Annotated in this window: 84 protein-coding genes (1 of these 84 running past the window's edge); 25 read left to right on the top strand and 59 right to left on the bottom strand. The window is 57.7% G+C overall.

Annotation, left to right across the window (positions count from 1 at the left end):
• Together LPW13_RS00420 and LPW13_RS00415 are read left to right on the top strand one after the other, a co-directional pair.
• Window positions 1-1,699 carry the 3' portion of a LamG-like jellyroll fold domain-containing protein gene (locus LPW13_RS00420; protein WP_230437482.1) on the top strand. 1,802 nt of this gene lie to the left of the window's left edge, so the window shows 1,699 of its 3,501 coding nt (coding positions 1,803-3,501); its start codon lies off the left edge, out of view; the stop codon is at window positions 1,697-1,699.
• 72 nt (window positions 1,700-1,771) lie between these two features.
• Complete coding sequence (locus LPW13_RS00415; RefSeq protein WP_230437481.1) at window positions 1,772-3,130, top strand: serine hydrolase domain-containing protein; 1,359 nt, start codon at window positions 1,772-1,774, stop codon at window positions 3,128-3,130.
• 189 nt (window positions 3,131-3,319) lie between these two features.
• Here LPW13_RS00415 and LPW13_RS00410 read toward each other — a convergent pair whose 3' ends face one another.
• Entirely contained in the window at window positions 3,320-5,485 is a 2,166-nt protein-coding gene (locus LPW13_RS00410; RefSeq protein WP_230437480.1) for a glycoside hydrolase family 11 protein, read from the bottom strand.
• A 555-nt stretch (window positions 5,486-6,040) separates the two neighbouring features.
• Here LPW13_RS00410 and LPW13_RS00405 point away from each other — a divergent pair.
• Window positions 6,041-7,750, top strand: a complete 1,710-nt coding sequence (locus LPW13_RS00405; RefSeq protein ID WP_230437479.1) for an ATP-binding protein — start codon at window positions 6,041-6,043, stop codon at window positions 7,748-7,750.
• 265 nt (window positions 7,751-8,015) lie between these two features.
• Here LPW13_RS00405 and katG read toward each other — a convergent pair whose 3' ends face one another.
• From katG to LPW13_RS00370, 7 genes are all read right to left on the bottom strand, one after another.
• Window positions 8,016-10,229 carry a catalase/peroxidase HPI gene (katG, locus tag LPW13_RS00400; RefSeq protein WP_230437478.1) on the bottom strand — a complete coding sequence of 738 codons (2,214 nt, stop codon included), beginning with the start codon at window positions 10,227-10,229 and terminating at the stop codon, window positions 8,016-8,018.
• Window positions 10,230-10,423: 194 nt separating this feature from the next.
• Window positions 10,424-11,461: a sialidase family protein gene (locus LPW13_RS00395; RefSeq protein WP_230437477.1), complete on the bottom strand. Its 1,038-nt coding sequence runs from the start codon at window positions 11,459-11,461 to the stop codon at window positions 10,424-10,426.
• A gap of 236 nt (window positions 11,462-11,697) precedes the next feature.
• Window positions 11,698-13,395: a diguanylate cyclase gene (locus tag LPW13_RS00390; RefSeq protein ID WP_230437476.1), complete on the bottom strand. Its 1,698-nt coding sequence runs from the start codon at window positions 13,393-13,395 to the stop codon at window positions 11,698-11,700.
• A 168-nt stretch (window positions 13,396-13,563) separates the two neighbouring features.
• A complete protein-coding gene (locus LPW13_RS00385; protein WP_230437475.1) occupies window positions 13,564-15,129 on the bottom strand; it encodes an alpha-N-arabinofuranosidase in 1,566 nt (521 codons plus the stop codon).
• Window positions 15,130-15,433: 304 nt separating this feature from the next.
• Window positions 15,434-17,305: a family 43 glycosylhydrolase gene (locus tag LPW13_RS00380; protein WP_230437474.1), complete on the bottom strand. Its 1,872-nt coding sequence runs from the start codon at window positions 17,303-17,305 to the stop codon at window positions 15,434-15,436.
• A 47-nt stretch (window positions 17,306-17,352) separates the two neighbouring features.
• Complete coding sequence (locus tag LPW13_RS00375; RefSeq protein WP_230437473.1) at window positions 17,353-18,327, bottom strand: glycoside hydrolase family 43 protein; 975 nt, start codon at window positions 18,325-18,327, stop codon at window positions 17,353-17,355.
• A 21-nt stretch (window positions 18,328-18,348) separates the two neighbouring features.
• Window positions 18,349-19,410: a glycoside hydrolase family 43 protein gene (locus LPW13_RS00370; protein WP_230437472.1), complete on the bottom strand. Its 1,062-nt coding sequence runs from the start codon at window positions 19,408-19,410 to the stop codon at window positions 18,349-18,351.
• Window positions 19,411-19,631: 221 nt separating this feature from the next.
• On the opposite strand from LPW13_RS00370, the gene LPW13_RS00365 reads away from it, so the two are divergent.
• Both LPW13_RS00365 and LPW13_RS00360 read left to right on the top strand, forming a co-directional pair.
• Window positions 19,632-20,684, top strand: coding sequence for an arabinan endo-1,5-alpha-L-arabinosidase (locus LPW13_RS00365; RefSeq protein WP_230437471.1), 1,053 nt, complete (start codon window positions 19,632-19,634; stop codon window positions 20,682-20,684).
• Between the two features lie 412 nt (window positions 20,685-21,096).
• Entirely contained in the window at window positions 21,097-23,493 is a 2,397-nt protein-coding gene (locus LPW13_RS00360) for a glycoside hydrolase family 127 protein (RefSeq protein WP_230437470.1), read from the top strand.
• 172 nt (window positions 23,494-23,665) lie between these two features.
• Here the strand turns inward: LPW13_RS00360 and LPW13_RS00355 are convergent, their stop codons facing one another.
• Complete coding sequence (locus tag LPW13_RS00355; RefSeq protein ID WP_230437469.1) at window positions 23,666-24,490, bottom strand: SDR family NAD(P)-dependent oxidoreductase; 825 nt, start codon at window positions 24,488-24,490, stop codon at window positions 23,666-23,668.
• Between the two features lie 306 nt (window positions 24,491-24,796).
• Here LPW13_RS00355 and LPW13_RS00350 point away from each other — a divergent pair, with 306 nt between their 5' ends.
• The 3 genes from LPW13_RS00350 to LPW13_RS00340 are packed head-to-tail and all read left to right on the top strand — an operon-like array spanning window position 24,797 to window position 28,114.
• Entirely contained in the window at window positions 24,797-26,539 is a 1,743-nt protein-coding gene (locus LPW13_RS00350) for an IlvD/Edd family dehydratase (protein ID WP_230437468.1), read from the top strand.
• Window positions 26,539-27,486 (top strand): 2-dehydro-3-deoxygalactonokinase, encoded by a 948-nt coding sequence (locus LPW13_RS00345; protein WP_230437467.1) that lies wholly within the window; start codon window positions 26,539-26,541, stop codon window positions 27,484-27,486. Before LPW13_RS00350 ends, LPW13_RS00345 begins: the two co-directional genes overlap by 1 nt.
• Window positions 27,479-28,114, top strand: a complete 636-nt coding sequence (locus LPW13_RS00340; RefSeq protein WP_230437466.1) for a 2-dehydro-3-deoxy-6-phosphogalactonate aldolase — start codon at window positions 27,479-27,481, stop codon at window positions 28,112-28,114. Before LPW13_RS00345 ends, LPW13_RS00340 begins: the two co-directional genes overlap by 8 nt.
• 73 nt (window positions 28,115-28,187) lie before the next feature.
• Here the strand turns inward: LPW13_RS00340 and ligB are convergent, their stop codons facing one another.
• The 16 genes from ligB to LPW13_RS00260 form a co-directional block, all read right to left on the bottom strand.
• Window positions 28,188-29,843, bottom strand: a complete 1,656-nt coding sequence (gene ligB, locus LPW13_RS00335; RefSeq protein WP_230437465.1) for an NAD-dependent DNA ligase LigB — start codon at window positions 29,841-29,843, stop codon at window positions 28,188-28,190.
• Between the two features lie 281 nt (window positions 29,844-30,124).
• A complete protein-coding gene (locus LPW13_RS00330; RefSeq protein WP_230437464.1) occupies window positions 30,125-31,045 on the bottom strand; it encodes an SMP-30/gluconolactonase/LRE family protein in 921 nt (306 codons plus the stop codon).
• 186 nt (window positions 31,046-31,231) lie between these two features.
• Window positions 31,232-32,320, bottom strand: coding sequence for an aldose epimerase family protein (locus LPW13_RS00325; protein ID WP_230437463.1), 1,089 nt, complete (start codon window positions 32,318-32,320; stop codon window positions 31,232-31,234).
• Entirely contained in the window at window positions 32,310-33,902 is a 1,593-nt protein-coding gene (locus LPW13_RS00320; protein ID WP_230437462.1) for an aldehyde dehydrogenase (NADP(+)), read from the bottom strand. The genes LPW13_RS00325 and LPW13_RS00320 overlap by 11 nt, the downstream gene beginning before the upstream one ends.
• Before the next feature lie 184 nt (window positions 33,903-34,086).
• The gene (locus LPW13_RS00315) at window positions 34,087-34,860 is read right to left on the bottom strand and encodes an SDR family NAD(P)-dependent oxidoreductase (protein WP_230437461.1); all 774 of its coding nucleotides are present in this window, start codon (window positions 34,858-34,860) and stop codon (window positions 34,087-34,089) included.
• 228 nt (window positions 34,861-35,088) lie between these two features.
• Complete coding sequence (locus tag LPW13_RS00310) at window positions 35,089-36,825, bottom strand: IlvD/Edd family dehydratase (protein ID WP_230437460.1); 1,737 nt, start codon at window positions 36,823-36,825, stop codon at window positions 35,089-35,091.
• Window positions 36,826-36,964: 139 nt separating this feature from the next.
• Window positions 36,965-38,659 carry a glycoside hydrolase family 43 protein gene (locus tag LPW13_RS00305; protein ID WP_230437459.1) on the bottom strand — a complete coding sequence of 565 codons (1,695 nt, stop codon included), beginning with the start codon at window positions 38,657-38,659 and terminating at the stop codon, window positions 36,965-36,967.
• A gap of 15 nt (window positions 38,660-38,674) precedes the next feature.
• Window positions 38,675-39,550, bottom strand: a complete 876-nt coding sequence (locus LPW13_RS00300) for an alpha/beta hydrolase (RefSeq protein WP_230437458.1) — start codon at window positions 39,548-39,550, stop codon at window positions 38,675-38,677.
• Window positions 39,551-39,794: 244 nt separating this feature from the next.
• Window positions 39,795-41,330: a cellulose binding domain-containing protein gene (locus LPW13_RS00295; protein WP_230437457.1), complete on the bottom strand. Its 1,536-nt coding sequence runs from the start codon at window positions 41,328-41,330 to the stop codon at window positions 39,795-39,797.
• A 142-nt stretch (window positions 41,331-41,472) separates the two neighbouring features.
• A complete protein-coding gene (locus tag LPW13_RS00290) occupies window positions 41,473-44,517 on the bottom strand; it encodes an endo-1,4-beta-xylanase (protein WP_230437456.1) in 3,045 nt (1,014 codons plus the stop codon).
• Between the two features lie 94 nt (window positions 44,518-44,611).
• Complete coding sequence (locus tag LPW13_RS00285) at window positions 44,612-45,766, bottom strand: family 16 glycosylhydrolase (protein ID WP_230437455.1); 1,155 nt, start codon at window positions 45,764-45,766, stop codon at window positions 44,612-44,614.
• Between the two features lie 248 nt (window positions 45,767-46,014).
• A complete protein-coding gene (locus tag LPW13_RS00280; protein ID WP_230437454.1) occupies window positions 46,015-47,178 on the bottom strand; it encodes a helix-turn-helix domain-containing protein in 1,164 nt (387 codons plus the stop codon).
• Window positions 47,179-47,185: 7 nt separating this feature from the next.
• Window positions 47,186-48,844, bottom strand: coding sequence for a glycoside hydrolase family 43 protein (locus LPW13_RS00275; RefSeq protein ID WP_230437453.1), 1,659 nt, complete (start codon window positions 48,842-48,844; stop codon window positions 47,186-47,188).
• 2 nt (window positions 48,845-48,846) lie between these two features.
• A complete protein-coding gene (locus tag LPW13_RS00270) occupies window positions 48,847-50,394 on the bottom strand; it encodes a tryptophan halogenase family protein (protein WP_230437452.1) in 1,548 nt (515 codons plus the stop codon).
• On the bottom strand, window positions 50,391-51,947 hold the full coding sequence (locus LPW13_RS00265; RefSeq protein WP_230437451.1) for a tryptophan halogenase family protein: 1,557 nt from the start codon (window positions 51,945-51,947) through the stop codon (window positions 50,391-50,393). Before LPW13_RS00265 ends, LPW13_RS00270 begins: the two co-directional genes overlap by 4 nt.
• A gap of 85 nt (window positions 51,948-52,032) precedes the next feature.
• Complete coding sequence (locus LPW13_RS00260; protein WP_230437450.1) at window positions 52,033-55,176, bottom strand: TonB-dependent receptor; 3,144 nt, start codon at window positions 55,174-55,176, stop codon at window positions 52,033-52,035.
• 401 nt (window positions 55,177-55,577) lie between these two features.
• Between LPW13_RS00260 and araD1 the strand changes: the two genes are divergently transcribed.
• The gene (araD1, locus tag LPW13_RS00255; RefSeq protein WP_230437449.1) at window positions 55,578-56,573 is read left to right on the top strand and encodes an AraD1 family protein; all 996 of its coding nucleotides are present in this window, start codon (window positions 55,578-55,580) and stop codon (window positions 56,571-56,573) included.
• A gap of 79 nt (window positions 56,574-56,652) precedes the next feature.
• Here the strand turns inward: araD1 and LPW13_RS00250 are convergent, their stop codons facing one another.
• Window positions 56,653-57,399: a FadR/GntR family transcriptional regulator gene (locus LPW13_RS00250; RefSeq protein ID WP_230437448.1), complete on the bottom strand. Its 747-nt coding sequence runs from the start codon at window positions 57,397-57,399 to the stop codon at window positions 56,653-56,655.
• 552 nt (window positions 57,400-57,951) lie between these two features.
• Here LPW13_RS00250 and LPW13_RS00245 point away from each other — a divergent pair.
• The 4 genes from LPW13_RS00245 to LPW13_RS00230 all read left to right on the top strand — a co-directional run bounded on the left by LPW13_RS00245 (window position 57,952) and on the right by LPW13_RS00230 (window position 62,370).
• Window positions 57,952-59,337: an MFS transporter gene (locus LPW13_RS00245; protein WP_230437447.1), complete on the top strand. Its 1,386-nt coding sequence runs from the start codon at window positions 57,952-57,954 to the stop codon at window positions 59,335-59,337.
• Window positions 59,338-59,384: 47 nt separating this feature from the next.
• Window positions 59,385-60,362 (top strand): glycoside hydrolase family 43 protein, encoded by a 978-nt coding sequence (locus LPW13_RS00240; RefSeq protein ID WP_230437446.1) that lies wholly within the window; start codon window positions 59,385-59,387, stop codon window positions 60,360-60,362.
• A gap of 189 nt (window positions 60,363-60,551) precedes the next feature.
• Window positions 60,552-61,361: an MOSC domain-containing protein gene (locus LPW13_RS00235; protein WP_230437445.1), complete on the top strand. Its 810-nt coding sequence runs from the start codon at window positions 60,552-60,554 to the stop codon at window positions 61,359-61,361.
• 28 nt (window positions 61,362-61,389) lie between these two features.
• Window positions 61,390-62,370 carry a questin oxidase family protein gene (locus LPW13_RS00230; protein ID WP_230437444.1) on the top strand — a complete coding sequence of 327 codons (981 nt, stop codon included), beginning with the start codon at window positions 61,390-61,392 and terminating at the stop codon, window positions 62,368-62,370.
• Window positions 62,371-62,474: 104 nt separating this feature from the next.
• Here LPW13_RS00230 and urtE read toward each other — a convergent pair whose 3' ends face one another.
• From urtE to LPW13_RS00200, 6 genes are read right to left on the bottom strand one after another with little or no spacing between them, the layout of a single operon-like run.
• Complete coding sequence (gene urtE / locus LPW13_RS00225) at window positions 62,475-63,170, bottom strand: urea ABC transporter ATP-binding subunit UrtE (RefSeq protein WP_230437443.1); 696 nt, start codon at window positions 63,168-63,170, stop codon at window positions 62,475-62,477.
• The gene (gene urtD, locus LPW13_RS00220; RefSeq protein WP_230439225.1) at window positions 63,167-63,970 is read right to left on the bottom strand and encodes an urea ABC transporter ATP-binding protein UrtD; all 804 of its coding nucleotides are present in this window, start codon (window positions 63,968-63,970) and stop codon (window positions 63,167-63,169) included. The genes urtE and urtD overlap by 4 nt, the downstream gene beginning before the upstream one ends.
• A gap of 53 nt (window positions 63,971-64,023) precedes the next feature.
• Entirely contained in the window at window positions 64,024-65,226 is a 1,203-nt protein-coding gene (urtC, locus tag LPW13_RS00215; protein ID WP_230437442.1) for an urea ABC transporter permease subunit UrtC, read from the bottom strand.
• A complete protein-coding gene (gene urtB / locus LPW13_RS00210) occupies window positions 65,223-66,845 on the bottom strand; it encodes an urea ABC transporter permease subunit UrtB (protein ID WP_230437441.1) in 1,623 nt (540 codons plus the stop codon). The genes urtC and urtB overlap by 4 nt, the downstream gene beginning before the upstream one ends.
• A gap of 3 nt (window positions 66,846-66,848) precedes the next feature.
• Window positions 66,849-68,135: an urea ABC transporter substrate-binding protein gene (urtA, locus tag LPW13_RS00205; RefSeq protein WP_230437440.1), complete on the bottom strand. Its 1,287-nt coding sequence runs from the start codon at window positions 68,133-68,135 to the stop codon at window positions 66,849-66,851.
• A 41-nt stretch (window positions 68,136-68,176) separates the two neighbouring features.
• On the bottom strand, window positions 68,177-69,334 hold the full coding sequence (locus tag LPW13_RS00200; RefSeq protein ID WP_230437439.1) for a porin family protein: 1,158 nt from the start codon (window positions 69,332-69,334) through the stop codon (window positions 68,177-68,179).
• 507 nt (window positions 69,335-69,841) lie between these two features.
• Between LPW13_RS00200 and LPW13_RS00195 the strand changes: the two genes are divergently transcribed.
• Complete coding sequence (locus LPW13_RS00195; RefSeq protein ID WP_230437438.1) at window positions 69,842-73,288, top strand: hybrid sensor histidine kinase/response regulator; 3,447 nt, start codon at window positions 69,842-69,844, stop codon at window positions 73,286-73,288.
• Window positions 73,285-74,256: a response regulator transcription factor gene (locus LPW13_RS00190; protein WP_230437437.1), complete on the top strand. Its 972-nt coding sequence runs from the start codon at window positions 73,285-73,287 to the stop codon at window positions 74,254-74,256. Before LPW13_RS00195 ends, LPW13_RS00190 begins: the two co-directional genes overlap by 4 nt.
• A gap of 120 nt (window positions 74,257-74,376) precedes the next feature.
• On the opposite strand, the gene LPW13_RS00185 is transcribed toward LPW13_RS00190, so the two are convergent.
• Together LPW13_RS00185 and LPW13_RS00180 are read right to left on the bottom strand one after the other, a co-directional pair.
• Complete coding sequence (locus LPW13_RS00185) at window positions 74,377-74,982, bottom strand: glutathione S-transferase family protein (RefSeq protein ID WP_230437436.1); 606 nt, start codon at window positions 74,980-74,982, stop codon at window positions 74,377-74,379.
• Window positions 74,983-75,063: 81 nt separating this feature from the next.
• A complete protein-coding gene (locus LPW13_RS00180; protein WP_230437435.1) occupies window positions 75,064-76,164 on the bottom strand; it encodes an NAD(P)H-dependent flavin oxidoreductase in 1,101 nt (366 codons plus the stop codon).
• A gap of 175 nt (window positions 76,165-76,339) precedes the next feature.
• On the opposite strand from LPW13_RS00180, the gene LPW13_RS00175 reads away from it, so the two are divergent.
• Entirely contained in the window at window positions 76,340-76,693 is a 354-nt protein-coding gene (locus tag LPW13_RS00175) for a winged helix-turn-helix transcriptional regulator (RefSeq protein ID WP_230437434.1), read from the top strand.
• A 126-nt stretch (window positions 76,694-76,819) separates the two neighbouring features.
• Here LPW13_RS00175 and LPW13_RS00170 read toward each other — a convergent pair whose 3' ends face one another.
• The 8 genes from LPW13_RS00170 to LPW13_RS00135 form a co-directional block, all read right to left on the bottom strand.
• Window positions 76,820-77,029: a hypothetical protein gene (locus LPW13_RS00170; RefSeq protein ID WP_230437433.1), complete on the bottom strand. Its 210-nt coding sequence runs from the start codon at window positions 77,027-77,029 to the stop codon at window positions 76,820-76,822.
• A 45-nt stretch (window positions 77,030-77,074) separates the two neighbouring features.
• Window positions 77,075-77,716, bottom strand: coding sequence for an urease accessory protein UreG (gene ureG / locus LPW13_RS00165; protein ID WP_230437432.1), 642 nt, complete (start codon window positions 77,714-77,716; stop codon window positions 77,075-77,077).
• Between the two features lie 23 nt (window positions 77,717-77,739).
• Complete coding sequence (locus LPW13_RS00160) at window positions 77,740-78,414, bottom strand: urease accessory protein UreF (RefSeq protein WP_230437431.1); 675 nt, start codon at window positions 78,412-78,414, stop codon at window positions 77,740-77,742.
• Window positions 78,395-78,871 carry an urease accessory protein UreE gene (gene ureE / locus LPW13_RS00155; RefSeq protein WP_230437430.1) on the bottom strand — a complete coding sequence of 159 codons (477 nt, stop codon included), beginning with the start codon at window positions 78,869-78,871 and terminating at the stop codon, window positions 78,395-78,397. Before ureE ends, LPW13_RS00160 begins: the two co-directional genes overlap by 20 nt.
• Before the next feature lie 100 nt (window positions 78,872-78,971).
• Window positions 78,972-80,687, bottom strand: coding sequence for an urease subunit alpha (gene ureC / locus LPW13_RS00150; protein ID WP_230437429.1), 1,716 nt, complete (start codon window positions 80,685-80,687; stop codon window positions 78,972-78,974).
• Complete coding sequence (locus LPW13_RS00145; protein ID WP_230439224.1) at window positions 80,684-81,034, bottom strand: urease subunit beta; 351 nt, start codon at window positions 81,032-81,034, stop codon at window positions 80,684-80,686. Before LPW13_RS00145 ends, ureC begins: the two co-directional genes overlap by 4 nt.
• Window positions 81,035-81,055: 21 nt before the next feature.
• Window positions 81,056-81,358 (bottom strand): urease subunit gamma, encoded by a 303-nt coding sequence (locus LPW13_RS00140; RefSeq protein ID WP_230437428.1) that lies wholly within the window; start codon window positions 81,356-81,358, stop codon window positions 81,056-81,058.
• 39 nt (window positions 81,359-81,397) lie between these two features.
• The gene (locus tag LPW13_RS00135; protein WP_230437427.1) at window positions 81,398-82,288 is read right to left on the bottom strand and encodes an urease accessory protein UreD; all 891 of its coding nucleotides are present in this window, start codon (window positions 82,286-82,288) and stop codon (window positions 81,398-81,400) included.
• Window positions 82,289-82,536: 248 nt separating this feature from the next.
• On the opposite strand from LPW13_RS00135, the gene LPW13_RS00130 reads away from it, so the two are divergent.
• Window positions 82,537-83,085, top strand: coding sequence for a thioredoxin family protein (locus LPW13_RS00130; RefSeq protein WP_230437426.1), 549 nt, complete (start codon window positions 82,537-82,539; stop codon window positions 83,083-83,085).
• Window positions 83,086-83,263: 178 nt separating this feature from the next.
• Here LPW13_RS00130 and LPW13_RS00125 read toward each other — a convergent pair whose 3' ends face one another.
• Window positions 83,264-83,959: a glutamine amidotransferase-related protein gene (locus LPW13_RS00125; protein ID WP_329957912.1), complete on the bottom strand. Its 696-nt coding sequence runs from the start codon at window positions 83,957-83,959 to the stop codon at window positions 83,264-83,266.
• A gap of 213 nt (window positions 83,960-84,172) precedes the next feature.
• Between LPW13_RS00125 and LPW13_RS00120 the strand changes: the two genes are divergently transcribed.
• The 3 genes from LPW13_RS00120 to LPW13_RS00110 all read left to right on the top strand — a co-directional run bounded on the left by LPW13_RS00120 (window position 84,173) and on the right by LPW13_RS00110 (window position 87,980).
• The gene (locus LPW13_RS00120; protein WP_230437424.1) at window positions 84,173-84,925 is read left to right on the top strand and encodes an OmpW/AlkL family protein; all 753 of its coding nucleotides are present in this window, start codon (window positions 84,173-84,175) and stop codon (window positions 84,923-84,925) included.
• Window positions 84,926-85,211: 286 nt separating this feature from the next.
• Window positions 85,212-86,813, top strand: coding sequence for an AbgT family transporter (locus tag LPW13_RS00115; RefSeq protein WP_230437423.1), 1,602 nt, complete (start codon window positions 85,212-85,214; stop codon window positions 86,811-86,813).
• Window positions 86,814-86,954: 141 nt separating this feature from the next.
• Window positions 86,955-87,980: a family 43 glycosylhydrolase gene (locus LPW13_RS00110; protein WP_230437422.1), complete on the top strand. Its 1,026-nt coding sequence runs from the start codon at window positions 86,955-86,957 to the stop codon at window positions 87,978-87,980.
• A 45-nt stretch (window positions 87,981-88,025) separates the two neighbouring features.
• Here LPW13_RS00110 and LPW13_RS00105 read toward each other — a convergent pair whose 3' ends face one another.
• Window positions 88,026-88,352, bottom strand: a complete 327-nt coding sequence (locus tag LPW13_RS00105; RefSeq protein WP_230437421.1) for a tetratricopeptide repeat protein — start codon at window positions 88,350-88,352, stop codon at window positions 88,026-88,028.
• Between the two features lie 76 nt (window positions 88,353-88,428).
• Between LPW13_RS00105 and LPW13_RS00100 the strand changes: the two genes are divergently transcribed.
• The 3 genes from LPW13_RS00100 (at window position 88,429) to LPW13_RS00090 (ending at window position 92,591) form a co-directional block, all read left to right on the top strand.
• Window positions 88,429-89,730, top strand: coding sequence for an amidohydrolase (locus tag LPW13_RS00100; protein WP_230437420.1), 1,302 nt, complete (start codon window positions 88,429-88,431; stop codon window positions 89,728-89,730).
• A 205-nt stretch (window positions 89,731-89,935) separates the two neighbouring features.
• A complete protein-coding gene (ectB, locus tag LPW13_RS00095) occupies window positions 89,936-91,201 on the top strand; it encodes a diaminobutyrate--2-oxoglutarate transaminase (protein ID WP_230437419.1) in 1,266 nt (421 codons plus the stop codon).
• Between the two features lie 19 nt (window positions 91,202-91,220).
• The gene (locus tag LPW13_RS00090) at window positions 91,221-92,591 is read left to right on the top strand and encodes an aspartate kinase (protein ID WP_230437418.1); all 1,371 of its coding nucleotides are present in this window, start codon (window positions 91,221-91,223) and stop codon (window positions 92,589-92,591) included.
• Between the two features lie 87 nt (window positions 92,592-92,678).
• Here LPW13_RS00090 and LPW13_RS00085 read toward each other — a convergent pair whose 3' ends face one another.
• On the bottom strand, window positions 92,679-94,085 hold the full coding sequence (locus tag LPW13_RS00085; protein WP_230437417.1) for a DEAD/DEAH box helicase: 1,407 nt from the start codon (window positions 94,083-94,085) through the stop codon (window positions 92,679-92,681).
• A 424-nt stretch (window positions 94,086-94,509) separates the two neighbouring features.
• Here LPW13_RS00085 and LPW13_RS00080 point away from each other — a divergent pair, with 424 nt between their 5' ends.
• Window positions 94,510-95,418 (top strand): bile acid:sodium symporter family protein, encoded by a 909-nt coding sequence (locus LPW13_RS00080; protein ID WP_230437416.1) that lies wholly within the window; start codon window positions 94,510-94,512, stop codon window positions 95,416-95,418.
• Window positions 95,419-95,501: 83 nt separating this feature from the next.
• Here LPW13_RS00080 and LPW13_RS00075 read toward each other — a convergent pair whose 3' ends face one another.
• The 5 genes from LPW13_RS00075 to LPW13_RS00055 form a co-directional block, all read right to left on the bottom strand.
• Window positions 95,502-96,506, bottom strand: coding sequence for a phosphatidylinositol-specific phospholipase C domain-containing protein (locus LPW13_RS00075; RefSeq protein WP_230437415.1), 1,005 nt, complete (start codon window positions 96,504-96,506; stop codon window positions 95,502-95,504).
• A 24-nt stretch (window positions 96,507-96,530) separates the two neighbouring features.
• Window positions 96,531-99,254 (bottom strand): TonB-dependent receptor, encoded by a 2,724-nt coding sequence (locus LPW13_RS00070; RefSeq protein ID WP_230437414.1) that lies wholly within the window; start codon window positions 99,252-99,254, stop codon window positions 96,531-96,533.
• Between the two features lie 224 nt (window positions 99,255-99,478).
• Window positions 99,479-102,415: a TonB-dependent receptor gene (locus tag LPW13_RS00065; RefSeq protein ID WP_230437413.1), complete on the bottom strand. Its 2,937-nt coding sequence runs from the start codon at window positions 102,413-102,415 to the stop codon at window positions 99,479-99,481.
• Between the two features lie 148 nt (window positions 102,416-102,563).
• Window positions 102,564-103,547: a FecR family protein gene (locus LPW13_RS00060; RefSeq protein ID WP_230437412.1), complete on the bottom strand. Its 984-nt coding sequence runs from the start codon at window positions 103,545-103,547 to the stop codon at window positions 102,564-102,566.
• A 57-nt stretch (window positions 103,548-103,604) separates the two neighbouring features.
• The gene (locus LPW13_RS00055) at window positions 103,605-104,099 is read right to left on the bottom strand and encodes an RNA polymerase sigma factor (protein WP_230437411.1); all 495 of its coding nucleotides are present in this window, start codon (window positions 104,097-104,099) and stop codon (window positions 103,605-103,607) included.
• Window positions 104,100-104,503: 404 nt separating this feature from the next.
• On the opposite strand from LPW13_RS00055, the gene LPW13_RS00050 reads away from it, so the two are divergent.
• Window positions 104,504-105,703: an NPP1 family protein gene (locus LPW13_RS00050; RefSeq protein ID WP_230437410.1), complete on the top strand. Its 1,200-nt coding sequence runs from the start codon at window positions 104,504-104,506 to the stop codon at window positions 105,701-105,703.
• A gap of 141 nt (window positions 105,704-105,844) precedes the next feature.
• On the opposite strand, the gene parE is transcribed toward LPW13_RS00050, so the two are convergent.
• The 9 genes from parE to LPW13_RS00005 form a co-directional block, all read right to left on the bottom strand.
• Complete coding sequence (gene parE, locus LPW13_RS00045; RefSeq protein ID WP_230437409.1) at window positions 105,845-107,731, bottom strand: DNA topoisomerase IV subunit B; 1,887 nt, start codon at window positions 107,729-107,731, stop codon at window positions 105,845-105,847.
• A 74-nt stretch (window positions 107,732-107,805) separates the two neighbouring features.
• Window positions 107,806-108,429: a YqiA/YcfP family alpha/beta fold hydrolase gene (locus LPW13_RS00040; RefSeq protein ID WP_230437408.1), complete on the bottom strand. Its 624-nt coding sequence runs from the start codon at window positions 108,427-108,429 to the stop codon at window positions 107,806-107,808.
• A 259-nt stretch (window positions 108,430-108,688) separates the two neighbouring features.
• On the bottom strand, window positions 108,689-109,354 hold the full coding sequence (locus LPW13_RS00035; protein ID WP_230437407.1) for a hypothetical protein: 666 nt from the start codon (window positions 109,352-109,354) through the stop codon (window positions 108,689-108,691).
• 52 nt (window positions 109,355-109,406) lie between these two features.
• On the bottom strand, window positions 109,407-110,210 hold the full coding sequence (locus LPW13_RS00030; protein ID WP_230437406.1) for a metallophosphoesterase: 804 nt from the start codon (window positions 110,208-110,210) through the stop codon (window positions 109,407-109,409).
• A gap of 35 nt (window positions 110,211-110,245) precedes the next feature.
• Window positions 110,246-110,812, bottom strand: coding sequence for a DUF1249 domain-containing protein (locus LPW13_RS00025; protein ID WP_230437405.1), 567 nt, complete (start codon window positions 110,810-110,812; stop codon window positions 110,246-110,248).
• Between the two features lie 168 nt (window positions 110,813-110,980).
• Window positions 110,981-111,637: an NUDIX domain-containing protein gene (locus LPW13_RS00020; RefSeq protein ID WP_230437404.1), complete on the bottom strand. Its 657-nt coding sequence runs from the start codon at window positions 111,635-111,637 to the stop codon at window positions 110,981-110,983.
• Window positions 111,638-111,674: 37 nt separating this feature from the next.
• The gene (locus tag LPW13_RS00015; protein ID WP_230437403.1) at window positions 111,675-112,259 is read right to left on the bottom strand and encodes a DUF4136 domain-containing protein; all 585 of its coding nucleotides are present in this window, start codon (window positions 112,257-112,259) and stop codon (window positions 111,675-111,677) included.
• Between the two features lie 77 nt (window positions 112,260-112,336).
• Window positions 112,337-112,900: a DUF4136 domain-containing protein gene (locus LPW13_RS00010; protein WP_230437402.1), complete on the bottom strand. Its 564-nt coding sequence runs from the start codon at window positions 112,898-112,900 to the stop codon at window positions 112,337-112,339.
• A gap of 85 nt (window positions 112,901-112,985) precedes the next feature.
• Window positions 112,986-115,343: a PqiB family protein gene (locus LPW13_RS00005; RefSeq protein WP_230437401.1), complete on the bottom strand. Its 2,358-nt coding sequence runs from the start codon at window positions 115,341-115,343 to the stop codon at window positions 112,986-112,988.

Below are 115,343 nucleotides of genomic sequence, written 5' to 3'. Positions count from 1 at the left end.
GGTGATCAAACCCGATGGTCAGGTTATCCGGCCGAACGTGGGCGAAGGTGATCAGACGGTAACCCTCACCGCCCATATCGCGCTGAATGGGATTACCACCAGCACCAACTTCACCGTTACCGTACCGGAGCGCCAGCCCTATAACCGCACGGCCTGGTATCCGTTTGAAGATGATCTGACGGAATCCGCCGGACGCTTTGCTGCAGGCACCGCAACCGGCAGCACCCTCCTGGATACAGGCAGCAGCGTCACATTTACCACCGGAAACAACGGCCAGGCATTGCAACTGGACGGCAGCAGTGGGGTAAGACTTCCGGACGGGCTGATCGACAGCTACGAGTACACAGTATCTTTCTGGGCCAACCCGACAGCCTTAACGCAGTTCACCCCCGCATTTTTCGGCACCGTGAACGAGCAGACCGATGACAACAAGGAGACGCCCTCCAATCGCTGGCTGAGCTTCGTTCCACAGAGCTGGGATGGCAACACCATGCTGTGGAGCAACAATGATGGAGCCTACCTCGACGGGACCGCTGGCGAACAGATTCCCGAAGGCGAGTGGACACACATGGCCTTCGCCGTGGATAACGGGCTGGTGAATGTCTACCTGAACGGCGAACAGAAATTTTCCGCTGGTACCGTGGAGGACTTTTTCACAGAAAGCAGCGGCACATTCGCGCTGGGAGTCAACCACTGGGACGCGGCGTTCAACGGCCTGATCGACGAGCTGAAGATTTACGAAGCCGCACTCACCGCTGAAGAAATCCGGCTCCTGGATGTCGACCACAAAACCGATGCCGAGTTACTGGCGTCCGCCGCCGCACTCCTCGACCTCGGGGATCTGTCTGCCGTGGTTGAAGATATCGAGCTTCCGGTAACCGGCCCCTATGCGGCCGCGATCAGCTGGATTTCCGACAACCCGGCCGCCGTCGAGGTGGCAGGCGATTCCGGCGTCGTCACCCGCCCGGAAGGTACGGATGCAGAAGTCAACCTGACCGCAACACTGACACTGAATGGTGCCCAGGAAGTAAAAACCTTCAGTGCCACCGTGAAGTCCACCGGCCTGCCGGACCCCGTTGCCCACTTCGGCTTTGAGCACACCCTGGATGACACAACCGGCAATTTCGGTGCCGGTACAGTGGTGGGTTCCCGCGTCGAAGAGGCGGGAGGCGATATCACCTATACCAAAGGTGTCGTCGGCCAGGCCGCGGTATTTGATGGTGCATCCGGCGTGGTACTGCCCGATAACCTGATCGAGGATCACACCTACAGCTTCAGCCTGTGGCTGAGCCCGTCTGCACTGAACGCCTATACCACCAGCTTCTTCGGTTGGGCTTCCAATACCAGCTGGATCAGCCTGTTGCCCAACGGCTTTGGCGACGACACCATGCTGTGGTCCGGTGAAACCTGGTTCGATGCCAACACCGGCACCCAGATTCCCCGGGATACCTGGAGCCAGTTGGCCGTAACCGTGAACAGCGGAGAGGTCAGGGTGTACATCAACGGCGAGCAGACCTTCAGCGGCAGTAATTTCCCGGATGTATTTGGTCCCGCTACAGTGCGTCACTTCGCTCTCGGCGTAAACTTCTGGGACACCCCCTTCGCCGGCATGATGGACGAACTGAAGGTGTATGCGGACCCGATACCCGCATCGGACATACTGAAACTGTACCAAGCGGAACTGCTCAGCGAACAGTAAACTGCACCTAGCTCGAAAGGGGCGATTTCAGCAGCGCCCCTTTACTGTGAACCAACCGGAACTGTGAGACTCATGAAATTGCGAAAGATAAAAATCGCAGCCACGTCCCTCCTGGTCGCATCCGCGATCGCCATGCATGCCGCGGAAGCGGCACAGAAACAAGGGCTGCCACAACCCGAAACACCACAACAGTTCGTTTACCGGGACAACCTGCAAAAAGCGGAAGCTTCGGCGATTAGCGAGATCAACGCGCTGCTGCAAAGCTATGTGGACGAAGAAAAAGTCAGCAGCGTGGCCGCCTTCGTGGCCGTCGATGGCGAAGTGCTGTATTCCGAAGCGTACGGCTGGAAAGACAGAGAAAACCGTATCCCCGCTTCAGTGGAGGATTACTACGTACTGTTTTCCCAGACCAAAGCCATCACCACGGTTGCCTTCATGACTCTGGTGGAACAGGGGCTGGTGGACATCAACGATCCGGTGTCGAAATATTTTCCCGACATCTCCGATGAAGTCATCACCGCCATCAATGAGGACGGCAGCTACGAGACGCGCCCCGCTACCAGTCCTATGACCTTTGTGCACCTGATGGCCCACACCTCCGGACTGAACGCGGGCCTCGCCGGCGAAGCCCGCCTGGCAGACAGCGGTACACCAGGCATGCCACTGGGTTTTGATGGCAAGGAACCGAGCATCCAGCCCAGTGGCCAGCATACCGGTGGCGGAAACTACCAGGCGCGCTTTCTGGAAGAAGAAATGCTCGACCTGGCGAAATACCCCCTCGGTTTTGATCCCGGTTCGGAATGGAACTACCACGTCAGTACCAATATGCTCGGCTACATGATCGAACGCATCTCCGGTCAGCCCCTGCAGGAATATGTCAGGGAGAAGGTTCTTGAACCACTGGGTATGGAAGAGACGGACTGGTATTACGAGCCCGAGGCATTCGAGCGTTTCGTAAAACCTTACAGCCTGGTAGACGGGAAACTGGTTGCCGGCTCGGAAGTGTACAGCAAGGGGGCAGTCAGCTCCCAGCAGACCTATGCGGAAGGCGCCATCGGGCTGAATGGCCCGATTACGGATTACGCCAGGTTCTGTCAGATGTTGCTCAACAAAGGCACCTTCAATGGCAACCGCATCCTAAAGCCCGAAACCATTGACCTGATGACCACCGTAAACCGACTGCCGGAACCACAAGATGAAGACAACGGCTTCCGCTTCGGACTCGGATTCGAGCTCTACAACAAGCACAAAAAACCCGTGCCGGCGGTATCCAATTCCGCCTTTGCCTGGGGCGGCATGCTGGGTACGGATTACATCATCGATCCCGAAAATAATATGATCGCTCTGTTCTACATGAATATGTATCAGCGCGAGGCCCTCTACCCTACATTTCTCCGTCACGCGTACAAACTGAGCGCCCTCAACCAATAGTGGGGTTTCACTGCCATTCGCCAAACCTGAATCCGGCGGCGGCTTTCTGCGAGCAGCATTGCGCCGCCCTGGCGGCAGGTATGGGGGACTAGCAGATGAAGCCCAAAGTATGTCGACAGTTGATCTCCTTTAATCAGCAGCATCTGCGTTTATCCACCGCAGATGCTGCTGAAGCCTAAAAAAGAGACGTTATAAAGAAGCCACCGCCCGGCCGCTGGCCGGATCAATCCGCCCGGGGCACAACCCGCGGGCACTCAGGTTGGCGGCGATCTGTGCCACTGCGTTGTTGGTAGCACTGTATCCATCATGCATCAGAATAATCTCACCATCCTGCAGCTGATTGGCAGCATTGACGATGGCGGAGGTGCTGGCACTATTCCAATCCTGAGAGTCCACATCCCAGGTCACCAGTCGCATCCCCAGATCCTGTGCCGCTTGCTGAATAGTGCTGTTCACTTCGCCATACGGCGGTCGGTACAGCGTCGGCGTCGGTGCACCAGCGTTGACGATGGCCTGGGTGGCCTGGCTCAGCTCACTGGAAACCTGCTGGTAGCTGTAACTGGTCATATGCGGGTGGGTATAGCTGTGATTCTGCACCTCTCCCACACTCAGCTGCTGGGATACCAACGCGGGATTACTGTCTACCCGCTGCCCCCAGTTGAACCAGGTCACTGGCGTCAGATTGTGCTGCTGTAACAGGCCGACGAGGGTTGCGGTGTTGCTGTTGGGGCCGTCGTCAAAAGTGATCCCCACATAGCCGCTGCAATTAGTGCTACCACCACCGTCAGCAACCGAATCGCAATTGCCGCTGAAGCAGTCGTCGGTGTGCCCGAAGCCGATCACGCCACTGCAGTGCATGGTCTCGGAGTAGGAGCCACCACCGCATTCACCATTTCCGTAGGTCGCGGTGTTGTAGTCCATGTCCTCCGCCTGGCGTATTTCACCATTGACCTGCACATAGTCCAGGATCACATCACGCCCGTCGGCATCGTTGTCGTACTCCACATCCACATTGCCGAACGCAGTGCCGATATAGGTGTAGTCCTGGGCGCTGGTGCTCAACGTCCAGCTGGCCACCACGGTGCCGCCAACAATCAGATTGATGTGCTCGCTGCCACTGGTCCCGCGGGCGCGCACCACAATGTTACCAGAGGTGTCGCCACCGGAAGAGCTGCTGCTACTGCTACTACTGCTGCTGGTGCCGCCGGAAGATCCACCACCGCTGCAACTGCCACTAAAGCAGTCGCCGGTACCGCCAAACCCGATCACCCCATTACAGTGCATGGTTTCGGAATAAGAGCCGCCGCCGCATTCACCGTTTGCGTAAGTTGCGGTGTTGTACTCCATGTCTTCCGCCTGGCGGGTTTCACCGTTGACGTAGACGGAGTCGAGAATCACATCCCGGCTACCTCCGTCATTGTCGTACTCCACCTGCACGTCACCCACTGCGCTACCTGAATAGGTATAGTCCGCATTGCTGGTTGTCAGGTTCCAGCTCGCCACGGCGGTACCGCCGATCAGCAGGTTGATGTGTTCGCCACCGGCTGCCCCCCGCGCGCGCACCACGATGTCCGTACTGGACGGCGTATTGCTGCCGGAACTGCTTCCTCCCGAGCCGCCACCGGAACTACCGCCACTGTCGATGGTGATGTTGGAGTTGCCGCTGCTCTGGTAGCCCTCGGTGGCCATCACCATGTAATCGTGGCTACCGAGATTCAGGCCATGACTCGCCCAGGCGTCGAAATGATTGCCGGTGGTGATAGTGCCGCCGGTGCGCTTTTGCTGACGCACGCTCCAGTACTGGTAGAAAGTGGATGAGTCCCCCTCGATGGAGGGCTTATTGACCCGCTGGGTGCGGTAGATATCGTAGGTACCGCCATCGGTATTGACGGTGCCATAGTAGGTACCGCTTTCCCCCGGACGATAAGAGCCCCAGTTATCCACAATGTAATACTCCACCAGCGGGTTGCGGGTCCAACCGTAGAGTGTGAGATATCCGTTGCCGGACGGGTTGAAAGTACCGGAATAGGTGACGGTCCTGCGACCGCCCGGGTTCCAGCCCTTCCCGCCTACCCAGTTACCGGTATTGCTCCAGGAGGAGCTGTAATTGCCACCGGCGCCCAGGGTCATGGACACCGTGCCGGGCGCATCGGTCCAAAACGAATAGAAATACCCGTTGTGGTCGCCGGTCTGGTTGGAAGTGAGGGTCTGGGCACTGGCCGAGAATGCACCCAGGGCAGTGACGAGTGACAGCGCCACCGCCGGTATTTTGCCGCCGAGTCGGGCAGTGTTGCGGCGGGTTGTACGCCTGTGCTCTACGAGCGATGGCGTGAACAGATTGCGAAGATTTCTCATCAGATCGCGTCTCCATGTTGAGGATCATTATTTTTTTTGGAGAGGTCCCGCTGCGCATTTGCGGGAAATGCCCTCTCACACAGCCAACATGTTAGCGCTAACAAAATGAGTTCACGTCACTCCCGTGTCAACAAGTCCGCGAGAAATTCGCGAAAAAAACGGCAATTGGCGCGAGGATCACCCACAAAAAGCCACATGCATCACAGGTCTGTTCAGGGAAGAAAAAGGAAAAATACGTATTTCCCGAATACGAGTGATGGCGAGCCTGGCATACAAACAATGAAATTGGCGACAAAGATGACTTTTCAGAACGTTGTCAAGCGTTGAGTTCTGTGCCACAACCCAGGGAAACAGAAAGATTGCCGAGTTCCGTGAGTTTGATTAGGGTGACGGGGTACCGACGCCACTACAGACCTTGCCATGGACCGCTTAAACGGAGCGCAGTTGCCACTAAATCGCTATTTTCTGCCAGGCTGTCTTGTGGTGCTGGCCCTGTTAGGCGCCTGCGAATGGGCGATCGCTACCTGGATAGCACAGGAGTCTCAACTAACCGGTTTGGCCGCAAGAATGTTGTTGGCCGCCACACTGGTGGGAATCACCTACTATTTGCTGTATCGCCGGCAGCGGAGGCTCAGCAACCGGCTGGCGGCGATGCTGGTGGAGCAGGAAAAGCTCAGCGAACGGTTCCAGCGCGAACTGAGTGAGCACAAAGCCACTGCGCAGGCGCTCTCCGATCAGTTCCAGTTTCTTCAAATCCTGGTCGACGCCATTCCCGCGCCTATTTTTTACAAGGATGTCGGCGGTATTTACACCGGCTGTAACCGCGCATTCGAAGCTTTCCTGGGAAAATCCCGCGAGGAAATTATCGGCCGATCCGTATACGGGGTATCACCGGGGCCGCAGGCGCAGATTTACCATGAAAAAGACATCGCCCTGATGCGCCAGCGAGGTCACCAGGTCTATGAATCCCAGGTGGTCTACGCCGATGGAAGCCTCCATGATGTCATTTTCAACAAGGCCGCGTACGTACTGGAAGATGGCCGCCTCGGCGGACTGATCGGTGTGATCCTGGATATCACCGAGCGCAAGGCTCTGGAGCGCGACCTGATACAGGCCAAGGAAACGGCGGAATTCTACAGCCGCTCTAAAACCCGTTTCCTGACCAATATGAGCCACGAAATCCGTACGCCACTCAATGCCATCGTGGGCTTCAGCCAGGTGTTACTGAATCGCAGCCGCGGCACCAAGCTTCCACCAGACTTTCAACAGTTTCTGGAGAAGATTTCCATCAGTGGCCAGGGGCTGGCGGAGCTGGTCAACGATGTTCTGGACATCTCCCGTATCGAAGCCGGCAAGATTGAGGTGATGGAGGAGGACGTCCACTTACCGGAGCTGATCAATCGCATTCTGGTTTCATGCGAGCCGCAGGCGAGCACGCGACAACTGACTTTGAACAGCGATATTGATTCGGAACTACCCGATATTATCTGCACCGATCGTGGCAAGCTGTCGCAGATCCTGATCAACCTGATCAGCAATGCCATCAAATTTTCCCCGGAGCGCGCCTCGATCGATCTCAGGTTACAAAAGCTCGGAGAGGAAAAGTTATCCATAGAGGTGATTGACCGCGGCATCGGTATACCCGTCGAGCAACAGGCGATCATCTTCGAGCCGTTTGAGCAGGTGGATAAGTCCACTGTCGGCCAATCCCGCGGTACGGGACTGGGGCTCCCCATCACCCGCAGTCTGGTGGAGTTGCTGGGCGGGGAAATCAGCCTTGAAAGTGAAGACAGTGTCGGTACCTGTTTCCAGGTACTGCTACCGCTCAAAGAAGGGTGTGCCCAACGTGTGCAACCGGCAGTACAACATGTATCCGCGGCGAAGCTGGCCGGTACCAGGGTACTGGTTTTTGAAGACAACCCCCTCAACCAGATCCTGATGCAGGCATTTTGTGATGACCACGATATAAACGCGACCTTCGTTGCAGATGGCCAACAGGGCATTGCACAGGTTTGCGAAGTCAGACCCGATATGATTTTCATGGATGTACAATTACCGGGGCTGAGCGGCATTGAGGCAACAAAGAAGATCCGTCAGATGCCCACCATCGGCAAGGTCCCCATCATCGGTCTATCGGCAGCGGCCTTCAACGACCAGCAGCGCGCCGCGCTCAATGCCGGTATGGATGATTACCTGACAAAGCCGGTAGCATTTGCACATTTGATCGACATTATGCACAAACACCTGGTGACCGCATCCGACTGAATCGCGGCAAACGAGGGGCAAATACGTCCCTCTCATGACGGCGATTTACGCGATCTTACTGCGAACTACCGCGAAAACAGTCATCGGAATGACCAAAGCCAATCACGCCATTACAGTGCCTGGTCTCCGAATATCAGCCCCCGTGTAAACCGCCGCACAGACTGCGCCGGCGCAAAAACGAAAAAGGGCAGCCGGTATAGCGGCTGCCCTTCTCGATTTCACCGCATCCGAGTTGCGGTTATTTATCGTCCTGTGAAAAGTGGAATCACTTCAGGTCGAAACGATCCAGCGTCATCACCTTGGTCCAGGCATCGACAAAGTCATTTACAAACTTCTCGTCGTTGTCGTTGGTCGCGTAGAGTTCGGCAACAGCGCGCAGCTCGGAGTTGGAACCGAAGATCAGGTCCACCGGGGTGGCGGTCCATTTCAGCTCTCCGCTCTGGCGATCGCGCCCCTCGTAGAGACCGCTTTCTTTCGCGGACTTGTTCCACTTGGTACCCATGTCCAGCAGATTGACAAAGAAGTCATTGCTGAGCGCTCCGGGCTTGTCGGTAAATACGCCGTGCTTCACATTGTCGTGGTTGGCACCAATGGTGCGCATACCGCCAATCAGCACGGTCATTTCCGGTACGCTCAGGTCCAGCAGGTTGGCACTGTCGATCAGTGCATCCACCGGCGCCAGGTGCGCGTCCTTGGTGTAGTAGTTACGGAAGCCGTCTGCCTTGCGTTCCATGAAGGAGAAAGACTGCACATCGGTCTGCTCCTGAGTGGCATCGTTGCGGCCCGGCGTGAACGGCACGGTGATGTCGTAGCCCGCCCTGTCCGCGGCCTGCTCGATGGCTGCCGCACCGCCGAGGACAATCAGGTCCGCCATGGAGACCTGCTTACCGCCCTTGGCCTGGCGGTTGAAGTCCTGCTGGATTTTCTCCAGACGGCCCAGCACTTTATCGAGTTCTTGCGGATCGTTTACCGCCCATTCGCTCTGGGGGGCGAGGCGAATACGGGCACCATTGGCGCCGCCGCGCATGTCGGTAATACGGAAGGAAGACGCTGATGCCCACGCAGTACGCACCAGTTCCTGTGTACTCAAGCCGCTGTCGAGTACTTCTGCTTTCAGGGCCTTGATGTCGCGGTCATCGATCAGCTTGTAATCCACTGCTGGAATCGGGTCCTGCCAGATCAGTTCCTCTTCCGGTACCTCGTCACCCAGATAGCGCGCGCGCGGGCCCAGATCGCGGTGAGTCAGTTTGAACCAGGCTTTTGCGAAGGCTTTCTGGAATTCGTCCGGGTTCTTGTGGAAGCGCTCGGAAATCTTGCGCATTTCCGGATCTTCTTTCAGCGACAGGTCGGTGGTGAACATCATTGGCGCGTGGCGTTTGCCTTCAATGTGCGCATCCGGAACAAACTTGGCCTGCTCGGCATTTTCCGGCTCCCACTGGGTGTGACCACCGGGGCTCTTGGTTTTCACCCAATCAAAGCCGAACAGATTGTCCAGAAACTGGGAAGACCACGCAATGGGATTGGCGGACCAGGCGCCTTCGAGACCACTGGTGATGGTGTCTTCGGAGTGCCCTTTACCACAGTTGTTTTTCCAGCCGAAGCCCTGCTCTTCCAGCGCGGCGCCGGCCGGTGCTTCTTCCAGACACTTGTCGGCTTTGTGGGCACCGTGGGCTTTACCGAAGGTGTGACCACCGGCGATCAGGGCTACGGTTTCTTCGGTATTCATGGCCATACGGCTGAAGGTCTGACGGATGCGATCAGCGGCGGCTTTCGGATCCGGCTTGCCTCCGGGGCCTTCCGGATTTACGTAAATCAGGCCCATGTGGGAGGCGGCCAGCGGCTTCTCGAGTTTTTCACCGTCGTAACGCTTGTCCTGACCCAGCCATTCGCGCTCGGAACCCCAGTACACCACGTCCGCTTCCCAGTCGTCTTCGCGGCCACCGGCATAACCGAAGGTTTCGAAGCCCATGGATTCCAGGGAGACATTACCGGCCAGTACCATCAGGTCGGCCCAGGAGATTTTATTGCCGTACTTCTGTTTGATCGGCCATAGCAGGCGACGGGCCTTATCCAGGCTCACGTTGTCCGGCCAGCTGTTCAGTGGTTCAAAGCGCTGCTGACCGCCACCGGCGCCGCCGCGGCCGTCGTAAACACGGTAGGTACCGGCGCTGTGCCAGGCCATACGGATAAAAAATGGGCCGTAGTGACCATAGTCCGCCGGCCACCAGTCCTGGGACGTGGTGAGGACTTCCTCGATATCTTTTTTGACCGCGTCCAGGTCCAGGCTTTCGAAGGCTTCGGCATAATCGAAGTCTTCACCCATGGGGTTGGATTTTTCTGCGTTCATACGCAGCGGTTGCAGGTCAATCTGGTTTGGCCACCAGTCCCGGTTGGACATCGCCTCAGACGGCGCGGCGTTTACGTTTACGGAGATGGCGGTTGCCAAAGCCACCGCCAGGGGAAGGGCTTTCTTGAGCATGTAATTGCGTTCCTTATAGTCTCATCAATCGGACAAGAGAATCCTATAGGCAGGGGCAATCACGGGGGAAATTAGACGTTGTTATGAATCTAATAGTGGAACTTTATATAACAGCATCTAATGATAAAAAAATCATATCAAACCGATAGGCCAGCACAATACGGGGGTTGATCGTGTCGGCATTTTGTTCGCCATCAGTCTGTCACCAGGCTTGTGAGCGGCACCCGCGTCACCCGAATATCTTCCTTGTTCTCGGCATAGGCGACGTAAAGGCAGTCTTTCCAGACATAAGATTTCGGATAACTGAACCCCTTGCGCTTGTACAGGCCTGCATATCGCGGCCCTTCCACCTGAGGGCCACCTGCCCGCAGTAAAAAGGCGCGATCAAAAAGTTTGCCGTCGCGGCTCAGGCTGACCACCAGTGGCTCACGGGTTTTCGAACCACTGGGGTTATTGACCAGATACGCGGTGCCATCCGGCAGGTTAGCGGCGCTCTGCTTGGCGCGGGAATCCGGCATATTGGTTGCCTGTGGCCGGGTCCAGTTTTTTCCTTTGTCCTCACTTACCGATGCCAGTACGCGAAAACTGCTTTGCTGATCGCGGAACACCATCACCAGAGCGCCGTCTTTGCGCTGAAAGTTACTGGGTTCAATTTCGCGGCTCACATGCTTTTTTACGGAAAGGTTTTTGAAGTTGCCTGTACGCCAACCACCCAGTCCTGTGGGATCATCGGTATACAGTGGGGTCGTCAGGAGCCCGGGCTGACGGTGCAGAGCCGTAAGAATGCGGCCATCGCCATATTGATGAAAGTCCTGTTCGATGACACCGTCCAGCGGCTCACCGGAAGCAAAGCGCGGGACCCGGGGCACACTCCACTCGTTTCCATCCTGGCTGGCCAGAACTTCCACGTGACCGCCTCGGGGCTGCACGGTCTGCGGCCAGACATTGATGAATGCATACAGCTTACCCGCGTGTACCCACCAACCTCCGCTGGTAACCACGGCGTCGTCTCTCGCCGGTGCCAATACCTGCGGTGCGCTCCAGATCAACCCGTCTTTACTGGTGGCATACAACACGCGGGTATCCGCGGCATCTTCATCCCGAACCGAGCTCTGCCACTGTGCATACAGTTTGTCTTTGAACGAAAACAACACGGCGCCGTGGTTGTACTGGCTGATCTCCGGTACTGCACGAAATACCGTTGCAGTTTCTGTATCGGCTGCCGGCGACAATCCCAGGGTTGCAGCATCAGAGGCATCGAATAGATTTCCCGTTATCGAAAAAGGTTGAGCGCTTATAGCATTCGAAAAGAAAAACGAAGAGAGCAGAAAAATGGCAGTAGAAAGCACGCTGCGAAGCGAGAAAGCAGGTAAAGAAATTTTAAACATAGTAAAAAGCTGCGATTCATCAGGCGGGTAGAAGCCAAGTGGAAAAAGGCGAATCAGTCCCGCAGCTTATCAGAGTTCAGTCACACAGGCGCCATATCCAGTTGCTGGACACTTTCTACAACGACTTTGTTTCTGCCGGTCTGTTTGGCACGATACAGGGCCGCATCGGCAGCCTCGAACAGCTGAATTCCCGCACCATAGTTCCCGTCCTTGTAGCTGGCGACACCGATACTGACTGTGACCGAAAGATTGCCAAGATCCAACTCGGCTACCCGCCGCAACAGATGCTCGGCCACGCGTTGCGCCGCATCCTGGTCTGTACGCGGCAGCAACACCGCAAACTCTTCCCCACCATATCGACAGGCTACCACCGGCTTGCGCACCTCGTGCATGATGAGCTGCCCAATACCGCGGATGGTCAGGTCCCCCTGACGGTGACCATAGCGATCATTGATTGCCTTGAAGTGGTCGAGGTCCAGCACCAACAGCGACAGCGGTGTGCCGTTGCGCTCGGACAAACGAAACTCCCTCTGCAGGTGCTCGTCGAAGAAACGCCGATTGTGCAAGCCCGAGAGATCATCAATATAAGAGCGTTTCTGGATTTCATTGACGCGGGCACCGAGCGCCAGGGAGAGCAGTACCATCTCTATCAATGCGCCGACCTGAAATGCGCTGTGGGTAAAACTGTTGTGTGGCAGCAGGCCGAAGGTTTTGAAAATATAGATGACCACGGTGCACATCAAAGTGATCCACGCGATCATAAAGTAGCGCGCGGAAACAGAACCTCGCCAGGCGCCCACGGCACCTACAGCGAGTGAGGAAAGCACCACAATCATCGCAATGGCCGAGAATACTGCTGTCATTATCGAATAATCCAGCAGCGGTGAAAGCAGGGTGAGCGGAATCATGCAGCGCATCAACACGCCGCAAAACCTGTCTACCCCGGGCGCAAGAGTTTTCGCATTGCAGATCAGGCGAGCAAACTGGGTGGCGAATATGAGGGACAGCCCCAGCACGATCAGCAGAATCTGATTGCCAAACCAGGGGAAATTCGGCCATGCAAACTGAAATGCAAACCCGTTGATAACCGCAAAGTAGAGCCCGTAACTGATGCTGTACCCCATGTAGTAAGCGTAAGCGGGATCCCGCAGCGCCAGAAACAGGAACAGGTTGTAAATCACCAACACCAGAAAGCCGCCATAGTAAATACCGTACAACAGCTGTTCCACCCCAAGACGCGGCAGGTACGCCTCCTGGCTACTAAATGACAACCCGATATTGACACTGCCACCAGAAGCGTAGCGCAGGTAATAGGTGTGACTGCTGTTGGCCGGCAATATGACCGGAAAAACAAAATCCCGCAGTGCCAGCGGGCGACTACCAAAAGGCTCGTGATCACCGGTGCGAACATGCTGCCATTGCCCGTTAGCGCCCGGCCACCAGAAGTCGAGATGATCGATCAGTGGGTAATCCTGGCGGATGACCAGAGGTATATCCGTATCGGTGGGGTTACTCAGGGTAAAGGAAACCCAGTAGGCTGCGTCGCTGAAGCCAAAATTGGCAGCGTTCTTACGCCAGGGCTGGAGCTTCTCGGCAACGACAGTGGGATCGGGGAGATCGACAGGCAGCGCTGCGTTGATGTCTTCAAACAGTAGCAGGCTGGCAGTGAGTTCCGTAGTCGGTTGAGCGGGCGAAACGACGACGGCGTCCGCTCGCGCCCCTGCAGCGAGCCACAGAGAACACAGCAGAATACAATAGAGGGCGGTGCTCAGTCTCATCCCTAAAACCCGGCCATGTGAAATGGAATCACCGGCAGCAGCGCCGCACCTCCTGGCTCCGCTGCACCTGATTATCAGGCTCGAGAAATAGTACCACAGCCCTATAGCAGGCCCCCAACTGGCGGATGCATTGCGCATCCGCCAGTTGCCATTTGATCGCCTGCCCGCTTACGCGCCCAATGCGACCACGATTACGGACTTCGGCGGCAGCTCCAGTTTCAGCTCACCGGGCTCCCCTTCCGCCCGATACTGGGCCGGCTCCACCTCAGGCTCGCGGTCAAAGGTATTGCGCGCATCCATCGCCTCGGCCGTCAGCACCCGCCCCTGTGCACTGCGGTATTCACCGCCCTGCACATCGACGGATACCTGCTGCGCCCGCTGCGGATTCAGGTTGACCAGCGACAGATACAGCTGGCCGTCTTTGCCGCGCGCGGCGGAAACACTGATACCGGGTAGGGTTTTTTCCCCCATGCGATAGCTGGCCGGATTGGTCACTTCCACCGGTAGCGAAGTCGCATCCTGGAATACCTGATACAGGTCATACACGTAATAGGTAGGTGTGAGGACCATCTCGTCCTCTTCCGTCAGGATCATCGCCTGCAATACGTTGACCATCTGCGCAATATTTGTCATGCGCACCCGATCCGCATGCTGGTGGAACACATTGAAGTTCAGCGCTGCTACCACCGCGTCCCGCAGGGTATTCTGCTGGTACAGGAAGCCGGGTTCGCGCCCTTCTTCCGGGTTGTACCAGGTGCCCCACTCATCCACATAGAAGCCCAGCTTTTTCTCCGGGTCGTTCTTGTCCAGCACCTTTTTGTTCAGGCGGATAAACTCGTCCATACGCAGGGTCTGCCACAGGGTGGCGAACCATTCCTCTTCTGCAAACCCGATGGACTCACCCTTGTCGTCCCATTCACCGGTGGGCAGGGTATAGAAGTGGAAGCTGATCCCGGCCATCTGGCGTTGGATATTTTTACTCAGGGTATCGGTCCAGGAGGTGTCCGTGGTGTGACCACCACTGGCGACGAACTTGGGCTCACTGCCACGGGGCGTTTTCAGGAAGGTGGCGAAATGGTTGTACAGGTCTGCATAGTACGCCGGACGCATATGCCCACCGCAACCCCAGGCCTCGTTGCCGATACCAAAATAGGCCACTTCCCAGGGTTCATCGCGCCCATTCTTGCGGCGCTCTTCCACTACTGCGGATGTGCTGGTGCCGGTCATATATTCCAGCCACTCGGCCATCTCACGCGGATTGCCCGTGCCCAGATTACCGTTCACGTAGGCATCGGCGCCAAGCAGTTCTACCAGCTCAAAAAATTCATGGGTGCCGAAGGCATTATCTTCCTCTACACCACCCCAGTGGGTATTCACTCGCACCGGGCGCTCATCCCGTGGGCCAATGCCATCGCGCCAGCGGTACTCATCCGCAAAACAGCCACCGGGCCAGCGTACCAGCGGCACATTGATATCGCGCAACGCTTCGATCACATCGGTGCGAAAGCCGTTGATATTCTCAATTTCCGAGTCTTTCCCAACCCAGATACCCTCGTAGATACCACGGCCCAGGTGCTCGGCGAACTGCCCGTATATATCACGGTCGATCGTGGGCCCGGGTTTGGTAGCGTCGATGGTGATCTGAGGAATATCGTCGGCTGCAAATGCCGAGATCGCGACACTGCTTGCCAGGATGGCAAGTGTCTGCTTCAGGTTTAACACTTTCAGTTTCATGTTTTCTCTCCATTATTTTTGTATGTGACGTTTAAGATATAAAAAGGGGTGGCCTACATCACTTCAGCCACCCAAGCCCGATAAAAATCGGTACACACACTCACAAACTACAATCCGAGTAGCAGAAACCTTAAGCAATACTCGGAACTATGATGTGCAGGTACCGATACCGGGGGCAGCCTTGCTAGACCTTCTAAAACAGGGATGTTTTAGAAGAGCCCCCATGGATGGGTTCACGGCGTGTCTAGCAAGGCTGCCCCCGGTAGCGGTACCGCCACCAGGCGTGATCGTTCGGAGGCCTCACTCAGCCCCGCGCAGGCACCTCCCGCAGCTGGAATTTCTGACAGTCGTTGTCCGCTGCCGGTGCCTGGGCAAAGGTGTTGCCCTCGGCCAGACCACAATGGGCCAGATCCAGGTTGTGCGCACTCTCGCGGTTCTGGATCTGCAGGCTGCCATCCGCCAGCGGCTGCAGAAGCCACTGGCTGCTGGTACCCTCACAGCTTCCGAGAATCGCAGACGCGCCGGGTACCACTGCGTTATCCGCAATGGTCATGCACTGATCGCCGGTCTGGATCTGGACAAAACCCTCATCCACCGGTTGGATGCTCCAGCGCTGGCAGGACTGTCCCTTCCAGGCTCCCTGACTGATATCGCCGCCCTCGGCGCAACCGGACGCCTGCAGTACACGGCCACTCTGCACACTGGCAATCGCCACCTCTTCCGCCGGCTTCAGGGACCACTGTTCACAGCCTTCACCACTGCAGTCGCTCGCGGTCAGCGGTTTACCAGTATCGCGGTTCACCAGCTGTACCCAGCCGTTTTCATTCTGGTTCAGGGTCCAGCGCTCGGCCTCAGTATTGGTCCAGGGAGCCAGCTCACGGCTCGCATTGAGGAAGTTGCCACTGGCGGCGTTGACCAGGCGGAAGGCGCCGTCGGCAGTATTGTCCAGCACCCACTGGCTGCCATCACTGTCGCAGGCGCCCAGTCCACGGCCAGTCAGGCACTGGCCACTGGCGGCATTGTTCAGTACCCACTTGGCGCCCTGTACCCGAGTGGTCAACGGGCCGTTTTCACCGGAGGGCAGCTTCTGGAATTCGCCTTCCGGTACCGGAACGCCAAAATTCGGCGTACCGTCGTCGTTCCAGGTAAATTTCTGCGCACGCACCGAGCGGGTTGCACTGCAACCATCGGTCTCCTTGGAGTTACCGTGGTACACGATCCAGTCTTCGGTGCCATCTGGCGATTTGAAGAAACCATTGTGGCCCGGGCCGAAAACACCATTGCCGCGCTGGAATACGGGCTCCGGGTACTTGGTCCAGTGATCCGGGTTCATCGGATCATCGCCGGTGAGTTCTTTCATCGCCAGCTTGTAATCCGGCGTTTCGCAATAGCTGGCGGAGTAAATCATGAAAGTGCGGCCGTCTTTCTTCAGGATTTCCGCGCCCTCATTCACCTTGCGGCCACTCTTCTCCCACTCTTCTTCCGGGCGGGTAATCACCACCCGCGGCCCCTCAATAGACCAGGGGTTGGTCATTTTGGAAATCCAGTTCAGCTGCTCATCACCCACCCACTCGGACCACAGCAGATACAGCTCACCGTTGTGCTCGAGATAGGAACCGTCGATGTTCCAACTGTCGGGCATGGGCGAACCCTTGTAGACATAAGGGCCCATGGGATCGTCGCCAACACTTTCCAGTACCGACAGGTGCTGGTGGTCGAGGGTACCGTGCTGGCCGGAGGTATACATCAGATACCAGCGCGGGCCATTGGGGCCATCCAGGCGATGGAATTCAAATGCCCAGAAATTGCAGCAGCGGGCTGGATCGGTATCCGACCAGATATTGATCGGTGCGGCAGTGGCGAGACCATCCAGGGTGGGAGATTTGCGCATCACCAGCTGGGAAGTCCAGGTAGTGGTGGTCAGGTAATAGTTGCCATCCCAGTACTCCAGCCACGGATCTGCGCCATTGGCAAAGAGCGGGTTGGCGAACATACCTTCCGGTGCCTGGGTATCGGCGGCGGCGATCTCTTTGACCACTGCCGGCATCTCGGTGGCTACTTTGCCAGTTTCCTCACGCTTCGCAACATCATCCACAGAGGGCTGACAGGCACTCAGGGTCGCCATTGCCACGGCGGCGAACAGACTTTTTGAAGTCGGGACAGTCTTTCTCATCATTGTGTTACCAGTCTTCATTCACTACTCGAAGTTTCTTGGTTGTCGAGTTACTCGACAGGATCGACACCTTCAGATGTCATCACCACGCGCTTGATGGTGCCGTCTTCGTTGTAATACAGATCGTCGATAGCCACAGAGCGGCGGTAGCTGCCGCCCTTCGGCGTGCCGCCGGTGTGGTAGATGAAAAAGGAGCGACCTTTGTAGTCGATGATGGACTGGTGGTTGGTATTGGAGTTACCGGCCAACTCGTTGAGGATGCCTTTGTATTCCCAAGGGCCCTCGATGGACTTGCTCATGGCGTAACCGATTTTTTCCGGAAAGCCCATAGCGTAAGTCAGGTAGTAATAATCACCGTGCTTGTGGGCATACAGTGCTTCGGTAAAGTCCGGCAGGTCCAGCTTGTGGATGGGGCCGTCCAGCTCGATCATGTTGTCTTTCAGCCTGGCCCAGCGGGGTTTGGTGTTACCCCAAAACAGGTACGCCTGACCGTCGTCATCGATAAACGCCGCCGGGTCCAGGTCGTCCCAGTCGATATCGGTATCGGTGGTCATGTCGTTGCTGATCAGCGCCTTGCCCAGTGCATCTTTGAACGGGCCGGTGGGGCTGTCGGATACTGCAACACCGATGGCAAAGCCGGGCTTGGTGTCATCGTGGCGTACGGTGGTATAGAAATAGAACTTTCCGTCCTTTTCCACTACGTGACTGGCCCAGGCGCTGCCCTTGGCCCAGTCGAAATCTTTTGCAGCCAGCGGCGAGCCTTCGTTTTTCCAGTTCACCATATCGGTGGAGGAAAACACCAGCCACTTGTGCATTTCGTAGAAGCTTTTGTTGTCTTTGGCTTCATCGTGGCCGGTATACAGGTAGACAGTGTCGTCGTACACCATGGCCGCCGGGTCGGCGGTCAGCACTTCAGTGATCGCCGGGTTGGCAGCCTGCGTAGTCGCAGCGGCAGCGGTAAAACCCACTGCTGCCATCGCTGTAAGCACTTTATTTTTCATACTCGTACTCGCTTCTACTTTCATGTCTTATTTCTATACGCTGAATCAGTCCGGGGCCGCCTGACGAAAATCCGGCATGCCGTTTTCGTCCCAGTGCAGCTCGCGCACCCGAGTGGCACGGTTGCCATCCGACAAAGGATTCCCGTCGATATCCCGGTAATCCCGAGCGTGGTACACCAGCAGATCGGTCTCGCCATCCTCGGCCAGGGTGAAACTGTTGTGGCCAGGACCAAAGCGCTTCAATTCCGGATTGGTATGGAACACGGGCTCCGGTGCCTTGTTCCAGTTGGCAGGATCCATGAGGTCCGCATCGGTATCGGCCCACAGCAAACCCATTGCATAGTTTGCATCGGTGGCGCTGGCGGAGTAGCTGATAAACACCCGTCCATTTTTCTTCAGCACGGCCGGGCCTTCGTTGACCTTGTGTCCCTGGATCTCCCAGTCATAGGTCGGGGTAGTAAGGGTGATGACCGGCTCGCGGATTTCAGTAGCTGATACCTGCTCCGCCATCAGCAACTGGGAGCCCAGGTCATTCTCGGTTTCGTACTGTGCCCAGACCAGATAGCGCTTACCTTTATGGGTAAAACTGGTGGCATCGAGAGAGAAGCTGTCTACCGGCGTGGCAATACGCCCCGCCTCCTGCCACTCGCCCTCCAGCGGGTTGGCAGAGGCGTTGCGCAGGGCGTACATGCGGATTTTCCATGGATCCTCTTTTTCCCCAGCTGCGAAATAGACGATCCAGGCACCGTCGATATAGTGCAGCTCCGGCGCCCAGATATGTGCACTCATGGGACCTGTGGCGTGCTTACGCCAGATCACCTCAGCATCCGCGTCGGCAAGGCCGGCAACCGTAGTGGAACGGCGCAGCTCAATGCGGTCATATTCCGGCACGGTGGCAATGAAATAGTAGAAACCGCCCTGTCGCAGGACCCAGGGGTCCGCCCTGCGCGGAACCAGCGGTGAAGGGGAAGTTACTGCTTTTGCCGCATCGTGACCTTCATCACAGGCACCACTGGCATCACGAGCCGCCGGCTCATCCACGGCACAGGCACTTATCCAGGTACAGGCGTATATGAAAGCCCCGGCAAACAGGTGTCGGTAGGTCATCGCTTCTCTAACTTTTTCGTTATCGTTGTAGTCTTATCTTCTATCGCAGTTCTTCGTCGGCTTCCCCCGACTGAAAGGCCGGTGGTCAGGGGCGGTTGCTGCGCTGCATTCAATATTATTATACTACTAATAACCTAACAACCCTGTCTCCAAGGCCAGAAGAGGCACCTGACAGGTTTGTCTGGATGAGAGACTCACAATAGCGATAAAGAGAAGCTGATATGTTCCGACTCCCCGCAGCTCTGCGGCGGCCGGTGGCGCTTGCCGCGGCCTGTCTCGCCCTGCCCCTCGCCGCCTGTGCCGACAGCGATGCCGGCACCAAGCGTCAGATCGACGTCCACGATCCGGTGATGGCGAAGGAAGATGATACCTATTATCTGTTCAGCACCGGCCCCGGTATCACTATCTACCGTTCAGACGACCTGCACCACTGGCAGTTCTCCGGTCGCGGTTTTGAATCTGAGCCGACCTGGGCAAAAAATGTCTCTCCGGGTTTTGGTGGCCATCTGTGGGCGCCGGACATCATTGAGCACGATGGTCGTTTCTATCTCTACTACTCCGTTTCAGCATTCGGTAAGAATACCTCGGCGATCGGTGTGACGGTCTCTGACACGCTGAATCCGGATTCTCCGGATTACGGTTGGGAGGATCAGGGTATCGTGGTGCAGTCGGTCCCGCACCGGGATCACTGGAATGCGATTGATCCGGCAATCATTTTTGGTGAAGACGGCACGCCGTGGATGAGTTTTGGTTCTTTCTGGGAAGGGCTGAAGCTGGTGAAGCTGGATGATTCACTGACCCGCCTGGCGGAGCCTCAGGAGTGGCACACGATCGCCCGTGGCGAGCGGCCCCAGTTTCACCCGGTCAATGAACCGGGCCCGGAAGAGATTGAGGCACCGTTTATTTTCCGCAAGAACGGTTATTACTATCTGTTTATTTCCCGTGGGCTTTGCTGCAAGGGAGATGACAGTACTTACCGGTTGGCGGTGGGGCGCTCCCAGTCTGTGACCGGACCTTATATGGATAAAGACGGTGTGGACCTGGCCAATGGCGGCGGTACGCCGCTGATTTCCGGCAACAAGGCGTGGCCGGGGCTTGGACATAACAGCGCTTACACCTTTGATGGCAAGGACTATCTGGTGCTGCATGCCTATGAGTCTGCGGACAAGGGGCTGCAGAAGCTGAAGATCATGGATATCGAGTGGGACGACGATCTCTGGCCTGTGGTGGATCCTGCGCAATTGGATTCTTTCAAGGCGTACAAAGTTAAGTAGATCCGGAAAACTCCGGGTACGCTTTACTCTCGCTCAGTGGCGGCCAAGCACTGGGTGGAAGTTTTTGAAACCGCTGTGTATACATCCCTGTACGCTGCGGCGGCGACGTCCCTGTCGCCGACGCTTTCAAAAACTTCCACCCAGCACTCGGCCTTCGATTTGAGCATGTTTACTTCGTTAGCCGTAATCGCTACGGAGTATTGAAATATGAATTGAAGGCGCTGCAGCTGGTAAGGGGTTGCCAGACCTTCTAAAACAGGGACGTTTTAGAAGAGCCCCCATGGATGGGTTGAGGGGGGGCGCCTAGCTCGTGTCTGGCAACCCCTTACCAGCTGTAGTGCCGCCACCAAGTGATCTACGAAGTCCCCAAACCACAAAACTACGATAAAAAATCTAAACCAACGAGACAGCGATGAAGAAACTACTCCTGAGCCTGACTCTCAGCTCAATCGCCCTGGCAGGTTGCACAAGCAAAGAACCGGCAACCATGGAGACCTTCCCGCTCTCCGATGTTCGCCTGCTGGAAAGCCCCTTCAAACACGCCCAGGACACCAACATCGAGTACATCCTGGCGATGGATCCCGACCGGCTGTTGGCACCCTATTTAAAAGAAGCCGGCCTGGAACCCAAAGCGGAAAACTACGGCAACTGGGAAAACAGCGGCCTGGACGGACATATCGGCGGGCACTACCTCACCGCACTCAGTCTCGCCTGGGCCGCCACCGGCAACGACGAAGCCAAACAGCGCCTGGACTACATGCTCGACGAACTCAAACGGGCCCAGGACAAAAGCGGCGATGGCTACCTGAGTGGCGTGCCCGGCGGCAAGGCCATGTGGAACGAACTGGTAGAAGGCGACATCCGCGCGGACCTGTTTACCCTCAACGACAAATGGGTCCCGCTCTACAACATTCACAAGATCTACGCCGGCCTACGCGATGCGTATATCTACGCGGACAGCCAGCAGGCACTCGATATGCTCATCGCCCTGTCCGACTGGGGCGCCGCCGTGATCGGTAAACTGTCTGACGAGCAGGTACAGCAGATCCTGAAAAGCGAACATGGCGGCCTTAACGAAGTCTACGCCGACGTGGCCGAGATTACCGGCGAAGAGAAATATCTCGACATCGCCAGGCAATTGTCGCACCGCGAGATTCTCAACCCGCTGGAGCAACGCCAGGATAAACTCACCGGCCTGCATGCCAACACCCAGATCCCCAAAGTGATCGGCTACAAACGCGTCGGCGACCTGACCCACGATGACCAGTGGCAAGACGCTGCGGAGTATTTCTGGAACGAGGTAGTGGAAAACCGTACCGTGGCCATCGGTGGCAACAGTGTGCGCGAGCACTTCCACGATACCGACGACTTCTCCTCCATGATCGAAGACGTGGAAGGCCCGGAAACCTGCAATACCTACAATATGCTGAAACTCACCCGGCTGCTGTATCTGAGCGAGCCGGACGCGCGCTATATGCGTTACTACGAGCGCGCGCTGTACAACCATATCCTGTCGTCACAGAACCCGGATACCGGCGGACTCGTCTATTTCACGCCCATGCGCCCAAGCCACTATCGCATGTATTCCAAACCGGAAGATGCCATGTGGTGTTGTGTAGGTTCCGGGATCGAAAACCACAGCAAGTACGGCGAGATGATCTACGCCCACCGTGGCGACGAGCTGTTCGTAAACCTGTTTATTCCCTCCACACTGGACTGGGAAGAAAAAGGCATCCAGTTGCATCAGGAAAACCAGATTCCCGATGCGGAGAACACTACACTGACAGTGACAGGCAACAGCAAGTTCACCCTGAAACTGCGCTACCCGGCCTGGGTCACTGCAGGCGAGATCGAAGTCGCGATAAACGGTAAGGCAGTGGTAGTCAACGCGCATCCCGGCAGCTACATCACCATCGATCGCCACTGGAAAGACGGCGACCGCGTGGATGTGCAGCTTCCCATGCACACGGAAACCGAACAGCTGCCAGACGGCTCGGATTACTTTGCACTGACCTACGGCCCGGTAGTACTGGCGGCAAAAACCCAGCCGTTCGCCAACGAACACCTGGACTATTTTGCCGATGACAGCCGTATGGGACATATCGCCAGCGGCCCCATGTGTCCGCAGGAACAGATGCCCATGTTTGTCAGCGAAGACCTCGGATTTGTCGAACAGATCCAACGTCTGCCCGGCGAAAAACTGGCGCTGTCTACACCGGCCTCGCTAAAGACCGGCAACGGCAACAACAATTTACAGCTGATCCCCTTCTTCCGCCTGCACGAAGCCCGTTACACCATCTACTGGCCCTACAGCACCCCGCAGGAACTGGCGAAAAAGCAGCGCATCAAAGAAGAGGAAGACCGCGCGCGGCTGGCACTGGCCCAACAGACCATCGACAAGGTGGCGCCGGGTGAACAGCAGCCGGAAGCGGATCACTTCTTTGCCGGCGCCGCCACCGAGGCGGGTGTCCATCGCGGCCGCCACTGGCGCCACAGCAGCGACTGGTTCAGCTATCAGCTGAAAGACCCGAACAAAGAAGCCGAGACACTGCGTATCACCTATTACGGACAGGATAACGGACGTCATTTCCGGATTCTTGCCAACAACGTAGAAATTGCACAGGTAAAACTGGAAGGAAATCGCGGCGATGACTTCTACAGCGTGGACTATCCGGTACCGGCTACCGTGCTCAAGCAGGCGGATAACGGGGTTATCGAACTGAAGTTCGTCGCCGGTAAAGATTCTGTGGCGGGCGGTATTTACGGTGTGCGCCTGATGCGCGCTACCGGTGAGCCCGAAAACGGCTGACAACAGAAACTCCACTGCCCGTCGTCAAAACAGATTCGATCACCCTCTTTGCCCGGCGCGAGTCCGCTCGTCGCCGGGCTTTTTTATCGTCAACAAGAAATCTCTGAGGCCCATTGGCTCCACCCATGCCGAGCGACACTCAGCGTCAGCAACCGTTTAAAGCCCAGTGGGGTCATACCCGCCCACCATCGACGATCAACTGCTGGCCGGTAATTGCGCGCGATGCGCGGGAGGCCAGAAACAGTGCTGACTCCACCAGGTCTTCGCCCTGAATGGCGAACTTCAGGCTCTGTTCCTGCAGACATTCGGCCAGCGCCTCTTCGGTTACCCACAGGCGCTTCTGGCGCTCGGTCATGACCCAACCGGGGATCAGGGCATTGACGCGAATGCCTTTTTCACCGAGTTCACGGGCCGCCGCCCGCGTGAGCCCGACAATAGCGGTTTTTGCGGTCACGTAGGCGGGATAACCGGTAAGCGCCAGATTGGCGGAATTGGACCCCAGGTTGACAATACTGCCGGAGCCAGCCTTTTCCATCGCCCGCGCCGCCCACTGCATGGCGAAAAACTGCGGGCGCAGGTTGGTGTTCAGGGAATCGTCCCACTGCTCGGGGGTGAGACTGTCAATGTCGTGCCGGGTATCCCGCGCGGCATTATTGACCAGTACATCCAGACCGCCCATGGCATCCACTGACTCCGCTATCACCGCTTCCAGCGCGCTCAGGTCGCGAATATCGCAGGCACTGAAATGAGGGCGAAGGCCAGTGTGTTGCGCCACCTGATCGCATAGTTTCTGCGCAGGCGCTTCACGCAGGGACACGAAGGACACCTGCGCCCCCTGCAGCGAAAATGCCGCAGTCAAGTAGGCGCCGATCCCGGAGCCACCGCCGGTAATAAAAACCCTTTTCCCCTCCAGGTCGGGATAACGGGTAATCTTTTCCAGTTCGCCACTGGCGAAAACCCTATCAAAGTCGTCGGATTGCTGCGGATTCTGGGCCATGCCGTTTCTCTCTTGTTATTGCGTTGGGCTGAAATGGTATGCGCTCAAGATACCGGAGATTCGGCCCCGAGATTGGTAACATTTATAATATATATCAATAAGACCTGTACAGCCCCGGTGGCAACCAGCCGGGAAAGCAACGGCGACTTGGCCCTTGCTACCAGCCCTCCCGATATTCGACCGGCCCGCACCCACCAGCCAGCCAAAAGATCTGCGCGCTTGCCACACATAAAGCACATATTTATCATATAAAAACACTAAGCAAAAAATGTCGCGGGAAAGTCCCGTCGCAGTAGAGCCAAACTCATGAAGAAAAGTGATCCTCCCAAGAAAACCCCGCGTCGCAGCCAGTTGAGTTATGGCAAGCAGGACAAGGACGGCTTCATTCACCGTTCCTGGATGAAAGCCCAGGGTTACCCCGATCACTGTTTTGACGGCCGTCCCATTATCGGCCTGTGCAACACCTGGTCCGAAATCACCCCCTGCAACTCCGGGCTGCGGGAACTGGCGGAGTACGTCAAGCGCGGTATCTGGGAAGCCGGCGGTGTGCCGCTGGAGTTTCCGGTCACCAGCCTGGGGGAGACCCAGATGCGCCCCACCGCCATGCTGTTCCGCAACCTGCTGGCGATGGACGTGGAAGAATCCATCCGCGGCAACCCCATCGACGGCGTGGTGCTGCTGGGTGGCTGTGACAAGACCACCCCGGGACAACTGATGGGCGCGGCCAGCGTCAACCTGCCCACCATCGTGGTCTCCTCCGGCGCAATGCTGAACGGCAAGTTTCGCGGTCGCGATATCGGTTCCGGCACCGATGTATGGAAGTTTTCCGAGGCGGTGCGCGCCGGGGAGATGAGCCAGGAGGACTTTATTGCCGCGGAGGGCGCCATGTCCCGCTCCCGCGGTGTGTGCATGACCATGGGCACCGCCTCCACGGTGTCCAACCTGACCGAGGCCATGGGCCTGTGCCTGCCCTACAACGGCTCGATACCCGCCGTAGACGCCCGCCGTCAGGTAATGGCGCATATGAGCGGTCGCGAGATCGTGCGCCTGGTGGAAGAGGATATCCGCCTCAAGGATATCGTCACCAAGGCGTCCCTGATCAACGCGATCAAGGTCAACGCTGCCGTGGGCGGCTCTACCAATTCCGTGATGCACCTGCTGGCCCTGGCCGGGCGCCTTGAAATCGACCTGCAACTGGAAGACTTCGACCGCTACAGCCGCGACCTGCCGCTGATCGCCAACCTGATGCCTTCCGGCCGCTTCCTGATGGAGGACTATCACTACGCCGGTGGCCTGCCGGCGGTGATGAAAAAGATTGCCTCCCACCTGGACCTGAACGCCGCCACCGTGAGCGGGAAAACCCTGGGTGAGCAGATCGAGCCCGCGGAGTGCTACAACGACGAAGTAATCCGCGACCTGGACAACCCGGTACGGGAGAGCTCCGGCATCTGGGTATTGCGCGGCAATCTCTGTCCCCAGGGCGCCATCATCAAACCCAACGCGGCGACACCAGAGCTGCTCAAGCACACCGGGCGCGCGGTGGTGTTCGAATCCATCGAGGACTATCACGCGCGCAAGGATGCGCCGGATCTGGATATCGACGAAAACTGCATCATGGTACTGAAGGGCTGCGGCCCCAAGGGTTATCCGGGCATGCCTGAAGTGGGCAATATGGCACTGCCGAAAAAGCTGCTGGAAAAAGGCGTCAAAGATATGCTGCGTATTTCCGATGCGCGCATGAGCGGCACCGCATTCGGCTCCGTGATCCTGCACGTGGCACCAGAAGCCCAGGCCGGCGGCCCCCTGGCGGTGGTACGCAGTGGCGATCTGATTGAATTCGATGGCGAAGCGCGCAGCCTCAACCTGAAAATTTCCCACCAGGAACTGCAATCCAGGCTGCAGGAATGGCAGGCCGACAGACCGGAATCTCCCTACCAGCGCGGTTACGCCAAGCTCTATGTGGATACCGTGCTGCAGGCCGATCGCGGAGCGGATCTGGACTTCCTGGTAGGCGGATCCGGCGATGAAGTTTCCCGGGAGTCCCATTGATGGCGACAGCGTCTGAGCTAGGCCGCGGCCTGCTGGCGCTGGACTGGGGTACCAGCAGCTTTCGTCTCACTGTGATCAATGACGCGGGCGAAGAGCGGCAGCAGCTCCACTCAGACCGCGGCATCGCGCAGATCTCACAACAACAATTGCTACCCTATTTACTCGAGCAGATAGCGGCGCTACCGGAGGATCTGCAGGCACTGCCGGTGATCATCTGCGGCATGGCCGGCTCCACCATTGGCCTGCAGGACGTGCCCTATCACACCTGCCCCGCAGACCCGCAACAACTGGCGAATGCCCTCGCTCCGCTGGACGGCTGTGAACTCAATGCCTCAATCGTTCCGGGCTTGAGCGCGCGCAACCCGGACAATAACAACCGCGAGCTGGAAGTGATGCGCGGCGAGGAGACGCAGATCGTCGGCTGGCTGGCACAGGCCAGCGAGAAAGAGCGCCAGTCCAGCTGGCTGTGCCTGCCGGGCACCCATGCCAAATGGGTCGAAATCAAACAGGGGCGCGTACAGGGTTTCCGCACCGCTATGACCGGTGAGCTGTATGCACTGCTGCGCAAACACAGTGTTTTGGTGCAGGGCGAGCAAACATTCTCCGATAAAGCCTTTGCATCCGGGCTTGCGGCGAAGGGCGAAAGCCTGAGCTTCGATCTTTTCTCCACCCGCACCCGGGTGCTGGATCAGCGGCTCTCGCCGCAACATTCTGCCGCCTACCTTTCCGGCCTGCTGATCGGCAGCGAGATTCGTGCGCTGTCAGGAACGCTGAAGAGCGAAGCCGGGAACTTCACCACAGTGCACCTGATCGGCGACCAGCACATCACGGATCTCTACTGCCGCGGCCTGGCCCAACAGGATATCCAGAGCCACCAGTACGACGGTGCCGCGCTGGCGGTAAAAGGCCTGCGACAACTCTACCTGCAGAGCAATAAACATGACTGAACAGAGAACAGCTGCCACCTACCCACCCATGGTGGCGATACTGCGCGGCGTTACGCCGGACGAAATCATTCCGATAGCCGAATCCGTCTACCGGGCGGGGTTTCGCTATATCGAGGTGCCGCTTAATTCCCCGAATCCCCTGGAGAGCATCGCACGGCTGGTGGATCACTTCGGTGACCGCGCCTGCTGCGGTGCCGGTACCGTAACCAGTGCAGAACAGGTGGAAGAACTGGCCTCGGTGGGTGCGCGATTGGTCGTCTCCCCCAACTGCGATCCCCAAGTGATCAGAAGCAGCCTGAAGTACGACATGATATCCATGCCGGGCTTTTTTACCCCCACCGAGGCGTTCGCCGCAATCTCCGCCGGCGCCACATTCCTGAAGCTTTATCCCGCTGCCAGCCTGGGGGCGGACTACGTCAAAAACCTGAAAACCGTACTGCCAGGCCACGTCCAGCTGCTGGCGGTAGGCGGTATCAGCTTGGAAAATATGGACATTTTTTCCCGCGCTGGGGTAGATGGTTTCGGAATCGGCGGAGACCTGTATAAGCCCGGCCACAGCAAGGCAGAAGTCGCAGATCTGGCCGGCGCGTATATGAAAATGTTCGCGGCATTAAAAGACACGAACTAACCCCCAGCTACAACACCATGCCGGCGGTGGACAGGACGTGCGCAAGCTTGAACCTACACACTGCCGAGTCCCCCTAAAACCCCGCCACTTCGAGCGTCCGCAACCTTCTGCGTAGAACCAGTACTTCCTCGTCACCCAGGAAAGCCGAGAGTTCCTTCGCGCGCACAGCGCCAATACCGGCAAGCGCTTCCCAGCTCCCCTCTTCACGCGCCGAAAAAGTCGCATAGGTAGCGCCGTGCCAACTTTCTTCGGGTAGCAGGTTGATCGACGGCATCCCCAGGGCGTACATCCAGCGTTTGAAGCCCTGCTCCTGTGCCTGCCGGAAGCTGGCGAATAACTTCTCCGCCCTTTTCTCACCGATGCCCGGTACCGCCATCAGCTCTGCACGGGTCAACGCGGTCCAGGCCAGGAGATCTGGCAACAAACCGGCCTCGAATAGCGCGCGCCACCGCGCTTCCCCCATACCGCGAAGCGCCAACTTCTCCCCCATCCATTCAACCCGCGCCAGAAACTGTTCCTCACACCCGGGCTCCGGCCGCCAACAGGTATCAGGGCCATAGTCATCCGGGTCCGGCACTGGCAGCGCCACTCGTTCCACCGCGGGCAGTACCACATCGACAATATGCGGGATCGTCTGTCCGGCGAGCTTGATACGCAGCTGGTCTCCAGGTCGGATATCCAGGGATTGCCAGCGCCCGAAAGCGCCACTGCTGACGCGGCGGATCTCCCGGTCGTCCAGTAAGGTGGGCTCCAGTTTAACCACGGGCACTATTTTCCCGGTGCGCCCAACCGGGAATTCCACGTCGACCACGGTGGCCATCGCCGTGATGGCCGGGTGTTTCCAGGCGGCGGCCCAGTGGGGTGGTTCAGCTTTCCAGCTTTCTGCTGATGGGCGGCGGCCCTGCTTCAATACGATGCCATCGGTGGCAAAGGGTTGGGGCTGGCGATAGAAGTGCTGCCGCCAGTGACGGGCCTCCTCAAAAGTGCTTACGCGGTGGCTGTAAGCGGTGGAGTCGTAACCGAGCGCTTTGAGCGCGTGCAGGCGTTCGGAGAATTTTTCCGGGCCTCGGGGCCAGTCCCACACGAACAGAGCGAGGGAACTGGCCTGCTCGTCGGTCAATGCGTTGGAAGCCATGGCACCACTGGCACGCCCGCGGGCATTGTCACCGCCCTCGGCCTGGATATGGTTTTGCTGGCGCCAGTAGACTTCGCCTTGCAGGACCAGTTGGTGGCGCTGATCGGGGATCTGTTGATGGATGGCGCGGATGCGCCGCGCATGGTGTGTCCAGTCCTGGCCCCGCTGGCCGTCGCCGCGGCTGATCATCTGGTGCAGCTTGCCGCGATGGTAGATCAGAGTGACAGCAACGCCGTCGACCTTCGGTTGTAGCCATGTGTCACTGTGTTGATTCAGCCAGCGGGTTACTGCTTCAGGTGTACCGAGCTTTTGCAGGCCGGCTTGCGGGACTGGATGCGCGATCGTGTAATTGGATTGCTCGGCCGGCGGTGTGGGGATCCGAGCCCGATCCGGAAAGCAGCGGTTCCAATGCTTCAGGGTTGTTCGGGCTTTGTCGTAGACGGGGTCTGACACCAGAGAGCGGTGTTCGCGATAGTAGGCATTGTCCCATTGCTGGATCTTTCTACTAAGGCTGGCGATTTCCTCACTTGCCTGCGAGCCTTTCCAGTTCGGGCAGTCTGATGCAGTAGCGGCCGCCAGGAGGTTGGCGGCCAAAAAGGTAAAGAGTGCCGCGAGCTGAATGAGGCCGCCAGGGCGAGGAGCGCCTTGCGTCGGCCGGGATTGTGACAATTCCATCTGTCTGGCTTATTAGCGCGTTTGTCGTTATAGCGAGGGGCATCCGTGCGGCGCTGGCCGCGATTGTCTGTATACAGCGGGATTTACTTTAGCGGAATTTTTGGTGGCCGTAAAAGCGCTATGCAGGAGGGTGCAGCCCAGTGGAGCAGCCACCGGGCCGGGCGCGGGCAATCAGCCAGGCGGTTGCTTTCAAGCCATGTTCAGGCCGTCTCCAGCGCCTCGGCTTTCTCCAGCAACTGGGTGGTACTGAAACGGAACCCCATCACCCCCTTGAACGGTGTCTGGAATACAAACAGGTTGCCCGCCTGCCACTCCTTGTCAAGGGTCCACTCGTGCAGGGACTCTTTTGCCGTAGTGACAAACATCAGGTTCATATCCGGACCGCCAAAGGTGACGCAGGTTGGCTGACTCACGGGCACCGGTACAGCGCCGGCGAGATTGCCATCCGGGGTATAGCGCTGAATCCGGGCACCGCGCCACTGGGCGGACCACAGATTGCCCTCAGCATCTACCGTGGCACCGTCGGGATAGATTCCGAACATGGTGCGGGCGAAGAGCTCGCGTTCGCCGAGATCGCCGCGGCGGGCATCGAACTTGTAACGGTAAATGCTGCGTCGGGGAGAGTCGGCAAAATAGAAGTGACTGGAATCCACATCCCAGCAGCAGCCGTTGGAGATCAGGACATTCTTTTCCTGCTCGCTGACCACACCGCTGGGTTCCAGGCAGTAGAGGATACCGGCGGCCTCTTCGCGGCCGTCTTCCGCCATGGTACCGGCCCAGAAACGGCCCTGACGGTCAATCTTGCCATCATTGAAACGCACGCCACTGTTTTTTTCCAGCAGGGTCTTCTGCCACAGGATCTTGCCACGACGATAGTCGAACAGCGCAAACCCGGTTTCAAATGCGGCAACAATACAGTCTTCGCGATCGGTAAAGCCAAATGCGCACAGACGCTCGGGCGTATCGAATACTTCCAGCTCGCGACCGGGCCAGGTGAGCCGATAGAGTTTGCATTCGTGGATATCAGTCCACCAGACGCTCTGCTCTTTATGGTTCCACAATACGCTTTCGCCAAGGGTATTGCCGACTTCGATGGCATCGATGCGCTGTACTTCAAGCATGGGGTACTCGTTTATTATCGTCTTTCAGTGTAGAGGCAATTTCCGTACCGATACCGCGGAGGATCGTCGACCTCTTTTGGGCAGACGCTCCTCTCGGGAATGCGTGACCTCAGCCCCGGTATTATTACAACCCGGGGGATTAGTCAAGCTTGTCGCCTGCCCCGGCCTCACCTGTACGTCCGGGGTTTACCCGGCAGAGAACTGGTACACCGTGGTCTGCCGGTACTCGTCTCCCTGTTTAAGGGTCACTGAGGGGAAGTGGTCGTGATTGGGGGCATCAGGAAAACCGTGCGTCTCCAGGCACAGACCCGCGTGCTGATGTATGGGGGAGCCATCATCGCGTTCGCGGCTGCCATCCAGGAAATTGCCGCTATAAAACTGCACACCGGCCTCGCTGGAAAGTATCTTGATCGAACGGCCGGATGCGGGATGCACCAGGGAGGCGATGGGTTTCATCGCTTTGTCCGCCTGCGCATCCACAACCCAGAAGTTGTCGTATCCGCCCGGCCACCAGTCAATATCGCGCCCGATCTTTTTGCGCTTACGGAAATCGACCGGAGTATCCGCCACACTCACCAGCTCACCGGTAGGTATCAACTGATCGTTCAGCTGCAGCAGCTGATCCGCGTAAATTTCCAGTTCGTGCTCAAGAATGCCGTCGCGACCCGCGAGGTTCCAGTAGCAATGATTGGTCAGGGCCACTGGGGTGTCCGCGTCGGTCACCGCGCGGTAGTCGAGCGTCAACGCGTCGTTTTCATCCAGGCGATAGGTCAGCTCGATCTCCAGCCTACCCGGATATCCGCCCTCACCATCTTCACTCACACAGCGAAATGTCACCGATCGCGCTGTGGCACCCGACTCGCTCTGCACAACTTGCCAGCGTTTGGTATGCAGCCCCTGCGGGCCACCGTGAAGGTGGTTCTCACCATCATTCGCGGGCAACAGGTAAGTTTCTTCACCGAGCTCGAAGCGGGCACCACCCATACGGTTGGCTACGCGGCCAGCGGTAATGCCAAGGTACCAGTGGTTATCCAGCCAGTGCTGGGGATTGCGATAGGTCAGCAGGATATTGTCGCTGTGGCCGTAACGATCTCTGGTGTGGATCGAATAGAGGCTGGCACCCAGGTCACACAGGGTGACCCGGGTACCGCGGCTGTTCTCCAGAGTGACCAGCTGCAGCGGCGGGTGGCCGCTGCCAACGATCAGCTTCGAAGTTTCGATACCGCGGGACACAATCAATCCGGACGCCAGCTCAGAGATCAATTCAGATTGCATCACTGCTCTTTTCACCATTTACGAGGCGCGAGATGTTCAGCGGGTTGCTGTTTTTCAGAGCGTCCGGCAGCAGTGCTTCGGGGTAGTTCTGGAAACAGATCGGGCGCACAAAACGGGCGATGGACATGGTACCCACGGAGGTGAAGCGCGCATCGGTCGCTGCCGGGAAAGGACCGCCGTGCATCATGGAATGGCACACTTCCACACCGGTGGGGAAATTGTTGCATACCACGCGACCGACTTTCTGGCGCAGCACTTCTACCAGCTCGCCGTAGTTCGCCAGCTCGGATTCGGTGCACTGTAGGGTACCGGTCAGCTGGCCTTGCAGGGCGGAGACTGCCTGTAGCAATTCTTGCTGATCGCGGCATTTCACCACCAGAGACATGGGGCCGAAGACCTCTTCCTGGAGCTCCTTGTTGGCGAGGAAGTTTTTACCATCGACGGTCAGCAGGCCTGCCTGACAGGTGAAACCGGCTTCGCTGCCAGCAGCTTCGCCCGCAGCAACCTGTTCCACGCCGTCCTGATCGCGCAGACGGGCAACACCGCTCTGGTAACCGGACAGGGTGTTTTCATTTAGCATCACGCCGGCGCCAACCTTGGACAGGGCTTCGCCGGTGGCGGCGATAAAGCGATCCAGCTCTTCGCCTTCAACTGCCAGCACCAGCCCCGGGTTGACACAGAACTGGCCGGTTCCCAATGTCAGGGAGCCGACAAAACCTTCGGCGATGGTTTCAGCTTTTTCTTTCAGCGCTTCCGGCAGCAGGACGACCGGATTGATGCTGCCCATTTCCGCGAATACCGGAATCGGCTCGGGGCGCGCATTGGCCAGGTTGAACAGCGCCATGCCGCCCTGCAGGGAACCGGTAAAGCCGACGGCTTTTACACCCGGAGCTTTCACCAGCTCGGCACCCACGCGACGGCCGGAACCCAGGATCAGGGAAAAGACGCCGGCGGGCATGCCAGTGCTTTTTACCGCTTTGTCGATGGCCTGGGCAACCAGCTCACTGGTGCCCGGGTGGGAGTTGTGCGCTTTCACGATCACCGGGCAGCCAGCAGCAAAGGCCGCAGCGGTGTCACCACCGGCGACGGAGAAGGCCAGCGGGAAGTTGCTTGCACCGAATACTGCAACCGGGCCCAGCGCCTGATTGAACGAGCGCAGGTCCGGGCGCGGCAGCGGCTGACGATCCGGCAGTGCCACGTCGATACGGGCATCCAGGTACTCGCCCTGAACAATCCAGTCGGCGAACAGGCGCAGCTGACCGCAGGTGCGGCCGCGCTCACCTTCCGCGCGGGCGCGAGGGTAGCCGGTCTCCGCGGAAACGCGCTCCAGCAGCTCGTCGCCCAGGTTCATGATTTCGTCGGCGCAGGCGTTCAGGAACTCCGCGCGCTTGGCCGGTGCCAGGTTGGCAAACTCGGTGGCACAGGCACTGGCGGCATCGACCGCTTCGGTAACCTGGAATTCGTCGGCAGCGGTGAACGCCGGCTCGAGGTTCTCTCCGGTAGCCGGATTAACACCGTGGAAATTTCCAGCACGGCCGTCGGTCCAGTTACCTGCGATCAATTGCTTTCCGGAAATGGTCATTCAATTTCTCCTGATTTACGAACTGTTAGAAATGGATTTGTGGTGTAGCGAGCGGACGTCTGGCGGCGCCCGCCGGAACGGAAGCACCGGAGTCTACTGGCGCGTACATGAGGATGATGACCGGGCTGGCGCTCCAGTACCGCCGGGCGCCGCCAGATGTTCGCGCAGTAGCCACAGACCATTTCTAGATCCAGCCGCCATCTACGATAAAGTTCTGTGATGTACACATGCTGGCATCATCGGAAGCCAGGAACAGCGCCATGGCACTGATGCTCTCGGGCATCAGCGGGTCTTTCACACTCTGCCCCTTGTCGATGGCTTCCCGTGCAGCGGCGTCAACGCGCTCGTTCAGCTGCTTTTCGGTCATGACCCAGCCGGGCACCAGGCAGTTAACTCGAATACGGTCCGGCCCCATATCCCGGGCCAGACCGCGGGTCAGGCCTTCGATGGAAGCCTTGGAACTGGTATAGCCGGGCATACCCCCCTGGCCTGCGTGCCAGCTCATGGAGCCGAGGTTGATGATGGCTCCACCGCCCAGTTTCTTCATGTAGGGATACACCGCCTGAGCGGAAAAGAAGTGGTGACGCATATTGACGGCGAGGCACTTGTCCCACTGCTCGGGGGTGACGTCGCGGAAATCGTGACGGGTATCGTTGGCGGCGTTGTTGATCAGTACCGAGATCGGGCCCAGCTCTTCCGCTGCCTGGGCTATCACCGACTGCAGTCGTTCGATATCGGTGAGGTCACAGGGGTAGAAACGCACTTCACCATTGCCGTCGTCACTATTGAGACGATCCACTAAAGAAGCCGATACTTCTTCCTGGACATCCACAAATGCGACCTTGGCTCCCTGCTGGGCGAAGCTTTCCACCAGGCTGGCACCAATGCCGGAACCGCCACCAGAAATAAATACGGTTTTGCCATTCAAACTCGGGTATTGATTGGTCAGCGTCATCATTCGCTCACTTTTTCGTTATTGCATTTACCCTCTGTGGGGAATTCCATGACCTGGAAAAATCCAGATTACAGGTGCCACGCCGGGGAGACTACGAAACGTTGATGGAAAAAAGGCGCCCCGAGGGGCGCTTGGGAGTCAACGTGATAAACCGGATTAATGGTTACCTGTACAAAACTTTTACTGTCGGCTGCAAACGTAGCGCTTTGCGCGAACTGCTAATGCAAACTGTTAATGAGAATGCGGTGGCACCTCGGCGCCGCGGCAACCGACCATGAAATCAAAGTCACAGCCTTCATCGGCCTGCATCACATGATTGCGATACATGGCTTCGTAGCCACTGGTGCTGGCAATGACCTGGTTCGCCTTCAATTTTTCCAGGCGCGCGGCAATTTCTTCATCGGGTACATCCAGGTGCAGCACGCCGTTTTCTGCGTCCAGGTGAATCATGTCACCATCCTGCACCGCCGCCAACGGGCCGAACTCCATCGCTTCCGGCGCGGTGTGCAATACCACGGTACCAAATGCGGTGCCGCTCATGCGCGCGTCGGAGATACGCACCATATCTTTAACGCCTTTTTTAAGTACCTTCGGCGGCAGGCCCATATTGCCGACTTCCGCCATGCCCGGGTAACCCTTGGGACCGCAGTTCTTCAGTACCATGACACAGGTTTCATCGATGTCCAGGTCCGGATCGACAACGCGGGACTTGTAGTGCTCAAAGTTTTCGAACACCACTGCACGACCGCGGTGATTCATCAGCTCTGGCGTGGCCGCGGAAGGCTTCAACACCGCACCGCGCGGCGCGAGGTTACCGCGCAGTACGCAGATACCACCATTTTCCACCAACGGGTTGTCCAACGTGCGAATGACATCATCGTCGTAGCAGGGTGCATCTTCGACGTTTTCGCCAATGGTCTTGCCATTGACGGTGAGACAGTCTTTATTCAGTGCGCCGGACTCACCCAGACGCTTCAACACCGCGGGCAGGCCGCCGGCATAGTAAAACTCTTCCATCAGGTATTTTCCGGACGGCTGCAGGTTCACCAGTGTCGGCACACCGCGACCTTCGTTCCAGTCGTCCAGCTCCAGGTCCACGCCCATACGGCCGGCGATGGCCTTGAGGTGAATCACGGCGTTGGTGGAACCACCGATGGCAGCATTGGTGCGGATCGCATTGATGAAAGCTTCCTTGGTCAGCACCTTGGACAGGGTCAGGTCCTCGTGCACCATGTCGACAATACGCATGCCGGAGAGATGCGCCAGCACGTAGCGGCGGGAATCTACCGCAGGGATTGCTGCATTGTGCGGCAGGCTGGTGCCGAGGGATTCCGCCATACACGCCATGGTGGACGCGGTACCCATGGTGTTACAGGTACCGGCAGAGCGAGACATACTGGCCTCAGCACTGAGGAATTCGTGCAGGGAAATGTTGCCGGCTTTGTATTCTTCATGGGCCTGCCACACCAGGGTACCGGAACCGACATCCTTGCCTTTGTGCTTACCGTTCAGCATCGGGCCGCCGGTTACCACAATGGTCGGCAGGTTACAGCTGGCGGCGCCCATCAGCAGCGCCGGGGTGGTCTTGTCACACCCCACCAGCAGTACCACCGCATCGATCGGGTTGCCGCGGATGGCTTCCTCGGTGTCCATAGACGCGAGGTTGCGGGTGAACATGGCAGTAGGGCGCAGGTTGGACTCGCCGTTGGAGAAAACAGGAAACTCCACCGGTACGCCACCGGCTTCGATCACGCCTTTTTTGACATGCTCGGCAATTTTGCGGAAGTGGGCGTTGCACGGCGTCAGCTCGGACCAGGTATTACAGATACCAATGACCGGTTTGCCTTCAAAATGATGATCGGGGATGCCCTGGTTTTTCATCCAACTGCGGTACATGAAACCATTCTTGTCACGGGTACCGAACCAATTGGCCGACCTCAGGACCGTCTTTTTCTTATCACTGGCCATTACTGAACCCCTACTTATTCTCTCATTAGTTGTTATTGTATGACTTATTAATTTGAGGGACAAGCCCCCCCTGCCGCCACTCAGATCTATAGAGAGACAGCCGCCGTCGTCGAGGGGAGCATTACCACACTCTATCGTTTCACCGCGGCAACGCGGGGCCACGCGTAAAGGAAACTGGCTTCTTCAGCCTGAAGTAGTCGAAATCCACGTGTCCTCCCGGCTCCCCCGTAGCGAAACTGAAAAGACCGAAGCGGTAGCCCATAAAGTGCGGCAAGGTGTATGTCATTCTCAGGGGCGCCCCCATCGGACGCCACTCCTCGCCGTCTAAGCTGTAAGAGAAGTGGGCGGTGTCTTTCAGCTCGCGAAACCCGGCGTGCGCTTTCAGGTAGACCACATCCCCCTGCAACCGTACGCGCCCCAGCTCCCGCGGTGTTCCCTCCTCCGCACTCACCATCACGATAAATCGCTCTCCCGCTTCCCGCACCACACCGACATAGCCGTAGTGCTTCTGCAACAATGCCAGGCCGGCGACATCACCGACACGCATCGCCGACAAGTCGAGGCGCACTTCCGCGGTACTTTCCGGGCCAAAAGTGCGCTGAGTCAACGTATTGCGCGTCTGCAGAAGACCGGTATCCACACGGCTATTAGTCAGGCGCAGATAACCGGGCCTGTCGGACAGAGACCAGTGATCGCGATCCGGGTTGTGATTCCACTGCCAGGCAAGAGGCAACCTGGACTGATCAAACTCGTCCGATGCCACCATGCCGGCAACATTGGTATTGCCGACCGGCTTTCCTCCCAGCGTGAGATCGATGGTTGCGGGGACCATTCCATCCCTGCCGAGTACTGGCCATCCGTTATCCCAGGTTACCGGTACCAGATAGGGAATACGCCCCACCGCGCCGCGGTCACCAAACAGCATCGCGTACCAGTCTCCCTCCGGCGTATCTATCAGCCCGCCCTGCGCGATACCCTGGTGCTGCAGTGCAACTCTGCCCTCATATGGCCCGGTCAGTTGATCGGCGCGATGAATCACCACCGTGCGCATGCCGTTGCGCGGCCAGGTGATGTTCATCAGGTAATAGCGGCCATCGATCTTGTGAAGCTGCGATCCCTCCGCCGGTAACAGGATGTCGTCCCCCGCCACTTTACTGGCATCGGCGATAATCACTTGATTGATGCCGTCGGTTTTTATTCCCGAGAAGTCCGACTCCAGTTCGACCAACCGGATTTCGTTGCTGCCGTAAACCATAAAGACGCGGCCGTCGTCAAAGAACAGCGAATGGTCATGTAGAACGGGTTCAAAAGCGGTTTCATGCCAATCCCCCTGCTCAATGTCGTCGGTTGTGTACACATGGGTTTTGCCGGAAGTGGCAGAGAAAGTGGACACATAGAACTGCCCATCGTGATAACGCAGGCTGCTCGCCCAGGAGCCCTTACCGTAGGCATTTTTCCCGCCCTCCAGATTCATCTGGGCGTTGTCGACCAGAGTGTCGTAGGCATACCCCAGCAGCGTCCAGTTCACCAGGTCCCGGGATTTCATGATCGGCAGCCCCGGATTCATGTGCATGGTGGTGCTGCTCATGTAGTAGCTGTCGTCGACGCGGATTACCGACATGTCGGGGACGTCCGCCCAGATGATGGGGTTGCGCGTTGCAACGGGCTCGGGGACGCTTGCCGCGCTGTTGAGTGTCTCGCTGTGCGCGGATGTCTGATGCCCCGCTCTTTCAGCCCCGCACGCGAGCAGACCGTACGACAGCGCGATAACCGCCGGGACACAAAGTAGCGATCGCCGGCGCGCGCAGGCCTTCACACGTTTTTTACTTTTCATCGTTCGACACCACACTCACGCATTGGCAGCGAGAAAACCATTTACACCCAGCCAATGCATAAAGGCATCAAACCAGCGGTTACTGGTACGGTCGGGGTTCCCGAGACCGAAACCGTGGCCGCCATTCTGGTAGAGGTGAAATTCTACCGGCCGGCCCGCTTCGAACCAGGACTTGACCACGCCAAACTGGCCCCGGAAAAGAAAGTCATCGGTGGCGATAACATTGAACATGGGCGGCGCATCCGCCGGTACCTCGACCGGACCCATGCCCCCATAGACAGGTCCGATAAAAGCCAGGTCCATGGTCTTGGAATTGAGCGCAGAGTGCATCGTGAGCGCAGCACCCGCAGAAAAACCGACCATACCCAGGCGATCGGTATCCACCCCCCACTCGCCGGCCCGCTCGACGACCAGAGCGTAGGCAGCCTCGGCATCCTCAAGCTGAATGGACAAGTCCCAGTTCGGCGAGCGCGACGGCTTTTCATCTTTCTTCTCGGCGTCAGGCGTCGCACCAGCTTCAGCGAAGAGTTGCTTCATCGATTCTCTGAAGCCGTCGAGAGATTCCGGGGTCGGCTGGAGGCGATACTTGAGCACAAAGGCAGCAATCCCCTGGTCGGCAAGAGCCTCCGCGACTTTCCAGCCTTCATTGTCTATCGACAGCCATCGGAAACCACCACCGGGAGCCACAATGACGGCCGCACCATTTGCTTCGCCTGGTTCAGGCAGGAAAGGGGTGAGAGTGGCTTTGGAGATATTCCTCGCCATCGGGACTCCCCACTGACGGAACCAGGTCTCGGGCGCAGTCTGCCCCTCGACGCCACCCGTGCCCAGCGGAATGGCTTTCGGCTCCTCGAGGGGTTGCAGGGGGTAGATGGTCCCGTCCTGCGCCATCGCAGGTGCGGTGAAGACGAGTGCGCTTGCAGCACATACAAGCAGTGAAACGAGAGTTGTAATTCTGGTCAGGCTCATAAATATCCTGGTGTTGATTGTGTGAGAGATGGATTCATTGCACATTGGAAGCGATAGGCCGTCCCACGAAGACCATCTCGGGACAGGGCGAAAAAGCGAGCGCCCACCACTGTGAAGCGGCGGGCGCTGCCTATCCAGTCACATTCCTCGTGAGACCGACCCTGGCTTAGAACCGGCTGAAAAAGTCCCAGACGGCGTTGGAATAAAAGGACGGTGTGGTATGACCTCCATTAAATGGGCACCAGACAACGGGATGTCCGGTGTCACAGTTTTGATATTCCACACAAGGCCACGGATCTGTGGGAACCGTTGTACTGGAGCAGTTGTTGGCCGAGACATAAAGATCTCTCGCCTCCTCCCCGCTGCCGAACCCGACGACACTGTCACTGGTTCCGTGCGATATCCACGCGGCCATCGGTAAACCACTGTCGCTGTACGGCGTCCAGAGCGCGCCGGACGACGGCGCAATGGCGCGGAAGGTGGCGGCCATCTCGCGACCAACGGCGAAAGACATCATTCCGCCGTAACTCCAGCCGGCGGAGAAAATACGCTCTTCGTCGATGCACAGTGTATTGCTGAACTGGTCAAGCATCGCTCGCAGAAAGTCCATGTCCCGGCCGTTGGTATTCGTCCAGCCATCGGTGCCCTCCGCGCGGTTGGGAGCCACGAAAATCGCCGTGTCGTTCGACAGTCCCTTCAGGTTGTAATAGGAATCGTTGGCAACGTTGTCGGCGCTTCCGCCCCGCCAGTGCCAGGCAAAAATGAGTCGATAGGGATTGTTCATGTCATAGTTGTTCGGGATATCAATAATGTATTCCCGGTTCATCCCGCCGACATTGATACTGTGCCGACCGTTACTCAACCCCAGGGCCAAACCGCACCCGGCCGATCCACTGTCGTTTGAACTCGACGACGTGTCGCCAAAGTTGATATAGCCGTTGCAGTGCAGCCATTCAGAGTTCGAGCCGCCGCCGCACTGGCTATTGCCCCAGGCGCCGGTGTTCTCATTCTGGTCCTCGGCCTGGCGGATCTGGTTATTGACCTCCACGTAATCAATCTGCACATCGGCATCGCCGTCGTCATCGTTGGTGAAGGCCACCGTGACATCACCTTCCAGATTGGTGGTGGCTACGTAGTCCATCATTGCGGTCGTCAGCGTCCAACTCTGTACATCAGCACCGCCCACACTCAGTGTGATTGACTCGCTGCCGGTTGTGCCGCGGGCGCGAACGGTAATCGCGTTGGCACCGCTGCTACTGCTGGAACCAGAACTACTTGAAGAACTGGAACCGCTCGAAGAACTGGAACCACCCGAAGAGCTTGAGCTGCTGGATGAGCCGGCACCGGTATCGCCGTTGACCGTGACGCTGACTGCGGACAGGTTACCGGGCGACGCATTAAAACCAAACGTCACCGAGGCCCCCGGCGCTATCTCGGCACCCCAGGCGGCCGGCTCAATTACAAAGCGGTTCCCGCTACTCGACCGGATCTGTGCCCCCCAGATGTTGTCGATGGAGATGGCCATGTCGAATTCGGCCGTCCAGTTCGTCAAAACGCTACTGCTGTCGTTGGTAACCGTCACCTCGCCCTGAAAACCCGAGCCCCAGTCGTTGACGATGGTCATGGAGCCTTGCGCGGCGTGTCCCGTTGACCACATCAGGCACAAAAGAACTGCAGCCAGGCTGCGCGTGATAGCACTCATAGCAAATCCCTCCACTATTTATTCGTATGATTGGTTTTATGGGTCAAACCGAGGAGATCCGTCGTGGAAAAACCTGCAGCGCCCTTGACTAAAGAGGGCGCTGTTTTTCGTAGGAGCCCAGACTCGGCAATCTGCTGAAGAGCTATCGCCCCAGGAAATTCATCAGCCAGGTCATGGCCGGGCGGTGTGTGCCATCACTGCGAATAAGGCCGCTGTTAGGCACCCAGGTTTGACCGGCCACGTAACCCCACAAGGTAATCCCGACGACCGATGGATGATTAAAAAACATCGGAAACTGCTCCTGCATGATCTGCAACTGTATCTGGTCGTCGGCATGATTGATGTCGTACTCGGAGATATAAATCGGCAAGCCGAGGGCGGCTACCGCGTCGAGTTTGCTTTCCAGATCACTCAGGGACCAGTCTTCCAGCCCATGCGACTGCAGACCGATAGCGTCCACCACACCGGCCTCAACCGCCGGTCGGGCCATGTCGATAAATTCCTGTGTATTCCAGCTCAGCACGTTGTAATCGTTCAGGATCAACGTGGCATTCGGGCAATACTGTTTGGCAAGTTCGAACGAACGGATAATCCAGTCATTACCGAACGCGCTTTGCGCATAGTCGGCGGGCGCGTGGCCGGGGGTAGCCTCGTTGACCACATCGATCATTTCAGTGTCCGGATAGCGTGCACAATAATCGCGAATCCACTCTTCGATTTCCGCGGCCTGCTCCGAGGGGCTGAGATTATTGATCCAACTCGGTGACTGATTCCCCCATACAAACGTGTGCTGTTTGAACGGAATACCGTTTTGCTTGGCAAAGTTGTATGCCGCATCCAGGCCACTCCAGTTGTACTGGTCACGGGTTCCTTCCACGCTGCTCCACTTGCCTTCATTCTCTGGCGTGATCTGGTCCCAGTACTGCATAAAGTCGGACCGGACCTGGCCGCCCGTGGTAATGTTGCCGACAAAAAAAGCGGTGGGAGAAGGGCCGGGGTCGCCGCCGAATACCGGGCCGAAATTGATATGACCGCTGCAGTGCAGCCACTCAGAGTTCGAGCCGCCGCCGCACTGGTCATTGCCCCAGACACCGGTGTTCTCGCTCTGATCCTCAGCCTGACGAACCTGGCCGTTGACCTCTACGTAATCCACCTGTACATCGGCGTCGCCGTCATCGTTGGTGAATGCCACAGTGACGTCACCGGTAAGATCGGTGGTGGCCGCGTAGTCCATCATGGCGGTGGTCAGTGTCCAGCTCTGTACGTCAGTGTCGCCCACGCGCAGAGTAATCGACTCAGTGCCGGTGGTACCGAGGGCGCGGACCACGATCGCACTGTCTTCACCGCCACCACTGCCGGAATCACTAATCGCTCCGGCAGACGCGACCAGTGTCACTCGATCCAACCCTGCGCCATCTTCGCGCCGTAAAATCCGCAGAGTGTGGTCACCCGCCGACAGGTTGTCGAAGGTTGCCGGCATCAGCGTATCCCAACCATTCGTAGCTGTATTGTTCTGGGTAGTCCAGGCGCCGGAATCCAGTTTGTAATAGAAGGAATCGTCATCACCGTTTGCCATGTTGGCGCGGATCTGAAACTGCACATCCGCCGCTTGTGAGAGCGTAAACGGGATTTCGACCTGGCCGGTCTCACCGTCCGATGGCGAAGTCAGTATCTGAGTGCCGTTATTCGGCCACGCTATATACTGCCCGCCGGATGCGGCCGAATCGAACTCCACATTGAACGGCGAAAAGCCGCTTTGGCCGGACAGGCTTTCCAACTCCACCACTAGCGTGCTGCCCTCAACCGAACCACCAGTAAACCGGTACCAGTCCAGATTGAGCAGATAGTCGCTTTCACCGGTAAATCGCAGATAAAGATCGTGAAGGCCGGTCACCGTATTGATTTGTGTTGAAACCGTCTGCCAGTTCTGCCACCCGCCGGTATTGCCAACATTAAGACTTCCGACCGGCGAATTGTTCACATCATCTAGAATGATCTCAACGGTACCGCCGTTGGTGTCCGAAGCAACACTCGCTTCGAAACCTGTTGCACCCGCACCGAAGTCGACGTTGGAAATTTTGACCCAGTCGCCATCTTGGATGAACGCAAGGTTCCTGGTACCGGTGGCGGGACCTTCGGTCTCGATGCCCTGTTCATTATCGATGGTTTCCGCTTCGTTTTTGACAAAGGGATCGATGTTTTTCAGCTTCGGCACCCCCGCGGACCCTGCATTGACCTGCTGTATGCTGCCGTCGCCGTTGTAAAAGATCCGATCAACGTTGATCGAGCGCTGGTAGGTGCTGGCACCGCGCGCATTGGCCACAGCGCGATTGTGATAAAAAATGTACCACTGGTTGTTGAATTCCAGAATGGACTGGTGGTTGTTGTTATTGTTGTTTTCCCAGGGATTGGGGAGCACCGTGCCACGGTGCACAAAGCCCGATGTCGGGTTGTTGCTGGTCATGTAGTCTATCGCCAGCCCGCCCGCGGTATCAGTGGAATAGGTCAGATAATAGGTGCCGTTGCGCTTGTGCATGTACAGCGCTTCAAAGAAATTCGGCACATCCAGAGTTATCGCCGCGCCACTGGTGCTGATCATATCCTCATTCAATCGAATAACACGTGCATTACCGGGACCGCCGCCACCGAAATACAGATACGCCTGACCGTCATCATCAATGAACACACCCGGGTCGAACACCCAATCCACATTTCCATTGGGTGTATTGCGGTCGACCAGCGGGCCGCCCAGCGGATCCGTAAACGGGCCCGTGGGACTGTCACTCACCGCCACCCCGATTGAACTGGCGCCATTGGGGAAGTAAAGATAATACTTTCCGTTGCGTTCAATCATATCCGGCGCATAGGCGAGATTGGCCCAGCTGCTGTCGGTGCGCGCATCAAAAACCACACCATGATCCTGCCAATTGACCATGTCGTCCGAAGAGAACATGTAGTAATCGTGCAGCTCACTGTAATCAGACTGGGTATCCTGGTCGTGGGTAACGATCACATATACACGACCGTCGAACACCCGCGCCGCCGGGTCCGCCGTGTAGACATGGGATACTAGCGGGTTGTCTGCTGCACAGAGAGTGGAAACCGACAGCAGTAAGACCGCAACTGCGGCTTTCACATAACTGCTCGTCGATGGCAGAAGCAATAGAAATGCTTTTTTCAGTTTCATATGTTTTTCCCAGAGTTTATTTTTACCGTTATTCTCTCTTCTGTAATCCTCTACTTCGGATACCGAAGATCATCGCCTTTTCAGGAAAACTTCCTTACCACCAATAGACTGAAGCCCACGGAAAATCTCCTTCACTGGCTTCAAAAATGTAGTAGTCACCGGAGCCCTTCTGTGGCAAAGGCGCACCGGGAGAAGTCACTGCAGTACCGGAGCCATTCACGGTCACAGAAATCGAGCGCCCGGAGAAGTTCGAGACACCCCAGCCGGAAATCGAGTCCTGGGTACGGAAGCCGTAGGCTCCGCTGGTGTTGAAATTACCCGACTGCCCCCCAGAAACTACCGGGTACACATTACCGCCGCCCGAGCCACTAGAGGACGAACTGCCGCTCGACGAACTGGACGATGAGCTGGATGAACCAGATGAGCTCGATGACCCGGATGAACCGCTGGATGACGAGCTCGAGCTTCCGTTATTGTCCCCGGGAGGGGTTCCGTTGAAGCCTTCCTGTCCCTCGTGAGTCAGGGACAGCACCAGATAGCCGTTGACGGTCGCCACGTTGGCCGGTGCGAAATCCGCGCGGTTTTCCGCGAAAGTCCAGTCGGCCACGCCCCAGCGGTCGCTGTCGAACGCATTGAAGTCGTCCCGCCACTCAAAGGTGAAGCCCGCGCCGTTCCAACTGTGATACTCCACCCAGTTGACGAACATATGCACCGGCAGAATGCTGTCGTTCCAGGGACCGACCCAGGCCGGAATATTCGGTGGCCAGAAATTGAAGCGTGCCTGCGCGGGGCTGATCAGGTCGCCGGCCTGCCCGCCCTGCGTCTCTCGCACCACCTGCCCGTCCACCAGCCAGCGCACCCATTGGGGCGTCCATTCAATACTGTAGGTATGGTAGTCCTCGGCGAGAGACACACCGGCATTGTGCACCTGCTCGGAAGTGACCCGACTGTCCAGGCCGGTAATGATATTGCTTTGCCATTCGCGACCCTGATTCTTGCCGAAGACTTCAATATCGACCTCCTCCCAGGTCACGCCCGCAAGTTCAGAACCCTCTTTCCACAGGAAAAAATTGGAAATGATTCCGCTGCCTTCAGCCGCGCGCATCCGAAACACGTACTTACCGTAGAGTTGACTGTTATTGGTAAAAATTTCCGCGGCCTTATATGGCTTGGCGTCAACGGCCAAGGGTCCAAGTGCCACGACGGCAATAAGTGCCGCCCGTATTGCATGAAAGGTTGAGTGGAACATAGTCGCTCCTCCCTGAAGATACGAACAATGTTTATCTGAATCTGAAAAAGCCTCCAGTGCTCTCCCGAGCATCAATCCTGCATGCTCAGCGGCACACGGGTAGCTCGGCCCCCAAGCGCCTGCACCACATAGAACGGCTTGCCGATCAGGCGATGGCCCGCAAAGCCTGATACGCCCGCCGCAGTAGGTAAAGCTGCAATTTTTGTTCAACAAAAATTGAGACGCGCGGGGCTCCCATGACGCCACGTTCAATCGAGCAGGCCGGACAGGCAACGACGCCGGTACTCAGTCGGTGTAACGCCGGCAAACTTCTTGAAGAACCGATTGAATGTGGCTTTACTGTTAAAGCCGGATTTAGATGCAATATCCAGTACCGATTCGTCGCGATTCGCGGGGTCGGCCAGGCCGATTTTTGCCTCCTCCACGCGGTAGCTGTTGACGTACTCAAGAAAGTTGCATCCATACCGGCGCTTTATCGCCGAAGAAACCTGTCGCGGCGGAAGATTCACATGCCCGGCGAACTCTTCTACGGTCAGCCTGGGGTTGAGAAACAGCTTGCCACTTTCCATGGCTGCGCAGACCCGCTCTTCAAGGCGAGGGTCAACCGGCGCGGGGTCTTCGGTCTGAGCGGCATTCATATACTGACGGAGACCGCCGAAAACGCCCGAACTTAGCAGGCTGTAGAACACCAGGACATTGGTCAGTACAACGGTCATATAATTGCCGGTGACTCCCATCATGTCGCTGGCACCACTGGGCCGATATATGCCAAAGATGTGTGTAATGAGGCCCCAGAACCAGACCAGTAGGAATCCGCCGACCAACAGGTACAACCATACTAATAGGGTGCCCCTATTTTTCGAACGCTGACGTTTGAAAAGATCACAGCCGCGGGAGATAGTAAAAAAACAGGCTATCCCATAAGCCACCACAATGGATTTTTGCGTCGTCAAAAAAATGTCGTGATAACCACTCGTAAAATTGAAAATTTTCAGGCTAAGAACGAGTTCACCCTGAATATCTTCCGGGTGTCGGTGGTATGCAAAATAGAGATAAAGCTGTGCAGCAATTGCCGGAAGCAGGTGCAGTATATGCGTCCGACGAAATGAAAAGTTGCGACTTGTCATCAACCGCACATAAAAGTAGAGCGCAGGACCTTGCAGAAAATAGGCAAACCCAAAAAGAAAGAATAGATCAGGCGATAGATGAAACACCCAGTAGCGAAATGCTTCACCCCAGTACATGAGCGTATCGACCGCAACCAGCATGTTAAAAATCAAGAACATTGCTAGCAGCGTGTGTGCCCGTGGATTAATGCCTCGACAGGCCAGAAACAGTATTGCCAGCAAGCCGCACTCACCGGCAATAAACAAGAGTACGACATCATGAAAATTGAAAACAATACCGTTCATATTGAGATCATCGCCCTACGAGCGTATCCCCATATAGTGCCAAGCCAAAATCGCCCGCGTTCGGATCGTTTTCAATCAGTGATCGATCCTGATACGCAGCACCACCCGGATACGTATCGGTCTTCGTCCTACGCCAGAAAAGTGGCGCCGAACCGCGCACTCCCTGCAGTTCCAGAACATAGCTTCTACCCGCATGTAAAACAGGTTGGCGAGATTCGTCCAACCGCAGCTGAAGCAATCCCTGCGCTTGAGGTGTATAATTGATTTTCAGGTCGTGATCTGGGCCCAGAAGATTATTTCCTACTACGTACGAATACCTATCGTCCCTATTCGCGACATCTTCGTCGAATTCGTAAAGCGCCAGCGTCACCCCTTCAGATTCAGTGGTTCCAAGCCCGTCTCCGACGTACAGGCTGACCTCACGCAACCTGAAGTCGACATCCGGACGAAATACTTGCCCCAGGGTGGCGGCACCCTGATCACTACGATTGAAACTCTCCGGGATGATTGCCGTTTGGTAAGGATCACCGGTGGTCTGCAATACCGGTGTGCCTTTCCACTCTGTTGCCGCGATCGCGATATCCTGCGTGACTTGGATATCGCTTGTTATCGCGACCAAAGGACCTGCGGGATTAAAAACCGGCCCTTGGTAACTTTCTGGCGATTTGGGCGGGAAGCTCACGCCATCTTTGGTCTGCGTAATCGGTTTGATGGTGCCGTCTTCGTTGTAATAGAGGTACTGAACGGCAACAGACCGTCGGCCCATGGCCCCGGATACACCATCTATTGAAAGTTTGGCGTCGTGATAGAAGAAATACCACTGGTCCTTGTATTCGACGATGCCGGGGTGGATCGTAAAGCTATTTTCAGTGCGGTCGGTAAGGATACCCTGGTAGGTCCACTCGCCTGTAATTCGGGGCGCAGTGGCATAACACATTTTTTCATACATATTCTGATGCGCAAAGCAGGGATAGGTCAGGTAATACACGTCCTCGCGTTTGTGCAGCCAGGGCCCCTCGGTGTAATTGGGCAGGTATATTTCCTGAATCGGTCCGTCAAACTCAATCATGTTGGCCTTTAGCTTGGCCAGGTACAAATGCATGTTGCCCCAGGCAACCCAGGTCGTGCCGTCATCATCCGTAAATACGGTCGGGTCAATATCGTCCCAGTCGTGTGGATCTTCCGGCGTGGGGGTCATACCGTCATAGACCAGAGCGGAGCCTTTTGCATCCCTGAACGGTCCCAACGGGGAATCCGCGACGGCGACGCCAATAGCCTTGGCATTGTGTGGTGGTCCATGCTCCACGGTTGTGTAGAACCAGAACTTCCCGTCTTTTTCAATCACCTGGGAAGCCCAGGCGTCCCTGACAGCCCAATCAAAATCGGTAGGCTTCATAACCGAGTCGTGAAACGTCCAGTTCTTCATATCCGTGGTGGAGTACACGACCCATTCCGTGATATTGAACATCTGGCCTTCGCCGGCCTCGTCGTGACCAACATAAACATACAGGGTATCGTCAACGACCAATGGGGCTGGGTCGGCGGTAAAGATATTTCTGAAAATCGGGTTTTCGCCGGGCTTGAACGCTTGCGCGTATCCGCAGACGGAAAAAACAGTAAATATTGGCAACAATAATAACGTTCTTATAGTTTCTATCTTTTTCATAGTCATACTCGTACAGCACAGTGACGGTCGATATAGTCTTGATGTGTTGGCAGTGACATCGCGGTTTTTTCAACCGCGTCTTTCAGCTGTCGCATGTTGTATATAAGCGCGCGCTCGGGTATACGACTCACCAGTGCATCGTAATTCCGCGGCTTGATGCCCTGCCCCAGCATCACCGCCAGCCAGCTATGTTCAGTGAACAAATCTTCGGGATCGGGAATAATTCGCCCATTTGCGCGGAACATATCCAGTCTGCTCGCAAGGGTATCCGGGATCTCCATATTTCCGACATAGCGCCAGAACTCAGAATCGCTGCGCTGCGCGGCGTGGTAGTGCAGCACGATAAAATCGCGAATGCGCTCGTAATCCATACGCATCGCCCGGTTGTAATGCGCCACTTCGGCGGCATTGACGCCACGCCCCGGCCAAAGATTAATTAGCCGTTGGATCCCCACCTGCGCCAGGTGAATACTCGTCGACTCCAGTGGTTCGATAAAGCCACCGGCAAGGCCGATCGCAATACAGTTTTTTTCCCAGAAAACGCGGCGGTGGCCAGTGCGGAAACGCAGTGGCCGCGGGTCAGCGAGCGGGGTGCCCTCGGCGCTGTCGAGGAGCTGCCGGAGTGCCTCTTGCTCGTCGATGAAATCGCTAGCATAGACATAGCCGTTGCCGCTGCGCTGTTGCAGGGGAATCTGCCAGCGCCAGCCAGCCCGGTCTGCGGTAGCCCGTGTGAATGGCACCGCTGAACCAATCCGTGCGGTAGGGAAGGCGAGCGCGCGGTCACACGGCAGATAATGGCTCCAGTCGATAAAGTCACTGCCCAGGGCATCCCCGATCAACAGCGACCGGAAGCCACTGCAGTCGATGAACAAATCGCCGGCAATGGCCCGGCCATCACTCAAACTCACCGATCGGATCAGGCCAAGCTCCGGGTCTCGTGCAACATCGACCACCTTCCCTTCCACCCGGCGAACGTTTTTTTGCTCGGCGTAACCGCGCAGTAATTGTCCATAAAGGTTGGCATCAAAATGATAGGCATGGCGCATGGTCGACAGAATGGTGTCACTCTCCATACTCGGAGGAGAAAACCGACCTCGTGCCGCCGCCACCGAGCAAAGATTGTAATCATGGATTCTACCGGCGGTGTCGGCAGGTGCCGCGCCATTCTCCGACATGGCTTTCAGTCGCAGCCACAACTGATGAAAGGCAAATTCAGGGGTGTCGCGACCAAACAGGCCAAACGGGTGGAAGTATCGCTCCCCTGCGCCCAGCCAATCGACGAACTCGATCCCGAGCTTGAAGGTTCCTCCACAGTACCGCAGAACATCGTTCTCATTGAGCCCCAGAAAGCGGTTGAACTCGATTAATGTGGGAATGGTTGCCTCGCCGACACCGATCGTGCCGATCTCTTCGGACTCCACCAGTGTGACAGTCAGACCGGGCGGCGCCATACGTGCGATGGCCGCAGCACACATCCAGCCGGAGGTGCCGCCACCGACGATAACTACGTTCCTGACGAGTGCCCTATCGGACGCGGTATTCAAGCTCATCGCTGTGGCCCCCGCGAGGGGCGGAAGCCGCCGGCAACGACAGCGTCCACCAATGCGCGGTGCGTCGGCATGACCCTGAGCGCCTTGTCGCTCTGGCGACGGATGCTGTCAAACTCGCGCCGCGCGTCTTCATAAAAGCGCAGGGCGCCGGCACGGGGACCAATATCGGTCTGAAATCCCATGCCGTAGAGGATGTATTGCCAACTGGTCTCGTCGAAAATATCGTGGCTTGCATCCACGTCGAGAAAAGACGGCGGCCGGTGCCGCCATTGCGCCAATCGGTCTTGCAGGCTGTCAGAGATGGATGAGGGTGTACGGTTGTCGTGCCAGAATGCGGAATCCGTCCGCTGACTCAGGCAATAGTGCATTTTGATGAAGTCGATCACATGCTCATAGCGGGTGTTCATCTGCGCATTGAACTGCTTTGCGGCCAGCTCATAATCTCCCGACCAGGGAAACAGGCCACTGAGAATCAGCACGGCAACTTCGGCAAAGCTGATGCCGGTAGCTTCCAGCGGCTCAATGAAGCCCGCAGACATCCCAATAGCAACGCAGTTCTTGTGCCACTGCGTCTTGCGAAACCCGGCTTCGAACGACAACTTACGGTGCGGCAGGTCACTGGCACCTGGCCCCAGATATCGCTGTAGTGCCGCCAGCGCGGCGTCATCGCTGCAGTGATCCGAAGAATAGACGTGGCCAACACCTCGACGGCTTTGCAGGCCGATGTCCCAGATCCATCCGCTATTTTGTGCACTGGTATAAGTACAGGATGGAATCGGAGTGTCGGGACGATCGTAGGGTATCTGTATCGCCAGGGCGCGATTGCAGAACAGCTGATCGCGATAGGAAGTAAATTCCGATCCCAGTGCCTCACCGATCAATCGCGCCCGGGAACCGCTGCAGTCGATATAGAGATCCGCCTGCAGCTCACCGCTCTCCCGCGCCTGCAATGAAGCGATAGCCCCATGCTCGTCCAGGCGGACTTCGTCGATGGTGTCCACAATCCGCGCCACTCCCAACTCCATCGCACGGCGGCGAACCACCGCGGCAAACTTCACCGCATCGAAGTGATACGCGTAATTAAGCGGCCCGTCATAGTTCGAGTGGGTAATCAACTTCGGCGCACGCATCGCTTCAACGGCACGCCCCTGTACCGTACTGGCCTCTGCCCATGGCACCTTACCGGCAACACCGAGCAACCAATATGGCAATAGGTCCATATCCGTATGCTGTGCGTTCACCTGAAATGGATGCAGGAACCAATCATCGCTTCCAGTGCCCGGATTGGACTTCCAACCCTGGAAGCGGACGCCCTGCTTGAAGGTGGCGTCCGCCTCCCGGATCAAATCCGTTTCATCAAGACCGATGCGGCTGAGCGTCCTGCGGATGATTGGAAAGGTCCCCTCGCCAACCCCGAGGATGCCAATATCCTCCGATTCCACCAGGGTAATCGACGCACCGCCGGGCAGGTCTGCAGACAGCATTTGCGCGAGGTAGGCCGCGCTGATCCAACCCGCGGTCCCGCCGCCGACAATCAGGATTTTTCTGGTCATTGCGATCCCCCCAACTCACCGATACCCCGCGCCGAGGATGCGGGCGCGGGGCGACGCAGCGCCTCGAAAGGCACCTGGTGCGTCATTAGAACCTGACCCCCAGGTCCAGACTGTAGCGACGATCGGAAATAAAATGGCTACGCGTGACAAACTTGCCCGGCAGGACTTCCATTTCGGCTTCCGTGATCTCGTCGGTGATATTTGCCACGTTGAACTTGAGGTTCACGTTATCGGTGAACTGATACGCGATACTGCCGTCGAGACGACCATCTGCAGAACCGTATATGGGCAGCGAATACTGAATCGCTTCCGCTGACCCCGGAACGGAATAACTATTGGTGGTGCTGCTGTCATTTGTCGTGATCAGATAGCGATCGCGCCACTGCCAGGACAGACGTGCGCTGAACTTATCCCAGTCGTAAAGCATCGTCACGTTGTAGTTCAGCTTCGACATTCCGGGAAGTGGCAGTCCAGTCATGGTCGCGCCGGTCATATCGTACGCCAGCGAATCCGGTGCACTGCTGTCGATGTATGTGACGTTCGCATCGACACCCAGGCCGCTCAACCGGCCCGGCAGGCTGTCGAAATAAGTCCGCCCACCGAGCTCAACCCCTTTTACGGTCGATGTTTTGTACGAGTTGATTCTCGCCGCACCGTTAATTGGTCCATCGACAAATATTGCCTCTCCGCCATCAGTACTGGTGGATAACGGTTTATCCGCACTGAAGACGTCACTCGCGGCGTAGTCGACATCGTTATAGAGCACCTTATTGTCGATCGCCTTGTGGAACAGCGCCATATGCATGGTTGTCCCGCGGCTCGGATACCATTCAACCGAGAAGTCTTTGTTCAGTGAGATTTCCGGTTTGAGGTTGGAATTTCCCGAGGTATAGCCATAGCCAGTGAAAATACCGGGCAATCCGGAATCACTTCCCCCGCCGAGAGGGTTCTCCACGGAATTGATGCCGGCGCTACCCTGGGCGCGAATGTCTCCGTAGCTGGGTGGCGTCAATGTCTTGGTCAGCGCAAAGCGGAAGATCCAGTTTTCAAATGGATCGAACTTGATATTGAACGACGGCAGGAAATAGTCGCCGGTATAGCTCTCGGTACGATCAAAGGAACTGGTGACACTGGTCAGTGTCAACGGCAACTCTTCGCCCGGATGCGCTTCTCGCCAGGCTTCCAGATTATCGATGCCGCCGATCATTTCCAGTGAAGTCTTCGCATCTTCCAGGGTCTGGTAGTAGGTGGCACCACCGTTGAAAACAAAGTTCCCCACACTTTCCACTTCGTTGCGCACATAACGCACACCGACATTACCGGAAAAGTTAAGGAATGGATTCGTACTGGTGTTTTCAAACCCGACCATGGCATACGCCGATTGGGTATCCGGTCTCGTGGTACTGAAACTGGGCTGTAGCCCGAACGTCGGGTCAATAGGGTTGCCGTAGAGGTAGAAACTTTGCGTCGGGTCACTGCATTTAACCGGCAAATCGGGCGCGCACGCCGCATAGGTATTGAGCAGCCGCTCGAGCTGACTGCCTTTCAGGAGCGAAGGATCGGCGACATAGGCGGAAGTCGGTGCATCGACATCGCCTTTGAAGAAATCTGAAAACTCCTCAAGGCGGAAGTCACCTTCCGGCGCCGAGGCAACGAACGTTTGCGGCACGTCGTTCCAACCGCGCCCCGACGCCGACCACCAGGTGCCGACGAAACTATCGGATTCCTTGCGGCGTGCAACCCGCGCGCCCACGGCAGCCTTCCTGAAGAAGCTGTTGTCGATATCGTAACTCACGTCGAGAGTAACTGCGTCGGTGCGAGCTTCGTTGTCCTGGTTCAACCAGGCAAAGTTGGAAAGACCACTGGTCGCCGGATCGGCCTGAAACGAGCCATCAAAGCCGATTTTCGGACCTGATCCACTAGCGTCGATGTAGTGCTGAACCACGCCGGGCCCATTGAGACTGACACCGTACTTGGATGTATGCCTTTCGGTTTCGACGTGCTGGTAGGTACCGCGCACCTCCCACGGGCCAGACGCGTAGGTAAATCCCTGGCTGAAATCGCGGGCCTGGTTTTCCGAGGGCGTATGGTTGCTGGTGCTGCCCACCGGAATACCACCCTCTGGATCCGCACTGTTGATAATGGATCCGCGCACAAACACGCCGTCGTCGTCGACCACACTGCCTTTGGCCAAACCGATGGTGTTGCTGACCGGAGAGATATATTGGCTATCGCGAATACTTTCCCTGCCGGAAATAAATGTGGTGTGGAAGAATTCAAGCTCCTCCGTGGGGCGCCACTGAACCGCGCCGTAAAAACCTTCGCGGGTCCGTTCAAACTGGTCGCTACCGGCGAAGAAGCCGCCGGGTGCAAACGCGGTTTCCCCTTCATACTCGGTCTGGAAGTAGGGCTGGAAGCGGGCAAAACTGTTTTTGGCTTCAATACGTGAATAGGCGCCATCAACAAGAACACCGAATTCACCGATGTCGGTATCGAAGCGTGTAGAAGCCAGAATTGAAGCACTCGGGGATGTTTTTTCTGAGAAATCACCGTAGCTGCCGGACATCGCGGCACTAACCTGCGTGCCATCGAAATCGAATGGCATATATGTCTGCAGGTCGATGGTCCCGGCAACACCGCCTTCAATCAGATCTGCCCGACTGGCCTTGTAGGTGGTGACGCCCTTCAACAGCTCCGGGCCAATGTCAGACCAGCCGAGACCGCCCTGAAAAACTTCCCTGCCGTTGATGAGGCCCTTGGTTCCGCTCAGACCGCGGATCTGAAGCCCGGAGCCTTCAAACGTAAATTGATCCGGCGATCCGGATGACCGGACCCGGTTTATGGTGACGCCCGGCACGCGCTGCAGTATCTCCAGAAGCGAAGTGCTGGGGACTTTGCCGGCCTCATCCAGAACAATGGAATCACTGACGGTATCCGAGGCACGCTTTTGTTCCAGCGCAGTCTCAAGGGCCCTGCGCTGCGCGGTGACGGAGACCTCTTCGAGAGCGCCGGAGGCGATATCAGAGCCGTCACTTTCGGAAATAACTGTGGAGGTACCAGCCTGCTCACCCGACTCTACATCATTAGTTTCTTGAGCCAGTAGCGGTGACGTGCAGGCCATGATTGCTGCAGCCAGCAGCGAGCGCCTGAATAACAGGCCCCTGTCAACCTGGCCGGAGGAAGTGTTAGTGGAAACATCGGAAGGGGAAAACGTGTACTTATTATCCATTTTTTTGACAGCAACCAGCCGGGACAACCCCAGATGGCAGCCCTCTCCTCTTATCGCTATTTGCCGCTGTCCCCCCTTTACCACAACCCCAGGGGCATCAGGACGGCATGATTATTATTGATTTACGCCAACAGATGGTAGCGCTATCAAATATAGTTTCAGAGCAGCCACCATAAAGTCAATACTATCGTATGATAAATTTTGTGATTAATGTGGAAGTTCCGCACGGGCCACGCTTATCTCTACCAGTAGGTAGATTGCCAGCATAAGGATTGCGACAGAATCACCCCGCCCGGACTCATATCACCGATTGAATAAAGTATTATCATAATATATAAACTCAGATCCGCATGTTACTTGCGATCCTTGAGGCTCGAGCAAATAATTTAGGAAATAAAGCGATGAGACTGATCCAGTTCACTACCGAATCCGGCCTGCGCGCAGTAGGTGCCGTGGTCGACCACAATACCGTCGAACAGCTGAAAGGTGTCGAGAGCGTCTACCAACTGGCGCAACAGGCCCTGAGCAGCGGCACCCCACTGGAATCCCTGGCCACTTCCCTGCTTTCAGATCAACGCCTGGATTACCAGCAGATCATCGATGAAGGCCGCCTCTTGGCGCCCATCGACCACCCCGAACCCTCGTGCATGATGGTTGCTGGCACCGGCCTGACCCACCTCGGCAGTGCCGATACTCGCGCGGCGATGCACGCCCAGAACTCTTCCGGCAAAGAGGAAGAGATGACCGACACCATGAAGATGTTCAAGATGGGCGTCGAGGGTGGCAAGCCGGCCAATGGCGAAACCGGCGTGCAGCCGGAGTGGTTCTACAAGGGCGACGGCAATTGCGTGGTAGCACCGGAACAGGCCATTCCCAGCCCATCATTCGCTCTGGACGCAGGCGAGGAACCGGAAATCGCCGGTATCTACATCAATGACAACGAAGGCAACCCCTGCCGCATCGGCTTTGCCATTGGCAATGAACTGTCCGACCATGTCACCGAGCGCCAGAACTATCTCTACCTGGCCCACTCCAAGCTGCGCCACTGCTCCTTCGGCCCGGAACTGCTGCTGGGCGAGCTGCCGGCCCACATCGAGGGTACATCCCGCATCGTGCGCAATGGCGAAGTCATCTGGGAAAAGAACTTCCTGAGTGGTGAAGACAACATGTCCCACACCATCAAGAACCTGGAAGATCATCACTTCAAGTACGACAACTTCTGCCGCCCGGGTCACGTGCAGGTGCACTTTTTCGGTACCGCCACCCTGAGTTTTGGCGACGGCATCAAGCCGGCAGAGGGCGACCGCTTTGAGATCGAATCCGCCACCTTTGGCCGCACCCTGCGCAATCCACTGAAGATCGTGGAGCGCAAAATTCCCACCGTGAAAACCCTGTAACGGCGCAGCCCCCGGAAACAAAAAAGGCAGTCAACTGACTGCCTTTTTTGTTGGGTGACGCGTGGACCGCTACATTTTATTAAATGGCCACATCCACTTTGGCATCCATACTCTCCGCCAGCTGATCCAGCGCCTTGCGCGAAGACTTGGACAGCAGCGACTTCATTTCGAAGCGCGCACGCTCCGGGTCGCGATCTCGAATTCCCAGAAATACCGCATGGTGCCCCGGCAGAGAGGCCTGATAGGCAGACTCCTTGGAACTACTGATGCGGAACAGCCCCATCAGGGCGGTGCGGATCGACTCCCCAAGGGACACCATGAACTCGTTATTGGTGCCGCGCAGAATGGCCATGTGGAACTCGATATCGGTGAGGATCACTTCTTCCGTACCCGGTTCCGCCGCTTCCATTGCCTTGTAAGCCTGCTCCATTGTCGCAATCTGCTCGTCGGTGGCGCGCTTGGCTGCCAGCGCCGCAGAGTTGGGCTCAATCATTTCCCGCACTTCAAACAGGGACCGCAGGAACTCGGGCGTCGGGGTGGAATCAAAACACCAGCGCAGCACTTCGGAGTCGAACATATTCCAGAATTCGCGCGCGCGTACGCGGGTGCCCAGCTTGGGACGGGATTCGATCAACCCTTTGGCACTCAGGATCTTGAATGCTTCGCGCAGCGCGGTGCGGGACACATTCAACTCTTCGCCAATGGTCGCTTCATTGGGAATATATTCTCCCGGCGCATAATAGCCGGTCACAATGCGGGTACCGAGCTCATAGGCAACCCATGCGTGTACGCTGCGCGGGCGGTTTTCCCTGACTTGTTTCACCATATTATTCAATACCTAACTTTTGCTGACTTCAGCAATCAATCTGACGGGTCGCCTCCCTCTGGATGCGCTCTCTGAGAATCCTTCAAAGACTCTTGTCCGAACACGCCCACGGAATGCTGTGCCTGAAATAGTAAGGCCAGACGGATCGGAAACCTCAACAATCTGTCGATTCAGCTTACATTATGACAAATACGGGATGGCTGGCCGTCAGGTAATACCCATACCGCCCGGGGCGATGTCACTCGAAGGCCGCTTCCATGCTGATTTTTTATACACTTGCAACTGCAAAAGTGCTACAAATACCACAATTTCCGTCCAGTAGCGTCGAATCTGCGTGATTCGCCGGTCACGCGGGACGCAATATCAGCGCTAATGAAACCATGGTTATCCTGTGCAATTTACGCTGAAATGGCCGCAGTTAAAAGCAATTCCCGTATCGCCGCCCGTTTTGACATTGATACTACAATAATATATATATCACCGCCGAGCCAAAACAATAATCGGGCGCATCGATAAGTAGAAGCAGATAAGCGATACCAGAGAGAAATAACAATGCAGCAGTCGAATAAGCTATCCGTGGTCGAAAAAGTCGGCTTCGGCGCCGGCGACATGGCAGTCAATGTGATGATCGCCGCCATGTTTTACTTCATGCAGTACTTTTATACGGATATATTCGGCCTCAAACCCGCCCATGTGGGTACACTGTTTCTCGCCGCGCGCTTTGTCGATGCCCTCAGCGACCCGTTGATGGGGCTACTGACAGACAAGTTCAACGGTCGCCTCGGTCGCTTCCGTCCGTACTTCCTCTATCTGTCCATTCCCTATGGTTTTGCCGTCTGCCTGCTGTTTACCACACCGGACCTGGATTATAACGGCAAGCTGATCTGGGCCTACGTCACCTACCTGTTCGCTACCCTGATGTTTACCGGTGTAGCCATCCCCTATATCTCCTACATCGGGGTGCTCACCAGTGACCCCAAGGAGCGCCTGTCAGCCAACGGCTACCGCATGTTTTTCGCCAAGATTGCCAATGTGGTGATCGTAGCCTCGGTGCCGGTGCTGGCGCAGTGGTGGGGGGGCGACGATACCGCCAAAGGCTACCAGCTGGCTATGGGCTTCATGTCGCTGGTGGGCGTGGGCCTGCTGATGATGTGCTTTTTCACCACCCGTGAACGGGTCGAACATGTGGTGGATAAAAAGCCCTTGGGTGAGCAATTCAAGCTGCTGGTCCAGAACGATCAGTGGCTGGTACTCGCCGGGGCCTGCATCCTGGGTACCATCGGTTACGCCATGCGCGGCGGCGTGGCTTTCTACTATGCCATTTACTACCTCGGCGGTACCGAGTCCCTGGCGGCCCAGTTCACCAGTGCCGGGATTGCCGCCTCCATCGCATCCATGGTGGCGTCCACCTGGATTACCAAACGGTTCTGCAAGGTCAAGCTGTTCAGTTGGTCGCAAGTGCTGGTGGGTATTCTCAGTCTGATGATGTTCTTCGCTGTATCGCCCGGTGATATCGCGCTCGCCTTCGCGATCTACATTGTGCTGTCATTTGTCGTTGACCTGCATGCGCCGATTTTCTGGTCCGCCATCGCCGAGGCTGTGGATTACGGAGAAGCCAAAACCGGCAAGCGCGTTTCCGGCCTGGCATTTGGCGGTATCTCATTCTGTCAGAAGGCCGGTGCCGGCCTCGCAGGCTTTATTACCGGCCTGCTGTTGACTTACTTTGGCTATGAAGCCGGCCAGCCCCAGAGCGAGTACACCATGACCGGCATCGCACTGATGCTGACGGTCATCCCCGGAGCCTTCCACTTTCTGCTGGGACTGCTGATGCGCAGGTACATCATTACCAATGAGTATTACGACCAGCTGAAACAGGGCCTGATTGAACCCAAAGCCGAGGACACTGCGGATCCCGTACTGAATCCGTCCGCCTCGTGAACCGTCGTCACCCAAATTTCAAACCCGAGCAGTAACCGGAGTGAATAGTGATTCCAGAAAAAACCGCAGAACCCTTGGTTAAACCGCTGATCGAACAGCGTGCCGACCCGTTTATTTACAAGCACAGTGATGGCTTTTATTACTTTATCGCCTCGGTGCCCGAATATGACCGCCTGGAGTTGCGCCGCGCAGAGACCATTGCCGGACTCGCCGATGCGGAAAGGGTCACCGTATGGACCAAGCCGGACACCGGCCCCTACTCCGACCTGATCTGGGCACCGGAGATCCACCACGTGCACATAGAGGGGCAGGCGCCCACCTGGGCAATCTACTTCGCCGCAGCCCCGTCGCGGGAAATCAAACACGATCTGTTCCAGCACCGCATGTACGCACTGACCACCACCGATGCCAACCCGCTGGAAGCGCAGTGGGAGCTCACCCAGGTGGATTCCGGCATCGATACTTTCTGCCTCGACGCCACCGTATTTGAACACGAGGGCAAACACTATTACCTGTGGGCACAAAAAGGCCCGGAGATTGCCGGCAACTCCAACCTGTACATCGCGGAAATGGACACCCCGACCTCCATCGTCGGCGAGCCGGTACTGCTGACCAAACCGGAGTACGACTGGGAAGTGATCGGCTTCCTGGTAAATGAAGGGCCGGCGGTGATCAAGAAAAATGGCCGACTCTTTATCGGCTACTCCGCCAGCGCCACCAACCACAATTACTGCATGGGCCTGCTGTGGGCAGATGAAAACGCCGATGTGCTGGATCCGGCGAGCTGGGAAAAATCCCCCAGGCCGGTACTGGAAAGTGACTACGAGCGCGGTATCTACGGTCCGGGCCACAACAGCTTCACCGTATCTGAAGACGGCAGTGAAGATATTCTCGTATTCCACGCGCGTACCTACACCAAGATCGAAGGTGATCCGCTATGGGATCCCAACCGCCACACTTATGTGAAAACAATTCGCTGGAATGACGAAGGGTTCCCGGAGTTCGGCAAACCCTCCGAGCCCTGATACCGATTTCTTCTCCGCTACATCGTCTCACAGCATGTAGGTTGGCGGCCTTTTCAGGCCGCCCTTTTTTATCCGAAGCCTTTATTCCTCCCTTATAAACGCCCGATTCCCGCCATTTTTCACAGGTCTTTTCCGCAACCGTCGTTACCTATACCCTTGACGGATCAATCCATCGCAAAGGACACGGTGTTGGAAATCTCAGCGCTCTATCATTTCCCGGTCAAATCCCTGCAGGGGCACCAATGTAAGTCCCTGCCTCTGGATCAGTTCGGCGCCATCAACGACCGCCGCTGGATGCTGGTGAATGACGACAACCAGTTTGTCACCCAACGCCGCCTGCGCGCCATGGCGCAACTGAAAGCAACCGTCACCGACAAAGGTGTGCGATTGGAAAATGCCGAGGGCGAACACATAGAAGTCCGCCAGCCCGGGACAGAAGCCGAGCGCAGAACCGTACGCGTGTGGGACGATGAGGTGACCGCGCGCGATGCCGGCGACGACGCCGCTCACTGGCTGAGCGAGCAGCTGCAAACCCCGCTGCGGCTGGTGGCCATGGGCTCAGAGTTCAGCCGACCCCTGAGCGCTCCCCGCAGCGACCGCCAGGTAAGCTTCGCGGATGCCGCACCGCTACTGGTGATCAGCCAGGCCTCCCTGGACGACCTCAACAGCCGGCTCGCAGAACCCGTCTCCATGCTGCGCTTCCGTCCCAACCTGGTGGTGAGTGGCTGTCAGCCCTTTGCCGAGGACCGGTGGAAAACCCTCACCATCCACACCCACGACGGGCCGTTGGTATTCGATTGCACCCATCCCTGCGCCCGCTGTGGCATCCCCGGCCTGCATCCGTTTACCGGCCGCGCACACAAAGAACCCCTGCGCACCCTGACCAGTTACCGCCGCGGGGAGGACGGACAGATTTACTTCGGCATGAACCTCGCGCCCGCGTCTGCCGAGCAGAATCAAGCCACCATACACTTGGGGGACCGAGTAGAGGTCCGATAAGCGGACAACCCGACCGGGAGGACACAGCATGAGCATCACCCGCGACTGCGCGCAACTGCTGGAAGCAGGCAGCCGCTATCACGTGCACTACGGTGACCGCCTCGCCAATCACCTGCCCATGGTCCTGATCGCCCTGGACAAAATGGGGGGCTCCCAGCGCCAACTGCAACACGCCTTTGACCGCTCAGCGCCTCAACTGCAGTTGCGTCCCGGCAGCCCGGTACATGACATCGACCACATCGCCGACTGCCGCAACCGCGACGACCTGTTCCCCAGCGCCCTGCGCTATTACGAACAACAACTCAAACAACTCGGTATCGCCAAATGCCTGCAACAGGAACTGCCGGCTCTCCTCCCTTCAATCGCCACCGCCGCCTTCCACGGCCTTATCCGCACCGCCTACGGGGTCGACGCCCGCCATCTGGAAGAGATCGCCATGGGCCTCGCCTACTGGAACCTGGAGTACCACACTCTTACCAGCAGCGATCAGAAAGCCCCCGTTGCCGCCGGTGAAATCATTGCGCGGGTTGCGGAACAATATTCAGATATACCCGTCGCCCCTGGCAATATCGCCGATCATATGCAGGCCGTCACCGGCCAACCGGACTGGATGGAAACCGCGATTCAGCCGCAACAATTGGGGCTGGAAGATATCGCCCGGGTCGCCATCCGCGCCTACCTCGGCACCAATGACTTCACCCTGCTGCACGGCGTCACCGGCTGTCACGCACTGCGCCTGATCCTCCCCTACTGTAAAAATCAGGAAAGTGCACTGCGCTACTTCTGGCAAGGACTCGTCATCGCGTATCTCAGCACCGGGCCGAAAGTGATTCAGTCGCCGGATAGCGACGAAACGGAAAGAGAAACGGAAAGTATTGAAAAAAGACAGGAAGATACTCGGGATCGCGCGCTAGTCAGCGACGATGATCATGTGATCAAACTCGCTTATAGCGCGCTGGAGGAGTTTCATCACTACGGCAATAACGATTACCTACAGATATTCGCCTGAGTTGCCAAACCAGAGTAGAAATTAAATTAGTCAAAGTCCAGGTTGAAGGTGCCGCTACAAAACCAGCAACGGAGTCCCCATCCATACCTCAAAGGCCAGAAAACTCACACAGCCAGATACTGCCGAATCAATCCATCATCCAGGTTGGCCATCCTGTCCGCAGCCACCACAGACCCTTTCTGCATCAACCGGAACTCCTTCCCCACCCGACGCGCAAACCCCAGCTTCTGCTCCACCAGAATCACCGTCAGCCCATCCTCCTCATTGAGCCGCGTCACCACATCCCCAATCTGCCGGACAATATTCGGCTGAATCCCCTCATTGGGCTCATCCAGAATCAGCACCTTCGGATCAATCACCAGCGCGCGACCAATGGCCAACTGCTGTTGTTGCCCACCGGACAGATCGCCACCGCGGCGATGCAACATATCTCGCAACACCGGAAACAGCTCAAAAATTTTCTCCGGAACCTTCTTCAACCCATCCCTACGCGCCGGCAATCCGATCAGCAGATTCTCCTCCACCGTCAGCAACGGAAAAATATCCCGCCCCTGGGGTACATAACCAATGCCCAGTTTGGCCCGCGCCTGCGCCGCACTGCCCTCGATCGGCTTGCCCTCAAACAGAATCCTGCCATCACTGGGCGGCAACAGCCCCATCAGACACTTCAGCAACGTCGTCTTGCCGACGCCATTGCGGCCCATGATGCAGGTACAAGAACCCTGCTCCACCTCCAGGTTCAGGTCCCATAAAATCTGTGTGCCACCGTATTTCTGATTCAGTTTTTCGATCTGGATCATACTTCCTCCCCCAGATAAACCTCGATCACATCCGGATTATTCTGCACCTGATCCATCGTGCCCTCCGCCAGTACCGAGCCCTGATGCAGAACCGTTACCGTACGTGCAATACTGCGCACAAATTCCATATCGTGCTCCACCACGATCACCGTATGCTTGCCGGCAAGGGATGTCAGCAGCTCCGCTGTCCGCTCCGCTTCCTCCGCGATCATGCCGGCCACCGGCTCATCGATCAACAGCAAACGCGGCTCCGCCGCCAGTAACATACCGATTTCCAGCCACTGCTTCTGGCCATGGGAAAGCGCGCCGGCAAGCTGGAAACGCAGTTTCTCCAGACCGATGACCTTCAACACCTCATCGATGCGATCGCGCTCACTACTGCTCAGCTTGGCGGTCAGCGCGCTCCACACCCCCTTGCTTCCCTGCAGCGACAGCTCCAGGTTGTGAAATACGGTATGCGCCTCAAACACCGTCGGTTTCTGGAATTTACGCCCGATCCCCATCTGCGCAATTTCCGCCTCATCGTGCGCCAGCAGATCAATATTCTGACCGAACCAGGCACTGCCACTGTCGCACTGGGTTTTTCCGGTAATCACATCCATCAGCGTGGTCTTGCCGGCGCCATTGGCGCCGATCAGGCAACGCAATTCGCCGTCGTTTACATACAGGTTAAGATTGTTCAGCGCCTGGAAACCATCAAAACTGACGTTCAGATCCTCCAAGTACAGGATCACCTGCTTGGATACATCCACCGAGCGTCGCCGCGGCACCAGAAAGGGCCAGGCAGTATCCCGGCGCATCAGTGCCCGTGCCTGTTCGGTCAACCGATTCAGGCTATTCTGGTTCAGGCTACTCATGCATTGACCTCCCGCATGCCGATCGATGGTTTGTTGGATGACTCGCGCTCTGCTTCAACGCTGGCTGATTTACCATTTTGTTGACCACCAAAACGTTGCAACAAACCTGCCAATCCACTGGGCAGATACACGGTAACAATCACAAACAACGCCCCCAGTGCAAACAGCCATGCATCCGGCATGATGGCGGTCAGGCGGGTTTTGGCGTAATTCACCAGCAGTGCGCCGACAATGGCGCCATACAGGGTGCCACGACCGCCCACCGCCACCCACACCACCACTTCAATGGAATTGAGCGGGGAAAATTCACCGGGGTTGATGATGCCCACCTGCGGCACATACAACATGCCCGCCACCGCGGCGATCAACGCCGAGTACACAAACAGCCATACTTTGTAGCGCTCGGTGCGGTAGCCGAGAAAACGCGCCCGCGCCTCGGTATCGCGCACCGCTACAATCACCCGCCCCAGTCGCGACTGCACAATCGCGCGGCTGGACAGGAAAGCGATCACCAGCAACAGCGTGGTCACCAATAGCAGTGCCACCCGGGTCCCATCTGCCTGCAGGTCAAAGCCGAGAATATCCTTGAAGTCCGTCAGCCCGTTATTGCCGCCGAAACCCATTTCATTACGGAAAAATGCCAGCATCAGCGCATAGGTCAGCGCCTGGGTCATGATCGACAGATAAACACCGGTCACCCGCGAGCGGAACGCCAGCCAGCCGAACACAAATGCCAGCAATCCCGGTACCGCCAGCGCCATCAACACCGCGAACCAGAACTGATCCATGCCGAACCAGTACCAGGGCAATTCCTGCCAGTTGAGAAACACCATAAAGTCCGGCAGATCCGGGTTGCCGTATACCCCGCGATCACCGATCTGACGCATCAGGTACATCCCCATACCGTAACCACCGAGGGCAAAAAAAGCCCCGTGGCCCAGGCTTAGAATGCCGCAATAACCCCAGATGATATCCACCGCCATCGCCAGCATGGCGAAACACAGGTACTTGCCCATCAGGGTGATGGTGTAGGTGCTGACATACAACGGAGAATCCGCGGGCAGTAACAGGTTGGCCGCGGACATGGCGATGGTGGTGATTAAAAGAATCCCCACCAGCCAGGAAGAGCCCCGCCCGGGCTGGCGCAGTTCAGTGAGAAGATTGAACAGTGAGGTCCAGAATTTACGCGCTGCGCTCATTCCGCTGCCCTCCCACGTTGCGGAAACAGCCCCTTGGGCCGCTTCTGGATAAACAGGATCAGGCACAACAGCACAATAATATTGGCAAGCACTGCGCCTGTGGCGGGCTCGAGAAATTTATTCGCCACACCGAGAGAGAAACCGCCAACCAACGTGCCCAGCAGATTGCCCACACCACCGAAGACCACCACCATGAAGGAATCGATAATGTAGGACTGCCCCAGGTTCGGTCCCACATTGGTCAACTGGCTCAGCGCCACACCGGCCACACCGGCGATACCGGAACCGAGACCAAAGGTCATCGCATCCACCAGTTCCGTGCGCACGCCCATGGCTTTCGCCATATTCCTGTTCTGGGATACCGCGCGCACGTTCAGGCCGAGGGAGGATTTTTTCAGAATCATCACCAGACTGATGAAGACCGCCAGTGCAAACAGCAGGATATAAAAACGGTTGAAGGTAATGGAAAATACCGGGTTGATCTGCAGGGATCCGCTCATCCATGCCGGTGTCACCACCTGCATATTCAACGGTGAGAAAATACTGCGCACCGCCTGCTGCAGAATCAGACTGATACCGAAGGTGGCTAATAACGTTTCCAGCGGGCGCCCCTGTAGATGCCGGATAACGCCGCGCTCAATGGCTACACCGACACTGCCGGAAACCAGAAACGCGGCGGGCACCGCCACCAGCAGTGAATATTCAATGGCATTCGGCATCAGCTGCTGGATGACGTAAGTGGTGTAGGCCCCGAGCATGATCATTTCGCCGTGGGCCATATTGATCACACCCATGACGCCAAAGGTGATCGCAAGACCGATGCCGGCGAGCAGTAGCACCGATCCCAGACTCAGGCCGAAGAACAGCTGCTCCATACTGCCGAAAAACGCCATGCGCCCGTCAATACGATCCAGCGCCTTCTGCGCTGCCGCTTTCACCGCAGCGTCGCTCTCCCGCTCATCATTGACCACTCGGCGCAATTGATTTCTAACCGGATTCTCCAGTCGGCCGCTCATGGTTTCGATGGCGGCAATGCGTACCACGCGATCACTGCTGTCCCGCAGTTGCACCATTGCTTCGGCCAGCCCGATCAACTCGCGCAGCTCACCATTGACGTCAGTGTCTGCCACGCGCTGCAACAGGCGCATATTCTGCTCAGTCAGCTCGTCGAGAATGGCCAGCACCGCCGCGCGCTGCTCCGCAGTGCTGCCGTGGCGTAAATCCAGGCGTGCCAGGGTGTCGCGCAACTGGCCGCGCAGGCGATTATTTACCCGGATTTTCTTGATATCCCGGCGCGACTGAACGCCCAGATCAGCACCACTGAATACATCGCGCCCGATGCGATCGCCTTCAGCGTTTTTATCTACTGCCATCAGTGCGCCGGTCTGCCTGTGGTAGTACAGATCCCCTGCCAACATGGTTTCGAATAGCGGACGCATGGACTCGCCGCCGGTTCTTTCCAATTGTTCCACCACACTGCCCACTTCGCGTAGGCTGGCTTCGGTCAGTTGTTGTAAAAGACCATCCACCGCGGCTGGGGCGGACTCAGACTGTGCCCATGTCGTACTCACCAGCAACAGGCAAAACAACAGGCAGCCACTCAATAGCAATTGCTTCACAGATCACTCCGCCTGACCGCCGCAGGCCTGGGCCTCGGTGTTGTAATTGCCGCACTTGATCGGCGCGGTCCAGTCGGCGATCAGGTCTCTGGAGCCCGGCAGGAAATCGGACCAGGCATCACCGGCGACCACACCGTCGGTTTCCCACACCACTTCGAACTGACCGTCATCCTGGATCTCACCGATAAATACCGGTTTTGACAGGTGGTGGTTCTTGTTCATCCTGGCAACACCGCCGGACAGATTCGGGAACTCGATACCGATCATCGCCTGTTCCACCGCGTCCACTTCCGTAGTACCCGCTTTTTCCACCGCCTTGGCCCACATATTGAAGCCGATATAAGTTGCTTCCATGGGGTCGTTGGTCACACGCTTTTCGTCGCCGATAAATGTTTTCCACTGCTCCACAAAGTATTCGTTGGCTTCGCTGTCGATACCCTGGAAGTAGTTCCAGGCCGCCATGTGGCCCACCAGCGGACCGGTGTCGATACCGGACAGCTCTTCTTCGCCCACGGAGAATGCGACTACCGGAATGTCTTCGGAGCTGATGCCCTGATTGGCCAGCTCTTTATAGAAGGGCACATTGGCATCGCCATTGATGGTGGAAACCACCGCGGTATTCTTGCCCGCGCTGCCGAATTTTTTGATGTCGGACACGATGCTCTGCCAGTCGGAATGCCCGAACGGGGTGTAGTTGATCATGATGTCTTTTTTATCCACCCCCCTGGATTCCAGATAGGCTTCCAGAATTTTGTTGGTGGTGCGCGGATATACATAATCGGTGCCGGCCAGCACCCAGCGTTCCACTTCCAGATCTGACATCAGGTAGTCCACGGCGGGAATTGCCTGTTGGTTGGGCGCGGCACCGGTGTAGAACACATTTTTCGAGGATTCTTCTCCTTCATACTGCACCGGGTAGAACATCAGACCGTTCAGCTCTTCCACCACAGGCAATACCGATTTGCGGGATACGGAGGTCCAGCAACCGAAAATGACATCCACTTTTTCCTTGGTCAGCAGTTCGCGGGCTTTCTCGGCAAACAGCGGCCAGTCGGAGGCGGGGTCCACGACGACCGCTTCAAGTTTCTTGCCCAGCAGACCGCCCTTGCGGTTCTGCGCATCCACCATCATCAGCACCGTGTCTTTGAGGGTGGTTTCACTAATGGCCATGGTGCCGGACAGGGAGTGCAGCACCCCCACTTTGATGGTTTCCGCCGCCAGCGTCGCGACACTCACCACACTGGTACCGGCGGCCAGCGCGAGGCTGGCGACAAATTTTTTCAGTTTCATGGAATGGCTCCTGTGTATGCTTTGGAAAATCGTCGCTAGATTTACAGCTGAACCTGCATGCCGAGGCTCAACGCGTCCACATCCGCCCCGGTATAACCCGATGCATTGGCATCGCCACTGACATAACTGAGATTGACGCGGGTGTTGTGGCCGTTGACCACGTAGTTGAGGCCGAGCTCGGTGGCGCTGCTGCTATCGGCATCGGAGGGACGGTTTTCCACCAGGCGCAAGTAGGGCTGGAATTTGCCCGGGCCCACATTGCCGGGGAACAGATAGGCAGCGGTGGCGAAGGCAGACTCGCCGTCAAAAAGGCAGAAACAGTCTCCAGCCATCGGCTGAGAGGCGAGGGTGTAATCCGCATCGAGACTTTTGTATTCCGCTTCCAGCGTGACCACGCCACCGGCATCCAGTACGGTTTCCGACAGCATGTCGATGGTCCAGCCAGAGAAATCACCGGCAGATGCCTCACTGCCCACGCCGTCTTCCTGGCTCTGCATGGAAAGTGCGAGGGTAAAGATATTGCCGAGACCACCGTAGTAGGTGGAGCTGGTGTAGTAGCCCGGATTGGATTCCATATTCAGGAAGTTGTAGGCAAAGCGCGTGGCGTACAGCGGGTTTTCATCCCGGTTGCTGTACTCATTCAGCCCGTAGAAGGTACCGGCCGCGTACTGAAACTTGCCGGCCGCTCCCCAGAAGGTGATTCCCTCATCGCGCCCGATCAGGCCGGCCTGTCCGCCCTGATCGGAGGGGTACAGTGGCTGGCGGTACTGGTTCCAGCTCAGTCCGTAAAACGGCCCGCTCATTTCGATCCGGTCTGCCGGTGTGAGCATTCGCCCCGCCCAGATATTGAATTGCGGGCTGAATTCAAACTGGGCAATCGCGTCCAGCACATCGACGGTGTCATTGTTGCGCTGCTGCAGGTTGAAGGTGAATTTCACGGTGTCGTTCAGCTGTCCACTGGTGTAGACGCGGATATCCGGCAGGGTGAATTCGCTGTCGCCTTCCACGGATTCGAACTGTGAACGGAAGCCGGCGCCGATACTGAAGGTCTGGCCACTTTCGGATTCGTACTGTTTCGCCAGCGCCGGCAGCGGCGCGGCGCAGACGGCCAGCACTCCTGCGGCACAGGCACTCTGCCAGGTTGTTTTTTTCAACTGCGGCCCCGCTTGCAGTCGCGCACCTCCTGTTAACGTCTTCATGTGTACCCCCTCCGGGAATGGCTGATCTCGATTGGTTATTTTTGTTGCTATCGATTATTCGGAGAGAAGCCCAGAGGGGCCATACGCGTATTGGGGCCGGTCACTACGTCATTTGACGGTTTCCAACACCGGGGGCAGACGTACACTAAGGATCGAGGAATTGCGCGAGAAAATCGGGGTGAAACAGCTCAGGGGAGTCAAAGCTCAGGAGGCGGGCTGAAGGGGCTGCTCTATAAGCCCCCGGGGTGGCACGAAACAGGCTCAGTGGCGGTGCCGCTACCGGGGGAAGCCTTGCAAGACACGAGCTAGGCGCCCCCCCCCCCCTCAACCCATCCATGGGGGCTCTCCTAAAACATCCCTGTTTTAGAAGGTCTCGCAAGGCTTCCCCCGGCATCGGCACCTTCACACCCAGCTTTTGGTCACTGAATGCGCTTCAGGCCGGTGTTATTCGGTATTCTTGTTGCAAGGAAAAGAGAAGACAAGCAATCAGCAGTAAGGCAGCACCCGGTGGTTGGACTTTTTACGGGCAACAATAACGACAACGAACAACAGGCCATGCGACCCGCACAACAGGTATTCCGCGTACGGCGGACCTACAACAAGTGGGTGGGAGACGAGACCCTCGAAGACTTCGCACTGCGATTCACCGCCGTGCGCGGGCGGCGCTTTAGCATCGAACAGGTGGCCAAAACCGCCCTCGGCGCCACCGCCTTCCTCGCCCTCGAAGCCATCGCCGCGGCCGTCACCCTCAATTACGGTTTTATCAACACCGTCACCGCCATGCTCGCCGTAGCCGCGGTGATCTTTATCACCGGCTTTCCCATCAGCTACTACGCCGCCAAACACGGCCTGGATATCGACCTGCTCACCCGCGGCGCCGGCTTCGGTTACCTGGGCTCCACCATCACCTCGCTGATTTACGCCAGTTTCACCTTCATTTTCTTCGCCATCGAAGCCGCGATCCTAACCTCCGCCCTGCACGCATTGCTGGGGATTCCCCCGGCCATCGGCTATATCCTGTGTGCGGTGGCGGTGATTCCCGTCGTGACCCACGGCATCCGCACGGTGAGCAAGTTTCAGATCGGCACCCAGCCCCTGTGGTTGTTGCTGCAATGTCTGGCATTGGGTATTGCAGCCTGGTTTGAGATCGCGCGGGTGGAGGACTGGACCCGCTTTGCGCCGCAGCACAACCCTGACAGTGGCCACTTCAACTGGATGCTGTTCGGCGCTGCCAGCGCGGTATTTTTTGCCATGGTGGCGCAGATTGGGGAGCAGGTGGATTACCTGCGCTTTATGCCGGAAAAAACCCGGGAGAACCGCGCGCGCTGGTGGTTCTGGCTGACCCTCGCGGGGCCGGGCTGGGTTATGATCGGGATAATCAAGATGCTGTTCGGGTCCTTTCTCGCCTACCTGGCGATTACCGGGGGGGCATCGAGCCTTGAGGCAGCGGATCCGGTGTACATGTACCAGATGGTGTTCAACTATCTCACCCAGTCTCCCACCATGGCACTGATTCTGGCCGGGGTGATGGTGGTGATCTCGCAGATGAAGATCAATGTCACCAACGCCTATGCCGGTTCTATTGCCTGGTCGAACTTTTTCTCCCGTCTCACCCGCAGTCACCCGGGACGGGTAGTGTGGCTGGTATTCAATGTGAGCATTGCGCTGATCCTGATGGAGCTGGGAATCTACCGCGCGCTGGAGGGTGTCCTGGGGATATTCTCCCTGTTGGCCATCAGCTGGCTGGGCTGCCTGGCGGCGGACCTGATGATCAACAAGCCCCTGGGGATCAGTCCGTCCTATGTGGAGTTCAAACGCTCTCACCTGTATGACGTCAATCCGGTGGGTGTGGGCTCGATGCTGCTGGCATCCGCAATTGGTGTTGTGTGTTATCTCGGCCACCTGGGAGACGGGCCAAAGCACTTCGCCAGCTTTATCAGTCTCGGTATCTGCTTTGTGATGGTGCCGCTATTGGGTGTCATTACCCGCGGACAGTTCTATCTCGCCCGCCATCGGGATTTTCTGGATGAAGATCCGCCGCACACCGCGGCGATCATCCACAGTGCCCAGACCTGCTGTATCTGCGAGAACCGTTTCGAACCGGCGGATATGAGCCACTGCCCCGCCTACCAGGGCCCCATCTGCTCCCTGTGCTGCTCGCTGGACTCCCGCTGTATGGATGCGTGCAAACCGGATGCGCATTTCTCTCACCAGTTTATGGCGCTGCTGAGAATGCTGGTACCCGAGCAGGTGGTGCGCGGGGTGGCGTCGCGCCTGGGGCGGTTTGCCCTGCTGCTACTGGGTGCCAGCGTCTGTATCGCCGGAGTGTTGTCACTGGTCTACGGCCAGATGCAGCCGGCTACCGCGGACGAAGCGGCGCTGCTGCAACAGGCCCTGTGGACGCTGTTCGTGTTACTGCTGCTGATTGCCGGGGTGCTGGCGTGGCTGTTTCTGCTCACCCACGACAGCCGCGTGGTGGCACAGATGGAGTCCAACCGTCAGACCCGCCTGCTGCTCAATGAAATTGAGGCACACAAAGAGACCGATCGCGCGCTGCAGCAAGCCAAGGAGCAGGCGGACCGCGCCAACAGTGCCAAGAGCCGCTACCTCTCCGGTATCAGCCACGAGCTGCGCACGCCGCTACAATCGATTCTCGGTTATGCACAACTGCTGAACCAGCAGCAGGACATTGCGGAAAAACACCGCAATGGTTTGCGTATCATCAAGCGCAGCGGAGAATACCTGACCGACCTGATTGAGGGGCTGCTGGATATTTCCAAGATCGAGGCGGGACGACTGGATATCTATCGCAACCATGTGCGCCTGCCGGAGCTGCTGGAGCAGATGGTGGAGATGTTCCGGCCCCAAGCCCAGGCAAAGGGCATCCAAATGCACTGCCATATCCACAGTCCGCTGCCATCGACGGTGATCGCCGATGAAAAGCGCCTGCGGCAGATACTGATCAACCTGCTCTCCAATGCAATAAAATATACCCGCCAGGGGCAGGTGGACTTCCACATCCGCTATCGCAATCAGGTAGCCGAGTTCACTATTGCCGATACCGGGGTGGGTATCCATCCGGAAGATCAGGCGCGCATCCTCAAACCCTTCGAACGGGTGCGTAACGGACAGACTCCGAGTATTGCCGGCACCGGCCTGGGGCTCACCATCGCCTATCTGCTCACGGAAATCATGGGCGGGGAATTGCGCCTGGAAAGCACACCGGGGGAAGGCAGCCGCTTCACGGTTTCCCTGCTGCTGTCCTGGGTGGAGCCGAATCGCCATCACGATACACCCGCGCGCTGTATCACCGGCTACGAAGGTCCGCGACGCAGCGTGATGGTAGTGGACGACGAACCCCTGCACCGCGGACTGATCGCGGACCTGCTCGCACCGCTGGGTTTCTCCCTGATGGAAGCGCAAAGTGCGGAGGACTGCCTGGCCCAGATCCAGCGCCAGCAACCGGATCTCTTTTTGCTGGATGTCACCATGCCCGGCCAGGATGGACTGGCACTGGCAGAGCAGCTGCGTCGACAGCAGATCAAAGTGCCCATAGTGATGTTGTCGGCCGATGCCCAGGAACGCCACCTCAAACCCGGCGAGCACGTCGCCGCCCACGATGACTACCTGGTAAAGCCCCTGGTAAACCAGAAACTGTTCGACACCCTGGCGCGCTTGCTGTCACTGACCTGGCGCTACAGCGCAGTACCGATGCCCAGTGCCGCCGATGCGCGCAGCGGACAGGCGGCCACACCGCTGCCGCAGCATCCACTACTGGCAGATCTGCTGGCCTATGCCCGTATCGGCTACCGCAGCGGCGTACACAAAACCCTGGACCGCTTGGCCAGCGAACACATCACCGACAGCGTCCGCATCGAACACTTCCGCCAACTGGCCGACACCATGCGCTTTGAACAGTTGAGCGAAGCTCTGGAATCCGAGGAATCCCAATGAGTACTCACAGCACCCCTCCTCCAACTACCGCCGAAGAAACCGAATCTACCGTGGGAGGCACAGATACCCGCGCTGGCGATATTGTGCTGGTGGTGGATGATTCCCCAGATACCCTGAGCCTGATCAATGACACCCTGGAACAGGCAGGTATCGATGTGCTGGTGGCGCTGGATGGCAGCCAGGCACTGAATATTGCCCGTCGCCTGCGACCGGACATGATTCTACTGGATGCGGTGATGCCGGGGCTGGATGGGTTTGAAACCTGCCGGCTGCTGAAAGCGGATCCGGCACTGGCTTCCATCCCGGTGATGTTCATGACCGGACTGACGGATTCGGAGGATATCGTGCGCGGACTGGAAAGCGGTGGCGTGGATTACCTGACCAAGCCCATCCAGCCGAATGAGTTGCTGGCGCGCATGAAGGTACACCTCAACAATGCGCGCCTGACATCCAGTGCCCATCAGGCCCTGGACTCAACTGGACAATTTCTGTTTACGGTGGATATCGACGGCCGCATGCACTGGGCGACGCCACAGACTTACGCCCTGTTGAGTAGCGCGGGGGCGATTGAAAGCGATTTGCAACGACAGATGATTGCGGACCTCGGGGTGTGGCTTTCCCGTAATCCCGGGGCGGGTAAGAAACTGAAGCTGACGGGACTGAACAAACCACTGGCGGTGGTGTATATCGAGCGGCGGGATGGCAATACGTTTCTGCTGAAGCTGCTGGATGATGGCGGGCCTGCGGGGGAGGAGGTTTTACGCGGGAAACTGTCACTGACAAAACGGGAATCGGAAGTGCTGTTCTGGATTGCCAATGGCAAGACGAACCGGGAAATCGGAGAGATCCTGGCGGTCAGTCCGCGCACCGTCAACAAGCACCTCGAGGGAATTTTCTCCAAACTCGGGGTGGAAAACCGGACCGCAGCGGCGGGGATTGCGATTCGGGCGCTGAACCCGGACAGCTGATGCTGCACAATGCGGCCGCAAAATTGATAAACGCGATTATGCAATAACGTGCATGTACAGAGGAGGCGAGACGCCTCCCCTGCACCAATAATCATACCGGCAAATCACGCCGATAGACGATCAGGCTGCGACGGCTTCCTCCGCCTCCACAGCCTGCGCAAATGCGGGATATTCCGCAACCCGCTGCAGGAGCCGGTGGGTATTCTCTCCGAGCTGGATATCCAGCGGAAAATAATTTCCCCAGTTGGCGTAGACCGCCAGCATCATATCAACGGCAGAAACTTTATCACCGCAGACAACGGATCTCTCCGTCAGGCGCTGCTCGACAATATTCCACAGACCTGAAACCCGCGCCGCGGCTTTCTGCAACACCTCTTCTTTCGCCGCCTCCGTTTCGAGGCCGCGGCTGGCAAAAAACAGCAAGCTGTAGGCTGGATGCAATGTAGCATTGGCAAACATCAACCACTGATTGAATTCTGCCTGCTGCTCGATAGCGCCTTGCTGCTCCGCGTCGCCGTGCTTGTTCAGCAGATGCAGGACGATAGCTGCACCTTCCCGCAGTACCAGATCACCGTCGACCAGCACCGGGACCTGGTTGGTCGGATTGATCTCCTGGAAATCCGCTACCGAATCCCGTGCAATCAGCTCCACTGGCTGACCGAGATCCAACAGCAGGGCGTGAATCGCACGCGAGCAGGCTCCGGGCATGTAATACAGTTTGTACATGGTTTCATCCTTTCTTGAGGGTTACAACGCAGGGTTATCATTAAGGGCTGCGTTTAATTACTGCAATCGGGGGTTGAGTGATCAGGTGCCCGGGCCTGCAACCGGTTCGCCGACGAGCGCGGCCATCAGTTCCGCCGCATGAATATGTTGGCTGAGACCGGTTACCTGGCCGGCCGCCAGGGTGGCAAAATCGGGGTTGTTGCTGGCTATGGACGCGCGTGACAGCGGACGCATCACAGACATCTGCAGTGGGTAAGGCAGTGCCGGATCGGCCCAGCCGGCGCTGGCCTCGGTCAAACGGTTGCGGATATAGCGGGCCATACGCCCGGAAACCACCCGGGTCATGACCGTATCCACACCGTCCTTTTTTCGCAGCAGTTGCTTGTGCAACCCACTGGCACCGGATTCTTCACAGGCGAGAAACGCGGTGCCCACCTGTACCGCATCCGCCCCCAGGGCCAAGGCCGCTCGCACGCCGCGATTGTCTGCAATACCGCCGGCAGCAATCACCGGTATGGATACCGCATCGCGCACCTGGGGTAACAGGGCGAATGTGGTCAGTAGTGAGCGCGGCTCCGGCTCCGTCAAAAAAGCTGGCCGATGCCCGCCGGCTTCCAGTCCCGAGGCAATGACCATATCCACCCCGGCCCTCTCCAGAGCCACTGCTTCCGCCACGGTGGTTGCGGCACCCAGGGTTTTAATACCGCGCTCGGCGCAACGCTTCAGTATTTCAGCCTCGGGAATGCCGAAGACAAAACTGAATACCGCTGGCCGCGCGTCAAGCACCGCCTCGATCTGTTCACGGTAGCTGTGCAGTGTATTTTCTGCCTGCGTCGGCAACGGCAGGGACGATTCTCGATAGAAGGGGGCGAGCTGTTGCAGGTAGGCCTGTTCGCGCGCTTCGCTACTGGGTTCTCCCCATTCTTTTGCGCGCGGAACCCACAGATTGAGATTGAACGGTCGGTCCGTACGGCCGCGTATATCCGCAGCGAGCTGCAGGATTTCCTCACCGGAAAGGTGTTGGGCGCCGTAGGCACCGAGGCCGCCAGCATTCGACACCGCGGCCGCCAGTTCGGCGCTGGAGTGACCGCTACCGAACGGTCCCTGCAATATCGGATAGGTCAGCCCCAATGTCTGTAAAACCTGATTATCTGAGGTATCACGGAAATCTTCTCGCGGCATAAATGCTCTCCCTGGCGGATGTGTTCGGCAGGCAGTCTAGCGCCGCAAGTTACCAAAATATACTAATGGAAGCTTTGTAACTAGAATATGTGGTTACGAACCGGAAACCTGGTTACCTGGTGGTAACCGGGTGTTTTCCGGAGCTCATCCAATAGGAACAGTGAGGGAAATAGCCGTGCTGCCACGACGAAAAAACCCGGTGGAAGCGCCGCCGGAAAGTTGTCCGCTGAGTACTTGTCTGGAAGTGATTGGTGGCGCCTGGACACCGAACATCATCTGGTTTCTGAGCGAGCGGGCTCGGCGGTTCACCGAGTTGAAGAGTGATATTCCTGGGATTTCGGCGAAAATGCTCACAACGCGACTCAAGCAGCTGGAGCAACGGGGTGTGGTGATCCGGGAGGTGATGCCGACGTCACCGCCCAGTGTGGAGTATCGCTTGAGTGAACTGGGCGCAGAATTGAAACCGGCGATTGCCGCGATTGTCCAGGTTGGGCACAAGCTCAAACAGCGGGCTGGATCACCAGAATAGCTTTTGGTGATATTCCGGCTCGGGCTCAAAGTTAAGTTGCCTTGCTGGCGGCAAAGCGCCGGGTAACGGTTTTCAGGATCGAACCCGGTACCTTGCCTTCACTTCAACTCTGGACCTTCGTCGCCTTTAGTCCGGTGTTTTATTCTTTGACTTGCTGCTTTTCCGGATCAGGAATACGGCGATGGCGCTGACTGCCAGTGCCATCGCTACCCACAGTATGTGGTGTAACTCGTGCACTACACCCGGAGGAGCGTGGCCTTCGTGGGCCTGGGTGAACAGGCTCACGGTCGCAAGTGCCATTGTGGAAAAATGTGTCGCGAGTTTTTTTAACTTCATTGTTTCCTCTATTACTATTTGCGGGCTTTGATGGATAGTGCTGGATCAAACGATAGCCGGGATCTGCTTTTCTTCCAGCATGCCTTCACGCACGATGAACTGGATAATCTCTTTCAAACCTTGCTGTGCTTTCAGGTTGCTGAATACAAACGGGCGCTCGCCGCGCATTTTTCTGGCATCCCGGTCCATAACGTCCAGGGATGCGCCGACCAGGGGGGCCAGGTCGATTTTATTGATGATCAACAGGTCGGAGCGGGTAATACCGGGGCCGCCTTTTCTGGGAATTTTGTCTCCGGCAGAGACGTCGATGACGTAGATGGTGAGGTCGGAGAGTTCCGGGCTGAAGGTGGCGCTGAGGTTGTCACCGCCGCTTTCGACGAACACTACGTCCAGGTCGCCATGACGGGCGATCAGTTGATCAATGGCGGCGAGGTTCATGGAGGCGTCTTCACGGATGGCGGTGTGGGGGCAGCCACCGGTTTCTACGCCGAGAATGCGGTCGCCTTCGAGCGCTTCGTGGCGGGTTAGAAACTGGGCGTCTTCCTGGGTGTAGATGTCATTGGTAACAACGGCGATCTCATAGTACGCGCGCATGGCGGCGCAGAGTTCCCGCAGCAGCGCGGTTTTTCCGGAGCCGACCGGACCGCCAATACCGACGCGCAGTGTCTGTTTGTGGGATGCAGGCATAAATAACTCCCGTGGATTTTTTGTCAGGACCTGAAAAGGCGTGTGTACTGGGTTTCGTGACGGGCGCTGGCGATGGCCAGGGCCGGGAGACCGGCACCCAGTTCCCAGTCTTGCAACTGACGGGCACGGGCGATGGCAGCAGGTACTTCATGCTGGATCTCGCCAATCAACTGCTGCGCCAGGGTCTGCCCCAGGGGTACCAGCTTGGTGGCGGCGGCGACCTGGTTTTCCAGCCAGGACCACACCAGACCCAGCGCGGCAGCCTCTTCCGGTATCTGCCAGTGGTGTGCAGCGACGGCAAAGGCGGCGACGAAGCTGACTTCCTCGGTCTGTATTTGTGGATCAATCCCCAGCTGTCGCAACAGGCGGATCAATGCGCTGCCGGTGGCAGTATCGGTCAGGCGCAGTTCGCGGGTTTCCCGACAGGCGAGCGCGTACTGATTCCAGTAATGCAGTTGTGCAATGCCCGCCTTTTCCAGCGCATGCAGACAACGCAATAAAATGGCGCAGTCCACCTGGGCGAGGGCGTCGTGCAGTTGTAGCGACAGCCACTCGCGGGTCTCTTTGAGGTTGCGCACCCAACCGGCTTCAATGGCAAACTCCAGCCCCTGGGAAAAGGCATATCCGCCCACCGGCAGGCTGGCACTGGAGAGCTGCAACAATCGCAGCAGGGCGCGGTCAGTGATGGTGATGCTCATGAGTATCATCATGCGCATGAGCGTGACCGGCGCTGTAAGCACCGGATTCCGGAATAAATACTGCATTCTCGTGCTGTAGCTGTAGGCCCAGCAGTTCGAGCATCTCTTCCAGTACATGATCGGGCACGATACGCAGCCAGCGCTCACCAACCTGCAGTTTCACATGGCGATTGCCGAGGTGATAACAGGCGCGGCTGAACGTTTCCCAGTCTGCGCAACGCGCGGTAGTGACCGGTTCTTCTGCACCACATACCTCGATATTTTTTCCACACTGGCTGCGCAGTATTTCTCCCACCTGAAGCGGCTTACCGCGCTCGAGAAAAATACGCACCTCACTGCCATCGCAGGCGCGTGCGCGCAATCTGCCCTTGTCCCGTTGCAGGTGATTCAGCACCAGCCGGAATTCCGTATTGATCTGCGCATCGCGCCCGAGGCGTTGATAAACTTCCAAGGTCACAAGTACTCCTCACGTAATCAGAGCAGACAGTCTTGAACAACTACCCGAAATAAACAGTCCTGAACGCACGACTTAAAGTAAACAGTCCTGAACGCACGACTTAGAATAAACAGTAACGCTGTGCCAGGGGCAATACCGTAGCGGGCTCGCAGGTCAACAGTTCGCCGTCGGCATGCACTTCGTAGGTTTGCGCATCCACAGTGACGTCCGGTTGCCAGTCGTTCAGCAGCATGTCTTTTTTACGTACACTGCGGGTATTGATACACGCAGCAAGAGTCCGCTGCAGACCGAGCTGTTCCGCCACGCCGTTCTCCAGTGCTGCGCGGGAAACAAACGTCAGCGACGTTTTGACAGCGGCCAGCCCGTGGGCGCCAAACATGGGACGGTAGTGCACCGGTTGCGGAGTGGGAATAGAGGCGTTGGGATCACCCATGGGAGCGGCGGCGATCATGCCGCCTTTTAAAATCAGCGAGGGCTTGATGCCAAAAAATGCCGGCTTCCACAGCACCAGGTCGGCAAACTTGCCCACCTCGATGGAACCCACTTCGTGACCGACGCCGTGGGTGATCGCCGGATTGATGGTGTACTTGGCAATATAGCGGCGCGCGCGGAAGTTATCGGCACCGGCGGTTTCGCCCTCGCGGTCTTCCGGCAGGTTGCCCCGCTGCACTTTCATTTTGTGCGCAGTCTGCCAGGTGCGGGTGATCACTTCCCCGACCCGCCCCATGGCCTGGGAATCCGACGCGATCATGCTGAAGGCGCCCAGGTCGTGAAAGATATCTTCCGCGGCAATGGTTTCCTTGCGAATCCGGGAGTCCGCGAAAGCGATGTCTTCTGGAATACTGGTGTCCAGATGATGACACACCATCAACATGTCCAGGTGTTCGTCTACCGTATTGACGGTAAAAGGCCGCGTGGGATTGGTAGAAGACGGCAACACATTTTCCGACGCACAGGCTTTGATGATATCCGGCGCGTGGCCACCGCCGGCACCTTCGGTGTGATAGGTATGAATCGCGCGTCCCTTGAAGGCGTCCAGGGTGTCATCCACAAACCCCGACTCGTTCAGGGTATCGGTGTGGATCGCCACCTGTACGTCGTACTTGTCCGCTACCGCCAGGCAACAGTCGATGGCCGCAGGTGTGGTGCCCCAGTCCTCGTGCAGTTTGAGTCCGCAGGCGCCGGCTTCCAGCTGCTCTGCCAAAGCTTCCGGCAGGCTCGCATTGCCCTTGCCGAGAAATCCGAAATTCATTGGCAGGCTGTCGGTGGCCTGTAGCATCTTGCCGATATTCCACGGCCCCGGCGTGCAGGTAGTGGCGTTGGTGCCGGTAGCCGGTCCGGTACCGCCGCCGATCATGGTGGTGACTCCGGACATCAGCGCCTCTTCCACCTGTTGTGGACAGATAAAATGGATATGCGCATCGATGGCACCGGCAGTGAGAATAGAACCCTCCCCGGCAATAACCTCGGTGCCCGGGCCGATCACGATATCCACCGCATCCTGTATATCCGGATTGCCCGCCTTGCCGATGCCGACAATGCGGCCATCGTTGACCGCCACATCTGCTTTGACCACGCCCCAGTAGTCCAGGATCAGCGCATTGGTGATCACCAGATCCGGCGTTTCCAGCGAGGGCTGCTGGCTCTGTCCCATACCATCGCGGATCACCTTACCACCCCCGAACTTCACCTCGTCGCCGTAGCGGGTGAAGTCTTTTTCCACCTGTAGCCAGAGTTCGGTATCCCCGAGGCGCACCCGGTCGCCGGTGGTGGGGCCGAACATCTGTGCATAACTTTCCCGATCCATCCTGCTCACGATGATGGCTCCTGTTTACGCTCGCGGCCCGCGCCGTCCAGCGGACCCATCACTTCACCACGAAAACCGAACACCCGGCGCAACCCCGCATAGGCCACCAGTTCCACTTGCCGCCCCTGGCCGGGCTCAAAGCGCACCGCGGTGCCGGAGGCAATATTCAAATGAAACCCCCACGCCCGATCGCGCTCAAACCGCAGCGCCGGATTCACTTCGTAAAAATGGTAGTGCGAGCCCACCTGTACCGGCCGATCACCGGTATTTTCTATACGCAGGGTGCGCGTCTCGCGACCGGGATTCAGTTCGATATCCCCTTTATCTGACGCGACCTGAATTTCTCCGGGAATCATCATTTTTCTCCGCTGGCGTATTCAGGAAATCGGATTGTGCACCGTGACCAGCTTGGTGCCGTCGGGAAAGGTGGCCTCCACCTGCACCTCGTGAATCATGTCTGCCACCCCGTCCATCACCTGCTCCGCACGCAGAATTTCGCGGCCATACCCCATCAGCTCCGCCACACTCTTGCCATCCCGCGCACCCTCGATGATTTCCATGGAAATCAGAGCCACCGCCTCCGGGTAATTCAATTTCAACCCGCGCGACAACCTGCGTTCCGCCAACAGCGCGGCGGTAAAAACAAGCAGTTTGTCTTTTTCTCTCGGCAGTAATTCCATGCGCTTTCCTGCACTTAAATTTTCAACGTTTTTATTGATTCAGGTACGCCAGATACGCGGCGCGCAAGCGGGGCGATGCAGCAGTTCCGGGCGCAGGATTTCCCACAAGCCGGTAAAAAGGGCGCGCATCTCGAATCCGCAGAATCCCAGTGCCCGCACCACCAGCATTTCAGCCGTGAACGAAATGCCACCCAGAATCTCCCCGTCTCGGACTTCGATCATTTCCCGACAATGCCCGAGTAGCGACTCTGAAGGCGACGATTTGAATGGTCCCATCACCATCAACCCGTTCACCGGGAACCCGCGCAAGCCGGCACGCGCTGCGAGCGGGTTATTACGCCCTCCCCCAAGCCGCAGCGCCTCGATCAACAACGGCACACCCTCGCGAAAAATTTCCAACCGCTGCAGCAGCCTGCCGCTGGCAAACGGCGCATCACAGGCAGGGAGCCCCAGGGACGTGATTTCCCAGCCGGCAAAATGACTGTCCACAGAAAGATCCACTCTCGTGTTCATCGCCCCGTTGGCACCGGGGTAGGCAATATTTTCCAGCGGCAGCCACTCAAGGCTCGCCCCCGGCGCCACCCGCAACGCCGTATTCTGACTTTGCAAAAGCCCATCCGGCCGCGCGCGATAAACCCGCCCCGCGCCAGTAGTAGTCACCAGTGCGCGCGCGCCTTTCTCCGCCACCGCACGGATATCCAGACGATCACCGGAAACCAGGCCACCCGGCGGATGCAGTAGATAGACATGCGCGAGATCGCGCCCCTCCGGAAAAAACGGCTTCTGCACATATAGTGGTCCGCGATGATGATTGCGCGCCAACCGGCAGCCGCGCTCACCGCACTCAAATCGCAGATCCAGATCCGCGTGCCAGCGACCCGCAGCGGCGCTTTCCTCAAGGGGACTTTCGGCAACAGCGAGCTGATTCATACACCGGACACTTCAGAGAATTTTCATCACCAGTCCGCCCGTTGTATCCGGCAGCGGGACCAAACAGACGACAAGTGCGATTCGAGATCAATGGAACCAAGAATCCGCCAGCGGGGGAATGCGTCAATTAACGTAGAAACTATTTTTATAAACCGGGCAGGGCCCGCTACCACGCTGGAAATGAAACCCAAACACCGTACACTCAAACAACATCGCTTACTACCGGCAAACAGGACAAGGAGCACAGCATGGCGCTTACCCCCTCATCCATGATTCCACTCGGCACCCCCATACCCGCATTCTCCCTGCCCGCCCCCACCGGCACCCTCGTCAGCAGCAGCCACTACAGCGGCAAGCCCCTACTGGTGATGTTCATCTGCAACCACTGCCCATTCGTCAAACATATCGCCGCGGCACTGGCCGAATTTAGCGAACAGTACATGGCCGCCGGCCTCGGCATCGTCGCCATCAACAGCAACGACTTCGCCAATTACCCAGAAGACAGTCCGGAAAAAATGCAGGAAGAAGTGGCCGCACGGGGATATCCCTTTGCCTACCTGGTGGATGAGGATCAGTCCGTCGCCAAGGCGTTTGACGCGGCGTGCACACCGGATTTCTTTATCTTTGATGGCAAAGGGAAGCTCGCTTACCGCGGCCAGTTTGATGACAGCCGGCCGGGCAATGACGAACCGGTGAATGGCAAGGATCTGCGTGCAGCAGCGGATGCGGTGCTGGCGGGAAAGCAGCCGTCAGAAGACCAGACGCCTTCTGTTGGCTGTAATATCAAGTGGAAATAGCCTGCTAACAAAGTACGCAGGTCAATGTGAAGGGGGCGATACCGGGTACAGGTTTGTGAAACCTTCTGCGAGAGGGACCTCGCAGAAGAGCCCCCATGGATGGGTTTACGGCGTGTTTCACAAACCTGTACCCGGTAGCGGCACCGCCACTGTCAGGGCGGTAAGGCTTTCGCTCTTGCTACGAAGCATTTTTCAGGAAAGAAAGCATCCACTGCGCCACCGCACGGGTGTGGATATCATTCTGTAGAGACGCTTTGCCCTTCTCCACCATCTCTTCCCCGAACACCTCCTGGCGCAGCTCCATCAACCCCTTGGAATAAGGCTTGGTGAACTCCGGGTGGGCCTGCATGGTTAGCATGTGCTCACCAACCTGCAGCATCGCATAAGGGCAGAAATCACTCCCCGCGATCACCTTCGTCTCCGGCGGCAAAGTCTCCACCTGATCCTGATGACTCACCAGCAGACTGAACTTCTCCTGCGGCTCCCCCATCCACACCGGCGTCTCCTGGACCTCATAACTGTGGACACCCACACCCCAGCCCTTCTCCGACTTGCGCGTCTTACCACCCAACGCATGGGCAATCAGCTGATGGCCAAAACAGATCCCCAACGTCGGCTTCTGACGGCGATGCAACTCGCGCACAAAATCCATCAGCGGCGGAATCCACGGCTTGTCCTCGTACACCCCGCTCTTGCTGCCAGTAATCAGATACGCATCCACCTCATCGATGTCATCCGGATAGTGACCGTGCTGCACTTCATAGGTCACAAACTCCAGGGCAGGGTCCTCGCGCAATAACAGATCCGCAAACATCTCCGGATACTCGCCAAATTCCCCTACCAGCTCCTCGCGCACATCATCCGTCTTCAGCACACCTATTTTCATGCCGTTACAGCCTCTCAACAGTCAATCAATTGCAGGCAGCCAATTCTGGCCACATTTGTGATCACATTAATCCAGACACCCTTTTACGGCAACTCCCCACGGACTTGTCATCTGGATATACACCAAGGTATTGCCGATTCCCACTAGACTGAAGGGATTGCGCCCCTTGGGAATCACCGCTTATCCGTTCAGGGAGTGAACATGATGACAATCACCGCCAAACTCCTCGGCCCCGCCGCCCTGTTGCTCGCGGCCTCATTGTGTAGCAGCCAGTGCCTGGCAGATTACGAACAGGGAGACATCATTGTCCGCGTCGGCTGGGGCTATGTGGACCCCGATGACGACTCCGACTGGCTGCAGATCGACCGCACCAGCGAGCTCCCGGACACTCGCCTCTACGTAGACACCGGCGACAGCGCTACTTTCACCGGTACCTGGCTGTTCGCCGACCACTTCGGCCTCGGCATTCTCGCTGCACTGCCGTTTGAGCACGACCTGGAAGTAGCCGGCCTGCCAGACCTAGACGGTGGCCAGCTGGGCAGGGTGGACCTGGGCAGTATCGAGCACCTCCCCCCCACCGTCACCATCCAATGGTTCCCGGTATGTCAGGAGTCCTGGGTACAGCCCTATGTCGGGTTAGGGGTGAACTTCACCACCTTCAGGGATGAAAAAATCAGCGACGTGGCCAATGAATACTTCCACGATGTTCTCGACGCCTCTTCTTCTGCCAGCCTGCACCTGGACGACTCCTGGGGCCTGGCCGGCGAACTGGGGATCGATATCGCCTTCGGCCCCGACAGCAACTGGCTGGTGAACGCCGCGGTCTGGTACCTGGATATCGACGCCGAGGCGAACATCAGCTTCCGCACCTTCGAAGGTTACCGCACCCGTATCAGCACAGACGTGGATATCGATCCCTGGGTCTACTCTCTCGGCATCGGTTATAAATTCTGAATGCTCGCTATTCCCCCCTGCCATGCTCCCCTGCCATTCTCCCATGGGGCGTCCCCGCCACTTGCGGGGCGTCGTAACGCCGCCTTTTTTCTCCCCCCCTCACCTATTTCCACAATAAATTTCCCTGAATCTGGCGGACATCCCAGCATACGACTATCTATTGGGTCGGGAATTGCAGTTTTTTACCCGCCGTTCGTCTCCCCAGGGGACAATCTCTTGTCGTTTCATGTATTATTTCGCGCCAATGATCATTTTTTAGCCATTCTGATAATAACCGGGAAGACGAATGACCACATCCGCGCCCTCCAGCGAGCTGACTAACTCGCCCAACGGTAAAAAGACTGCCTTCACCCGCTTCCTCGACACCGTCGAGTGGCTCGGCAACCTGCTCCCCCACCCGATCACCCTGTTCGCCATGTTCGCCCTGGGCGTGGTGGTACTGAGTGGTATCGCCTCTTACTTTGGCCTGTCGGTAGTAGATCCCCGGCCGGAAGGTGCCAGCGGCCGCGCCGCAGATGGCGTGATCCAAGTGGTCAATCTGTTCTCCGGCGAGGGACTCAGGACCATCGTCACCACCCTGGTGACCAATTTCACCGGCTTTGCGCCGCTCGGCACGGTGCTGGTGGCCCTGCTGGGTGTGGGCATCGCCGAGCACTCCGGGCTGCTGTCTGCCGCGGTCCGCGGACTGGTGATGGGCGCTTCCAAGCGCACGGTAACCGTGGTGGTGGTGTTCGCCGGTATCATCTCCAACACGGCTTCAGAGCTGGGATACGTGGTTCTGATCCCGCTAGCGGCAATGATCTTCCACTCCCTGGGGCGCCACCCGTTGGCGGGCCTGGCGGCGGCGTTTGCCGGGGTCTCCGGCGGTTACAGTGCCAACCTGTTGCTGGGTACCGTGGATCCGCTACTGTCCGGGATCACCGAGTCCGCCGCACACATGATCGACCCCGGCTATGTGGTGGGACCGGAAGTGAACTGGTTCTTCATGATCGTCAGTACCTTCCTGATCACCATTGTCGGCAGCTGGGTCACCATCGCCATCGTCGAGCCGAAGCTGGGCAAATACGATAGCAGCGAAGCGTCGGTGGATCTGTCCCAGGACAAGATGACCGCGCTCACGGACACCGAAAAGCGCGGCCTCAAATTTGCCGGCCTCGCGGTGCTGGGTGTGTGTGCGCTGCTGGCACTGACCATCGTCCCAGAGTGGGGCGTGCTGCGGAATCAGGAGACCGGTGAAGTGGCCGGCTCGCCGTTCCTGAAGGGCATTGTGGCGCTGATCGTGGTGTTCTTTGCGGTACCGGGCTTTGTCTACGGCAAGGTGGTGGGCACCATGAACAACGATCGCGACGTGATCGATGCCATGTCCCGGAGCATGGGCACCATGGGCATGTATATCGTGCTGGTATTTTTTGCCGCGCAGTTCGTGGCCTTTTTCAAGATGACCAACCTGGGCACTATCTTCGCGGTACTGGGGGCGGAGACCCTGCAGAGTATCGGCCTCACCGGTCCGATCCTGTTCGTGTTCTTCATCATGATGTGCGGCCTGGTAAACCTGAGCCTGGGCAGTGCCTCGGCGCAGTGGGCGGTGACCGCACCGATCTTTGTACCGATGCTGATGCTGCTGGGCTACGCACCGGAGGTGATCCAGGCGGCCTATCGGATCGGCGATTCGGTGACCAATATCATCACGCCGATGATGAGCTACTTCGGCCTGATCGTCTCCTTTGCCACCCGTTACAAGAAAGACCTGGGGATCGGCACGCTGATCGCAACCATGATCCCCTACTCCATTTTCTTCTTTATCGGCTGGACCGTACTGTTCTTCCTGTGGGTGTTTGTGGCCGGACTGCCGGTAGGCCCGGGTGCGGCGACCTACTTCAGCATGTAAACCACCCGCCTGCTCTCGTCGCTACCGAAACCGCGCCAACTGGCGCGGTTTCTTTTTGTCTGCCAACCGGTACAATCGGTATGACCAAATAAAATAACGGTCTGACAGGAAGGACTCCCCTTCCGCGATGAAGGAGCAACCATGTACAAGAATAAACTGAAGGCGTCTCTGCTCGCCCTGATCCTGGGGGCCACCGCCGCCCAGGCCCAGAATCCACTGGATTTCGGCAGCGACATCAAAACCGCCGACCCCTCGGCCCACGTGTGGGAAGACGGCAAGATGTACCTCTACACCTCCCACGATGAAGAGTGCCAGGAAGACTTCTGGATGAAGAACTGGCACGTATTCTCGTCCAAGGACCTGGTGAACTGGACTGACCACGGTGCAGTACTGTCCGTGGACGACCTGTCCTGGGCCGACAACTACGCCTGGGCGCCGGACGCAGCCTACAAGAACGGCAAGTACTATCTGGTGTTCCCCGCCGGAACCGGCCACAAGGACCGGATCAACCCCGAGAACAGTACCAAGTGGATGGGCATCGGTATTGCCGTCAGCGACTCCCCTACCGGCCCGTTCAAGGACGCCATCGGCAAGCCCCTGTGGCGCGAACCCTACGCCAATGATCCGGCGCTGTTCATGGACGACGACGGCAAGGCCTACCTCTACTTCCACGGCACCAATTTCGACTACTACGTGGCGGAAATGGCCGACGACATGCTGAGCATCAAGGGCGATTTCCACAAGATGGATATGGGGGGCTACGAGCCCAAGATGGAAGGCCCGTGGGTATTCAAACGCGATGACAAGTATTACTTCACCATGCCGGAAAACAACCGCGAGCTGGCCTACTACATGTCCGATTCTCCCAAGGGTCCCTGGGAATACAAGGGCGTGTTCATGGAACAGGAGAACGAAAGCAATAACCACCACTCCATTGTCGAGTACAAGGACGAGTGGCTGCTGTTCTACCATCGCTGGCTGAAGTCCCCGGTATCCAGCTGCGAAAAGCGCCAGCGCTACTCCACCGCGGAATACCTGCACTTCAATGCAGACGGCACCATCCAGAAAGTCGAGCGCACCGAGCAGGGCGTGGCAGATTTTGCCGATCGCGTGAAAGCGGCCAAGGCCAGCACCCTCGCGCAGAAAGCTGCACAAAAAGAAGACTGACAGATCGCAAAAACGGGCTCCACCAGACCGGTGGAGCCCGTGTTTTCATTTCCCGCTGCGCGCCAGCTTTTTCAGAAATACCCCGATCTCCCGCGCCACCTGCACATCGCCCTTGTCTTCCGCTACCCTCAGTCCCCGGGTAAAGGCCTCCTCGGCGGCATCGCGATTGTCGAGGGACATTTCACTGCGACCCAGCAGCTTCCAGGCCGCGGAGTGGTCCGGCATTTGCTTGACACATTCCCGCAGGTGCACTGCCGCTTCCGCATAGTTTTTAGCGTTGAACAGAGCGCTGCCGAGGCCGAACCGCAGCAGGGGAGAATCCTTGCCGGCGTCCAGCTGCGCCTGCAATCGCTCGATGATCGGATTGGTCATGGGGTAATCCTTCATAATCGCGTTAGACTCGAATCGAGACCATAACAACACCAACCCGGAAAAACAGGAATCCGCCGTGAAAAAAACACTGCTGTCCCTCGCGCTCTCTCTTTCCGCTGTCACCGCGACACCCCTCGCCCAGGCAGACGACATTGATAAGCTACTGGCGCAAACCGAAGACGACGTGATCGAGTGGCGCCGTCATATTCACCAGAACCCTGAACTAGGTAACCGGGAATTCGAGACCGCCAAGTACATCACCGAGCACCTGCAAGCACTCGACATGGAAGTGGAAACCGGCATTGCCCACACCGGCGTGGTGGCGCTGCTGAAAGGCGGCAAGCCCGGGCCGACGGTCGCCCTGCGTGCGGATATGGATGCCCTGCCGGTCGCCGAAGAGGTGGACCTGCCCTTCGCCTCCAAGGTCACCACCGAGTACAACGGTGAGGAAGTGGGTGTGATGCACGCCTGCGGCCACGATACCCACGTGGCCATGCTGATGGGCGCCGCCCAGGTGCTTGCCGGAATGCGCGATGAACTGGCCGGCAATGTACTATTTATCTTCCAGCCCGCCGAGGAAGGGGCACCGGATGGCGAGGAAGGCGGTGCGGAGTTGATGCTGAAGGAAGGGCTGTTCAAGAAATACAAGCCCGCCGTGGCCTTCGGCCAGCATGTGACGTCCGGCCTGCCCAGCGGCATGATCGGCTACCGCTCCGGGCCGCTGATGGCGAGCTCGGATGAATTCCGTATCAATGTCGAAGGTCGACAGACCCACGGCTCGCGCCCCTGGGGCGGCGTGGATCCGATCACCGCCGCTGCACAGATCGTGATGGGCACCCAGGCCATTGTCAGCCGCCAGATTGATATCACCAAGGAGCCGGCGGTGGTTTCCTTCGGTGTGATCGACGGTGGTGTGCGCAACAACATCATTCCGGACAGCGTCTACCTGAACGGCACCATCCGCAATTTCGATATGGACAACCGCCAGGAAATCTTCAAACGCCTGAAAGTCACCGCAGAGAAGATCGCCGAAAGCAGCGGCGCGAAAGCGGAAGTGGAAATCCTGGAAGGCTATCCGGTTACCAGCAATGATCCGACGCTGACCGAAGCCGCGCTACCGGCACTGAAGGCCGCCGCAGGGGAAGGCAAGGTGGTGGTAGTCCCCAAGGTCACCGGGGCCGAGGATTTTTCCTTCTTCGCCAATGAAGTACCGGGTTTTTATTACTTTCTCGGTGTGACACCCGAGGGCAAGAATCCGGCCACCGCTGCCAGCAATCACTCACCGCGCTTTTATGTGGAAGAGAGTGCCCTCAAAGTCGGCACCAGAGCTCTCACCCAGTTGACGCTGGATTATTTCGCCAGCCAGCAGCCCCAATAACATCGCTATCTGTGAGGGTGGGGCCGCCCCACCCTTTGCTACGCGAGCACCCACGTCTCCGCCCGGATGACAACGGTATCAACGCAGCCCTCCGTCAACATCCAAACTGGTTACTCCCACCTCTCCTCACTACCCTGCATACGGTATCCGTTCAGGTACTGTTGAGACAGCCCGTGTCTCGAATGTGAATCACAGGGGAGACCCCATGCGAATTTTTGAAGAAATGGAGTCCGAAGTCCGGGGCTATGTACGCTCCTTTCCGACCATTTTTGATACCGCACGCGGATCGGAAATGATCGATGAACAGGGTACCCGCTATATCGACTTCTTTGCCGGTGCCGGAACGCTGAACTACGGTCATAACAATCCACTGATTGCCGAGGCGCTGATCAAGTACCTGCAGCATGGCGGGATTGTGCATGGCCTCGACAAGGCCACCATGGCCAAGCGGGCCTTCCTCACCAAATTGCGCGATACCATCCTCGCGCCACGCAACCTGCAATACAAAGTACAGTTCACCGGCCCCACCGGTACCAATGCGGTAGAAACAGCCATGAAGCTGGCGCGAATGGTAAAGAAGCGCTCCAACATTATTGCCTTTACCAATGGTTACCACGGCCTGACTCTGGGGGCGCTCGCGGTGACCGGGAATTACGACTACAAGGACGAATCTTACGGCTCCCGCAGCAATACGGCGTTCATGCCGTTTGACGGTTTCCTCGGTAAAGACGTAGACACCATCGACTACATGCGCCGCTTTCTCGAAGATGGCAGCAGCGGCGTCGACCTGCCTGCAGCCGTAATCCTGGAAACAGTCCAGGGGGAAGGCGGCATCAACGTAGCCAGTATCGAATGGCTACAGAAACTGGAAGCCCTGTGCCGGGAATTCGATATTCTGCTGATCATTGACGATATCCAAGTGGGGAACGGGCGCACCGGCAGCTTTTTCAGCTTCGAGCGCGCGGGGATCTACCCGGATATGGTGACCCTGTCTAAATCTATTGGTGGTGGCCTGCCCATGGCACTGTTGTTGATGCGCCCGGAGCTCGACCAGTGGCAGCCGGGGGAACACACCGGTACATTCCGCGGCAACAATCTCGCGTTTGTTGCCGCCACCGAGGCACTCAGTTACTGGGATAATGACGACCTGGCACAGGCGGTGAAACGCAAAGGTGAGTTGCTGCAAAGTGAACTGCAGAAAATTGCCGATAAATATCCGCAGCTGGACCCACGGCTGCGCGGTCTCGGTATGGTGTGGGGGCTGGAGCTTCCCCAGACCGGGGTTGCCGGCGAAGCCTCAAAAGAAGCGTTTGAACGCGGCTTATTGATTGAAACCGCAGGGGATCGCGATCAGGTTCTGAAGTTTCTGCCGTCGCTTCTGATCGAGGAGGAGCTGTTGCACGAAGGTCTGGCGATCGTCGATGCGTCTCTCGGTGCATTACTGGAAAGACGCCATAACTTTACCGGATAGGCCACCGTGAGTGCATTGCATGAGTGAGTTAATTGTCAGCAAATTCGGCGGCAGCTCGGTGGCCACAGCCACGCAGATCAAGAAGGTGCGTGAAATTGTTGCGGATAACCCCAACCGACGTATCGTGGTGGTGTCGGCGCCGGGTCGCAGCCAGGCCAGCGAACAGAAGATTACCGATCACTTGTTCAATATCGCCACCGACGGCGCGCACTTTCACGAGCAGCGTATCAATATTCCCGTAGTGGACAGCAAGCGCGCAGTGGTGGAACGTTTTCGCCAGATTCTGGCGGACCTGGAACTCTCCGACGATACCCTGCTGGATTCCCTGCGGGCAGACCTGGAGTGCAAGCTCACCGGAGAGCGCCGCATCGCCTTTCTCGCCTCCCGCGGCGAACACTATAATGCCCGGGTCATCGCTGCCCATTTTTCGCAATCGGGGATGGCCGCCGAGGCCTGCCTGCCGGAAGATTTCGGCTTTGTGGTCAGCGAACAGTTCCTGGATGCCAAACTGCTAAACGACGCCTACGGCAATGTGCAACGGCTGGCGGAAACCACCTGTAGCGAGTGCATCGCTGTGATTCCCGGATTTTATGGGATTACTCCGGCGGGAGAAGTGGCGGTGTTTTCCCGCGGCGGTTCCGATCTCACCGGTGGGGAAATTGCCAAGGGCGTGGATGCTGCCAGCTACGAAAACTGGACCGATGTCAGCGGCGTTTTCGAGGCGGACCCGCGTATCGTCAGCGAGGCACGCGCCATCCCGCGGCTCACGTTCAAGGAAATACGTCTGCTCTCCAGCAAGGGGTTCAACGTGTTTCACCTGAACGCCATGCTGCCCTGCAAGGAGCGCAAAATCCCCATCAATATCCGCAACACCAATAGCCCGCAGGACCCGGGAACGGTGATTCTTTCAGAGCGGGTGCCCGAAGAAGAAGCAATTGTGGGCGTTGCGCGGCTCGACAATGTAGCCTATATCTATCTGGAAAAGGACATGCTCGGTGAGGAAATCGGGTTTACCGCAGAGCTGTTAGGTATCTTGCGGGACTTCAATATCCAGACGTTCCACTTCCCCACAGATAAGGATGACATCGCGGTACTGGTCAATCAGGATGACCTGACCGGCGCCATCAATGACTTGCGTAGACAAATTGAAGCGAAACTAAAACCGGACGAGATGGACGTGGTATACAACCTGTCGATTCTGACTCCGGTGGGTCTGGGGCTACAGGGTAATTCCTACCCGATTGTGGATGCGCTCAGTGCGCTGGGGAAAGCGCATATTCCCATTGCCATGATCGACCAGAGTCCATCGCAGATCTGTTTCCATATCGGCGTTCAGCAATCCGTGGCGGACGATGCGTTGAAGATTCTCTACCGCACCCTGATCGGTTGATTCTGCCGTGAAAAGCGGGAACCCTTGACTAGACCCTTGAATAGAAAAATCCCCGGAGAATTTCTTCACCGGGGATTCCACTAACAATCAGGCGGTTTCGCTACTGCGATTGTTGCGACGGCGACGGGATCTTCCCTCTCCACCATTTCCACCGCCATTGCCACCGTCACTGCGCCGGTTGCCGTTGCGTGCACCGCTGGCATTCGCACCGCGGCCGTTTCCGCCACGACCGCGTCCACGGGCATTTTCACCGCCGCCGCCGTTGCTGCGCCTGGCACCGTCTGCACCGCCGCCACTTTTACCGCCGCTGCGGCGGCGCTGACCACCGGGCTTTTTGATATTGCCGGATTCCGGCACCACGTGATCCGGTTCAAAGCCTTCAATTTCCTCGCGGGGAATCGGCTTCTGGATCAGGCGCTCGATATCTTTCAGTTGTTTGATTTCATCCGCGGCAACCAGCGACACGGCCTCACCACGGGCACCGGCACGGCCGGTACGGCCAATACGGTGTACATAGTCTTCCGGCACATTCGGCAGATCGAAATTCACCACCTGTGGCAACTGGTCGATATCAATACCGCGCGCGGCGATATCCGTGGCAACCAGAACCTGAACCTTGCCGCTTTTGAATTCCGCCAACGCTTTGGTGCGCGCATTCTGGCTCTTATTGCCGTGAATGGCAGCGGCCGGAATCCGGCTCTGCTCCAGCTGCTTCGCCAACCGGTTGGCACCGTGCTTGGTGCGGCTGAACACCAGCGCCTGATGCCAGTTGTTTTCCTTGATCAGGTGACAGAGCAGCGCTGACTTGCGCGCTTTATCCACCGGGTGCAGCTTCTGGCGCACAGTCTCGGTAGTAGTGTTACGCGGGCTCACGTCAATCTCTACCGGGTCGTTCACCAGCCCTTTGGCCAGTGCGCGAATTTCGGGAGAGAAGGTGGCTGAGAACAGCAGGTTTTGACGCTTGGCCGGCAGTGCCCGCAGGATCTTTTTGATATCGTGGATAAAGCCCATGTCCAGCATGCGGTCGGCTTCATCCAGCACCAGCACTTCCAGCTGATCAAATTTGATCGCGCGCTGGTTGTACAGGTCGAGCAGGCGGCCAGGCGTGGCGACGAGAATATCGGCACCGCCGCGCAGACGCATCATCTGCGGGTTGATCTTTACTCCACCGAATACCACCGAGTGGCGCAGGGGCAGGTACTGACTGTAACTCTGCACATTATCGAATACCTGCGCGGCCAGCTCGCGGGTCGGGGTGAGTACCAGCGCGCGCACCTGATTGTTGCGCGCGCGCTCGCCGCCGCTGAGGCGGTGCAACAAAGGCAGGGTAAAGCCGGCGGTTTTACCGGTACCGGTCTGCGCTGCCGCCATTACATCGCCACCGCGCATTACCACGGGGATGGCTTGTTCCTGAATGGGGGTGGGCTGGGTATAGCCCTGCTCCGCCACGGCGCGGGCGATTTCCGGCACCAGGCCGAGATCTTCAAACAACATAGTATTTCTAACTTGATAAATCGGCACGCAAACCACCAGTCACGGGCGGGGAACATACCTGAAAAAATTGAGGGGCCGCATGGCATTAGCCGAATATTCCAACTCGGCACGTTGCGGCATTCAGTAGAGAGACTTTGCAAGCAAAGTTTGGGAAAGCGTTCCGGTTTCTGGGCATATGCCAGTCCGGCCTACAGATGACGCAGCTGGCGTGATGGCCAGCCGCGGCACTATAACACAAGGCTACAGACTGCCCAGTTTTATTTTACCCCCCCCGCATCCCCATCACTCTCGTGGCAACGGCCAGAACTTTGACGTTCCATCCCGCTGCAGAGGCTCTAGAATAACGGAGCGAGAATGCCCTCAACGCCGCCCCTGGCGGATTTGGGCTATATACAACACTTCTAATAATAAATCGGAGGTTCCCATGGAATCCGGTCCCCTGATCTCGATTGGCCTGCCAATTTCCCTGTTTATCATCATGATCGGCATCGGCCTGACCCTGACCGCCCGCGACTTTCACCAGATCACGGTCAAGCCCACCGGGTTGATCATCGGAACCCTGGCACAGATTGTCCTGATGCCCGCGGCGGCCTTCGCCCTCGCCTGGGGGCTCAGCCTGTCTCCGGCGATGGCCGTGGGATTGGTCATCATTGCCGCCTGCCCCGGCGGCACCACCTCCAATCTGTTCACATTGCTCGCGCGGGGGAATGTCGCCCTCTCCATTGTGCTTACGGTCACTGCCAGCCTGATCACCATCATGACCTTACCGGTATTCACCAATTACGCCCTCAAGCTCTATTACGGCACCCAGCAGAGTATCGTGCTGCCGTTTGGCAAGACGGTGTTGATGCTCTCGGTGATCGTGCTGCTGCCGGTCGCAATCGGTATGGCGCTGAGGGCAGTAAAGCCGAAGCTGGCGAGTCGCGCGGAGGGTGTTGTGAGTATTTTCGGCGGCATCGTACTGGCAGCCCTGGTGATCGGTATTGTTTACGGTATTCGCGACCGGTTTCTCGAACTGCTGATCCAGGCAGGCCCCGCCGCCATTGCCCTGAACCTGCTGGGCATCGCTGTCGGGCTGCTAACTACCCGCATGGTCGGGCTCGGCAAGCGGGAAGCACTCGCGGTGGCCACCGAGCTGGGGATCAAGAACGGCACCCTGGGCCTGATGGTAACCCTGACCCTGTTGCACTCCAGCGAAATGTCGGTGCCATCCGCCGTGTATGGCGTGGTCATGTTCCCGATCGGTTTTTTGCTGGTGACGTATGGTCGGCGGGTAGTCGGTAAGAATGAAGAGGTACAGGAAGGCGCAGCCCCGGTTCGCCAGGCGGGCTGATGAATGACGGGACTGTATCAACTACGAGCTGCGCCGATCCAACGAGAATCCGGCGCAGTGTATGCGATATGAGAGGTGGCGCTTTAATCCCGGTAAGCGGGGAGTTCCGACACTGCCTGCAACGCAGTGGCCGGCTCGCTGCCCAGAGTCGTCGCTGAATCAATCCCCAGGCCACTGGCCTGGGTTTCCTCCAGTATCTGATCGATATTGACCCCCTGTGGCTGAGGGAGAAAGTGGGCAATCAGGAGATCGCCCGGCTGGCTGTGTGGCGAGCGGTAGGACCAGTCGTCCTGCTTGACCAGCCGCAGAATATCGCCATTACCCCACAGGGAGGCAAACCGCCGGCGCAGGGCCTGCTCGCCCAGCCAATCCCGGTCAGTAATACCATGGCTATCCTTGCCCAGCCAGCGCGGTGCGAGTAACACCGAATGTCGAATCATTTCTGCAGCATAATCCGTATCGCTACCTGTTTCTGGCAATAAATCCAAGGCATCGCTGATCGCCAGCGACTGGCGCGGTGAAGCGCCCGGGTAGTCCGCGCGGAACAGCTGCGTATTGAATTTCCGGTAAACCCCGATAAGCAGCTTTCCCCGCAGTGACGCCAGGGGCTGCGTACTCTGTGTATAAGTGACGATTCGCTGTGACCCGGACAAGGGATTGATGGCCTCAAACAACGCATCGATTTTCCCCCGCACAACTTCCGCCGCCTTGGCCATTGACGGTTCGCCACCTGCTTTTCCATCGGTATGGGTCAGTTCAAACAATAATATGATGGGGCTGTGATCCGGATGCGCTTGCGACCACCGGTCGACTTGTGCCAGGCACTCCGCTATCCAATAACAGTGTTGCCTCTCCCCTTTTTCATCGTGGGCAATCCGCCCGGCCCGGTCCCAGATATCCAACTCCAGAATACGGATTCCGGCGCTTAGTTGCTGCGCAAGGTGCATTCCCTGCCAGCGCTTGTCTGTCGCCAGATAACTGTTGTGGGAATAAAGCAAACGGCTCTCCGGCAAGAGCACCGGATTGCCCGCCAACGCGGGCACCGTGAAAAGGAACAAGGCAATGAACACTCCGCCAATGGTTTTCATGCTCACTACCTCTATTTCCCCGCCTTAGAATTGGTAAGAAACACCCAGGTAAACGGTCCTGCCACTGTTGGTGACATTGTAGAGCCGCTTCACCGCGTCTTTGCTGGAATACTGGCGATCCTGCTCATCGGTCAGGTTGGAGCCTTCCAGTGTCAGTTTCAGGCGGTCGTTTACGTTGTAGAAAGCACTCAGGTCCCAGAAAGTCGAGGCCAGGAAGCCGCGGTAGTCCTCGTCATTGCCATCGCTGGCGTTCTGTATGTAATCGCTGCGATAGGACTGCGACAGACGGGTGCCCCAGACGTCGGTTTCGTAATACAGGGTGATATTGCCCGCGTTCTTCGACAGGTTGGGGAAGTCGGTGGTGCTCAACTGCTCACCGCCCGCGTAGTTATTCACCTCGCCGTCGGCACGGGTATAACTGCCGACGATACCCATCTGGTTGAAGGGAGCCGGCAGGAAATCAAAATCCCGCTGCAGGGTGAACTCAATGCCCTGCAGGGTTGCCGACTCCGAATTCACCGCCCGGGTCACCCTGGCTTGTGAATCCAGCGTATAGTCCTCGGGCAGCAGGGAAGTGGACACGCCTGTTTCAGCGAACGGCATCATTTCTGTCTGCTGCACGATATAGCCGTCCAGGTCCTTGCGGTAGTAACCAATCGCCATATAACCGGCGTCGGTAAAGTACCACTCGTAACTGACATCCAGGTTATCGGACTCGTAGGGTTCCAGTGTCGGGTTGGTGCCGGACACTTCCAGGCTGCCGCTGTCCGTATTCACCTGGGGCGCCCCGGAGAGATCACCGTAGGAAGGGCGGGTGACATTCCGGCTCCAGCCGAAACGCACATAGGTGTCATCACTTGGCTGGACCACCAGGTTCACCGCCGGCAGCAGGCCGTCGTAGGTGCGCTCCAGGGTCAACAGCTGGTCGTTTTGGGAGTAGTCGGAGGCCGTATCGGTCTCGTAGTAGCGCAGCCCTATATTGCCGCGGAACGGAAGTGCACCCAGTTGGCGGTCCCACTCATACTCCACATACAGGCTGGAGGTTTCCTCCCGGACCCGGTCGGTGGAGTCACCGATATCGACGCTGACAGCCAGCGGATCGTTGTCACCTTCGCTATTCAGGCGGGAAACAAGATCACTGTTCAATACGGCATAGGCATCCACCACCGCCCAGGTGCCGGCCTCATTGCCGGACATGGTACGGAAAAAGCTGTCGTCCAGCAGGTCAGCATAGTCCCGGCCATTGTCGTAGTCATTGAGGATATCGTTACGGTCTTCCCGAATTGTACGGTTCTCCAACGCCTTGAAGGAAACGCCGGCTCTCACCAGGTCGGTATCGTTGGGTGTGTAGTCCAGGTCGAACTTGACGGTGCTGTTTTCCGTTTCGTTCACGCTGCCGAAGATATCGAGTTCCTCGAGCCAGTACTGGCTGGCATCGGTCATATCCTGGCCATAGGCGATCACAGGTTCCATGATGTCGCGGGTGTAATCGAAGCTGAAGTCACCGCGTGTTTCGGTGAACACCTTCAGGCTGTCTACATCCAGATCGGAGGTTTCGTTGCCGACCAGACCGCGCAGGGTCAGCCTGTCGCTCAGGTACCAGTTGCCACTGAGGACGACCTGGGAAAATTCCGTATCGACCTGGTGATCCCGGCTCTCCACATTGATACCGGTATCGGTATAGTCGCCGGCCAGCAGTACACCATCCACAATGGTCACGTCGTTGGTGGTCACACCGGCACCGTAGGCCATGGAGCCCTCGTTGCCACGGGGGTTCAGGTGATACTCGTCGCGGACACTGTTCAGCTCACCGTAGAGCATGTCCAGAGTCAGGTCGAAGGTATCGGCCCGAAACTGGAACGCGGTGGTAAGCCCCAGACGCTCCTGGTCGTTGAACCAGGCGGAAAGACGGCCGACAGCGCGGGGCGCCAGCACTTCGCCGTTGCGCATCGCCGCTTCCTCTTCCGCGGTCACAGCGGGACCGTAGATGGAAGCCGCGCCGTTGTCATCGGCGCGGCGCCGCCAGCGATAGGTATTAACCCCCTGCTCCAGGGTGTCGCGGGAGCTGTAGGCCGCCGACGCCAGGGCACCAAAGTTTTCCCAGGTGTTGGAGATCAGCATGGCGGTTCGCGGGGAGGCGTCTTCCGTCAGCTCGTTACTGCCCAGTTGCCCGGACACGGCCAGGTTAAAGCCCTCGTAATCAAATGGCTTGGCGGTACGCAGACCGACATTGCCCGCCAGGCCGCCTTCGTCCTGGCTGGCGGAGTAGGACTTCTTCACATCAACCTGGCTGAAAAGTTCCGATGCGAACAGGTTGAAATCAAACGCCCGGTCACGGCTGCCCTGGGAGCGGCTGTCCATGGCGGTGTCGGTATTGCCCAGTACATCCATGCCGTTCAATTGCACCAGCGCGAAATTGGAATCCAGGCCGCGCACAGCAATCCGCCGACCCTCCCCGCCATCGCGGGTGATGGTGACGCCGGGGATACGCTGCAGGGATTCCGCCAGGTTCAGGTCGGGAAATTCGGCGATATCCTCAGCAACGATACTGTCCTGGGTGCCCACCGCATCGCGCTTCAGGTCGCGGCTTTTTACCAGAGTGCCGCGGAATCCTTCCACCACGACCTCTTCCAGCATTTCTTCGGCGCTGGCTCCCGACCCGCCGATGACAGCCGCGATGGCAACCGCCAGAAGGCTGTTTTTCTTCAAGAGCAAGGCATTTCCGCCGGATATATTTCTGATCGACATTTCAAAAGTTTCCTAAGATAAAAACAGGGAGTTAACCGATTAGTTTTCTTAGGAAGACAGGGGTCAGAAGAGAAAGGGGACAAGGGTTTTTATGAAGCTTTTTGGTTGTTTTTGTGACAACCACTTTGGAAACCCTAAAAATGAAACCCTGAAAATTACCCCCCGGAATCTGCCTCATAACGCTGGCAGACGCCTACATAGCAGTTATGAAAGAGCGTCTAGCACTAGTTCTTCCATACCACCTCCAGGAAGTAGTCTCGCCCACTTTTGGAATAGCTGTACACCCTGTTGGACGTATCCACATATTGATCGAGCGGCTCATTGGTAAAATTCAACGCTGAAACCTTCAACGCCAGGTTTCCATCCATCTGATAGTGTATCGCCAGGTCTCCATAGAGCGATGCATTCACACCGGACTCATCGTTGCCGTCCGCGCTGGGCGCCTCCACCAAATACCGGTCCCGGTAGTTCGCCGACAGCTGGAATTTCCACCGCCCTCTCGCGCCACCGAAGACCAGGTTTCCAGAAGATTTCGACAAGCCGGCCAGCGGCTTGCTTATTTTTCTCCCTTCGTCCCAGTAATCGGCATCCGCATTACTATAGGTGTAGTTAAATGCGAGGGAGCTACTTTCCAACAAGCCGGGAAACAGATTCATCCCCTGAACCAGAGAAAGCTCTAGCCCGTGCAAGTAAACACTGTCTCCATTGACCGGTCGGGTTACGGCATAATCCCCAGCCAGAATATCGTCGTCGGGCTTCAGTTGTTGCTCGAAAAAAACATCCCCTGGCAGTATTTCGGAAAGGTTTTCTGACGAAAAATGATTCGACTGCCTGACGATATAATCTTCAATTTTCTTGTAGAAAAATCCCAGCGCCGCCATGGATTCAAAATCGCTCGCATAGCGCTCGAAGGACAGGTCGACAGACGTCGCCGCCAATGGCTTTAGCCCGGGATTGCCCTGGGTAATGGTGCCCTCACTGGTGTCAATCTGGATACTGGCCCGCAAATCCGCGGCGGCAGGACGGGTGATGTTCTTTGCTGTCGAAAATCGCACCAACCCGTTTTCACCCAAGGTGGAAGATAAGTTCAAAGACGGCAGCCAGTTCCCATAACCCGACCGGCTCTCGCGCAGTGCTGTCAACGTATCGCTGGCCAACAGGCCTTTGCTGTGTAACGCCGTGGCACTGTATCGCAACCCGGTGTCAAAGCGGAGCCGGCTCGCTCGCCAATTCCACTCCCGCGCCCATTCCAGGTACCCGGCCCAGGTAGTCTCGTACACCTCGAAAAGACTACCCGGATCGACGGCCGGACTGCGTTCGCCCACAGACAGCCGCTCCAGCGCCGCCAGGGATGGTGTAAGCCACCGGGCTGGCGTCCCATTCACACCCAGTCCGGCAAAATCCGTGTGGGTAAACAGGCCGCCCACACTGGCACCGCGCAGGTCGTAAAAATGGCTGCGCAGCGTTTCACCGGAATGGCTGTATTGACGATAGCTGAAACCCGCACTAACCCGGTCAGTGGTTTCGCCACTGGCGAGGTCGAACACATTGTCAATCTTTGCCTGGCGAAACCGATTATCGACCCGCTCTCCCCTGGCAGCCACCCGGTAGACCTGCCACTGGTCGGGATCGTTAACATCAAAACCATAACGGTTCAGTGCAACGCGATCATTATTCCGGTAGTCATAGGAGAAATCCTGGTCATTGGCTTCAAACCAGACCTTGTCATGTACCGGACTGCCGAAGGCCGAATGGGAATAACCGAAGGCGCCGCGAATCTGCCAGTGGGGTTGAAGCCGATACTCCAACAAAGCCGTCAGCTGCTGAAATTCCGTATGGTTTTTTTCAATGTTCAATTCCGAGTGGATGTCCACATGGGAGAAATCCCCGTACAGAATATCGTTGCCATCGACAGCAAGGTCGTTGATGACGATACCGCTGACATCGCCCGCTCCCAGGCCCGCACTGTCCAGGTGCCGTTCGGTTATATCCAGGCGATGCTTCGCCGTGATCCCGGTAAGCGACAGGCTCAATCCGTCGTTGGGTTCAAACTGCCACGCGGCGAGCATAGAGGATCTTTCAGATTCACGACTGAGGATGTCGTAGCGGTTGTAGCGTGAACGGAACAGGGCGTTGTCGCCCTCACTGTTCAAACGCGACACCCAATCCTCGGGAATATCCGGGTTCACCTTTTCCAGGTCCCAACCTCCCGTATTCCAGCGCACAGTGGAAAAGCCGACCTCCTGCGTCCGGTGTTCGCCGTACATCAATGAAACCAGTATCGCCTGGGAGCCATCGGCCCAGCTTTCAGCCCACAGTCCCCGCCCACCCGGGGCCGAATGTGCCACATTGGTGTTGTACCCGGCCTGCAAGCTGAACTCCCGCTGCCCGGCCATATCGAGTGGCCTTGGCGTCTGCAGATCAATGGTGCCGGCGATGCCGCCCTCGGCCTGATCCGCACTCATGGTTTTGTACAGGCTGGCCCGCTGCAAGCCGTCCACGGCAAACACATTGAAGTCAAAACTGCGACTGCGGTTCAGCGCACCGCGGGCGTCTATCGAAGTCCCGGTGGCCAGAATCTCCATACCATTCAGCTGTATTCGTGTGGCATCCGCACTCATCCCGCGAATGGAAACCTGGCGGCCCTCGCTGCCCTCCCGGGTAATGGCGACCCCGGGCAGGCGGTTGAGTGTTTCCGCCGGATTGCGGTCGGCAAAGGCGCTGAAGTCCGCCGGTACCAGCGTTTCCACAATGCCCTGGCTCTGGTACCTGGCCAGCGGCTTAGCCGACAACTGGTTTCGCCGACCCTCCACAACCAGCTCCATGATTACCTGTTGCTGCCCGTCCGGCCCCGCTTCTTCTTCCGCGCCCTTATGCAGAAAGATAATGACACCGGACGGCGTCTGCCTCGCGCGCAGGCTGTCCGCGGGCAATACCTCGTTCAATGCCGGCAGAAGAGAAACCTGCTGCAGAGAGCGCGAAAGATCGGTTGGGGTAAGCGACAGGCAATAGCCGCCGGCGAGTGTCACTATCGCCGTGTCAAAGCGGTCGGAAAGCAACCGCACAATATCGGACAGCGGTATGCCAGCTCCGCCTTCACTGCCATCGGAAGCACAGGCGCCGAGATCCTCCAGGCCAATCTCCGAAGGTTGCGAGGCCATTAAGGGGGCAGCCGCGCTCCACCCTGCGAGCACAGCGACAGCCAGGCCGTTGAAACTACGACCTTGAGGAAAGCGAAAGGGAGGTTGAAACCGCATAGCGAGTCCAGCCTAGCGCCCATTTGTGACAAGCGCTTGAAGAAATCCCCGGCTAACGAGACAGGAGATACCGCCCGTCCTCCTCTCTCAACTCGAGCCCCTGCAGATCGGCCAACAATTCCAGACTTCGCCGGGGCTGATCGAGCCGGAAACGGCCGGAGACCTTCTCCTGGGCGGAAAGGATATCGGCCAGGACAATATCCCGCCGGGAATGGCGCTGGAGTTGCAGCAATACGTCCTTCAGCGGTTGCTCGGTTACATCCAGCCAGTTCTGCATCCAGTCCGCCTTGCCCGCAGACTGATCGAAGTGCGTCACAGGCTCCAGGCGGCGCCCGTCTACCAGGATGGCGTCACCCGCTGTGAGTTCCCGCTGACCGGCGGCGGCAACCCGCACCCGCCCCTCATAGACATTCACCTGCACCTGGTGACCGAGGCGATTCACGTTGAAAACGGTACCCACAACCTCGATGCGCGAAGCACCCACCGTAATGACAAAGGGCCTGTCCGGATCGGGTGCCACCTCAAAGAATACCTCGCCCTGGCGCAGCTCCACCCTCCGTTCACTTCCCGCCATACTGTATGCCAGCTGCGTATCGCCATTGAGCCGTAAATGCGAGCCGTCAGCCGTGTGCAGCTCTCCCGTTTCCCCTCTGGCAGTCATGCTCTCCTGAAAGGCCACAACGGGCGCTTGCGATTCCTGCCTCCAAGCCGGCAGTTGCGGCAGCCACAGGGCCGCGATCAATAAGCAGGCAGCCACCCCCATAAGCCAGTGCGCAGCCCGACCTGCACCACCACCGGTGACGGAGCGAAGTCCAGGCGCAGCCGGGCTCCCCGCCCGCTCCCTAACCTTCTCCAGGCTATATTGAAGAATCTCTCCATCCATTTCAGCACACAGGAATTCATAGGCCCGACGATGCCGGGCATCCGCTGCCAACCAGTCCCCAAGGGCCGCCCGGCTCTCCGCGTCCAGCTCATCTCGCCGCTCACACCAATCGGCGGCCTGTGCCCAAATAAGGGGCCCTATTTTTGAATTCATATAAAACTATCTGTTTCTATTAACCGGACCTATCAAGCGTTGCCAGGTTAATTCTCCTTAGTCGACCCAACCTTTTGCTTCCATGCCCACAGCCAGGTCGGCCATCGCACGTGTAATATGTTTCTTCACTGCCTCGACACTCATCCCCAGGGCGCTGGCAATTTCTTCCCTCGTCTGCCCGTCGAGCCGGCGGCGTATAAACACTTCGCGCCGTAACTCCGGCATGGCTTCGACAATACCGACCAGATCCCTGAGACGCTGGTGCTGCGACTGCTTTTCCATGGGACAGTATTCATCAGCAATTTCCACGACGTCTTCGCCAATGGGCTCTCCACGCTCCTTGCGCCAGTAGTCAATCACAACGGTTTTCGCCACCTGCATAGCGTAAGCGAAAGGTTCCTTCACACGATTGCGGTCAGCACTGCTCAGCGTTCTCGCCAGCGTTTCCTGTACCAGGTCGTCCACTTCCTGACGATCTCTTACCTTGGAAGAAATAAAGCGGCGCAATGCATCCCGGTTGTGAACGAGGTTTTTCTCAAACCTTTCGGACATTGTCTTCTGAGGATTCAGGATCGGCATAGAACTGTAGCTCGTGGTAATCCGGCAGCCTTACTTCGAGGACGAAAAATCCGACTTACACTACAGTGCAAATGTGTCAGGTTTATAACGGCACATCATCCATCAATACCAGCCGACTCCTCCCCCCCAGCCCCTGACATATAAACGTTGCACCCTACAAAAAGGGGACACTACCACCACTTATTATTTTTGCGCTACAACGGTCCGGCCATGACATATTTATTAAATCGCATTAAACCCTGTCCCCTTCTCTCCCTCCAGAGAGTCTCCTAGTGTGGTGACAGCGATAACCACCGTCACTCTCGGTCAGCAACAGACGCACCGCAACATCTATCAGCTTCTTTTGCTTCAATTTTCTCAAAGACAGGAACCCCTTCATGAAACTGAAGACCTTTGGCTTATCTTTCGGATTGGCGCTACTGGCGTCGATACCAGCACTGGCGAGCGATTTTGCCAAACTGGACCAGGCGCTGCCTGACTCCGTGGACGCCGTATCCATTGCCCCGGTGTTCGATTTTGACGGCGACGGCTGCTATCCCAGCGCCGGTATCAGCCGCAACGGCGACATCAACGGAGGCCTCAAGCCCAGCGGCAGCCTCGACGGCTCCTGCAGTTCCACCAACTTTATGGATATCTCCAACACCGTGCACCGCTATGCCTGTATCGACTACGGCGGTGCCAGCTATTGTGGGCACTTCTACGCACTCTATTTCGAAAAGGATCAGCTGTTCGAAGGTATTGAAAGCGGCCATCGCCACGACTGGGAGTTCGCTGCGGTATGGACAAAAAATGGCAACGTCACTCACGGCAGCTACAGCTACCACCGCACCGTGGTTACCCTGGACGCCGCGAAAATTCCGACGGATGACAACGGCCATATGAAGTTCGTCTATCACAAGGACGGAATATCGACCCACGCCCTGCGTTTGGCCAAGCACAACGAAGTGGCGGAAAACCCCTACGGTGTATTCGTTACCCCGACAATTACCAGCTGGTATGAATTGTACGGCGACGGCTGGAACAACGAAGTGATGCGCACCCTGCTGGACAACTTCGACTATGGCGACGCCAACCTGCCGGTCAACCACAATAACTTCTTGAACAAACTCAACACTTACAAGCCCGACGGTTACCCGGACTTTACCGAAACCAGCCTCACTGCATCCAATCCCGGAGTAGAAGGCCGGTACCTGGAGTATGTCAACAACGCCTCAGGCCTGTGTCTGGATATCGACGCCGCCAATATGGAGAACGGCACCAATGTATTGCAGTGGAATTGCAACGACGGCAACTGGCAGAAGTGGTATTACGAGGAGAGTACCGGACTGATCCGCAGCAGGCACGACCCCCGCTACTGCCTGGACAACGGCGGCGTCTATGCCAGCAACGCAAACATCATGATCTGGACCTGCAACGGCGGCAGTTCCCAGCGCTTTACTCTAAACAGTAACGGCTCCATCAGCGTGACCGCCGAACCCACCCAGGTTATCGATGGCTTCGGCATCAATGCCGGCGACGATGTGGGCACCTGGAGCTACACGGGCGGCACCAATCAACACTGGCTCCGGCAGGAATAGCTAAAAAATCAAAGGCGATACAGGGATGTATCGCCCGAAAATATGCCCGTTTTTTGAAGGGCACCTCTAAAGTCATTGCACAGTTCCAACAAAAAAAACCTCGCGCACAGGCGAGGTTCTATTTTTTTGAGGGAGAGTTACTCAACTCACTTCGGCAAGATTGCCTTTGTTCTCAAGCCACTGCTTGCGATCACCAGCGCGCTTCTTGGCCAGCAACATGTCGAGCAATTGATTGCAGTCATCACCGGCGTCCACATAGAGCTGTACCAGCCTGCGGGTATTCGGATCCATGGTGGTTTCCCGCAGCTGCAAGGGGTTCATTTCCCCCAGCCCCTTGAATCGGGTGACCTGGATCTTGCCTTTCTTTTTCTCCGCCGCGATACGGTCCAGAATCCCCTGGCGCTCTGCATCATCCAGCGCGTAGTAGGTTTCCTTGCCGATATCGATCCGGTACAGCGGCGGCATGGCGACAAACACGTGGCCATTGGTGACCAGCGGACGGAAGTGGCGCAGGAACAGGGCACACAACAAGGTGGCAATATGCAGGCCGTCGGAGTCCGCATCCGCAAGAATACAGATCTTGTTGTAGCGCAGACCTTCCAGGTTGTCGCTGGCCGGGTCCACCCCCAGGGCAACGGCGATATCGTGTACTTCCTGGTTGGAAAAAATCTCACTGGAGTCCACTTCCCAGGTGTTCAGGATTTTGCCGCGCAGGGGCATGATCGCCTGATATTCGCGGTCGCGGGCCTGTTTGGCGGAACCGCCGGCAGAGTCACCCTCTACCAGGAACAGCTCCGAGCGGGAGGCATCGCCACTGGAACAGTCGGCGAGTTTGCCCGGCAGTGCGGGTCCCTGGGTGACTTTCTTGCGCGCGACTTTTTTCGCCGAGCGCAATCTTTTCTGCGCATTGCTGATACAGAGTTCGGCGAGCTTGTCTCCATCCTCCGTGTGCTGATTCAGCCACAGCGCGAAAGCATCTTTCGCCACACCGGAGACAAAGGCGGTGGCCTCACGGGAGCTGAGCCGTTCCTTGGTCTGCCCGGAAAACTGAGGGTCGGCCAGCTTGGCGGAGAGCACGTAACTGCACTGGGCCCAGATATCTTCCGGCCCGAGTTTTACTCCACGCGGTAACAGGTTGCGAATCTCGCAGTACTCGCGCATGGCATCCAGCAGGCCGGAGCGCAAGCCATTCACATGGGTCCCGCCCTGGGCAGTGGGAATCAGGTTGACGTAGGATTCTGCAGTGACCTCACCACCTTCCGGCAGCCACTGTACCGCCCAATCCGCGGCTTCGGTTTCGGCACTGAAAGTGCCCACAAACGGTTCTGCAGGCAGTACTTCCCACCCCTGGTTGGCAGCGGCGAGGTAGTCCTTGAGGCCGTCTTCGTAGTACCACTGATCCGATTCGCCATCCTGCTCATTGATAAACGTCACTGTGAGGCCGGGACACAGTACCGCTTTGGCCCGCAGCAGGTGACGCAGGCGCGGCACGGAAAATTTGGGCGAATCAAAGTACTGGGGATTCGGCATAAAACGGATACTGGTACCGGTGGTGCGTTTGCCGCAATCGCCGATGACTTCCAGATCCGATGCCTTGTCGCCATTCTGGAAGCCGATGCGATGCACCTGGCCATCCCGTTGAATGGTCACTTCCAGCATCTGCGACAGCGCGTTGACCACGGACACCCCCACGCCGTGCAGCCCGCCAGAGAACTGATAGTTCTTGTTGGAAAACTTACCCCCGGCATGCAAGGTCGAGAGGATGACTTCCACCCCCGGGCGCCCCTGTTCCGGGTGAATATCCACCGGCATGCCGCGACCGTCATCACTGACGGAGATCGAGTGATCTTTGTGCAGAACCACCTCGATTTTCTTCGCGTGGCCGGCGAGGGCTTCGTCGACACTGTTGTCGATCACTTCCTGGGCCAAGTGGTTGGGCCGGGTGGTATCGGTGTACATGCCCGGGCGCTTTTTCACCGGGTCCAGCCCCGTCAATACCTCAATATCTTCTGCGGAATATTTGGCCATAGAATCTCTGTTCGCCGTAGCCGGCGCCTACTACTCGTTGAATGACTTGTCGTTGAGTTACTTGTTGTGATCGTTCAATGATTCGGAAACAGGAAATCTACCAGTGCGCTCATATGGCGGGCAAATCCCTGAAAGCTGTGATCGCCACCCTCCTCGATGGTATGGCGCTGCCCCCGGTAAAACTGTTCCGCTTCGCGACAGTCTAGGGTTTCATCGCCGCGTTGCGCCAACAACCAGTAGCGCCCTTCAAGCGGGGTGGGTAAAGACTGCTCGAGTTCGAGCAATGTGTCCACATCCCGTTGCCGGAGGCGGTAAGTCTGCAGCTCGCCGCTGTAGGGCTGCAGATCCTGCTCCAGATGCTTGGGCATCAGGCGCGCGGGATGCACCGCGGGATTGATCAACACCGCCGGCAATCCGTGCTGCTCCGCCAGCCAGGTACTCCAGAACCCACCCATGGAGCTGCCCGCCAGGCCCACGGGGCCGTTATGGGTACGCACAAGCTCTTCCAGCAGGTGTCCCAGAGACTCGGCCGCTTCACCGGGATAGGGAGAGATCAGCGGTGTATAGAAGATGACGTCGGGCCGCTCCTGCTGCAGCCATTGTTTCAGCAGCTGGCACTTGTAGGATTGCGGTGAGGACAGGAAGCCGTGCAGATAGATCAGCAGCGGCCGCCCGGATTCGGTATTCGATATTGGCATGGGGCGGGATTATAGCGTCGAGCGCTGCCGGGGTCTCAACCTGGTGGGCAAATGCGATCAAACAGGCAGCCTCACGAATCACGCATAGGCGGTGGTGCTGCCGGGTGCGGCCTTGCAAGACACGCCGTAAACCCATCCATGGGGGCTCTTCTGCGAGGTCCCTCTCGCAGAAGGTCTTGCAAGGCCGCACCCGACATCGCCACCTTCGCCCGGCAGAGCGTCAGTTAGAGCGAACGGAACCGGTATCCCGCCGAGAATATTATTGAAGCGTTTTATCCAGACTGCGGAACGCGCGGCGAAGGTCGGTGCGCATGTCCGCCCAGAAGGTGACCCGGTTGAAGCGGTCAAAGCGGTTGGGACCGAGGGAGCCGAAGTTGTCCCCCATCTCCCGGCGGTCACTGAAGCGCATCACCGGATTGCCCTGACTGTCCAGCAGCTCGCCGGAGAGTACGCCCCAGGCGCTCTGGTCCGCATAAACCCGCCAAACGCCGGCTGAGGGTTCCAGGGGGGCAGCGATGGAGAAACGGCGCAGGTCCAGCTGCATCACGTAATCGGCCTCGGACCTGTCCGTCACCAGCTCACTGTTGCGCGGGGCGAGAAAACGCTCTCCCAGGGTCTCCCCAATGAGCGCCTGCAGTTTGGCCCGATCCTTTTCATCCAGCCTGTAATCCGCCTCTCGAAAGGGCGAGCTGGCGCGGGCAAAGCGCTTGTTGTAGTCAATAGAGAGCGGCTCCATGTACACCTTGGCGCCGCTCAGGTCGAAGGCAAAGGCGGCGCTGACACTGTCCAACCCGGATGCCTTGGGCACCAGCCCGTCTTCAATGGCCGCCTGATCTTCCGCCGACGGCTGCTGGGCGCAACCGGCCATTAGTGTCAGCACCAGCGGTGCGGCAAACAGTACTTTCAGGAATCGCATGTTCATCATTGACCTCACTTCCTGTTAATTGGCGGTTCAACAGTAACACCGAAGGCAGGTGTCAGTATCCGGACGAGGCGAGATCCACGCTGTATTCGGCCATCTGCACCCGCTCGACGCCGGTTTCGTAACGACCGTCATCGTAGAGCTCAAACCACCGGTATCCGGGCATTTCACTGTCAACCGAGAAGGGGCCACTGCCGGGGGTGAACTGAACCGAGGTGGAGGGTGTTGCATGCAGACCAATATGGCCGAGGTGACTATCGAACTGCTGATGCACATGCCCCCAGGTGAGCGCCCGCACGTTATCCGCCCCCTGTACCAGATCGATAAACGCCTCGCGCCCGGTGCGCAGCATATGCCCATCGATCCAGTGACTGCCCACTGGCACCGGTTGGTGGTGCATCAGCAACATCAGCGGATGATCGGCGTTGTCCTCGATCAATTGCCGTAAACGCGCCAGCTCGCGCTCATCCAGGCCGCCGCAGATATGTCCGGCAACACTGGTATCCAGCATCAGCAAGCGCCAGTTGCCCACTGGGATGACTTCCGGGCGACGGCGCGGGGCAAGTTCATCCATGCGCTGGGGCTTGTCATGATTGCCCGGCAGCCAATACCAGGGTGGATGCACCGGCTGCATTTTATTCAGGAATCGGCGATAGGAGTCTTCGCTGCCGTTGGCAGAAACATCGCCGGTGACGACCATCAGCTCCGCCGCACGGGGCTCCGCGGTGATCGCTGCCAGCACCTCATTCAGGGTGTGGCCGGTGTCCAGGCCCAGCAACTGGTAATCAGGCCGACCGCCAATATGGGGGTCGGTGATCTGAATCAATCGCTGTGCCGCTGTCGCTGCCTGTGTGCTCACTCTTCCACCTTGCCGATACTTCCATGTAGGTCCGGCTACCGGTCGCCCAATTTAAAATCCAATTCGGCGCGTCCATTCGCCAGACAGTGCGCCAACCATTCACTCAGGTATCGATTCACCTGCTGGCGCTCATCTTCATTATGCATCGCCGGATTGGGGTAACGGAAATTGAGCCCATCACCACCCACCGGCCCCTGGCCATCCACGGCTACCACCTCGGCCATACGCGCATCATGATACATGCGTACCGTGATCGGCGGCGGCGCCAGCCAGCTCTTGCGTTCGTCAAATCTCTCACTACCACGGGATGCCTGCAGGCTGACTTCGGTGGTGTAGCGACTGCGCTCTACCACCGCGACCTCGAGCGTGCCGTCGGGCATCCGATAGCACCAGCTTTCCTTTTCTGCCAGCCGCGGCATCAACTTGCACAGGCGTAGATAGTTGGCATCGCAATCCGCATGATAGTTGGGCAGGTCCACCCGGTAGCGCTCCCGCCGGCCGCGAATGGATTGAACACCAGAGCGGCCGCTCGACTGGGTGGTTCCCTGCTTCTTTTGTTCTGTTTGCGGGCGGTTACGCCCCGAATCTGCCGTTAGCGACATTATCGACACTCCAGTTGAGTTCGCGCCGTGATTCAGCTCTCAAATTGCCGGGATCACCGCACACTTTCGTCGCAAACCGGCCTCCTGCCGGGGAGCGGCAAGTTACCAGGCCCGACGCGAATTGCCAGTTGCCTGTTCCAGTCGACTCTCGCCAAAGCACCAATAACCTCAGTCGGAAGCCGAAACCTGTGCGACTTGCTGACCGAGCCGCTCGCGGTTCAGCTGCAGCCACTGCAGGCTGATGATAGACGCAGCGTTGTCGATCGCGGCATGACCGCTCTCCAGTGCCGCAAACACCTCCCCTGCGGGCAGTACCCGCAAGCGGATATCTTCATGCTCCGCGGCAAGCCCGAAGAACCCTTCGATACCACGCAGATCTGCCAGTGCGCAATACAGGAACATTCGCTCGCTGCTACCCCCGGGGCTGGGAAGATAACTGCGGATATAGTGCAGTTCGGCAACCTCGAGGCCGGCCTCTTCCTGCAATTCGCGACGCGCAACTTCCTCGAGGCTCTCACCGGCTTCCACCATGCCGGCGACAATTTCCAGGCACCATGGGCCCGGATCACGCTCCAGTGCCCCCACACGAAACTGCTCGGTCATCGCGATCAGCTGGTGGGTCGGATCGTACAGCAAGACCCCTACCGCATTGCCGCGTACAAACAGCTCGCGCTCCATTTCGCCGCTCCAACCGCCGCGATACAGGCGATGGCGCAGTCGCAGCTTGTGCATTTTGAAGAAGCCGTCATAGGCGACTTTGCGCTCGACGATATCCACCGCCCCACGGGTAAAACGGGGATTGAGATCCTTGTCATCCATACTCATGTGTTGCTCGGTCCTTTATTGGAAAATGTCGCCCAAATCAGTCGTAACCAACATCGTTATAAGGCGGGAAGCGTCCAATGATCAGTGCCGCCTCTTCATTGAAGCGTTGTAGCTGACGTCGCGGATCGTCGAAACCGGCCGCCTTGGAGGGTAGACTGCCGCGCCACAGGGGGGCATCATCCGCCGACGAAACATCCACCACCAGAGTGGACTGGGTGTACTCGCGTACCCGCAGGGGAGCGCGCCAACCAAGCCCGAAATAACCATAACCGCCGTACAGACTGAAAGGATCTTCGTAGACCGCCACCTTGTCGCTGCTCATCAGCTGGACCCGTACCAGAAAGTCGGCCTGATCACGGCTTTCTGCAGGGGTGTAGCGGCCGCGCAACTGGTTGTCGATCGCCTGACGGGCACGTTTGATCTCGAATGGCGATACCGGCCCACTGGCGAGCGGGTCGAGCATGTAGTAGCTGCGTAGATTGGCGAATTTGAACGCGGGATCGTAATCCACCGCCACCGGATTAGAGGCTGCACAGCCGGCAAGCCAGAGCCCCAGGGCGGCGATACAGGCTCCGCGGAATCGGAGCGAGTTAAGTCGGAGTATGTGAAACAGTGAAGCCATAAGTGCTCCCTTCAATGTGGTGAGAGTACCGGCTTCCCTGCCAGATGATTCGATGAGTGTGCGATTTTACCTGTAGATCAGCGCGCCGGCGGCAGGTCTTCGAGCAGATCGCCGACGGTTTTTGAGAGTAGCCGCTGCCGTGCGTTCGCACTCTCGGGGTGTGCAATCAGTTTGGTGGCGCTGCCTCCCCACATTGGAGATCCGTTCAGGGGGCCAATGCCCACCGAGAGTGTAACCCGCGGCGCACCAGTGTTTGAGGGCAATTCTACGACGCCGCGGGTAGCGTTGCTGTCAAACTGGGCATTCCAGCTTTCCTCTGCACTCTCACTGGCAAACTGTTCTTCGATCACCGCGACCTGATAATCCACTACCATATCGGCATTTGCCGGGTTATCCACCTGCACATAGCCACGGTTATTGAGTAACCCACCGACAATATCCCGCAATTCCGTGTCCAGCTCGACCATCTGCGCAGACGAGGCGCCGCTGACATCCGTCAGTGCCTCGGTTCCCCAGGCATAGGTGGAAAACTGCACCGGTCCGGCGGCGGGTTCGATGGTGCTGACCTGGGTAGGGGTACAGGCGGCAAGGCCGACCAACATCAGTAGTAGGGCCATCAGACCGGCCAAGTGAATACGCATCCGTTCATCCTTCTGGTGTATTGCTGTGTATGGATTGCAATGTGTGTGTTGCGGTGACGCCCACGCCTGGCGGCTTGGTCCGGCGTTATTTGAAGTTGTCTTCAAGCGCCGGGTATAACTCTATTTTAGGACTCCACAGCAGCCACTCGGGTTTCGGCTCACCGTAGAGTGGATAATGGCTGCCCGATTCCACCTCAAGCCCCATCTCCGGATTGTTGGGCGTGGCAAAGGCGATACCGCCCGCCAGCAGCGCTTCGGTAGATTCCGTATGTACATCGAGCCCGGTTTTCAGTCCGAAGTTCACATCTACGCCGCTGGCATTCCAGAACACCGAGCGCTCCCGCACCAGGGTGCGGAATTTTGCTTCAATATAGACATAGATATAAACCCGGTCCGCCAGTTCCCCCAGCTGGTAACCCGTGACCTCCCCCACCTGTACCTGGCGGTAGTACACAGGGCTGCCGCGTTTCAGCGAACCGCGCCGGGGCGCGTTCAGAATCACTGTCAGCCCGGGGCGCATCATGGTGTCGGCCAGATCCGGTTCGGGCTTGGACGGCAGTGCGGTGAATTCCGTCTGCGCATCGCCCTCGCCGGGCTCGAGCTCCAGGAAAGGCCCGGTGACCAGGGTATCCAGATGTGCCACGCCATCGAGTCCGACCTTGGGCCCCACCACCCACAAGCGCGTACCGGCACGGGCGAAGTGGCTCTCGCGATGGTACAGGCGGGCGCGGGCACGCACACCATCCAGATTGCGGTTCAACCACATACGATCGATTTCGCCCACCTGCAGGCCGCGATAGCGCAGGGCGCTGCCCACTTTGAGCCCTTCGTCGCCACTCAGATTGATATAGATATTGATCCCCTCTTCCAGCGCCTCGTCGCGAGAATTGTAGAGCGGAAAACTGTCGCCGTTGGAGGCTCGCGTGGAATTCTTGACCATGTAAGGACCTTCATCGAAGGCGATACCACCGCGCAGGATCGACAGTAGCGAATCCGCCTCCACTTCGATGCCCCGCAGGCTGGCGCTGGCGCGCACACCACTGACGTTCCAGAAACGGGTGCTGCTGCTCACCAGATGCGCGTAGGCCGGCTGAATCACTACGTAGACTTCAACCCCTGAACCATCCGGCTTCAGTTCCAGCCCCTGGACCCGGCCCACTTCCAGATGGCGGAAATACACCGAGGCGCCACGCTGCAGGGAACCACTGGTTTTCGCGGTCAACCGTAAATGCAAGCCCGGCACACGGGGATCCTTGGGTGGCGCGCGGGATTCGGCGCTGAAGCTGCGCACGGACCGCTTGCCAGATCGCAGGTCCACTTCGATCCGATTCCCCTTGAGCAGATCATTGACTCCGGAGGTGAAATCCAGCGTGGGCGGCGCCAGCCAGAAGCGGGTGTTTTCGCTCAACAGGTCGTCGGTGATCGGATCCATCAGCACTTCGACTTCCATGCCATCGATATTACTGTTGGCTTTGACCTTACTCACCTCACCTACCTGAATCCCCTGGTAGATCACCTGGGTGGAACCGGGCGTCAGGTTCACACCACGGTCAAAATGCAGGGTGATGGGGATGCCGGCGTCCGCTTCGGCAAAGCTTTCATAGAGTTTGAATTCCGCTCCGTCTTTCGCCAGGGGCGAATGGGCCTGCGCCTTGGGCGTATAGAAACTGACGCCACCTGCGATCAGTGAGGCGAGGGATTCCAGCTCTACTTTGACGCCGCTGATACTGCCCTGAATAGAGATCCCGGAGGTGTTCCAGAAACGGCTGCCGCGGTGTACCAGATGCGCGTGTTCATCCTGGATAAACAGGTCGATCTCTACCTTACTGGCATCCTCCGCGAGGCGGTAATTCACCACCTGCCCCACTTCCAGCTGCCGGTAATACACCGGTGAACCGCGGCTGACCGATGCCAATCGGGGCGACTCCAATGTCACCCGCAGCCCGTCACCACGCACGTGGGTTGGTGGCTCGGGAACGGCGATAAAATGCTTCTTGTGTTCGCCACTGCCAGGCTCCACTGCGATGTAGTTGCCCGACACCAGCGTTTCGAGCCCGCGCACACCGGTGAGGGACACTTCAGGCTTCACCAGCCAGAACTTGCTGCCTTCGGTCAGCAGATAGGATGCACTGCGGTTGAAACTCACTTCCGCCAGAACACCATCAGCACCGCCGAGTTCCACGGCGTCAGGCTTGAGCTGAAAGTCCTCTACGGCGCCGATTTCCACGCCGTTGTATTTAACCGCAGTCTTCCCTTTTACCAGGCCATCCCCGGTAGAGAACAGAATCGTGGCGTGGATATCCCCCTGGGTAAAATCGCGATACAGCAGCCAGGCGGCGATCAGCGCGGCGATCAGGGGCAACAACCACACCAGGGACAGGCCGCGGCTACGGCGCGCCACGCCCTCTGGCAGGCTCTCCCGATCCACTTGCGGTTCACTCAT

Origin of the sequence: Microbulbifer celer (assembly GCF_020991125.1) — a bacterium.
Classification (GTDB): Bacteria; Pseudomonadota; Gammaproteobacteria; order Pseudomonadales; family Cellvibrionaceae; genus Microbulbifer; species Microbulbifer celer.
Note: the sequence above shows the minus strand (reverse complement) of the source record. Positions and strands in the feature narration are given on the sequence as shown.

What these genes read in the sequence shown, in the direction of transcription:
- LPW13_RS00065 (WP_230437413.1), bottom strand. Translation starts at nt 102,415, where the DNA reads ATGGCCTCGCAACCTTCGGAGATTGGCCTGGAGGATCTCGGCGCCTGT.
- LPW13_RS00260 (WP_230437450.1), bottom strand. Translation starts at nt 55,176, where the DNA reads ATGGATAATAAGTACACGTTTTCCCCTTCCGATGTTTCCACTAACACT.
- urtE (WP_230437443.1), bottom strand. Translation starts at nt 63,170, where the DNA reads ATGATCCAGATCGAAAAACTGAATCAGAAATACGGTGGCACACAGATT.
- LPW13_RS00340 (WP_230437466.1), top strand. Translation starts at nt 27,479, where the DNA reads ATGACTGAACAGAGAACAGCTGCCACCTACCCACCCATGGTGGCGATA.
- LPW13_RS00170 (WP_230437433.1), bottom strand. Translation starts at nt 77,029, where the DNA reads ATGAAGTTAAAAAAACTCGCGACACATTTTTCCACAATGGCACTTGCG.
- LPW13_RS00280 (WP_230437454.1), bottom strand. Translation starts at nt 47,178, where the DNA reads ATGAACGGTATTGTTTTCAATTTTCATGATGTCGTACTCTTGTTTATT.
- LPW13_RS00350 (WP_230437468.1), top strand. Translation starts at nt 24,797, where the DNA reads ATGAAGAAAAGTGATCCTCCCAAGAAAACCCCGCGTCGCAGCCAGTTG.
- LPW13_RS00330 (WP_230437464.1), bottom strand. Translation starts at nt 31,045, where the DNA reads ATGCTTGAAGTACAGCGCATCGATGCCATCGAAGTCGGCAATACCCTT.
- urtD (WP_230439225.1), bottom strand. Translation starts at nt 63,970, where the DNA reads ATGCGCCGGGATACTGCCTGGCCCTTTCTGGTGCCGCGGCGACGCTCG.
- LPW13_RS00245 (WP_230437447.1), top strand. Translation starts at nt 57,952, where the DNA reads ATGCAGCAGTCGAATAAGCTATCCGTGGTCGAAAAAGTCGGCTTCGGC.
- LPW13_RS00325 (WP_230437463.1), bottom strand. Translation starts at nt 32,320, where the DNA reads ATGCAATCTGAATTGATCTCTGAGCTGGCGTCCGGATTGATTGTGTCC.
- LPW13_RS00285 (WP_230437455.1), bottom strand. Translation starts at nt 45,766, where the DNA reads ATGTTCCACTCAACCTTTCATGCAATACGGGCGGCACTTATTGCCGTC.
- LPW13_RS00110 (WP_230437422.1), top strand. Translation starts at nt 86,955, where the DNA reads ATGTACAAGAATAAACTGAAGGCGTCTCTGCTCGCCCTGATCCTGGGG.
- LPW13_RS00075 (WP_230437415.1), bottom strand. Translation starts at nt 96,506, where the DNA reads ATGAAAACCATTGGCGGAGTGTTCATTGCCTTGTTCCTTTTCACGGTG.
- LPW13_RS00115 (WP_230437423.1), top strand. Translation starts at nt 85,212, where the DNA reads ATGACCACATCCGCGCCCTCCAGCGAGCTGACTAACTCGCCCAACGGT.
- parE (WP_230437409.1), bottom strand. Translation starts at nt 107,731, where the DNA reads ATGGCCAAATATTCCGCAGAAGATATTGAGGTATTGACGGGGCTGGAC.
- LPW13_RS00160 (WP_230437431.1), bottom strand. Translation starts at nt 78,414, where the DNA reads ATGAGCATCACCATCACTGACCGCGCCCTGCTGCGATTGTTGCAGCTC.
- LPW13_RS00360 (WP_230437470.1), top strand. Translation starts at nt 21,097, where the DNA reads ATGAAGAAACTACTCCTGAGCCTGACTCTCAGCTCAATCGCCCTGGCA.
- LPW13_RS00005 (WP_230437401.1), bottom strand. Translation starts at nt 115,343, where the DNA reads ATGAGTGAACCGCAAGTGGATCGGGAGAGCCTGCCAGAGGGCGTGGCG.
- ureG (WP_230437432.1), bottom strand. Translation starts at nt 77,716, where the DNA reads ATGCCTGCATCCCACAAACAGACACTGCGCGTCGGTATTGGCGGTCCG.
- LPW13_RS00305 (WP_230437459.1), bottom strand. Translation starts at nt 38,659, where the DNA reads ATGAAAAGTAAAAAACGTGTGAAGGCCTGCGCGCGCCGGCGATCGCTA.
- LPW13_RS00250 (WP_230437448.1), bottom strand. Translation starts at nt 57,399, where the DNA reads ATGGTGAAACAAGTCAGGGAAAACCGCCCGCGCAGCGTACACGCATGG.
- urtA (WP_230437440.1), bottom strand. Translation starts at nt 68,135, where the DNA reads ATGAAACTGAAAAAATTTGTCGCCAGCCTCGCGCTGGCCGCCGGTACC.
- LPW13_RS00320 (WP_230437462.1), bottom strand. Translation starts at nt 33,902, where the DNA reads ATGACCATTTCCGGAAAGCAATTGATCGCAGGTAACTGGACCGACGGC.
- LPW13_RS00060 (WP_230437412.1), bottom strand. Translation starts at nt 103,547, where the DNA reads ATGAATTCAAAAATAGGGCCCCTTATTTGGGCACAGGCCGCCGATTGG.
- LPW13_RS00365 (WP_230437471.1), top strand. Translation starts at nt 19,632, where the DNA reads ATGTTCCGACTCCCCGCAGCTCTGCGGCGGCCGGTGGCGCTTGCCGCG.
- LPW13_RS00355 (WP_230437469.1), bottom strand. Translation starts at nt 24,490, where the DNA reads ATGGCCCAGAATCCGCAGCAATCCGACGACTTTGATAGGGTTTTCGCC.
- LPW13_RS00270 (WP_230437452.1), bottom strand. Translation starts at nt 50,394, where the DNA reads ATGAGCTTGAATACCGCGTCCGATAGGGCACTCGTCAGGAACGTAGTT.
- LPW13_RS00200 (WP_230437439.1), bottom strand. Translation starts at nt 69,334, where the DNA reads ATGAAGACGTTAACAGGAGGTGCGCGACTGCAAGCGGGGCCGCAGTTG.
- LPW13_RS00310 (WP_230437460.1), bottom strand. Translation starts at nt 36,825, where the DNA reads ATGGCCAGTGATAAGAAAAAGACGGTCCTGAGGTCGGCCAATTGGTTC.
- ectB (WP_230437419.1), top strand. Translation starts at nt 89,936, where the DNA reads ATGCGAATTTTTGAAGAAATGGAGTCCGAAGTCCGGGGCTATGTACGC.
- LPW13_RS00025 (WP_230437405.1), bottom strand. Translation starts at nt 110,812, where the DNA reads ATGTCGCTAACGGCAGATTCGGGGCGTAACCGCCCGCAAACAGAACAA.
- LPW13_RS00080 (WP_230437416.1), top strand. Translation starts at nt 94,510, where the DNA reads ATGGAATCCGGTCCCCTGATCTCGATTGGCCTGCCAATTTCCCTGTTT.
- LPW13_RS00035 (WP_230437407.1), bottom strand. Translation starts at nt 109,354, where the DNA reads ATGATGAACATGCGATTCCTGAAAGTACTGTTTGCCGCACCGCTGGTG.
- LPW13_RS00145 (WP_230439224.1), bottom strand. Translation starts at nt 81,034, where the DNA reads ATGATTCCCGGAGAAATTCAGGTCGCGTCAGATAAAGGGGATATCGAA.
- katG (WP_230437478.1), bottom strand. Translation starts at nt 10,229, where the DNA reads ATGCTCAAGAAAGCCCTTCCCCTGGCGGTGGCTTTGGCAACCGCCATC.
- LPW13_RS00180 (WP_230437435.1), bottom strand. Translation starts at nt 76,164, where the DNA reads ATGCCGCGAGAAGATTTCCGTGATACCTCAGATAATCAGGTTTTACAG.
- LPW13_RS00230 (WP_230437444.1), top strand. Translation starts at nt 61,390, where the DNA reads ATGAGCATCACCCGCGACTGCGCGCAACTGCTGGAAGCAGGCAGCCGC.
- LPW13_RS00130 (WP_230437426.1), top strand. Translation starts at nt 82,537, where the DNA reads ATGGCGCTTACCCCCTCATCCATGATTCCACTCGGCACCCCCATACCC.
- LPW13_RS00140 (WP_230437428.1), bottom strand. Translation starts at nt 81,358, where the DNA reads ATGGAATTACTGCCGAGAGAAAAAGACAAACTGCTTGTTTTTACCGCC.
- LPW13_RS00190 (WP_230437437.1), top strand. Translation starts at nt 73,285, where the DNA reads ATGAGTACTCACAGCACCCCTCCTCCAACTACCGCCGAAGAAACCGAA.
- LPW13_RS00290 (WP_230437456.1), bottom strand. Translation starts at nt 44,517, where the DNA reads ATGAAACTGAAAAAAGCATTTCTATTGCTTCTGCCATCGACGAGCAGT.
- LPW13_RS00085 (WP_230437417.1), bottom strand. Translation starts at nt 94,085, where the DNA reads ATGTTGTTTGAAGATCTCGGCCTGGTGCCGGAAATCGCCCGCGCCGTG.
- LPW13_RS00010 (WP_230437402.1), bottom strand. Translation starts at nt 112,900, where the DNA reads ATGCGTATTCACTTGGCCGGTCTGATGGCCCTACTACTGATGTTGGTC.
- LPW13_RS00345 (WP_230437467.1), top strand. Translation starts at nt 26,539, where the DNA reads ATGGCGACAGCGTCTGAGCTAGGCCGCGGCCTGCTGGCGCTGGACTGG.
- LPW13_RS00135 (WP_230437427.1), bottom strand. Translation starts at nt 82,288, where the DNA reads ATGAATCAGCTCGCTGTTGCCGAAAGTCCCCTTGAGGAAAGCGCCGCT.
- LPW13_RS00415 (WP_230437481.1), top strand. Translation starts at nt 1,772, where the DNA reads ATGAAATTGCGAAAGATAAAAATCGCAGCCACGTCCCTCCTGGTCGCA.
- araD1 (WP_230437449.1), top strand. Translation starts at nt 55,578, where the DNA reads ATGAGACTGATCCAGTTCACTACCGAATCCGGCCTGCGCGCAGTAGGT.
- LPW13_RS00105 (WP_230437421.1), bottom strand. Translation starts at nt 88,352, where the DNA reads ATGACCAATCCGATCATCGAGCGATTGCAGGCGCAGCTGGACGCCGGC.
- LPW13_RS00275 (WP_230437453.1), bottom strand. Translation starts at nt 48,844, where the DNA reads ATGAAAAAGATAGAAACTATAAGAACGTTATTATTGTTGCCAATATTT.
- LPW13_RS00020 (WP_230437404.1), bottom strand. Translation starts at nt 111,637, where the DNA reads ATGAGTATGGATGACAAGGATCTCAATCCCCGTTTTACCCGTGGGGCG.
- LPW13_RS00380 (WP_230437474.1), bottom strand. Translation starts at nt 17,305, where the DNA reads ATGATGAGAAAGACTGTCCCGACTTCAAAAAGTCTGTTCGCCGCCGTG.
- LPW13_RS00090 (WP_230437418.1), top strand. Translation starts at nt 91,221, where the DNA reads ATGAGTGAGTTAATTGTCAGCAAATTCGGCGGCAGCTCGGTGGCCACA.
- LPW13_RS00185 (WP_230437436.1), bottom strand. Translation starts at nt 74,982, where the DNA reads ATGTACAAACTGTATTACATGCCCGGAGCCTGCTCGCGTGCGATTCAC.
- LPW13_RS00300 (WP_230437458.1), bottom strand. Translation starts at nt 39,550, where the DNA reads ATGGCGCAGGACGGGACCATCTACCCCCTGCAACCCCTCGAGGAGCCG.
- urtC (WP_230437442.1), bottom strand. Translation starts at nt 65,226, where the DNA reads ATGAGCGCAGCGCGTAAATTCTGGACCTCACTGTTCAATCTTCTCACT.
- LPW13_RS00040 (WP_230437408.1), bottom strand. Translation starts at nt 108,429, where the DNA reads ATGCCAATATCGAATACCGAATCCGGGCGGCCGCTGCTGATCTATCTG.
- LPW13_RS00370 (WP_230437472.1), bottom strand. Translation starts at nt 19,410, where the DNA reads ATGACCTACCGACACCTGTTTGCCGGGGCTTTCATATACGCCTGTACC.
- LPW13_RS00410 (WP_230437480.1), bottom strand. Translation starts at nt 5,485, where the DNA reads ATGAGAAATCTTCGCAATCTGTTCACGCCATCGCTCGTAGAGCACAGG.
- LPW13_RS00120 (WP_230437424.1), top strand. Translation starts at nt 84,173, where the DNA reads ATGATGACAATCACCGCCAAACTCCTCGGCCCCGCCGCCCTGTTGCTC.
- LPW13_RS00390 (WP_230437476.1), bottom strand. Translation starts at nt 13,395, where the DNA reads ATGAGACTGAGCACCGCCCTCTATTGTATTCTGCTGTGTTCTCTGTGG.
- LPW13_RS00055 (WP_230437411.1), bottom strand. Translation starts at nt 104,099, where the DNA reads ATGTCCGAAAGGTTTGAGAAAAACCTCGTTCACAACCGGGATGCATTG.
- LPW13_RS00015 (WP_230437403.1), bottom strand. Translation starts at nt 112,259, where the DNA reads ATGGCTTCACTGTTTCACATACTCCGACTTAACTCGCTCCGATTCCGC.
- LPW13_RS00295 (WP_230437457.1), bottom strand. Translation starts at nt 41,330, where the DNA reads ATGAGTGCTATCACGCGCAGCCTGGCTGCAGTTCTTTTGTGCCTGATG.
- LPW13_RS00050 (WP_230437410.1), top strand. Translation starts at nt 104,504, where the DNA reads ATGAAACTGAAGACCTTTGGCTTATCTTTCGGATTGGCGCTACTGGCG.
- LPW13_RS00315 (WP_230437461.1), bottom strand. Translation starts at nt 34,860, where the DNA reads ATGATGACGCTGACCAATCAATACCCGAGTTTGAATGGCAAAACCGTA.
- LPW13_RS00375 (WP_230437473.1), bottom strand. Translation starts at nt 18,327, where the DNA reads ATGAAAGTAGAAGCGAGTACGAGTATGAAAAATAAAGTGCTTACAGCG.
- LPW13_RS00070 (WP_230437414.1), bottom strand. Translation starts at nt 99,254, where the DNA reads ATGTCGATCAGAAATATATCCGGCGGAAATGCCTTGCTCTTGAAGAAA.
- LPW13_RS00265 (WP_230437451.1), bottom strand. Translation starts at nt 51,947, where the DNA reads ATGACCAGAAAAATCCTGATTGTCGGCGGCGGGACCGCGGGTTGGATC.
- LPW13_RS00385 (WP_230437475.1), bottom strand. Translation starts at nt 15,129, where the DNA reads ATGAAACTGAAAGTGTTAAACCTGAAGCAGACACTTGCCATCCTGGCA.